Origin of the sequence: Rhizobium sp. AC27/96 (assembly GCF_001692325.1) — a bacterium.
In the GTDB taxonomy this organism is placed as follows: Bacteria; Pseudomonadota; Alphaproteobacteria; order Rhizobiales; family Rhizobiaceae; genus Rhizobium.
The window spans coordinates 1244348-1339702 of sequence record NZ_LXKN01000001.1 but is presented as its reverse complement, the minus strand read 5'-3'; the positions used below and the strand labels follow the sequence as shown (position 1 = coordinate 1339702).

Annotated in this window: 92 protein-coding genes (1 of these 92 running past the window's edge); 48 read left to right on the top strand and 44 right to left on the bottom strand. The window is 59.4% G+C overall.

The genetic code is table 11. The annotated features are described in order from the left end of the window. Positions 1-173: 173 nt before the first annotated feature. Positions 174-707: a nucleoside deaminase gene (locus A6U86_RS06745; protein WP_068387559.1), complete on the top strand. Its 534-nt coding sequence runs from the start codon at positions 174-176 to the stop codon at positions 705-707. Between the two features lie 34 nt (positions 708-741). On the opposite strand, the gene A6U86_RS06740 is transcribed toward A6U86_RS06745, so the two are convergent. From A6U86_RS06740 to uvrB, 4 genes are all read right to left on the bottom strand, one after another. After that, on the bottom strand, positions 742-1800 hold the full coding sequence (locus A6U86_RS06740) for an adenylate/guanylate cyclase domain-containing protein (RefSeq protein WP_068387557.1): 1059 nt from the start codon (positions 1798-1800) through the stop codon (positions 742-744). A 189-nt stretch (positions 1801-1989) separates the two neighbouring features. Beyond that, the gene (locus tag A6U86_RS35565; protein ID WP_198929025.1) at positions 1990-2601 is read right to left on the bottom strand and encodes a hypothetical protein; all 612 of its coding nucleotides are present in this window, start codon (positions 2599-2601) and stop codon (positions 1990-1992) included. 208 nt (positions 2602-2809) lie between these two features. Then, positions 2810-3283 (bottom strand): SRPBCC family protein, encoded by a 474-nt coding sequence (locus A6U86_RS06730; RefSeq protein ID WP_068387554.1) that lies wholly within the window; start codon positions 3281-3283, stop codon positions 2810-2812. Between the two features lie 197 nt (positions 3284-3480). Next, a complete protein-coding gene (uvrB, locus tag A6U86_RS06725) occupies positions 3481-6399 on the bottom strand; it encodes an excinuclease ABC subunit UvrB (RefSeq protein ID WP_068387550.1) in 2919 nt (972 codons plus the stop codon). Between the two features lie 283 nt (positions 6400-6682). Here uvrB and A6U86_RS06720 point away from each other — a divergent pair, with 283 nt between their 5' ends. Further along, complete coding sequence (locus tag A6U86_RS06720; RefSeq protein ID WP_068388044.1) at positions 6683-7933, top strand: MFS transporter; 1251 nt, start codon at positions 6683-6685, stop codon at positions 7931-7933. Between the two features lie 51 nt (positions 7934-7984). Here A6U86_RS06720 and A6U86_RS06715 read toward each other — a convergent pair whose 3' ends face one another. The 6 genes from A6U86_RS06715 to A6U86_RS06690 form a co-directional block, all read right to left on the bottom strand. Beyond that, positions 7985-8422: a hypothetical protein gene (locus tag A6U86_RS06715; RefSeq protein WP_234906186.1), complete on the bottom strand. Its 438-nt coding sequence runs from the start codon at positions 8420-8422 to the stop codon at positions 7985-7987. 191 nt (positions 8423-8613) lie between these two features. Next, on the bottom strand, positions 8614-9450 hold the full coding sequence (locus A6U86_RS06710) for an RDD family protein (protein WP_068387542.1): 837 nt from the start codon (positions 9448-9450) through the stop codon (positions 8614-8616). 143 nt (positions 9451-9593) lie between these two features. Further along, positions 9594-10664, bottom strand: coding sequence for an SEL1-like repeat protein (locus A6U86_RS06705; protein WP_068387533.1), 1071 nt, complete (start codon positions 10662-10664; stop codon positions 9594-9596). 55 nt (positions 10665-10719) lie between these two features. Beyond that, positions 10720-12312, bottom strand: coding sequence for an SEL1-like repeat protein (locus tag A6U86_RS06700; RefSeq protein ID WP_068388041.1), 1593 nt, complete (start codon positions 12310-12312; stop codon positions 10720-10722). A 107-nt stretch (positions 12313-12419) separates the two neighbouring features. Then, entirely contained in the window at positions 12420-13013 is a 594-nt protein-coding gene (locus A6U86_RS06695; protein WP_068387531.1) for a hypothetical protein, read from the bottom strand. Position 13014: 1 nt separating this feature from the next. After that, a complete protein-coding gene (locus A6U86_RS06690; RefSeq protein ID WP_068387528.1) occupies positions 13015-13404 on the bottom strand; it encodes an acyl-CoA thioesterase in 390 nt (129 codons plus the stop codon). Positions 13405-13631: 227 nt separating this feature from the next. Between A6U86_RS06690 and A6U86_RS06685 the strand changes: the two genes are divergently transcribed. The 6 genes from A6U86_RS06685 (at position 13632) to A6U86_RS06660 (ending at position 19197) form a co-directional block, all read left to right on the top strand. Then, positions 13632-14825: an extensin family protein gene (locus A6U86_RS06685; protein WP_068387526.1), complete on the top strand. Its 1194-nt coding sequence runs from the start codon at positions 13632-13634 to the stop codon at positions 14823-14825. A gap of 106 nt (positions 14826-14931) precedes the next feature. Next, entirely contained in the window at positions 14932-15186 is a 255-nt protein-coding gene (locus A6U86_RS06680; RefSeq protein WP_068387524.1) for a hypothetical protein, read from the top strand. Positions 15187-15572: 386 nt separating this feature from the next. Then, entirely contained in the window at positions 15573-16499 is a 927-nt protein-coding gene (locus A6U86_RS06675; protein WP_068387522.1) for an ABC transporter ATP-binding protein, read from the top strand. Beyond that, complete coding sequence (locus tag A6U86_RS06670) at positions 16496-17257, top strand: ABC transporter permease (protein ID WP_068387520.1); 762 nt, start codon at positions 16496-16498, stop codon at positions 17255-17257. The genes A6U86_RS06675 and A6U86_RS06670 overlap by 4 nt, the downstream gene beginning before the upstream one ends. An 81-nt stretch (positions 17258-17338) precedes the next feature. Continuing rightward, positions 17339-18670 (top strand): folylpolyglutamate synthase/dihydrofolate synthase family protein, encoded by a 1332-nt coding sequence (locus tag A6U86_RS06665; protein ID WP_068387517.1) that lies wholly within the window; start codon positions 17339-17341, stop codon positions 18668-18670. Further along, positions 18667-19197 carry a GNAT family N-acetyltransferase gene (locus tag A6U86_RS06660; RefSeq protein ID WP_068387514.1) on the top strand — a complete coding sequence of 177 codons (531 nt, stop codon included), beginning with the start codon at positions 18667-18669 and terminating at the stop codon, positions 19195-19197. Before A6U86_RS06665 ends, A6U86_RS06660 begins: the two co-directional genes overlap by 4 nt. A gap of 26 nt (positions 19198-19223) precedes the next feature. On the opposite strand, the gene A6U86_RS06655 is transcribed toward A6U86_RS06660, so the two are convergent. From A6U86_RS06655 to A6U86_RS06640, 4 genes are all read right to left on the bottom strand, one after another. After that, positions 19224-20129: a DMT family transporter gene (locus tag A6U86_RS06655; protein WP_068388038.1), complete on the bottom strand. Its 906-nt coding sequence runs from the start codon at positions 20127-20129 to the stop codon at positions 19224-19226. 106 nt (positions 20130-20235) lie between these two features. Next, a complete protein-coding gene (locus tag A6U86_RS06650) occupies positions 20236-20937 on the bottom strand; it encodes a TIGR02281 family clan AA aspartic protease (RefSeq protein WP_068387512.1) in 702 nt (233 codons plus the stop codon). Further along, positions 20934-21155 carry a DUF1289 domain-containing protein gene (locus A6U86_RS06645; protein ID WP_068387509.1) on the bottom strand — a complete coding sequence of 74 codons (222 nt, stop codon included), beginning with the start codon at positions 21153-21155 and terminating at the stop codon, positions 20934-20936. The genes A6U86_RS06650 and A6U86_RS06645 overlap by 4 nt, the downstream gene beginning before the upstream one ends. Positions 21156-21174: 19 nt before the next feature. Continuing rightward, entirely contained in the window at positions 21175-21951 is a 777-nt protein-coding gene (locus tag A6U86_RS06640) for an adenosylcobinamide-GDP ribazoletransferase (RefSeq protein WP_068387506.1), read from the bottom strand. A gap of 128 nt (positions 21952-22079) precedes the next feature. Between A6U86_RS06640 and cobT the strand changes: the two genes are divergently transcribed. Both cobT and A6U86_RS06630 read left to right on the top strand, forming a co-directional pair. After that, positions 22080-23096 (top strand): nicotinate-nucleotide--dimethylbenzimidazole phosphoribosyltransferase, encoded by a 1017-nt coding sequence (gene cobT / locus A6U86_RS06635; protein WP_068387503.1) that lies wholly within the window; start codon positions 22080-22082, stop codon positions 23094-23096. Between the two features lie 185 nt (positions 23097-23281). Beyond that, the gene (locus A6U86_RS06630; protein WP_068387501.1) at positions 23282-23674 is read left to right on the top strand and encodes a diacylglycerol kinase; all 393 of its coding nucleotides are present in this window, start codon (positions 23282-23284) and stop codon (positions 23672-23674) included. 18 nt (positions 23675-23692) lie between these two features. On the opposite strand, the gene A6U86_RS06625 is transcribed toward A6U86_RS06630, so the two are convergent. Further along, complete coding sequence (locus A6U86_RS06625; protein WP_068387499.1) at positions 23693-25222, bottom strand: sensor histidine kinase KdpD; 1530 nt, start codon at positions 25220-25222, stop codon at positions 23693-23695. A 123-nt stretch (positions 25223-25345) separates the two neighbouring features. On the opposite strand from A6U86_RS06625, the gene A6U86_RS06620 reads away from it, so the two are divergent. The 3 genes from A6U86_RS06620 to A6U86_RS06610 all read left to right on the top strand — a co-directional run bounded on the left by A6U86_RS06620 (position 25346) and on the right by A6U86_RS06610 (position 27105). Beyond that, the gene (locus A6U86_RS06620) at positions 25346-25921 is read left to right on the top strand and encodes a thermonuclease family protein (RefSeq protein WP_068388035.1); all 576 of its coding nucleotides are present in this window, start codon (positions 25346-25348) and stop codon (positions 25919-25921) included. Further along, complete coding sequence (locus A6U86_RS06615) at positions 25918-26550, top strand: uracil-DNA glycosylase family protein (RefSeq protein ID WP_068388033.1); 633 nt, start codon at positions 25918-25920, stop codon at positions 26548-26550. The genes A6U86_RS06620 and A6U86_RS06615 overlap by 4 nt, the downstream gene beginning before the upstream one ends. 66 nt (positions 26551-26616) lie before the next feature. Continuing rightward, positions 26617-27105, top strand: a complete 489-nt coding sequence (locus tag A6U86_RS06610; protein WP_068388031.1) for an Lrp/AsnC family transcriptional regulator — start codon at positions 26617-26619, stop codon at positions 27103-27105. 51 nt (positions 27106-27156) lie between these two features. Here A6U86_RS06610 and A6U86_RS06605 read toward each other — a convergent pair whose 3' ends face one another. After that, positions 27157-28032, bottom strand: coding sequence for an NAD(P)-dependent oxidoreductase (locus tag A6U86_RS06605; RefSeq protein ID WP_068388028.1), 876 nt, complete (start codon positions 28030-28032; stop codon positions 27157-27159). Positions 28033-28302: 270 nt separating this feature from the next. Here A6U86_RS06605 and A6U86_RS06600 point away from each other — a divergent pair, with 270 nt between their 5' ends. The 4 genes from A6U86_RS06600 (at position 28303) to A6U86_RS06585 (ending at position 32322) form a co-directional block, all read left to right on the top strand. Continuing rightward, positions 28303-29271 carry an aliphatic sulfonate ABC transporter substrate-binding protein gene (locus A6U86_RS06600; RefSeq protein WP_068387496.1) on the top strand — a complete coding sequence of 323 codons (969 nt, stop codon included), beginning with the start codon at positions 28303-28305 and terminating at the stop codon, positions 29269-29271. A 204-nt stretch (positions 29272-29475) separates the two neighbouring features. Then, positions 29476-30651, top strand: a complete 1176-nt coding sequence (gene ssuD, locus A6U86_RS06595; protein ID WP_068387493.1) for an FMNH2-dependent alkanesulfonate monooxygenase — start codon at positions 29476-29478, stop codon at positions 30649-30651. A gap of 23 nt (positions 30652-30674) precedes the next feature. Continuing rightward, complete coding sequence (gene ssuC, locus A6U86_RS06590) at positions 30675-31511, top strand: aliphatic sulfonate ABC transporter permease SsuC (protein WP_068387491.1); 837 nt, start codon at positions 30675-30677, stop codon at positions 31509-31511. Positions 31512-31521: 10 nt separating this feature from the next. Then, entirely contained in the window at positions 31522-32322 is an 801-nt protein-coding gene (locus A6U86_RS06585) for an ABC transporter ATP-binding protein (RefSeq protein ID WP_068387488.1), read from the top strand. Positions 32323-32339: 17 nt separating this feature from the next. On the opposite strand, the gene A6U86_RS06580 is transcribed toward A6U86_RS06585, so the two are convergent. From A6U86_RS06580 to A6U86_RS06540, 8 genes are all read right to left on the bottom strand, one after another. Then, the gene (locus A6U86_RS06580; protein ID WP_068387485.1) at positions 32340-32816 is read right to left on the bottom strand and encodes an SRPBCC family protein; all 477 of its coding nucleotides are present in this window, start codon (positions 32814-32816) and stop codon (positions 32340-32342) included. After that, positions 32813-33157: a helix-turn-helix transcriptional regulator gene (locus A6U86_RS06575; protein WP_068387482.1), complete on the bottom strand. Its 345-nt coding sequence runs from the start codon at positions 33155-33157 to the stop codon at positions 32813-32815. The genes A6U86_RS06580 and A6U86_RS06575 overlap by 4 nt, the downstream gene beginning before the upstream one ends. Next, entirely contained in the window at positions 33150-33842 is a 693-nt protein-coding gene (locus A6U86_RS06570; RefSeq protein ID WP_068387478.1) for a glutathione S-transferase family protein, read from the bottom strand. Before A6U86_RS06570 ends, A6U86_RS06575 begins: the two co-directional genes overlap by 8 nt. Before the next feature lie 128 nt (positions 33843-33970). Then, complete coding sequence (locus tag A6U86_RS06565) at positions 33971-34795, bottom strand: class I SAM-dependent methyltransferase (protein WP_068388025.1); 825 nt, start codon at positions 34793-34795, stop codon at positions 33971-33973. Positions 34796-34944: 149 nt separating this feature from the next. After that, positions 34945-35211 (bottom strand): usg protein, encoded by a 267-nt coding sequence (locus A6U86_RS06560; protein WP_068387476.1) that lies wholly within the window; start codon positions 35209-35211, stop codon positions 34945-34947. 185 nt (positions 35212-35396) lie between these two features. Continuing rightward, entirely contained in the window at positions 35397-36227 is an 831-nt protein-coding gene (locus tag A6U86_RS06550) for an ABC transporter permease (RefSeq protein ID WP_068387471.1), read from the bottom strand. Further along, positions 36224-37027: an ABC transporter permease gene (locus A6U86_RS06545; protein ID WP_068387469.1), complete on the bottom strand. Its 804-nt coding sequence runs from the start codon at positions 37025-37027 to the stop codon at positions 36224-36226. Before A6U86_RS06545 ends, A6U86_RS06550 begins: the two co-directional genes overlap by 4 nt. A 118-nt stretch (positions 37028-37145) precedes the next feature. Beyond that, positions 37146-37928: a lysine/arginine/ornithine ABC transporter substrate-binding protein gene (locus A6U86_RS06540; protein ID WP_068387467.1), complete on the bottom strand. Its 783-nt coding sequence runs from the start codon at positions 37926-37928 to the stop codon at positions 37146-37148. Between the two features lie 369 nt (positions 37929-38297). Here A6U86_RS06540 and A6U86_RS06535 point away from each other — a divergent pair, with 369 nt between their 5' ends. Continuing rightward, positions 38298-40775, top strand: a complete 2478-nt coding sequence (locus tag A6U86_RS06535) for an OmpA family protein (protein ID WP_068387462.1) — start codon at positions 38298-38300, stop codon at positions 40773-40775. A gap of 47 nt (positions 40776-40822) precedes the next feature. On the opposite strand, the gene mobB is transcribed toward A6U86_RS06535, so the two are convergent. From mobB to A6U86_RS06520, 3 genes are read right to left on the bottom strand one after another with little or no spacing between them, the layout of a single operon-like run. Continuing rightward, positions 40823-41353, bottom strand: a complete 531-nt coding sequence (mobB, locus tag A6U86_RS06530; protein ID WP_068387460.1) for a molybdopterin-guanine dinucleotide biosynthesis protein B — start codon at positions 41351-41353, stop codon at positions 40823-40825. Then, positions 41350-42000: a molybdenum cofactor guanylyltransferase MobA gene (mobA, locus tag A6U86_RS06525; protein WP_068387459.1), complete on the bottom strand. Its 651-nt coding sequence runs from the start codon at positions 41998-42000 to the stop codon at positions 41350-41352. The genes mobB and mobA overlap by 4 nt, the downstream gene beginning before the upstream one ends. Before the next feature lie 10 nt (positions 42001-42010). After that, entirely contained in the window at positions 42011-42922 is a 912-nt protein-coding gene (locus A6U86_RS06520; protein ID WP_068387458.1) for a DMT family transporter, read from the bottom strand. A 332-nt stretch (positions 42923-43254) separates the two neighbouring features. Here A6U86_RS06520 and A6U86_RS06515 point away from each other — a divergent pair, with 332 nt between their 5' ends. Then, positions 43255-45804 carry a methyl-accepting chemotaxis protein gene (locus A6U86_RS06515; RefSeq protein ID WP_068387456.1) on the top strand — a complete coding sequence of 850 codons (2550 nt, stop codon included), beginning with the start codon at positions 43255-43257 and terminating at the stop codon, positions 45802-45804. Positions 45805-45932: 128 nt separating this feature from the next. Here A6U86_RS06515 and A6U86_RS06510 read toward each other — a convergent pair whose 3' ends face one another. Next, positions 45933-46643: a YafY family protein gene (locus tag A6U86_RS06510; RefSeq protein ID WP_068387454.1), complete on the bottom strand. Its 711-nt coding sequence runs from the start codon at positions 46641-46643 to the stop codon at positions 45933-45935. A gap of 101 nt (positions 46644-46744) precedes the next feature. Between A6U86_RS06510 and A6U86_RS06505 the strand changes: the two genes are divergently transcribed. Beyond that, entirely contained in the window at positions 46745-47143 is a 399-nt protein-coding gene (locus A6U86_RS06505; RefSeq protein WP_068387451.1) for a VOC family protein, read from the top strand. A gap of 127 nt (positions 47144-47270) precedes the next feature. Here the strand turns inward: A6U86_RS06505 and A6U86_RS06500 are convergent, their stop codons facing one another. Further along, the gene (locus tag A6U86_RS06500; RefSeq protein ID WP_068387448.1) at positions 47271-48023 is read right to left on the bottom strand and encodes an MBL fold metallo-hydrolase; all 753 of its coding nucleotides are present in this window, start codon (positions 48021-48023) and stop codon (positions 47271-47273) included. 19 nt (positions 48024-48042) lie between these two features. Beyond that, a complete protein-coding gene (gene moaA, locus A6U86_RS06495) occupies positions 48043-49092 on the bottom strand; it encodes a GTP 3',8-cyclase MoaA (protein WP_068387446.1) in 1050 nt (349 codons plus the stop codon). Positions 49093-49226: 134 nt separating this feature from the next. Here moaA and A6U86_RS06490 point away from each other — a divergent pair, with 134 nt between their 5' ends. Beyond that, the gene (locus tag A6U86_RS06490; RefSeq protein WP_068388023.1) at positions 49227-49601 is read left to right on the top strand and encodes a gamma-butyrobetaine hydroxylase-like domain-containing protein; all 375 of its coding nucleotides are present in this window, start codon (positions 49227-49229) and stop codon (positions 49599-49601) included. A gap of 34 nt (positions 49602-49635) precedes the next feature. Then, positions 49636-50835 (top strand): low temperature requirement protein A, encoded by a 1200-nt coding sequence (locus A6U86_RS06485; protein WP_068387444.1) that lies wholly within the window; start codon positions 49636-49638, stop codon positions 50833-50835. On the opposite strand, the gene A6U86_RS06480 is transcribed toward A6U86_RS06485, so the two are convergent. Beyond that, on the bottom strand, positions 50829-51314 hold the full coding sequence (locus tag A6U86_RS06480) for a MarR family winged helix-turn-helix transcriptional regulator (RefSeq protein WP_068387442.1): 486 nt from the start codon (positions 51312-51314) through the stop codon (positions 50829-50831). The two genes, A6U86_RS06485 and A6U86_RS06480, sit on opposite strands and share 7 nt — an antisense overlap. Positions 51315-51359: 45 nt before the next feature. Between A6U86_RS06480 and A6U86_RS06475 the strand changes: the two genes are divergently transcribed. Beyond that, complete coding sequence (locus A6U86_RS06475; protein WP_068387439.1) at positions 51360-52325, top strand: alpha/beta hydrolase; 966 nt, start codon at positions 51360-51362, stop codon at positions 52323-52325. Between the two features lie 58 nt (positions 52326-52383). Then, positions 52384-52992 (top strand): pyridoxamine 5'-phosphate oxidase family protein, encoded by a 609-nt coding sequence (locus A6U86_RS06470; protein ID WP_068387436.1) that lies wholly within the window; start codon positions 52384-52386, stop codon positions 52990-52992. Between the two features lie 72 nt (positions 52993-53064). On the opposite strand, the gene A6U86_RS06465 is transcribed toward A6U86_RS06470, so the two are convergent. Further along, positions 53065-54132: a GGDEF domain-containing protein gene (locus tag A6U86_RS06465; protein ID WP_068387433.1), complete on the bottom strand. Its 1068-nt coding sequence runs from the start codon at positions 54130-54132 to the stop codon at positions 53065-53067. Positions 54133-54325: 193 nt separating this feature from the next. Beyond that, positions 54326-55933: a fumarate hydratase gene (locus tag A6U86_RS06460; RefSeq protein ID WP_068387429.1), complete on the bottom strand. Its 1608-nt coding sequence runs from the start codon at positions 55931-55933 to the stop codon at positions 54326-54328. Positions 55934-56171: 238 nt separating this feature from the next. On the opposite strand from A6U86_RS06460, the gene A6U86_RS06455 reads away from it, so the two are divergent. Then, positions 56172-56414 carry a hypothetical protein gene (locus A6U86_RS06455; protein WP_068387426.1) on the top strand — a complete coding sequence of 81 codons (243 nt, stop codon included), beginning with the start codon at positions 56172-56174 and terminating at the stop codon, positions 56412-56414. 62 nt (positions 56415-56476) lie between these two features. On the opposite strand, the gene fumC is transcribed toward A6U86_RS06455, so the two are convergent. Beyond that, positions 56477-57868: a class II fumarate hydratase gene (gene fumC / locus A6U86_RS06450; protein ID WP_068387424.1), complete on the bottom strand. Its 1392-nt coding sequence runs from the start codon at positions 57866-57868 to the stop codon at positions 56477-56479. 405 nt (positions 57869-58273) lie between these two features. On the opposite strand from fumC, the gene A6U86_RS06445 reads away from it, so the two are divergent. Beyond that, a complete protein-coding gene (locus A6U86_RS06445; RefSeq protein ID WP_068387421.1) occupies positions 58274-60175 on the top strand; it encodes a murein L,D-transpeptidase in 1902 nt (633 codons plus the stop codon). Positions 60176-60272: 97 nt separating this feature from the next. On the opposite strand, the gene A6U86_RS06440 is transcribed toward A6U86_RS06445, so the two are convergent. Beyond that, positions 60273-61442, bottom strand: a complete 1170-nt coding sequence (locus tag A6U86_RS06440; protein ID WP_158008734.1) for a TIGR02281 family clan AA aspartic protease — start codon at positions 61440-61442, stop codon at positions 60273-60275. A gap of 175 nt (positions 61443-61617) precedes the next feature. Then, positions 61618-62292 carry an HAD family hydrolase gene (locus A6U86_RS06435; protein ID WP_068387415.1) on the bottom strand — a complete coding sequence of 225 codons (675 nt, stop codon included), beginning with the start codon at positions 62290-62292 and terminating at the stop codon, positions 61618-61620. A 197-nt stretch (positions 62293-62489) separates the two neighbouring features. Between A6U86_RS06435 and rpiA the strand changes: the two genes are divergently transcribed. From rpiA to A6U86_RS06410, 5 genes are all read left to right on the top strand, one after another. After that, a complete protein-coding gene (gene rpiA / locus A6U86_RS06430) occupies positions 62490-63191 on the top strand; it encodes a ribose-5-phosphate isomerase RpiA (RefSeq protein ID WP_068387414.1) in 702 nt (233 codons plus the stop codon). A gap of 13 nt (positions 63192-63204) precedes the next feature. Further along, positions 63205-63759 (top strand): DUF2059 domain-containing protein, encoded by a 555-nt coding sequence (locus tag A6U86_RS06425; RefSeq protein WP_068387413.1) that lies wholly within the window; start codon positions 63205-63207, stop codon positions 63757-63759. 183 nt (positions 63760-63942) lie between these two features. Beyond that, entirely contained in the window at positions 63943-65328 is a 1386-nt protein-coding gene (gor, locus tag A6U86_RS06420; protein ID WP_068387410.1) for a glutathione-disulfide reductase, read from the top strand. 153 nt (positions 65329-65481) lie between these two features. Further along, on the top strand, positions 65482-66855 hold the full coding sequence (locus A6U86_RS06415) for a class II 3-deoxy-7-phosphoheptulonate synthase (protein WP_068387408.1): 1374 nt from the start codon (positions 65482-65484) through the stop codon (positions 66853-66855). A gap of 157 nt (positions 66856-67012) precedes the next feature. After that, the gene (locus A6U86_RS06410; RefSeq protein ID WP_068387406.1) at positions 67013-67438 is read left to right on the top strand and encodes a GFA family protein; all 426 of its coding nucleotides are present in this window, start codon (positions 67013-67015) and stop codon (positions 67436-67438) included. A gap of 30 nt (positions 67439-67468) precedes the next feature. Here the strand turns inward: A6U86_RS06410 and A6U86_RS06405 are convergent, their stop codons facing one another. From A6U86_RS06405 to A6U86_RS06395, 3 genes are all read right to left on the bottom strand, one after another. Further along, complete coding sequence (locus tag A6U86_RS06405) at positions 67469-67798, bottom strand: type II toxin-antitoxin system RelE/ParE family toxin (RefSeq protein WP_068387403.1); 330 nt, start codon at positions 67796-67798, stop codon at positions 67469-67471. Continuing rightward, entirely contained in the window at positions 67795-68058 is a 264-nt protein-coding gene (locus A6U86_RS06400; protein ID WP_068388021.1) for a CopG family ribbon-helix-helix protein, read from the bottom strand. The genes A6U86_RS06405 and A6U86_RS06400 overlap by 4 nt, the downstream gene beginning before the upstream one ends. Before the next feature lie 85 nt (positions 68059-68143). Then, entirely contained in the window at positions 68144-68680 is a 537-nt protein-coding gene (locus A6U86_RS06395; protein WP_068387399.1) for a DUF1003 domain-containing protein, read from the bottom strand. A gap of 298 nt (positions 68681-68978) precedes the next feature. Here A6U86_RS06395 and A6U86_RS06390 point away from each other — a divergent pair, with 298 nt between their 5' ends. Further along, on the top strand, positions 68979-69674 hold the full coding sequence (locus A6U86_RS06390; protein ID WP_068387397.1) for an alpha/beta hydrolase: 696 nt from the start codon (positions 68979-68981) through the stop codon (positions 69672-69674). 94 nt (positions 69675-69768) lie between these two features. On the opposite strand, the gene A6U86_RS06385 is transcribed toward A6U86_RS06390, so the two are convergent. Continuing rightward, complete coding sequence (locus A6U86_RS06385) at positions 69769-71640, bottom strand: LTA synthase family protein (protein WP_244509844.1); 1872 nt, start codon at positions 71638-71640, stop codon at positions 69769-69771. 246 nt (positions 71641-71886) lie between these two features. Between A6U86_RS06385 and A6U86_RS06380 the strand changes: the two genes are divergently transcribed. The 3 genes from A6U86_RS06380 (at position 71887) to A6U86_RS06370 (ending at position 76334) form a co-directional block, all read left to right on the top strand. After that, positions 71887-73566, top strand: coding sequence for an NAD+ synthase (locus A6U86_RS06380; protein ID WP_068388018.1), 1680 nt, complete (start codon positions 71887-71889; stop codon positions 73564-73566). Between the two features lie 29 nt (positions 73567-73595). Further along, on the top strand, positions 73596-74423 hold the full coding sequence (locus tag A6U86_RS06375) for a TolB family protein (protein ID WP_068387390.1): 828 nt from the start codon (positions 73596-73598) through the stop codon (positions 74421-74423). Positions 74424-74588: 165 nt separating this feature from the next. Next, the gene (locus A6U86_RS06370; protein WP_068387385.1) at positions 74589-76334 is read left to right on the top strand and encodes an ankyrin repeat domain-containing protein; all 1746 of its coding nucleotides are present in this window, start codon (positions 74589-74591) and stop codon (positions 76332-76334) included. On the opposite strand, the gene A6U86_RS06365 is transcribed toward A6U86_RS06370, so the two are convergent. Both A6U86_RS06365 and A6U86_RS06360 read right to left on the bottom strand, forming a co-directional pair. Continuing rightward, a complete protein-coding gene (locus A6U86_RS06365; protein ID WP_068387384.1) occupies positions 76324-77076 on the bottom strand; it encodes a hypothetical protein in 753 nt (250 codons plus the stop codon). The two genes, A6U86_RS06370 and A6U86_RS06365, sit on opposite strands and share 11 nt — an antisense overlap. A 149-nt stretch (positions 77077-77225) precedes the next feature. Continuing rightward, positions 77226-79538 carry an NADP-dependent malic enzyme gene (locus tag A6U86_RS06360; protein ID WP_068387383.1) on the bottom strand — a complete coding sequence of 771 codons (2313 nt, stop codon included), beginning with the start codon at positions 79536-79538 and terminating at the stop codon, positions 77226-77228. A gap of 226 nt (positions 79539-79764) precedes the next feature. On the opposite strand from A6U86_RS06360, the gene A6U86_RS06355 reads away from it, so the two are divergent. The 7 genes from A6U86_RS06355 (at position 79765) to A6U86_RS06325 (ending at position 87048) form a co-directional block, all read left to right on the top strand. Next, positions 79765-80520: a glycerophosphodiester phosphodiesterase family protein gene (locus A6U86_RS06355; protein WP_158008733.1), complete on the top strand. Its 756-nt coding sequence runs from the start codon at positions 79765-79767 to the stop codon at positions 80518-80520. Positions 80521-80599: 79 nt separating this feature from the next. Further along, positions 80600-81439 carry a UDP-2,3-diacylglucosamine diphosphatase gene (locus A6U86_RS06350; RefSeq protein WP_077468759.1) on the top strand — a complete coding sequence of 280 codons (840 nt, stop codon included), beginning with the start codon at positions 80600-80602 and terminating at the stop codon, positions 81437-81439. A 167-nt stretch (positions 81440-81606) separates the two neighbouring features. Further along, a complete protein-coding gene (locus A6U86_RS06345) occupies positions 81607-82824 on the top strand; it encodes an MFS transporter (protein ID WP_068387375.1) in 1218 nt (405 codons plus the stop codon). A 197-nt stretch (positions 82825-83021) separates the two neighbouring features. Then, on the top strand, positions 83022-84140 hold the full coding sequence (locus A6U86_RS06340) for an ABC transporter permease (protein WP_244509843.1): 1119 nt from the start codon (positions 83022-83024) through the stop codon (positions 84138-84140). An 11-nt stretch (positions 84141-84151) separates the two neighbouring features. Beyond that, positions 84152-85015, top strand: a complete 864-nt coding sequence (locus A6U86_RS06335; protein WP_068387373.1) for an ABC transporter ATP-binding protein — start codon at positions 84152-84154, stop codon at positions 85013-85015. Positions 85016-85024: 9 nt separating this feature from the next. After that, entirely contained in the window at positions 85025-86395 is a 1371-nt protein-coding gene (locus A6U86_RS06330) for an MlaD family protein (protein WP_068387370.1), read from the top strand. Between the two features lie 38 nt (positions 86396-86433). Beyond that, complete coding sequence (locus tag A6U86_RS06325) at positions 86434-87048, top strand: ABC-type transport auxiliary lipoprotein family protein (protein ID WP_068387368.1); 615 nt, start codon at positions 86434-86436, stop codon at positions 87046-87048. Positions 87049-87052: 4 nt separating this feature from the next. Here the strand turns inward: A6U86_RS06325 and A6U86_RS06320 are convergent, their stop codons facing one another. Continuing rightward, on the bottom strand, positions 87053-87451 hold the full coding sequence (locus tag A6U86_RS06320; RefSeq protein ID WP_068387365.1) for a polyketide cyclase: 399 nt from the start codon (positions 87449-87451) through the stop codon (positions 87053-87055). 263 nt (positions 87452-87714) lie between these two features. On the opposite strand from A6U86_RS06320, the gene gndA reads away from it, so the two are divergent. Then, the gene (gene gndA, locus A6U86_RS06315) at positions 87715-89142 is read left to right on the top strand and encodes an NADP-dependent phosphogluconate dehydrogenase (RefSeq protein WP_068387360.1); all 1428 of its coding nucleotides are present in this window, start codon (positions 87715-87717) and stop codon (positions 89140-89142) included. 65 nt (positions 89143-89207) lie between these two features. Here the strand turns inward: gndA and A6U86_RS06310 are convergent, their stop codons facing one another. Beyond that, positions 89208-90239 (bottom strand): LacI family transcriptional regulator, encoded by a 1032-nt coding sequence (locus tag A6U86_RS06310; protein ID WP_068388015.1) that lies wholly within the window; start codon positions 90237-90239, stop codon positions 89208-89210. Positions 90240-90702: 463 nt separating this feature from the next. Here A6U86_RS06310 and A6U86_RS06305 point away from each other — a divergent pair, with 463 nt between their 5' ends. The 5 genes from A6U86_RS06305 to A6U86_RS06285 form a co-directional block, all read left to right on the top strand. Then, positions 90703-91941: an ABC transporter substrate-binding protein gene (locus tag A6U86_RS06305; RefSeq protein ID WP_068387357.1), complete on the top strand. Its 1239-nt coding sequence runs from the start codon at positions 90703-90705 to the stop codon at positions 91939-91941. A gap of 90 nt (positions 91942-92031) precedes the next feature. Next, positions 92032-92922 carry a carbohydrate ABC transporter permease gene (locus A6U86_RS06300; RefSeq protein WP_068387355.1) on the top strand — a complete coding sequence of 297 codons (891 nt, stop codon included), beginning with the start codon at positions 92032-92034 and terminating at the stop codon, positions 92920-92922. A gap of 12 nt (positions 92923-92934) precedes the next feature. Continuing rightward, positions 92935-93831 carry a carbohydrate ABC transporter permease gene (locus A6U86_RS06295; RefSeq protein WP_068387352.1) on the top strand — a complete coding sequence of 299 codons (897 nt, stop codon included), beginning with the start codon at positions 92935-92937 and terminating at the stop codon, positions 93829-93831. Positions 93832-93834: 3 nt separating this feature from the next. Continuing rightward, positions 93835-94926 carry an ABC transporter ATP-binding protein gene (locus tag A6U86_RS06290; RefSeq protein ID WP_068387350.1) on the top strand — a complete coding sequence of 364 codons (1092 nt, stop codon included), beginning with the start codon at positions 93835-93837 and terminating at the stop codon, positions 94924-94926. A 58-nt stretch (positions 94927-94984) separates the two neighbouring features. Further along, positions 94985-95355, top strand: partial view of a glycoside hydrolase family 2 protein gene (locus A6U86_RS06285; protein ID WP_068387348.1) — the 5' end (the start) only. The gene runs 2092 nt beyond the window's last position; only the first 371 of its 2463 coding nucleotides appear in the window; it begins with the start codon at positions 94985-94987; the stop codon falls past the right edge of the window.

Below are 95355 nucleotides of genomic sequence, written 5' to 3'. Positions count from 1 at the left end.
AGATGTGTATAAGAGACAGGAAAATCCATTGTTGCTAATGTTTGCAATGGGCTTCCAGCCTATCGCTAAAGTAGCGCGACGGATGGCAAAGATACGGAGTTGTCACGCGGTCGTAACGCAGACCATTATCCTGCGGTGACACGATTTGTAACGGTGGGAGGAGCTGGGACGACATGGTGCAATCGAATGACGAGTACATGATGGGTGTCGCGTTGGCGGAGGCCAAGCTCGCCTTGGGAGCGGGCATATTTCCTGTCGGTGCGGTCTTGGTCGCTGGAGGAGAAATTCTCGGGCGTGCTCACAAAACCATGGCCTCGAACCATTTGAACCACGCGGAAATGAACTTGTTTCATCAAGTATTTAAAGGGAATTATGCGTTCTCGCGAAATGACGGGCTGACGCTGTATACGACGCTTGATCCGTGCATCATGTGCTTCGGCACCATGTTGCATCTCCCGATAACGAAGCTCGTTTTCGCCATGGAGGATGCCTACGGTGGATGCGCTCATATGAGGCTCGAAAACGCGCCTCCGCGTCACCTTTCGAGAGCGGTGGAAGTCATCGGCGGCATTCGCCGGTTGGATGCCTGCAAGCTTTTTGCGGATTTTCTCAACACGACCAGCGAGAAGTTCTGGCAGAGCGGTGGAGCGTCGCATTTTCAGGCCGCCGTGCGGGCCGAGATCAAGGCTGGTACCTTGAGCAGCTGACAGCAACCATTGCGTTCAAGATTTTCAGTGTGCCTCAGGCATCCGCCAGCGTAAACACGGCGCAAGGCTCCAGAATTCCCCGCAATTCATGCTCTCCCAGCGGAATCAGCGCCATACTCGCTTCCGCCGCAACCGCGCCCGAAACGAGCACATTGCGGCCGAGCTGCTTGCATAGGCCCTCGAGCCGGCTGACGAGATTGACGGCGGGGCCGATGGCGGTGAAGTCCAGGCGGTCGGCGGCGCCGATATTGCCCCAGAGCATGTCGCCGAAATGCAGGGCGGCGCCGAAAGGGAGCGGCGGCAGGCCCTGTGCCTGTCTGATAGCGTCGAGATGGGCCATGCCGGCGCGGATGGCCGTAGCGGCACGAAGGGCGGCATCACAGGCGTCTGCCGGCGTGCCGGTGATGGGGAAGATCGCCAGCACGCCATCGCCCATGAATTTCAGCACTTCGCCGCCGAAAGCGTGCACGGCGCCGGCGACGCGGTCGAACCAGGCGTCGAGGGCAGCGATCATCACGGCGGGCTCCGTCGCCTCGGAAAGGGCGGTGAAATCCCTGAGGTCGGCGCAGAGCAGGGCGGCGCGGATGGTTTCGCCCGTGCCGCGATGCAGCGCGCCGGCCTGTACGCGGGCGGCACTCCTCCGTCCCAGATAGGCCTCGAGCAAGGCCGAGAGCGTCGCGCGGGCGGCGAGGTTTGCAAGGGGAGCAGCCGCAAAGCGTGCGACCTGGCGCAGGCTGTCCGTCACCGAGGGATCGAAAACTCCCGTCCCGGCCCAGCCGAGCATGGGACTGCCGGGCGCCTTGCCAATCGCCTCCTCCCAGGTCGGGCCAAGCTCGACCAGCCAATCTCGTCCGGCCTGGCCAAGCGAAGCGCCGGCAAAGCCAAGAGCCTCGATGACGGTGTCCGTCTCTGCCCGCCACAGCCAGGTGCGTTCCGTGATGATCGGATGCGGCACGGCCAGTGTCAGCGCGCCGCCGCCAAGCGGCAGCCCGGCGGCCAGCAATTGGCGACCGAGATCGGCCAGAAAGCGTTCGGGGCTGGGCGAGGCGCCGGCTTCATCGATCAGCCAGGCAAGGGGGGCGGGCAAATCCATGTCGCGATCATGCCATGGCGGTTGCAGGCTGTCATCTGTTTCACCGCGACTGGCACTTGCTTTGCCCAGGGGCGGAGATTCGATGCGCGAGTGATGATGCCATAGGTAAGCCTGCGCCTTTGCTGAAGGTTATGACTCTATCAAACGTCCCGGCCGAGGCCGCCAGCCTGATGTTTCTCATTTCAAGATCTAATGCTTCTTTGGAGACGGCCACTTAATACGATCATAATTTGGATTGAAAACGAACTCTCCGCTGATCTCCCCAGAGTCGTTTACCTCCCAAGCACCAACGATCGCCTCAGGTGGAACAGCCTCATACGCGGCGAAGGTTCCCGCGATTCTGAATACTCGACCATTGGGATAATTTTTCGCGACCTCAATCTCCTGGATATAAGGCACCACTGTCTCGGGTTGGGGGAGCGACCGTATCCAACTTCGGTAGAATGCTTCTTGCTCTTCAACGGTCCCAAAGTCCTCGGGAGAACAACCGTCGAGCAATTCAATTGATGTCTCCGCTGAACAACCCAATTTGAGCAAGGACACCTGTCGGCCCCCCCTCATACTTCTGCTCATCCCAGAAGGATAAGCGTCCTTTCGAGAGCCTGCACACAGCAGTCTGTATCCAAGTTTTTCAAGGTCAAGTCTGAGTACAATCAGCGCCTCGAATAAGTCCTCAGCGGAATAGAGGCGCTCGGGTGATCCATCTTTTCTAAATATAAGATGCCACGGCTCGTCGCGTGAAAGCTTGATGCTCGCTTCATCAACTCTGCCTTCAGCGTCCAACAGTTTAACCTTAGTCATCGGCTATGGCCTCCAATTTGGATCTAGTAAAGAGACGCCACCACCCACCAAAGTGCCAACCTCGATGTTAGCCGAGGGTACGCCTCCAGGTATCGCGATCTTGGGTTCACGCTGGAAAGGACTAGCGGCGCCTAAGCGTTTTGTCGGCCTGACGGCGTAGACGTTGTGGCCAAATTAGCCAACTAGTCTGTCCGATGGTTTCCGCGCCCTATTTCGCCGGCTGCCCGCGCTGTCCGTCTTCCCCGTGCCAGTGGTCCGGGCCTGGGTCGCGTCCGGCCGCGACTGCGGCGAGGCGATCGATGTAATGCGCCCAACCCCTGGCGTGGCCTTCACATTGCTCGACCGAGGGCAGGCCGGTATGGGTGAGGCGCAGCAGCGTTCCGTTCGGCGGCTCCTCGAGCAGATCGATCTCGACCAGGCTGGATCCGGGCGGAACCACTTCGCTGCCATCCCAGCCGAAACTATAGGCAAGGCGATGAACGGGCACGACTTCACGAAAAGAGCCGCGCGCGAAGCGGGCACCAGTGACGTTGACGAGATAGAGGCCGCCGGGCTTCGGCTCGACCTGCGCTTCCGTGCCCATCCAGCGGAGAATCTTTTCCGGGTCGGTCAGCAGTGCAAATACGGCAGCGGGCGGCGCCGAGACATGGGTCTCACGGCGGACGACGAAAGGCTCTGACATCGGTCTCTCCCCTGGTTGCTGTGACTTGCCCAAAGAGAGGCGATGCGGCAGCGCGCCTGTCATCCTCTCGTTGGTACCTCCTCACATAACGGCATGTAGAAGCAAAAGTAGCCTCCGCAAGGCATGAACGGATACTTCGGCCTGTCGTCACCTCCCATGAGACGGCAACGGAGCGAGGGGCTTCCGCTGGAGCTGGCTTATCGTCCTGGCCGTCCGGTCTTGCCCTTCGTGCGTTCCTTGCGTTGCTTCTCGTCCACCGGATCTTCATAGGAACCAACGCCGGGTTTCGCACGGATGACCGGTTTGTCCGGCACCTTGCCGATGACCGGCTTTTCGGTGCGGCCGACGGTCATCTCGTCGAGCGTGTTCTTTCGGAAGAGTGGAGTGCCGGCTTCGCTGCCAGGTTTCATTTCATCAAGGCTCGGCTTGGCGAAATAGGAGCTCTGCGTCCCGCGCTCGTGGTTCGAGGCTCGCTGCGCTCCCGCCTCACCATGATGGTTCGAGACGGCCCTTTGGGCCTCCTCACCATGAGGGCTGCCGTCTGAGCCTTTCGCTCCGCCCTCATCCTGAGATGCGCCGTTTGAAGCGGCGGCTTTCGAAGGCTTGGGGCGGCCACTCTTGCCACCCTCGATGCTCTTCGCCTCTTCTCGCGCCATCGGATCGTCCATGACGGCCAGTTCGGCCGCCTTGAGGCGCTTGATCTCGTCGCGCAGACGGGCGGCCTTTTCGAAGTCCAGGTCTGCGGCGGCATCGCGCATGGCTTTTTCCAGCGCGTTGAGATGGGCCTGCAGGTTGTTGCCGACGAGATGGCCGCCATCGGCAAAGCCCTTGCCCGAGACGCCGCCGATATCGGCGCGCACATGATCCCGCTCGTAGACGCTGTCGAGAATGTCGGAAATCTTCGCCTTCACCGATTCCGGCGTAATGCCGTGTTCAAGATTGTAGGCCATCTGCTTCTCGCGGCGGCGGCTGGTCTCGTCCATCGCCCGCTGCATCGAGCCGGTGATGGTGTCGGCATAGAGGATGACCTTGCCGTCGACGTTACGAGCGGCACGACCGATGGTCTGGACGAGCGAGGTTTCCGAACGCAGGAAGCCTTCCTTGTCGGCATCGAGAATGGCGACGAAGGCGCATTCGGGAATGTCGAGACCTTCGCGCAGCAGGTTGATGCCGACGAGCACGTCGAAGGCGCCGAGGCGCAGGTCGCGAATGATCTCGATGCGCTCCAGCGTGTCGATGTCGGAGTGCATGTAGCGCACGCGCACGCCCTGTTCGTGCAGATATTCCGTCAGGTCCTCGGCCATGCGCTTGGTCAGGACGGTGCAAAGGGTGCGGTAACCCTTGGCGGCGGTCTCGCGGATCTCGCCGAGCACGTCGTCGACCTGGCTGCGGGCCGAGCGGACCTCGACCGGCGGGTCGATCAGGCCGGTGGGGCGAATGACCTGTTCGGCGAAGACGCCGCCGGATTGTTCCATTTCCCAACTGCCCGGCGTTGCCGAAACCGCGATCGTGTCCGGGCGCATGGCGTCCCATTCCTCGAAGCGCAGCGGTCGGTTGTCCATGCAGGAGGGCAGGCGGAAGCCGTATTCGGCCAATGTCGCCTTGCGCCTGAAGTCGCCCCGGTACATGCCGCCAATCTGGCTGACCGAGACATGGCTTTCGTCGATGAAAAGCAACGCATTGTCGGGAATATATTCAAACAGCGTCGGTGGCGGTTCGCCGGGATTGCGGCCGGTGAGGTAACGCGAATAGTTCTCGATGCCGGCGCAGGAACCGGTAGCCTCAAGCATTTCGACGTCATAGCGTGTGCGTTGCTCAAGCCGTTGTGCCTCAAGCAGGCGTCCAGCCTTCTCCAGCTCTGCGAGCCGGATTCGCAGCTCTTCCTTGATCGCCTTGATGGCGCCATTCAGCGTCGGGCGCGGCGTGACATAGTGCGAGTTGGCGTAGATCTTCACCGATTTCAGGTCGCCGGTCTTCTGGCCGGTCAGCGGGTCAAATTCGGTGATGGCGTCGATTTCGTCGCCGAACATGGAGATACGCCAGGCTGCATCCTCCAAGTGAGCCGGAAAGATTTCGATCGTGTCGCCACGGACGCGGAAGGAGCCACGGATGAAATCCATGTCGCGGCGCTTGTATTGCTGCGCCACGAGGTCGGCCAGCAGCTGGCGCTGGTCCAGCCGGTCGCCGACATTCATCTGGAAGGTCATCGCCGTGTAGGTTTCGACCGAGCCGATACCGTAGATGCAGGAGACCGAGGCGACGATGATGCAGTCGTCACGTTCCAGCAGCGAGCGCGTCGCCGAGTGGCGCATGCGGTCGATCTGTTCGTTGATCGAGCTTTCCTTCTCGATGAAAGTATCCGAGCGCGGCACATAGGCTTCCGGCTGGTAATAATCGTAGTAGGAGACGAAATACTCGACCGCGTTGTCGGGGAAAAAGTTCTTGAACTCGGAATAGAGCTGGGCGGCAAGCGTCTTGTTCGGGGCGAGGATGACGGCTGGACGCTGCGTCGCCTCGATCACCTTGGCCATGGTGAAGGTCTTGCCGGAGCCGGTGACGCCGAGCAGCACCTGGCTGCGGTCGCCATTGTCCAGGCCTTCGACGAGATCACGGATGGCGGTCGGCTGGTCGCCGGCGGGTTCATAGTCCGAGGCCATGCGAATCTGGATGCCGCCTTCGGACTTTGCCGGTCGGGCAGGGCGGTGCGGCGTCCAGAGCTTGCCGTCCTTGAAGAGCGGATTGCCGCTTTCGATCAGCGCCGACAGCGCCTCGACAGTCGCCGTCACGGCCGTGCCGGCATTGGCGGCGTTTTCCAGCGATGTGTCCATGCCGGACACCGGGTTTAGGCCGGCGGCGGCGCGTGTTTTCGGGTCGGTCGATCCGCCCATCGAGGTGCCGCGCCCGGATTTGGAGGCGGCGATTTCCACCTTCTTGCGGTGCTTGCCGGCCTTCGAGGCAATCTCGCGCTGCGTCTCGATGCCGGACATTTCGGCATCGGCCTCGAGCTGCTTTACCCAATCGGCAACGCCGCCGCTGAGCGGTGCGCCCTCAAACGGAGCCTGTGGCGCCTCTTCGAAACCGGACGGGGCGGGGGATTTTTTCGGTGCTTTAGCCATGGGGCGAATATGGCGAGAGAATGCGCGGATGTGAAGAGGCAAAGGGTACAAAAGGGAAACAAACTAAAGGAATTTTCCATTATTCGAAGATGTCAAATGTGTTACAACTCAAGCGCGGCTGGTGCGTTATCGCTGATCCGAAAGTCCGCGCAGCGCAATCCTCACTGGCGCCAAAGGAGGAACCACCGCAACGTCGACATGCCCGGCCAGTGCCGGGTTCCCCCAGCTTCGACGGCATCCGGAATTACCCGCCTCGCCGCCGCCATCCGGTCGGAGGATCATGATGACCGCATTGGATAGCTTACGTTCCTTGTCCCCCCAGCAACGAAACACCGTCATCGCGGCCTATCTGGGCTGGACGCTGGATGCTTTCGATTTCTTCATATTGGTTTTCGTTCTCAAGCATATAGCAGAGGAGTTTCATACGGATGTTCCGGCGGTTGCCGTCGCCATCTTCCTCACGCTGGCCATGCGCCCGCTTGGCGCTTTGATCTTCGGCCTTGCGGCGGATCGCTACGGCAGGCGCACCACGCTCATGGTGGATGTGCTGCTCTACTCGGTGTTCGAATTCCTGACCGGGTTTTCGACCGGGTTGACGATGTTCCTCGTCCTGCGTGCTCTCTTCGGCATCGCCATGGGCGGCGAATGGGGGGTCGGCGCATCGCTGGTCATGGAGACCATACCGGAGGACTCGCGCGGTCTCGTTTCGGGCATCCTGCAAGCGGGCTATCCCTCCGGCTACCTGATTGCCTCCATCGTCTTCTTCCTGCTGTTCCCGGTCATTGGCTGGCGCGGCATGTTCATCGTCGGTGCGGTGCCGGCGTTGCTGGTGCTCTACATCAGGCGGAACGTTCAGGAATCGCCGGCCTTCGTAGAGCGGCAGTCGAAACCGCAGCGAGCGTTCCTCACCGTGCTGCGAGAGAATATTCCTCTCTTCATATGGGCGGTGCTTCTCATGACTGCGTTCAATTTCTTCAGTCACGGAACGCAGGATCTCTATCCGACTTTCCTCGAAACTCAGAAGCAATATGATTCCTATACGGTCGGCGCCATCGCCATCGTCTATAATATCGGCGCTATCGTCGGTGGTTTGACCTTCGGCGTGTTGTCGCAGCGTTGGGGCAGGCGGCGAACCATCGTCATCGCCGCACTTCTGGCCATTCCTGTCGCACCGCTCTGGGTTTACGGACAGGGACCGGTGATGCTGGCGATCGGCGCTTTCCTGATGCAGCTCTTCGTTCAGGGCGCATGGGGCATCGTGCCCGTGCATCTCAACGAATTGTCGCCGGACGAGGTGCGCGGCACCTTCCCCGGTTTCGCTTACCAGCTCGGCAATCTTCTGGCGTCGGGCAATGCCTCGATCCAGGCCGGGTTGGCAAAGCAATGGAATGGCGATTATGCCACTGCGCTGCTGATCGTCGCCTGCATCGTTGCCGTCGTCGTGGCTCTATTCGCCGGCTTCGGTTTCGAGAAGAAAGGGGTCCGCTTCGGCAGCAAGAGTGCCGGCGAGGCGGATGCTGCCGTGCGAAGCTGAGCCGGCTCGGTATCCAATTTAAGCGGGGCCGGCATCTTGCCGGCCCTGGCTTTACTTGCCGCAGATCTCGGAAATTTTCGCCTGGGCAAAACCGCGGGCGAGGTCCTGCAATCCACCGACGGAGGATATCAGCTCGCCGATCGGGCCGTTGATGCCGAGACGCAGATCGGTGATATGGCAGGCGCCGACATCGACCGTCATGGACGCGTCGAGCTGCCCCTTGAGCGTCGTCTTCAGAAAGCCATGCGACTTGCATTCCATTTCGGCATGCGCGTTGATCTGCACGTTTCCGGTCGGGCCATCGCAGACATCGAGCGACTTGACCTCGAATTTTTCCTTGTGATCGACACCGGGCAGCTTCTTGCAGGGATCGGCTTCATTTACCGATTTCTCGATCTGTGGGCCGAATTTGCTCTGCAGCAGCGACCAGCAGGCGCCCGGCGCGGCTTCGGCCGGCGTCGCTGCCATCGGCAGTGGGGATAGTGGCAAGACAATAGCTCCGGCCAGCAATACCGTGCGAATTGACGGCAGAAGCGAGGCGGAATGTAAGGCGTGTTTCAGTTTCACGGCGATCTAACCTCTCAACAGAAGAAGCAGCAAAGCATGTCCCGGCCAGCTGCAGTCTTTCATGTCTTCTGTCGGCATGGCAACCCCGTCTGCTCGCGAGCCAGCCGTGACCGCTAGTCCCTGACGACCTTGGTGTCGCAGAAGCGGTCGTAGAAGGTCTGGCCGCGCCAGATGACCAACGGAAAGAGCCACCAGATGAGCGTGAACACAAGCAGCATCGGCGCCAATGCGCCCGTCAGGGCGAGGAAACCGTCGGCCGTGAGGATACTGGCGTCACGGGCCTGCTGGATCAACTGGTCGATCGGAGGCTGGAAGGGCCGCAAGATAAACAGGCTGACCAGATTGAAGACCGCAACCAGCACAAAGGGCAGAAACTTGAATATTTCCCGTTTTGCCGCCAACCCCAGGGGCATCGGGCCGTCTTCAATCGTCGTCACGCGCAGGGACAGCAATCGCTTACCCGGTGTTCGTCTTGCGCGGGCTGAGCAATAGGCGAAAGCAAGGGGCAGGATGAGCAGGACGACGCTGGAGGTCGGCCTCGTCGTTACGTTTGGATCAACCGGATTTCCATTGTTGTCGACCGGCGTGGAGAAGGCACGTATGGAGGTCGTCGCGCCCTGTTCCGAAACGACTTTCGAGACGAAGACGGTGTATCCCTTGCTGCCGAGCCAGGATATGCGGCACAGCTGGTTGCTTCTCACTTCACCCTTCTGCAGCGGCCATTCGGCCTCTATCTTCGGAACAAGCGGCCCCGTTGTTGTTTCGTTGCACTGCTGCTTCTGGAGAAACGGCAGCGTCAGATCCCAGGGCGTCACCATCGACAGAGCGAGGAACAGCAGCGTGAACACGATCTGGAAAAGGATGATATCGATCGCATAGGCTGCAAGCCGACGCCAGAAGTGGCGCGGCGGCAGTGAGGCCAGTTGGTAATCCGAGGCAGCAAAACTCATAGTCCCCCACTTTCAGCGCCCATTGCCGCCCCCAGGCGCAGCGCAATATGCTTCAAGTTGCATCAGTTGGCACGGCTAGCCGAAGAGCTGACAGTAAGCTGCCAAAAAACGAGAGTGCCTATTGATCGATCCGCATGGCCATCTCAGATCGGGATGCTTTTGGCATCCGACGGCTCTTCCTGTCCGTCATCGGTATCGCCCTGATAGCCCAGGCTTTTCGCCTTGCGAAACCACTCAAGCGCCTTGGCCGAATTGGCCGGAACGCCGTCGCCGTCGCGATACATAATGCCGAGATTATAGGCGGCGTCGGCATAGCTGTGCCCGGCCGCCCGCTCGAACCAATAGACAGCCTGAACGGCATTCTTGGCGACGCCTTCTCCATCGCGGAACATGACGCCGAGATTGTACTCGGCTTCGACGTCATTCTGCCCCGCGGCCTTCAGGAACCATATGATCGCTTCTGCGTCGTTCTGCTTTATTCCGTCGCCATCGGCATACATGGCACCGATGTTGTATTCGGCATCCGCATCTCCCTGATCGGCCGCCTTGCGGAACCAGGAGAGGGCCTGCGCGCCATCCTTGGCGACGCCTTCGCCATCGCGGTACATGATGCCGAGATTGTATTGCGCCTCGACCTTGCCCTGGCCGGCGGCCTTCAGATACCAGGTGACGGCCTGGCTCTTGTCCTTGCCGGTGCCGTCGCCCTGGTCGAACATGACACCGACATTGTATTGGGCGTCCGCATCGCCCTGTTCGGCGGCCTTGCGGTACCAGATGAAGGCCTGCGCCTTGTCCTGGACCATGCCTTCGCCTGTGTCGTACATGACGGCGAGATTGTATTGCGCGTTGGCGTGCCCCTGCGCTGCGGCCTTCTTGTACCATTGGATGGCCGCGCCCTTGTCGATGGCGATGCCTTCGCCCTGGTCGTACATGGTGCCGAGGTTAAACTGTGCTTCGGCGCTGCCTTGCTCGGCGGCTTTGCGGTACCAGTGGAGTGCCTGGGTGAGGTTCTTCTCGACGCCGTCACCCTGCTCGTACATCTGGCCGAGCTTCAGTTGCGCCTCGACATCACCCTTGTTTGCCAAGGGGCGCAAATAGTCGGGTGCCGATTTGAAATCTCCACGATCATAGCTGTTGCGTCCGACATCGGCGTGTGCCGCGCCTGCGGATGCCAGCGCGAAGAGCAATCCCACGGCCCCCTTCTTCCAATTCACGATCTACCCCTCAGTCGGTGTCCGTTAGAGTATCAATATACAATGTTCGCAGTCGTCACGGCAGAAGAGCCATCAGTAAACGAAGGGCGATCCAGCCGGGTGTCGAGCCGGTGTCCTTGCCGGCGGCACGTCCTTCGCCCAAGGGACCGAGATCCCTGATCGGACCGTCTCCATTGGCTTCCATATAGCTGAGGCCGTGTTGGGCCTCCGGCAGTCCCTTTGCTGCAGCCTTGTTGAACCAATCGGCTGCGATCGCTGCGTCCTTGGGCACTCCGTAGCCGTTATAATAGAGATATCCAAGACTATATTCGGCGCGGGCGTCACCTTGTTCCGCCGCCTTGCGAAACAGATCGGCCGCCTGGCCATAATCTCTGGCGACGCCATCGCCGTGATAGTAGAGCGAGGCGAGCGCATATTGCCCCTGCGAGTTGTCCTGCTCGGCGGCCTTGCGATACCAGCTGGCGGCGGCAGCCTTGTCCGGCGCGGTTCCCTGGCCATTCTCATAGACGTAGCCAAGGGCGTATTGTGCATCCGCGTGGCCTTGCGCCGCCGATTTCCCATAGAATTCGAAGGCTTTGCGGTAATCCCTGGCGATGCCGCGGCCGCTGGCATACATGTAGGCGAGGGCGTATTCGCCCTGCGCGTCGCCCTGATTGGCCGATTTGCGATACCATTTCACGGCGCTGGGCTCATCAACTTTGACGCCCTGGCCGTTGGCATAGAGATAGCCGAGCGCATATTGAGCATCTGATCGTCCCTGATCGGCGGATTTGCGGTACCATTGCAGCGCTTGCCGATAGTCTCTTGCAACACCCAAGCCGTTCGCAAGGCTGTAGCCAATGGCATATTGCGCGTCGGCGCGGCCCTTTTCGGCGGCTTTCCTGTACCAGGAATAGGCCTCAGCTTCGCTCTTCTCGACGCCCCTGCCATTGGCATAGGCGTAGCCGAGCGCATATTGGCCTTGGGCGTATCCCTGAGCGGCAGCCTTTCCATACCAGTCAACAGCAGCGGCCTGATTTTCCGCCACGCCTTGACCGGTATCGTACATATAGCCGAGCGCGTATTGAGCGTCGGTACGGCCCTGATCGGCTGATTTGCGATACCAGCCGAGAGCAATGGCATAATCCTGCTCGACGCCGAGCCCGCTGGCATACATGTAGCCGAGGGCATATTGTGCCTGCGCCTGGCTCTGGGCTGCTGATTTCTGGTACCAGCTGATGGCCTGCTCGTTATCGACATCCATGCCGCGACCATTGGCCAGGGAATAGCCGATGGCATATTGCGCATCGGCGTTGCCGCGCTGCGCGGCCTTCAGATACCAGTCGTTGGCCTGCTTCTGGTCGGCATCCATGCCGCGACCGTTCGAATACATGTAGGCTAGGGCGTATTGGGCCTGAGCATTGCCCTGGGCGGCAGCCTTCTCATACCACTCTACCGCCTGAGCATCGTCGCGCTCCACGCCCTGGCCGTTGGCGTAGCGATAGCCGAGACCGTATTGCGCGGCGGCGTTACCCTGTTTTGCAAATTCCACCCAATATTTCAGGTCGATAGTGGTATTGGCCGGCCCGGGTGCCGGATCTTCCGCGTGAGCAATCCAAGGCAATGAAAGAGCAAGCGCCAATCCCAATGCATAGCTCTTTAATGTCAAGGCTGCGTCTCCGATGGCAATCGATCTGAACAATATGGCGATGTCTTGGTCAAGGATTGTAGAGTGCCGAAATGGCAGCCGTTTTAATGGCAGGCAGTCTTTCATCTCTATCCCGGAAGCACATCGTAAAGGCGGAAGATCCAGGTGATCTGGTAGATCAGCCCGACGATCACGAATGCCGCCTGGAATCGCCGATTGGCGGTGATTGCCGCGATGATGCAGAGGATGATGTAGACGACGTTGCGCGTCGGATATTCCCAGCCGAGAGAATAGAAATATGCCTCGCCTTTCAGCCAGGTATCCATCAGATCGACGGCATAGGTGACGGCGAGGAGGCCAAAGAACCAGCCACGGCGAGAAATGAAGTACTCTTCGAAACCGCCATAGTCCTCGACGGATGGCGGATTCAACAGAACGCAGAGGAAATAGAAAAGACAGCAGAAGCAGATCAAGAAAAGGTAGACGCCGAAATTGATCTGCGCGACGGACTGCAGCCGATACTCCCACCACCAGAAATGGATGATGAACAGGAACATCGACAGTACCCAGCCGATGTGGACGAAGTAGATCTTGTTCTTGCCAGGGGCCTGCACGAAGCCGGCGAGCCGGGTCAGGAGCTGGGCCAGCGAAAGGCCGATCACCATGCTCATGACCGTCCTGATATAGACGTAGACCTCCGGTGCGTGCGCCGCGCCCAACATCTCAGCTCTCCGCCGCCACCGCCTTCGGTGCGCCATTTTCGTCAAGGGCGACCATGATGAAGGTCGCGGCCGTGACTTTTTCCAGCGTGTTGAAGCGCGCGCGGTGTGCCCATGCTTCGACATTCAGGGTGATCGAGGTGCGGCCGACACGTTCGATATCGGTGAAGACGCTCAGCGTATCGCCGATCTTGACCGGCAGTTCGAACGCCATTTCCTTGACAGCGGCGGTGACCACGCGGCCGCGAGCCCGCTCGGCGGCACGGATGCCGCTTGCCAAGTCCATCTGTGCCATGACCCAGCCGCCGAAGATGTCGCCGGCGGGGTTGGCATCAGCAGGCATAGCCAGCGTGCGCAATGTCAGCTCGCCTCTCGGTTTGACGCTGCCATTCATTCCTTCGCTCCTATCGCCGGGCACTGATTCATCTTGCCAACCTATGCAATCCCACTGCGATGGGAAAGACCGTGTCGGCGTTTACCACCAGGGGTTTTGAAGGTGTCCGCGCGCTTCCCAAGCGTGGCAACGGAACAGCCCGGTTCGTGGCGGTAAGTATTCATTCACCGTTCCCATTTAGGATTTGTCATCGTTACCGACCCGTGGCTGGGCAACGGATCAGGATTATGGCCTATTTATCCATTCTACGGCGGGCTCTGCTGCCACTGCTGCTGTCGTCGGCGCTGGTCGCCTGTACGGCAGATAGCCTCGTGCCGCCCTCGAGTGTCGATAGTAGCACGCGCGTCGGCTCGATCAGGCCGCATCGCGGCGTGCAGCAAAGGCAATTCGCCTATCCCGGCGCGCAGGATCCCGTCGTTTCAGCCTCCAGCAACTACAACGGCAATGGTTACAAGCGCACGGCCGGGATGGGCGAGGCCGTGACCACCACGGATGTCCAGACGGGCCTGGCTCAACAGGCCGATGTTCCCTCCCAGGGCGTCAATATGGATGCGGAGCTGGGGGTCGGGCCGGCCGAGGAGGCGCAATCAGGATCAGTGGTCGGATTGGCGCAGGAAGAAGACCAGAATATTGCCGAGGGTCAAACCGACCAGCCTGTGGTCGACGGCATCGGTTCGGACGCGCCGGTGCAAACCAACCGTTCGACCCTTCAGCGGTCGGCCGCACAGGCTGAACTCAATCAATCGCCGATACCGCGGCAACAGCCGGGCACACAGGTGGCGATGCTGCCGCGCGTCGGTAATCCGATGCCACGCATCGACCAGCAGTTCGAAGCGCCGCAATCGACGCCGGGCATGATGCCGCCTTCCGAAATCGCCTGCCGCCAGGAACTGAAGCGCATGGGCGTCGTCTATACCGACAAGCCGGCAATTTCGAATGGCCCCGCCTGCCAGGTTCCCTATCCGGTTTCTTTGAGTGGTCTGTCGGGCAATATCGCCGTCAGGCCGGCGGTGACGCTGAATTGTCAGGTGACGCTTGCCTTTGCGAAATGGGTCAAGAACGAATTGGCGCCAGCGGCACGCACACGTTACTGGTCCGGTATCGGCACGATCGTTCCGCTTGGCGGATATTCCTGCCGGCGGATGAACAATAGCCGGCAACGTTATAATCCGATGTCGGAACACGCCCATGGCAATGCCATCGATGTCGGCACCTTCGTCCTGAAGAATGGCCATGTGATCGACGTGCGCAAGAAGGGCCTATTCTCCTTCCGCGAGGGAGGATTGCTCAAGGCCGTTCGTACCGATAGCTGCCGGTATTTCGATACCGTTCTCGGACCGGGAAGTAATGCAGAGCATTGGAATCATTTCCATTTCGACCTCAGGGATCGCAAGGGCGGCCGGCGCTATTGCAGCCTTTGATTAGTGCTTGGACGCAGATGCATCCATACTTGCCGAAAACGAAAGCTGATTTACCTATTTGGGGAATTGCGGTTAAGTGTGGCCACGGGAGGCAAGCGAGGGTTCGATGGAGCAGGTGCCGAGACGACAAAGAAGCCTGGGAAGAGCGCTCATTGCCGCGTTGATTGCCATCATTGTCGTGATCGGCGGGCGCTGGTACGCCTATGTCGCCTACGCCGACGATCCTTTCGATGAAGTCGGTATCGGCCTCAATTCGATGATGCCGGGTCCCATTCGCGACAAGGGCTGCGAAATGCTGAAGGCTCGCTTCGAGCACAAGACCCTGCCACCGGCCGGTTGCGGCCTGAACGGCAGCTGGTAGACGTCATCCCACTGATCGTAAGCTGGCGAAAAAGAAAAAAGCCGGCGAGGGCCGGCTTGAACGGGGCATGGCAACGACGGGGGATCCTTGCCTGCTCCAGAAAAAAACTTCATGTGGCAATGAGGCACGCAATATCAATGCGAGGGCAATAAATCGTCGAGTAAAACAGGCGCTGGCGTTGTCACCAAGAGGCGTTGGGCGGAGTTGCGACAAACGTTGCTCACCTAAGGATGTATATGCCCGACGAAGGTCACGATTTGATGACACGTTATTTGGCTTAGACGAACGCTGTGTTTCAACTCGGTGGGGTGGTAAAAGCACAATTCGGGCTATATAGCGGGCAACCGCTGCAAAATTAATCACATAGGCCGGACTTTACCCGCATCATGGCTCCGATCATTTCCATCCGCAGTCTTACCAAAACATACGGTAATGGCTTCCAGGCGCTGAAAGGTGTCGATCTCGATATCCAGCAAGGGGAAATCCTTGCCTTGCTGGGGCCGAATGGCGCTGGCAAGACCACTTTGATCTCGATCGTCTGTGGGATCGCCAATCCGAGCAGCGGCTCGGTAACGGTCGGCGGACATGATGTCGTGCGCGATTTTCGCGCCACGCGCGCCATGATCGGCCTCGTGCCGCAGGAGCTGACCACGGATCAGTTCGAAACCGTCTGGAATACCGTCAGCTTTTCCCGAGGCCTGCACGGCAAGAAGGCGAACCCTGCGCACATAGAAAAGGTGCTGCGCGATCTGTCGCTATGGGACAAAAAGGACAATACGCTTCGCCAGCTTTCAGGCGGCATGAAGCGTCGCGTTCTGATTGCCAAGGCGCTCTCGCACGAGCCGGAGATCCTGTTTCTCGACGAGCCGACGGCAGGCGTGGATGTCACGCTGCGCAAAGACATGTGGCATGTGGTCGAGCGCCTGCGCGCTTCCGGTGTCACCATCATCCTGACGACACATTATATAGAAGAAGCCGAAGAGATCGCCGATCGCGTCGGCGTCATCAATGGCGGGCAATTGCTGCTTGTCGAGGAAAAGAAGGCCCTGATGGCCAAGCTCGGCCGCAAGCAGCTGATCCTCGATCTGAACGAGCCATTGGACGCCGTACCGGCCCGCCTTGACGGCAACGGACTTTCACTAGGTCCGAATGGCCTGACATTGATCTACGATTTCGATGCCCAGAATGAACAGTCGAGCATCGCGGTTCTACTGTCGCGTCTGGCGGCCGAGGGGATCCATTTCAAAGACCTCTCGACGCGCCAGAGTTCGCTCGAGGACATTTTCGTATCGCTTGTAGGAGAAGCCAAATGAACTTCGAAGCGATCAAATCCATCTATGGCTTCGAAATGGCCCGGACGCGCCGCACGCTGCTGCAGAGCGTGGTCTCGCCCGTCATTTCCACCTCGCTCTATTTCATCGTCTTCGGTGCCGCGATCGGATCGCGCATCAATCTGGTCGAAGGTGTGTCCTATGGGGCGTTCATCACGCCGGGCCTGATCATGCTGACCCTGCTTGGGCAATGCATCAGCAACGGCTCCTTCGGCATCTACTTCCCGAAGTTCACGGGCACGATCTACGAGGTGCTGTCGGCACCCGTGGCCATGAGTGAGATCGTCCTCGGCTATGTCGGTGCGGCGGCGACCAAGGGCATGCTGATCGGGCTGATCATCCTGATGACGGCGAGCTTTTTCGTCGAGATCAGGATCGAGCATCCGTTCATGATGATCCTGTTCTTCGTGCTGACGGCGATAACGTTCAGCCTGTTCGGCTTCATGATCGGCATATGGGCTGGAAATTTCGAGCAGCTGAACCTCATTCCGATGCTGGTCGTGCCGCCGCTGACCTTCCTCGGCGGCAGCTTCTATTCGATCAACATGCTGCCGCCCTTCTGGCAGGCCGTCAGCCACCTCAATCCCGTGCTCTATCTCGTCAGCGGTTTCCGCTGGAGCTTCTATGGCATCGCCGACGTCAATCCGGTGCTGAGCCTTGCGATGATCACTCTCTTTCTGTTCATCTGCCTGGCGGTTCTTGGATGGATCTTCAAGACGGGCTATCGGTTGAGGAACTGAGGACGAAGCATTAGAAGATGGATCGGATAAACCGGCGCCATGCGTCGGAGTCGTCGATTTCAATCTCGCTGAAAGTGTTTCATGTCTTCGTCCCTTCCCAGCCGGGCGCTATCCGATGCCCTCAGTCGCCTCGACCAACTGACCAATTGGGAGCGCAAGCCGCGCGGGGAGATGCGTGTCGGCCTTGAGCCTATGCTGGATCTCATGCAGCGCCTGGGCAATCCTCATCAGAGTTTTCGCGCCATCCATGTCGCCGGCACCAAGGGCAAGGGCTCCATTTGTGCGCTCGTCGAGGCCAGCCTGCTGCAAGCAGGGTGGCGCGTGGGCCGCTATGCTTCGCCGCATGTCGACCGCGTGAACGAACGGGTCAGCATTCTCGGTCAGGCGGTTGAGGATGACAATCTTGCGCAGGCCGTGATGCAGGTGCTGGATTGCTACCAAGGGGCGAAGCGAGAGGCAACGGCAGGTGAAGATGCCACCTGGTTCGATGTGATAACGGCTGCCGCCTTCGTCGCCTTCAAAGATGCAGGTTTGAATTGGGCTGTGGTCGAGGTCGGACTTGGAGGACGGTTGGACTCCACCAATGTCGTCTTCGGCGAGATCGCCGTCGTCACCAATATCGAACTCGAGCATACGGAAATTCTCGGGAATACGCGCGAAGCGATTGCGGGCGAGAAGGTCGGCATTTTGAAGCCTGGTGCGACGCTCGCCACCACGCTTGCAGCCGCAGATGCGGCCGGGCACGTTCTTCAGCAACGGGCCGACGACCTTGGCTGCCGTGTATTGCGCACGGATGTTCCGGATGATGCGACGATAGCGCAAAAGAACAATGCGCTGGTCGGTCTGGTGCTGGACGAGTTGGGGCGGCAGGGCGAAAGCGCAACCGCGGCTGCTCAGGCAGGCAAGCCGATCGGTGCGTGGTTGCTTGATGAGACCGTTAGGGAAAAAGCCCGTCTCCCGGGCCGGATGGAGCGGTTCAACGTCAAGCTTCCGGCCAATTCCCAGGCCAGGCAGCGGCTGGTGCCCGTCTTGATGGATGGTGCGCATGTGCCGTTCAATATTGAAGCGGTCTTGCGGGACATCACAGGCTCTTCCGACACCCGCGGCGAATGCGTGGCGATTGTAGCGCTGGCCTCGGACAAGGATGCTCAAGGCTTTCTGGCGGTTCTGTCGCGCCATGTAGCCTATGCGGTCTTCACTGAAGCGTCCGGATCCGGACGCGCTCATCCTTCTAGCGAACTGGAGATGCTGGCAAAATCCATGGGAATGGATTGCGAGGCCGAACCGGACGCGCAAAAGGCATTCGATCGGGCTGCTGCGAGAGTATTGGAAGGTGACGGCTGGATGCTTGTCACCGGTTCGCTCTATCTGGTTGGCGCGCTGCGCGGTGCGGTGATAGAGGGCGCGAGTTGACGGCCGAGATCAGAATTCGGCCAGCTGTTGTCGATGACGCGCCTGCTATCGCCCGACTGCATCGCGCGGTCTGGTGCGATACCTATCACAATCTTGCGCCGGCCGAGGTCTATCGGTTGCTCGATGAAGATTTCCGCCTGATGCGGTGGAGCCAGATGCTCGCCAATCCGCATCCGCATCAATGCGTGCTGTTGGCAGAGCAGGACAATCGGCTCGTTGGCATTGGCGCCATTGGTGCGCCATCGGAAGCAGCCTTTGGCGGGCGAGGGGAAATACGCTCCCTTTACATCGACCCCACAGTCAAGCGACAGGGACTTGGGCGCCGCCTGATGCGTGAGTTGGCAGCGCAGCTTACCGCCATGGGCTACACCGGCGCTGGGCTTGGCGTTGTCGTCGGCAATGATCCCGCGGTTGCTTTCTACCGTTCGCTCGGAGGCCGCGTGATCGGGCAGTACACTGATCCCGGGCCGATCTGGCGTTCGGACAACCTGATTTTCGTCTGGGACGATCTGTCGGCTCTACGCTAATTTTTCACGCAGCCTTCAGATGAATGTCACCCGGCGGCGACCTTCTTGCGCGGAGCGATCGTCATGGCCATGACCCCGGCGACGACACAGACAAGACCGATCGCGGCTGTCGAGGATAGAGGCTCGCCGAGGAAGATCACGCCGATGCCGACGCCGATGGGAACGCGCAGATAAGCCTGTGCCGTGGTGCTGACGGAACCCAATGTCTGGATAAGCCGGAAATAGATGCTGAAGGCGAGGGCGGTCGAGACGATCGAAAGGCCGAGAAGGCAGAGGATCGAGGCGGAGGACGGGGCGAGTTGCCAGGGGTGGTCGACGACCAGGCTGGCGGGAATAAGGAGAGCTGCGCCGCATAACAGCGAGCCGGCTGCCGGCATCATCGGGTCCAGCCCCTTGAAGTTGCGTCCGAACAGCGCAGCACTCGCATAGCAGATGGATGCCGCGATGACGGCAAGCTGTGCGGGCAATTGCCGGCCAACGCCATTCAACGCATCGACACCGATGATCAGGCAGATCCCCGCCATGCCGGCGACCACGCCGAAAAGCTTCCGCCCGGTCAGCCGCTCGGTGCGAAATAATCCTGCCGCAAGCAGGAAGGCAAAAATTGGCGTGGTCGAATTCAGGATCGTGGCCAAGCCAGCGTCGAGGGTTTGTTCCGCCCAGGCGATGAGGGTGAAGGGGATCGCGCTGTTGAGACAGGATTGGATGAGAAAGCGCCGCCATGTCGCAGCATCTCTTGGTAGGCTCAAGCCGCGCCAGCGAATAATGACAAGCAGAACGACACCGGCGATCAAGGTGCGGGCGGCAATCAGCGTGATCGGCGGAATGGTCTCGACGCCAACACGGATAAAGCTGTAGGACGCGCCCCAGCAGGTTGCTAGGAGGAGGAGAAGCAGCAGCTCTGTCGTTACGTTAGTCTTTGCGGGCGCCATGGGTGTTTCACTTTTCAAGCGGTTCGGTTCTGCCGCCATCTAAGATGACTACACCTCCAAATGCTTCGATCGCAACCGAACTGTTGACACCTGTCTTTGGTTTGGCTCAGTCCCGCAACCGTAGCTCATCGGTCTGCATCTGCATCGACCCCAAAGTCTCGAGGAAGCTCATGCCGAGGAGGCTCTGGTCGAGCTTGCCCGCTTCGGCGACGCTCGCCTTGACGTCTCGACGCTTGATAGGGCCGATTGCCACCGAGCCGAGCTCCACGGGAGCGGCGCTGGCGCGGCCGTTTGCGGTCAGCACCGTCATGGAATAGGTGAGGTTTTCGGGGATGATGCCGACGCGTTCGGCGTCCTCCTGCGAAAGCGCGATCGTGCTGGCGCCGGTGTCGATGAGCATGTCTATCGGCTGCCCGTTAATGATCACTCGCGCCTCGAAATGCCCGTTCGAGCGCTTGTGGAGGATCACTTCCTGGCCGCCCTCGCTCGTGGTGACGACGACGGCATGGCCGGGCACCAGGCCGGCGAACAGGCGATTGCCGACCTGTTCGGCGTCACCGCGGTAGATATAGGCCGTTGCCAGCGCCATGATGATGACGAACCAGATGAGAAGGTTGCGTATCGACTGGCTGACGGTGTGTCGGCTTGCCCAGACAGCGGCGCTCATCATCAAGGCGATCGGCAAGAGGTAGATGACCCGGGCAAAGTCATCATTTTGCATGCCGAAGGTCGTGCCGGTGTTGTTGTTGAAGATGAGCAGTGCAAGGCCGATGCCGAGAATGGCGAGAACGATGTTCAGGCGGTTCATACGGCGTTGCGCTCCTTTGCCAGTCGCTGTCGACGGGTTTCCCTGCGCGGCTTGCGCTCGACCTTCGTCAGGCGTTCCGGAAGTACGTCCATGAGCTTGCGGCGCTCGTCGTCACTATAGCTCATCCATGCGCCGATCTCTGCTGCCGTGCGGCCGCAACCGAAGCAATAGCCGGTAATGTCGTCGATCGAGCAGATAAGGATGCATGGTGTTAGCATAGGATCATATATCGAGGCTTCAAATGCACATGGCAAGGGTACAGAGCGACGCGATCTCGCAAATCTGCTGCGTCGCGCCAATGGTGTCACCAGTATGACCGGATAGCCTTCGGCGCACATGTCGGGTTACGAAAAATGTGGCGATGGCCACGACCAGAAGGCAAGAGACAAGCGCCGAGATACCCAGGCTCGGCCAGATGAACAAGGTTGCCAAGGCAAGAGCCGTGATCAGCGCCAGTTGCATGGCGTTGCCGTCCGGCTGACCGGCGGAAGCCGCAACCCCATCCGGTTTGGCTGGGAGGAGCACGTGCCAGTGCCACACCATCGCTCCGCGGCTAAGCGCGGCCGTTGCCAGAAGCGCAAGTGCGGCGTCAAACGGCATGAGGTGGCGGGCGATCGCAGCGAGTGCCGCGGCGCGCAATCCAAACGACAGGATCAAGGCGGCCGCGCCATAGGTGCCGATGCGGCTGTCTTTCATGATGGCGAGAGCACGCTCGCGATCCTTGCCGCCACCCAACCCATCGGCGGTGTCGCTGAGACCGTCTTCGTGCAGGGCGCCCGTTGCAACCGTCTGGACCGTGAGCGCCAAGAGCGCGGCCATCAGCGGATCGGCATGCAGGGCAAGCAGTAAACCGAAGACAATGGAGCCGGGCAGGGCGATGAGCAGGCCGGCAACAGGAAAGGCGCGGGAAACCGGCGCCAGCTTGCCATCATAGCCTGCAAAGAAGGACGTGGGCACGGGGATGCGGCTTAAAAAGGCGACTGCGCGCGCGGTGTCGCGCATGTATTCCCGCATTTCTTTCTCTCCCCGCTACCCGCGCGACGGCATCGGGCGCTTTTGGAGTTGTTCCCGCCGATTCCGAAGACTAATAGAGTCGCACGCAAAGAACCTGATTTGAGACCAAAAAACAAGGAACGGCATTCATGAGCGTAACCGGCTTGCCATTCGATGATTTCCGCACGCTGCTGCGCGACCTTCCGGGCCCGGATGCCCGAGCGCTGGTAGCGGCACGCGAGCGCGACGCGCAGCTTACCAAACCGCCGGGCGCGCTTGGCCGTCTTGAGGAGATCGCTTTCTGGCTGGCCGCATGGACCGGCCGCGCGCCGGCCGTCACCCGGCCGCTGGTTGCGATTTTCGCCGGTAATCATGGTGTCACCAAGCAGGGCATCACCCCGTTCCCACCTTCCGTCACGCAGCAGATGGTGGAGAACTTTGCCGCCGGCGGTGCAGCCATCAACCAGATCTGCGTCGCTTATGATCTCGGCCTCAAGGTCTTCGATCTGGCGCTCGATTTCCCCACCGCCGACATTACCGAGGAGCCGGCGCTCAGCGAGCGCGACTGCGCTGCGACCATGGCTTTCGGGATGGAGGCGATTGCAGGCGGCACGGACCTGCTCTGCATTGGCGAAATGGGTATCGGCAACACCACGATTGCGGCCGCCATCCACTATGCGCTTTACGGCGGCAAGGCCGAGGATTGGGTCGGCCCCGGCACCGGTTCCGAAGGCGAGATGCTGAGACGCAAGATCGCTGCCGTCGAAAAGGCGGTGGCATTGCACCGTGATCATCTGTCCGATCCGCTGGAAATACTGCGCCGTCTCGGCGGTCGCGAGATCGCTGCCATGGCCGGCGCCATTCTAGCGGCGCGCATGGAGCGCATTCCCGTGATCATCGACGGCTACGTCGCGACGGCTGCAGCCTCCATTCTCAAGGCGGCCAATCCGTCGGCACTGGATCATTGCCTGATCGGCCATGTATCGGCGGAGCCCGGGCACCTGAGATCGATCGAGAAGCTTGGCAAGACGCCGCTTCTGGCGCTCGGAATGCGGCTCGGCGAAGGCACCGGGGCTGCGCTCGCGGCCGGGATCGTCAAGGCTGCGGCTGCCTGCCATTCGGGCATGGCGACCTTCGAAAGCGCGGGTGTCACCAACAAGCATTGATGGACCAAAGCAGCGGGATGCTGGATAGCATCCCGCTGCCGATTTTTCTGTGGAACTATCGGTACACGTCATAAATCTGTAATGAATTCCTGAAGCGGTCGAAACTGTCAGCTTGCTTCAGTGGGAGCAAGGCGGTATTCGCAAAGCGTCTAAATTGCAGTTGGGGCATTACGGGCGGAACGAGAATGGCCGAATTTTCGAAATCAGCAGTCACCAAGGAAACAGGGATCCGGCATTTCTTTGCCGCTGCCGGTTATTCCTGGGGTGGTTTTCAACGGCTGCTTCAGGAGGCTGCGTTCCGCCAGGAACTGCTCTTCGCAGCGGTTTCGCTGATCCTGCTGATCGCAGTCGGCGCGAGCTTTGGTGAAATCGTCATCGGTATGGTGATTTTCCTCGGCGTCTTTGCTGTCGAGGCAATGAATACGGCCGTGGAAGAGGTCATAGACCGGATTTCGCCGGAGATTTCCAATGTCGGCAAGTATGCCAAGGATCTCGGCTCATTTGCCGTGTTTTGCATGCTGGTCGCAGCCGGCCTCTATATGCTTTACATCATCGGCAGCCATCTGTTTTTCCGGTAGCCGTCGGAAAGCTGAGCCTCAGGCGAAGCTCTTCTTGCGCCGTCCGATGAGCGGGGCATCTTCGACGGCCGGCAGGCTTTGCAGTACGCGCTTGGCCGGCAGGATAGCGATGACCTCGGTGCCTTCGCGCAATTTGGATTTCAGCACGAACTGACCGTCATGCTTGGCAAGGATCGCCTGCACGATCGGCAAGCCCAGGCCAGTGCCTTGCTCTGCACTCTTGATGGCGATGGACCCCTGACCGAAGGCCGAGAGGACCACTGGAATCTCTTCTTCGGGAATACCAGGCCCATTGTCCTTGATCGCCACATACTCGCCGCCTCCGGCCGTCCAGCCGACCTTGACGGTGATTTCGCCGTTCTGCGGCGTGAATTTCACGGCGTTCGAGAGCAGATTCAGGATCACCTGGCGTAGCGATTTTTCATCAGCCCAGACAGACGGAAGCTGCGGTTCGATTTGCGAGGAAATGGAAATATTCTTGCCGCGCGCGCGCAGCTGGACCATGCCGATGCAATCTTCGGCAATGTCGAGCAGCGAGATGGCTTCCTCGTTTAATTCGTATTTGCCGGCCTCGATGCGCGACAGATCGAGGATTTCGTTGATCAGGTTGAGCAGGTGCTGTCCGGAGCGATGGATATCGGTGGTGTATTCCCGGTAGGTGGCGTTGTTCAAGGGCCCCATGACCTCCGCGGACATGACTTCCGAGAAACCGAGAATGGCGTTCAGCGGCGTTCTGAGCTCATGCGACATGGAGGCGAGGAAGCGCGATTTGGCGAGGTTCGCCTCTTCCGCGCGGCGGCGGGCCTCGTCGGACATGGATTTCGCGACTTCCAGTTCCGCGATCAGATCATCCTTTTCCGATTGGAAGGAGAGGATCTTCAGATTGGACTGGAACATGCGATTGGTGATGAAGGTAAAGAAGATCACCGCGACGGAGACGACCGCTGTCAGGGCGATATCCGAGGGCCTTCGGGTCAATATCGCGGTGACGACAAGTGCCACCGTTGCCGGCGCAAAGCAGAAGGGCACGGCACGCGGCAACATGAAGCTGGACATGGCCGTGATACAGATCGCCACAAGCAGGACGGCGCCCTTGTAGAGGCTGAAGCTGTCGCCGCCGCAGGTCGAGCAGCTCTGCATCGCGAAGACTGCCCAGCAGAGCCCGGTAAATAATTGGCCGAGCAACAGGATCTGCCGCCATCTCCTGGCGCTTTCGACGCTCATCTCCTGCTTTTTCGCGCGCCTGCCGAGGATCATATTGATGGCATGCGCAGTCAGGATCGGAATGGCCCAGAAGAAAATCAGCGCGTCACGGGTCAGATAGACCCCGATCGATGCCACGACGATTGCGAAGATCGGCACGACAGCGGCACCTTGCAGCATCGTATCGATGTGCATGAGCATGAGCTCGCGGTCGAAATTGCTGCTGTGGCCAATTTGCAAGCGTTCGCGGGTCTGCCGCACGGCCTTCGACACAGCCCGGTTTCGGTGACTGCGCGATCGGTCGACGATGTTTTTATCTGTCGATGTGCTGACGCCGATTTTCATGGTTTCGTTGAAAGTTAGTCTTCCTGAGGTTACAGACTAGCGGCCAAACATTAAGAAGATACTGCGGCGAAATGGTTTGTTTGCCATCTTCGCCAAGGATTTGTTGTGAAAGGAGGCAAGAAAGTGATGCGGTCAAGCCGCCTGTTTCGCGACGGCGCGGTCACATTTGCCCTGCTCGCCATTCTTGCTTTGCTCGCGTTGAAGTTGAACAATCGGCCAGAACTTGTTCAAACAGGCCGATTTTATGCGATCGATGGCGATACGCTTTCTGCCAATGGCGAGCGTTTGAGGCTGAAGGGCATCGATGCGCCGGAATATCGGCAACGGTGTCGGCGTGATGGCGCGGACTGGGCATGCGGAGAAGAGGCGCGCAAGGCGCTTGTCACAATCATTAAGATCGGCGCGCCGGAATGCCGCGGAAGAGAGAGGGATCGCTATGGTCGCCTGCTGGTGACTTGTATGGTCGGCGACCTCGACATCAATGCCGCCATGGTGCGCAATGGCATGGCATTGTCCTATGGAGGTTATGCCTCTGAGGAACGGATGGCGAGGCAGGCGAAAGCTGGAGTTTGGGCCGGCGATTTCGAACGGCCGAGCGATTACCGGCGCGAAGAGCGTCTGGAGCATCCCGCTGGAGGCGATCCGATGATGGGCCTGATTGAATATCTGCGAGGGATTGTCGGATGGAGCGCGCAATGATTGGAGCGGGCGAGTTGCAGGCCCTGCATTCGGCCATCGCCGCCTGTCGCCTCTGTCGTGACGCCCCGGCGAAGGGCGAAGCGGATCGGCTGCCACACGAGCCACGGCCGGTCGCCACGCTTTCTTCGACGGCACGTATCCTGATAGCGGGGCAGGCACCCGGCCTGCGCGTTCATGAAAGCGGCCTGCCGTTCAATGATGCTTCCGGTGATCGGCTGCGGCAGTGGCTGAACGTCGATCGCGATAGTTTCTACAATCCCGACAATTTTGCCATGCTGCCGATGGGTTTTTGTTTTCCCGGTTACAATGCCGCTGGCAGCGACCTGCCGCCACGCAGGGAATGCGCGCCTCTGTGGCGTCAGAAGGCGATGGATGCGATGCCGCAGATCGAGCTGATCCTAACAATCGGGCAATATGCCCAGGCATGGCATCTCGGCAAGGAGCGCATGGCGTCGATGACGGAGACGGTCGCCGAATGGCGGCGTTATCTTCTGACCAATCACTCGCCGGCCATCTTGCCGTTGCCGCATCCGAGCTGGCGCAACAGCGGTTGGCTGAAACGTCATCCCTGGTTCGAGGAGGAGTTGCTTCCGGTATTGCAAGAACGTGTGAGAATCTTGGTTTCTTGAAAAATGGTTCTTTTCTCGTCCTGAAAATAGGCTATAGAGAGAATATAATTCGAAGGGATGCTGAAAATGGACCGTCTTGACCGCAAAATCCTGCGCCTCCTCCAGGAGGATTCCACTCTGGCCGTGGCCGATCTTGCCAAGAAGGTCGGATTGTCGACGACACCGTGCTGGCGCCGTATCCAGAAGATGGAAGAAGACGGCGTCATTCGCCGCCGCGTGGCCCTGCTGGATCCGGAAAAGGTCAACACGAAGGTTACCGTTTTCGTGTCCATCCGCACCAACAGCCACTCGATCGAATGGCTGAAGCGTTTTTCCGAAGTGATCGCCGATTTCCCGGAAGTGGTGGAATTCTACCGCATGAGTGGCGATGTCGACTATCTGCTGCGCGTTGTCGTTCCCGATATTGCCGCCTATGACGCCTTCTACAAGCGCATGATCGCCAAGATCGAAATCCGCGACGTCTCCTCGGCTTTTGCGATGGAGCAGATCAAGTATTCGACGGAACTGCCGCTGGATTACATGCTGATCGAGAACGCCAAGTCGAACGAAGACTAAGCGCTGCTTTGACAGGGGCGCTCAGCCGAAATTATTCCGGCTGAGCGCCTTTTAATATTTCTTGTCCAGCCGTGCGAGCAGGGACGACGTGTCCCAACGATTGCCGCCCATAGCCTGAACATCACCATAGAATTGGTCGACGAGCGCCGTTAGCGGCAGCTTGGCCTGGTTCTGACGCGCTTCGGCAAGCACGATGCCGAGATCCTTGCGCATCCAGTCGACGGCAAAGCCGAAATCATATTTGCCGGCATTCATGGTCTTGTGACGGTTTTCCATCTGCCATGAGCCGGCAGCGCCCTTGGAAATGACCTCCACGACCTTTTCGATATCGAGTCCGGCCTGCTTGCCGAAGTGGATACCTTCGGCAAGGCCCTGAACGATGCCGGCGATGCAGATCTGGTTGATCATCTTGGTCAACTGACCGGCGCCGACAGAACCCATCAGGCCGACCATGCGGGCGTAGGCGTCGATGACGGGACGTGCCTTTTCGAATACGGCTTCGTCACCGCCGCACATGACGGTCAGTACGCCGTTTTCAGCGCCGGCCTGGCCGCCGGATACGGGGGCGTCGATAAAGTCCGCGCCTTTTTCCTTGGCGGCAGCGTAGAGCTCGCGCGCCACTTCGGCGCTGGCTGTGGTATTGTCGATCAGTATGGCGCCCGCCTTCATGGTCGAAAGAACGCCATTCTCGCCCGTGGTCACCGAGCGCAGGTCGTCGTCATTGCCGACGCAGGTGAAAACGAAGTCCGCGTCTTTGGCGGCTTCGGCCGGAGTGGGGGCGAACTTGCCGTCGAACTGCTTGGCCCATGCTTCCGCCTTGGCAACGGTGCGGTTATAGACAGTGACGTCGTGGCCGCCTTTGACCTTGAGATGCCCTGCCATGGGATAGCCCATGACGCCCATGCCGATGAACGCGACCTTTGCCATTTTTTCTTGCTCCATGATCTATTTTGACTCGAAGGCTTAGCGGAAAGGCCAGAGGGACGGAAGGCCGATTTATCGACCAACTTGTCACCATGTCACTTGGCTTGGAATCTCATTTCTAGAATGAGGCATTTGGCGAAACCAAATTTCGACGTTCGCGGAAAACTTCATAATATCCTTTGTCGATATAATCTGTGGATTTGCGATCCTTAGCTACCGACAATGAGCCGGCGTTCACGGGAAGCGCCAAAGCGACAGGGAAAAGGATCTTCGATGATTTCGCGCAGACAGACACTCGGCCTCTTCGGCGCCACGGCGGCTGCCTTCGCGTTGCCCTCCATCAGGCCGGCTGGTGCCGCTGCGGCGACCACTCTTCGCATCGGCTGGCAGAAGAACGGCGTGCTGGCGCTCGCCAAACGCAAGGGAGCGCTGGAGAAGCGGCTTTCCGATCGCGGGATTTCTGTCGAGTGGTCTGAATTCACCTCTGGACCGCCGCTCCTTGAAGCGCTTGGGGCAGGTGCGCTTGATTTCGGTGCCACCGGCGACGTACCGCCACTCTTTGCGCAGGCAGCCAATGGCAATCTGCTCTATGTCGGCCTTTATACGGGCAGCCCGGAAAGCTCCGCCATTCTTGTTCGCAAGGATTCGCCGATCCAGACGCTTGCCGATCTTAAGGGAAAGAAAGTCGCCTTCAAGCGTGGCTCCAGCGCCCATAACGTCACCGTCAAGGCCTTGCGCAAGGGCGGACTGACGGTCAACGACGTCCAGGCGCTCGATCTCGCGCCGCCGGATGCTTCGGCTGCTTTCAAGACCGGCGCCATCGATGCCTGGTCGATCTGGGATCCTTACCTGGCCATTGCCGAAGCCGATCCGGATACGCGTATCCTGACGACGGCGCGGGGGATCGTCGACTCCTTCAGCTATTTCCTGGCAAACGGCGATTTCACCAAGGACAATCCGCAGGTCATCACCGATGTCATTGACGAGCTGGCCAAGGTGGGCGCAGCGGCGCAGTCCAATCTAGATGATACCGTTGCGGCCCTTGCCGAGATCACCGGTGTACCGGCCGACGTGACGCGGGTGACGTTGACCCGTCCCGGCTCGAACCTCGGCGGTGTTTCCACGATCACGGATGCCGCGGTCGCCTACCAACAGGGACTAGCCGATGAATTCTACAATCTTGGCATCGTTCCGAAGAAGCTGACCGTTACCGATATCGTCTGGCGGCCGAAGGCGAGCTGAGCACAGTTGACCTCTCGAGAACTCCCGATGCCTCCAACGTCTGAAAAGATCCTGGATGGGGTCGCAGGCGGAAAAATATTCCGCCTGACCTCAGGCAATAGAAAATCTGCATTGTCGATATAATCCATAGTCTATGCCACTATCCCGGTCGAAGCATCGGGAAGTGGCTCCCGACCACGCGCACCCAGAAGGCAGGAACACTTCATGACCGCGACCGCAAAACCCATCGATTTCCTGTGGTTCATCCCGACCTCCGGCGACGGTACCTATCTCGGTTCGACCGATCTCAATCGTGGGCCGGATATCGGCTATCTCCAGCAGATCGCGCAGGCGGTTGACAGGCTCGGCTATACCGGCGTGCTGCTGCCGACGGGCGTCTCCTGCGAAGAATCCTTCGTCACCGCCGCCGCGCTTTCGGCCCATACGCAGAAGCTGAAGTTCCTGGTCGCCATCCGTCCCGGCACGGCATCACCAGCCTATTATGCCCGTCTCGCTTCGACGCTCGACCGCGTATCGAATGGACGTGTGCTGCTCAACATCGTCGTTGGCGGCAGCCCGGCGGAATTGGCCGGCGACGGCATTCATCTGGAGCATGACGAACGTTATGCCCATGCCGATGAATTCTTTCATGTCTGGGAAGAGTTGCTGGAGAAGGGCTCCTCGACATTCGAGGGCAAGTATATCAAGGCCACCAATGCAAGGCTCGGCCTGCCGCCGGTGCAGGCACCGCGCCCGCCGCTTTATTTCGGCGGCTCCTCGGATGCCGGCATCGAATTCTCGGTCGGCCGTGTCGACAAGTACCTGACCTGGGGCGAGCCTCCGGCACAGGTGGCTGAAAAGGTCGAGAAGGTCCGGGCAGCAGCCGCCAATCGCGGCCGCGAAGTCAGCTTCGGCATCCGCCTGCATTTCATCGTCCGTGAGACGGATGAGGAAGCATGGGCCGCCGCCGATCACCTGATTTCCAAACTTGATGAAGAGACGATCCGCGAAGCGCAGGAGCAGTTCGTCAATCAGTCCGACTCGGTTGGGCAGAAGCGCATGGCCGCGCTCCACGGTGGCCGCCGCGACAAGCTCGAAGTATCGCCGAACCTCTGGGCCGGCGTCGGCCTGGTGCGCGCCGGTGCCGGTACGGCGCTTGTCGGGTCACCGAAGACGGTGGCGGCAAGGCTGCGCGAATATCAGGATATCGGCATCGAAACGGTGATCGGTTCGGGCTATCCGCATCTGGAAGAGGCCTATCGTGTTGCGGAGCTTCTCTTCCCCGAACTTGGGCTGGACCGCAAGGAGCAGCGCGCGGGTTTCCGCAATGAGTTCGGCGCCAAGCAGATTTTTGCCGGCGGCAGCCATGGCGGCAATCTGAAAGTCGTTTCCGGCTCGTGAGCCATCCTACCAAGGAGATCCCCATGTCGGCATTCGATACATCCTTCATCCGCATCGGCGCCGAAAGCCGGGCTCGCCCGGTCAAGCCTGCAAGGCAGGTGATCTCCTTCGAACGGTTTCTGCCCTTCCTGCTGCCCGTCGTCGTCATAGCGGCGTGGCAGCTCGGCTCGTCGGTCGGATGGATCTCGACGCGCATCATGCCGTCACCGGCTGCCGTCGTGGTTGCCTTCTGGCAGACGACGATTTCGGGCCAGTTGCCGAACAATATCCTCGTCAGCGCCGGCCGCGCTTTTGCCGGCTTGCTGGTGGGCGGCTCGATCGGCTTTCTGCTGGGCATCGCCAATGGCGTGTCGCGACTGTCGGAACAGGTGACCGACACGACGCTGCAGATGCTGCGCACCATTCCGCATCTGGCCATGGTGCCGCTCGTCATTCTCTGGTTCGGAATCGGTGAGGAATCAAAGCTGTTCCTGACAGCGCTCGGCGTACTTTTCCCGATCTATCTCAACACCTATCACGGCGTTCGCAATGTCGATCGCGGGCTGATCGAGATGGGCAGGGTCTATGGCATGAGCAACTGGACGCTGTTCCGGAAGGTGATCTTCCCCGGCGCCTTGCCGTCCATCCTTGTCGGGCTGCGCTTTGCGCTCGGCATCATGTGGCTGACCCTGATTGTTGCGGAGTCGATCGCCGCATCGTCCGGTATCGGCTACATGGCCAATAATGCCCGCGAGTTCGGCATGACCGATGTCGTGGTGCTGACGCTGGTAATCTACGCCATTCTCGGCAAGCTCGCCGATGTCGTTGCGCGGGCCATCGAGCGCCGGGCGCTCCGCTGGAACCCGGCCTATCAGAATTGAGGACCAAGCCATGAGCGTGATCGCACCGGATCGCCTTCGCCATCAAGCCGCAAGCACAGCTCTGTCATCCACGGGTGCGGCTGCAATCCATATCAGAGGCCTGGAAAAGAGCTTCGGCAACAATCGGGTCCTGCGCGGCATCGATCTCGATATCCCGGCCGGACAGTTCGTCGCCGTGATTGGCAAGAGCGGCTGCGGCAAGAGCACGCTGCTGCGCATCCTGATGGGGCTCGACGAGCCGAATGCGGGACATCTGCGTTTCGAGGCTGGGGATGGTAGCGAAACGGAACCGAATACCCGCATCGTCTTTCAGGAGCCGCGCCTGCTGCCCTGGCTTTCGGTCGCCGATAATGTAGCCGTCGGGCTGGGCGAGGGCGTGCCCCGGGATATCTCCCGAAGCGCAACGGCTTCGGTTCTCTCCGAAGTGCAACTTGCCGAGAAATCTGGCGAATGGCCGTCCAGCCTTTCCGGCGGCCAGAAGCAGCGTGTGGCACTTGCCCGTGCGCTTGTCAGCAAGCCCGGCGTGCTTGCTCTCGACGAGCCGCTTGGTGCGCTGGATGCGTTGACCCGCATCAGCATGCAGGAATTGCTGAACCGCGTCTGGCGCGAGCTTCGTTTTACCGCGGTGCTCGTCACGCATGATGTCAGCGAAGCCGTACATCTGGCGGATCGGGTCGTCGTACTGGACGAAGGGCGGATCGTGCTCGACCTCGCCGTTCCTTATCCGCATCCACGCCGTCACGGCAATCCGGCGCTGGCGGAACTCGAAGGGAAGTTGCTGGCGGCAATTCTTGGCGAGGCGCGCAGCTAGGTCGCCCGCCAAATGGTCTAGTTCGGCCTGCTTTCGTCTCCCTCGACATAGAGCCGGAGATTATCGAAGCCGCTCTCCGTGCCCATCAGTCGCGAGCCATTGTCGCCATAGCCATCAAGGAACACGACCTGCTCGACGAAGGTCATCTTCGTGCCGCCGGGCTCCTGAGCAAAGCTGACGGTTGCCAGCGACACGGAAATTCTGACGTCGTCCAGCATCATGTCGAAGGCATAGATGAAGCGATCGTTCGGGACGACGTCGATATAGCGCGCCTGATAGGCATGCACGACACCGTCCGTCGAGGCGACGCGGTTGCTTTCGCTGCCGCCGGCGCGGAAATCCAACTGGAAATCCAAAGGCGTCCAATCGCCATGGCAGGCAAACCATTGCCGCTTCTGCTCAGGGATCGCCCAGGCGCTGAAAACGCGCGGCAGAGGCGCCTTGAAATGGCGCTCTATGGTGATGGTCGTATGTTCGGTCGATCGTTCGCTCATTCGCCTGCGGTCTCCGTCGGTGTCTCTGCGAGGAAGAGGTCGAGCCGGTCGAATGCTCTGTTCCACGAGGCCTTGCGTTCGGCGATCCAGCGCTCGACCGACGCCAGTGCCTCCTTGCGAAGGTGATACGTCCGCACCCTGCCGGCTTTTTCCGAGAGAACCAGCCCGCTGGTCTCCAGCACCTGCAGGTGTTTCATCACCGTCGGCAGCGCCATATCCAGGGGCTGCGCCAGTTCGGTAACGGAGGCGGGGCCGCGTCCGAGCCGGTCGATCATGCCGCGCCGGCTCTGATCTGACAAAGCTTGAAACATCCGGTCGAGCGACTGGGCTTCTTCAAGCATGCGATTGTTCCGGGCGGAATTGGGCCGGCAGGTTCTCTTGATAGGGATAGAAATGGAAATAGGGCATGGCTTCCTGCAGCACGCGGGCAAAGGACGGACGGTCGAGCAGGCGTTGGTAGTATGCCTTCAGTCTGGGTTGGCTTCCATCGAAGGGAACGAGCGTTTCGGCGTAGAACAAAGCGGGCGCTGCGGCGCAATCGGCCATGGTCAGGTTTGCGCCGGTGATCCAGGTCTTCTCGCCGAGCTGCTTTTCGATCATTCCATAGGCGGTGCGCAACAGCGCCTGTGCTTCAGCGACGCTTTGCGGGTCGTGAGCATCCTCAGGCCGGCGTCTGTCCGCGACGATCTTCTGCATCGGTTCCTGCACATAGAGATCGAAGAAACGATCCCATAGCCGGACGTTCAGGGCATCTGTGGGATCTGCTGGTAAAAGCGCTGTGGCTCCAGGGTAACGCCGATCGAGATATTCGATGATGATGCTGGTTTCGGGAACTGTGCTGTCGAGCGTTTCGTCGCGCAGCACCGGAAACTTGGCGAGAGGCCAGAGACGCGCCAAGGAGGCCCGCGATTCCTCGTTGCCGAGATCGATAACCCGATTTTCGAACGGCGTGCCATTCTCATAAAGCGCCATCAGCACCTTGTGGCAGAAGGAGGCAAGGGGATGGTTGTAGAGAATAAGGGACATGCGACGACCTCTCTTATAAAGGTTTCAACTGTTACTTATCCAAACGGCTAAGTAACAGTTCGCGCGCAGCGAGGCAAGGAAATAGTTATCCATTAGGATAACTATTTCTGCCGTTCTTATCGGTCGTATCAGTCGGCAAGCAGGCGCGCGATGACCAGATGGCCCGGCGTCGGCTGGCCTTCCTGCATTCGGACATTGATATCGGTGATCTCGACCAGCTCGAAGCCGGTCGCAGTCAGCCGCTCGCGCACATAGGCGTCCGCATGGGCAAAGCGCTGGTGCGGACCGACCATATAGAGACGGCCGGCCAAGGTCGCCTCCGGCAGGGTCTCGGAGGAGAAGATGAAAAGGCCACCGGGCGTCATGTTCTCCGCGGCGCCGAAGAACAACGGTTCCAGCGCGCCAAGATAGGGCAGGACATCGGTGGCGGTAATCAGGTCGAAGGATTCTTCGTCATTGTCCTCGAGGAAGTCTTCGACCTCGGCCACGAAGAGAGTTTCGTAAACATCCTTCTCGTGGGCGATTTCGACCATGTTTTCGGAGATGTCGATACCGGTGATGTCCTCGACGATGTCGCGCAAGGTGCTACCGGTCAGCCCCGTGCCGCAGCCGAGGTCGAGCATGCGCTTGAAGGGGCCGAGGCCGAGCGCCTGCAGTCGCTGGCGCACGAGGACCGGCACATGATAGCCGAGTTGCTCGACCAGAACGTCTTCGAAAACTTCGGCATGCTGGTCGAACAAGGTCTCGACGTAGGCATCCGGCGCCTTTGCCGGGGTTTCGCCACGTCCCATCGAAGCGATGCGGACGGCGGCGCCGCCATGGTCTTCCGGATCGAGAGCGAGAACCTCTTCATAGGCCTTGACGGCGGCATCGATATCGCCGGATTTTTCCAGTGCCAAGGCACGGTTGTAAGCTTCCGCCAGCGCGTCTTCGTCGATCTTCTTCTTTGCCATGATCAGCAGCCCTTCTTTTGTCCCGCTGGCATTAAGGCGCTTGACCGGCTTTTGCAATGCTTGCGTCGAGATCAGGGCTTCTGAGGGCGGATATAGCCGTTATCCGCCCGATTGGTGGTTCGTTCAGCGACTGCATCCATGAGGCAAGGCTAGTGCAGGATGAACTCACCCTTCAATGCCCGCCACTCGGTCGCCGATATAAGCTTGCGATGGACATAGCGCACCGAATGCAGCGGGCCGTCGAGCGTTTCCTCCCAGAATTTCAGGAAGCCGCGCATTTCGGGGAAATTCGGGGCGAGATCATAATCCTGCCAGATGTAGGTCTGCAGAAACTGAGGGTGATCGGGCAGTCGGTACAGGATCTGCGCCGTCGTCAACCCATAGCCTTGCAACTGCTTTTGCATGTCGTCGTGCATGAGCTTTCTCTTTCCGTTCCCATTCTTGTTCGTGACTCACCGTCACACACATATGGAAACAGCTCATGGTAAACCCAAGCTTTACAAAAGTGTCGCAAAAGAAATTTTCTTCACAAAAATCAATGTGTTAGCAGCGTCTATGGGTGAGTGCTGCCAGCAAGGGAGGCATGCGCCCGTCCTTGCCGTCAGCGCTTGAGGTGGCGGGTCAGATAGGCTTCCATCCGGCCCCAGCCATTGCGCATGATTTCGACGATCACCAGGTAGAAGATCGCTGCCCAGAGATAGGTCTGGTAGTCGTAGGTTCGTGAGAAGGCATAGCGCGTCTGGCCCATCAGATCATACACGGTGATGATCGAAACGACCGCGGAGCCCTTGATCAGAAGGATGATCTCGTTGCCGTAAGGGCGCAGCGCCACGATCAAAGCTTGCGGCAGGATGATCTTGTAGAAGGTGACCAGCCTGTGAATGCCCAGGGATGCGGCCGCTTCGCTTTGCCCCTTGTGAACGCTCTGAATTGCCCCGCGCACGATTTCCGCCTGATACGCCGCCGTGTTCAGCGATATGGCGAACAGACCGCAAAAGAACGGATCGCGGAAGAACCACCAGAGACCCCAGCTTTGCAGAAAGTCGCGGCCTTGCGGAAAGCCGTAATAGACAATGAATATCTGTGCCAGCAGGGGCGTTCCGCGGAAAAGATAGACGTAGCAATAGGTAAGCGTGCTCAGAAACCTGTTGCTCGACATTCTGGCGAAGGCGATCGGCAATGAAAGTATCGCACCGAAAATGAAGGAGAGCCCGACCAATTCTACCGTAATCCAGAGGCCATGCAGGTAGGCCGGCCCAAACTGGAAGAATTTCTCGTTGTCCCAGTTGATTATCATCATCGCGATCAGCGAGATGCCGAGCAGAGCCCAGAGGGTCAGGAAGAAATAGCCGGCGAATCGAGCCTTCGAGAAGCGCCGTGTGGTCTGTGGCGGGGCCGGCTGGGCGGGGATCAATGCTTCAGCATAGCTCATCGGCGAAACTCCGCGCGTTTTGCCCAGCGATCAAGATAGGACAGGCCGGCCGAGGAAATGATCGCGAGCACCAGATAGAGTAGGCAAGCGATGGAATAGAAGAGGAAAGGCTCTTTCGTCGAGCGTACGGCCAGACCGGTCTGGCGAATGATGTCTGCAAGCCCGATGACGGAAACATAGGACGTGTCTTTCAGCAGGTTCATCCAGAGATTTCCGAGATTGGGAAGAGAAATGCGGATGAGCTGCGGCAGGATGATCAGGCGCATGGTGCGGGCGCGGTGAAAGCCGAGAGCGTCGCCTGCCTCGTACTGTCCCTTCGGGATTGCCCTGAAGGCAGATAGCAGCACTTCCGAGCAATATGCCGAGAAAACGATCGCCAATGCGACCATGCCGGCGGCGAAAGCGTTGATCTCCACCGGTCCGTCGTAGCCGACATGCGCAAGTGCCAATTGCAGCACGATCTGCGCGCCGTAATAGATGATGAAGAGCGTCAACAGTTCCGGCAAGCCGCGGAAGATGGTGGTGAAGACGCCGGCCGCCAGACGCAGCGATTTCTCTTCGGATTGCTGAGCCAGCGCCACGCAGAAACCGATGACCAGGCCGAACGGCAATGTCAGGATCGCAACGACAATGGTGACCTTCAGGCCACCGGCGAGCTCGTCACCCCACCCGGTATCACCACAGGCAAGTATGGTATTGTGGCCGAACACCGTGAACAATCCGGCCGGACCACACAACGGGTCGAAAATTGTACTCAACCAGGTCCACAAGGAACCAAGCGCGGAAAACAGTCCGCTCATGCTGTATTTCCCCTAGCGGCTTTTGCCGCGTTTCTGCTTATATTCTTTTCGTTGTCAAACAAAAACGGCGGAAGAGCAAGCTTCCGCCGTCGTCTTTTCCCAAGGAATCGACGGGCGATCAGTCGCCGTAAACGTCGAAGTCGAAGTATTTGTCCTGGATCTTCTTGTAGGTGCCGTCAGCGCGGATCGCTGCGATCGCGGCGTTCAGCTTGTCCTTGAGCGCTGCATCGCCCTTGCGGATGGCGATACCTGCGCCGGCGCCGTTGACGACCGGGTCGATTTTCAGCGTGCCGAGCATCTTGCAGCAGCTGCCGGCATCAGACTTCACCCATTCCGACAGAACGACGACGTCGTCGATCGCAGCGTCGATACGACCATTGCCGAGGTCGAGCTTGTATTCGTCAGCCGACGGATAGAGCTTCAGTTCGGCGTCCTTCAGGTGGACGGTCGCATAGTTGGCGTGCGTTGTGGAGGACTGCGCGCCGATGGACTTGCCCTTGAGGGCTTCGTCGGTCGCTTCCTTGATGGTGGAGTCCTTCGAAACGGCGATTGCCGGCGGCGTGTTGTAGATCTTGTTGGTGAAGTCGACGATCTTCTGGCGTTCCGGCGTGATCGACATGGAGGAGATGACGGCGTCGAACTTCTTGGCCTGGAGAGCCGGGATGATGCCGTCGAAATCCTGATTCACGAAGCTGCACTTGACCTTCATATTGTCGCAAAGCGCATTGGCTATATCGATGTCGAAGCCAACAAACTTGCCGCCGGCATCGAGCGATTCGAAGGGCGGATAGGTCGCGTCCGTGCCGAAGACGATCGTGTCGCCATCGGCAAGAGCCGCGCCGGCGAGGAGCGACATCGCGGCGAAGGACGCAGCGGCAAAAAGACGAGTGGAGATGCGCATATTGATCCTCTCTGTTGGTGGCCGGCAGCTCATTATTGTTGATTGGCGTCCGGCTCGAGTGGAGCGGGTCGGTGACCCGCCTTGCGGCGATATTCGTACTTTTTTTTTGGAAATTGCAACTGGAATTACGAAGGCTATCGTTGCCCCGCGATCTGCCAGCAACCCGGACGGGTGGCGGGGAAATGTGAACGAAAGCCGTCCGGCCCATTCAGCCAGGGTTAATTGCAGCCACCTAATAGTTTGGGAACATATAGCGGCCTGCCGCGATTCAGCCTCACGAGAACCGGAAAATGGCCCGGATCGTGGGGCATCGCCTTGCCCGCTGAGATTCGCAATTCGGCAGACAAAGATCATAAGAGGAGACCCCATATGGGTAAGCGATCCAGACTATTTGCCAGCGCCGCATTTCCGCTGCTTTCATTTTCGCTCGTATTCGAGCCGGCGGTTGCTGCGGCGCTGCGTGAGCAGCCCATCGCGCCGTTGAACAATGGAATCACTGGAGCGACGGCTGCTACCGCAAGTTTCGAAGTGGCCCAGCAGGAGGCTCCGGCCGCGCAGCCGGAAGAAGAGCAGCTCAAGCACAAGAAGCCTGCCGAGGGCGAGCAGGGCGAGCCGCAGGGCCAGAAGCCCGAAGAACCGAAGCATCAGATGAAGCAGGCCGAGCCCGAAGGCGAGCAGCAGCAGAAGCCGCCTAAGGAGCAACCGCCGAAGGAGCAGCCGGAAGCTCAGCCTCCAAAGGCGCAGCGCCAGCAGCCCGCCGAACAGGAGCAGCCGAAGCCCGAAGCCAAGGAGCCCGCAGCCGAGGCGCCGGCGCCGAAGAAGCATCAGCAGCCGACTGAAGAACAGCAGCCGCAGGCTCAGCCGGAGGCAAAGCCGCAGCCCAAGGCTAAAGCTCCCGAGGCCGAGCCGGAAGCGCCGCAACCCAAGCAGAAGGGCAAGCAGCCCGAGGCAAAGCAGCCTGCCGAGGCTCCGGAACCGAAGGTAGAGAAGCAGCAGCCTGCCGCCGAGGCACAGCCGGAAGCAAAACCGGAGCCAAAGGCCAAGCCTGAGCCGAAGGCCCAGCAGCCGGCGCCCGCTCAGAAGGAAGCACCTGCCACCGCCGAACCGCAAACTCAGCAGGAACCGGCAAAGCAGGCTCAGCCTGAACAGAATGCTCATCCGAAGAAGCAGGGCCAGCCCGAGACGCCGGCGCAGCAGCCCGCCGAACAGCCGCAGACGCCTGCCGGCCAGCCATCGAAGGGCCAAAAGGCCCAGCCGGAAACGCAGGCTCAGCCGGAAACCCAGCCGGGTACCCCGGCAACGCCCGGCACGGAGCAGGGGCAGAAGCCGGGCGACAAGACGCATGGCAAGCAGCCTCAGAACCAGCAGCAGGGCGAACAGCCCGCCGCCAATCCACAGCAGCCGGCCACAAAGGGCGAGCCGCAGGGTCAGCCGGCTCAGCCTGAAAATCAGGCAACGCCGCAACCCGGCAAGCAGCAGCCAGCCAATGGCGCCGAGACCGCCGCTCCGGGTACGGCAACACCTGCGCCGGCAAACGGTACCGGCCAGCAGGCTGGCGAAATTCAGGTGCCGCCAGCCGAGCAGGTTTCGCCCCAGGAACTGGAACGACGCAAGAAGATCGCCGAGAATCCGGGTTCTGCCAGCGGCCCGGTCATCCTTCCCGTCGAAAACGGCAGCGCCGTTCTGGACAGCCAGAAGGATGCGGTTCGTCGCGGAGAACATCTAAACGGCGGACAGAATCCGGGCGCCCCCGGTGCACAGGGTGACCATGGGAAGGCCGGTCAGGGCCAGAATGGCCAGGCGCAGACCAACCCGGCCCAGCAGCCGCCGCCTGCCTATACGAAGCCGCCGACCTCCGACGCGGACGCGCAGCGCGTGCCTGCCGGTGGCCAGCCGCAACCGCCCGTCAAGATGGAGGCGGTAACGAGCGAGCAGGGCCGCCGGATCGATCGCCGGCCGGATTTCGTGCCACCGCAGGGAAACACGATCCAGACCATCATCAATCAGGACAATCGCACCGTCATTAACGTCGACAACACCTATGTCGTTCGCCACGATGACAGCGATCGCTTCGTTCGTGATGGTGAGCGTCCGAGCTACGAGCAACTGCCGCGGGATCGCTATCGCGAGACGATCGATCGGCCTGACGGCGATCGCATCGTCACCATTCGCAACCGCTATGGCGACATCATCCAGCGCTCGCGCATCGATGCCCGTGGCCGCGAATATGTGCTGTTCTACTCGCCGGAGCTGGAAGACCAGCCGGATCATGACGACTATTTCCGCGATCCGGGCGACCGCCTGCCGCCGATGCGCCTGCTCATTCCGCTGAGCCAGTACATCATCGACACGGCATCCAACCGTAACACTGATTATTACGACTTCCTGCGCGAGCCGCCGGTCGAACCGGTCGAGCGGATCTACTCGGTCAACGAAGTCCGTTACTCGGCTCGTATCCGTGACAAGATCCGTCGTATCGACCTTGATACGATCACCTTTGCGACGGGCAGCGCCGATATTCCGATGTCGCAGGCCAGCACGCTGCGTGGTGTTGCCGACGGCATATCGAAAATCGTCAAGCGTGATCCGACCGAAACCTTCCTCATCGAAGGTCACACGGATGCCGTGGGCTCAGCCCAGAGCAACCTGATCCTGTCGGACCAGCGTGCGGAATCGGTCGCCAATGTCCTTAGCGATGTCTATGGCATCCCGGCTGAAAACCTGGTCACCCAGGGCTATGGCGAGCAATATCTGAAGGTGAATACGACTGGCCCGTCGCAGGAAAACCGCCGCGTTACCATCCGGCGCATCACGCCGCTGGTGCGCCCGGTTGCCTCCAACCGGTAAGCATTCGCCGACGCAGGAATGGAGGCCGCCGGGAAGCCGGCGACCTTTTATTTTGCCGGCTTATGAAGACCGACAGTCGCCGCAATGAAATCGGCGATCGCCAGCGTGTCGTTGAGATCGAATACCGGAAGCGAGCCGGCATCTTCCACTGCGTGATCGGCAGCGATGGCAGCGATATGCGGGTCCTGGGGGGCGAGCGGCTCGCGTTTGGCAGCTTCGAGGCGCCGCGCCTCGATCTTGGGGATCGGTTCCCGCTTATAGCCCTCGATCAGCACGAGGTCGCACGGAGCGAGGCGCGCCAGTATTTCCTCAAAACTTGGCTCCGGCGCACCGCGCAATTCGTGCATGATGGCGTAGCGCGTGCCCGAAACGATGGTGACTTCATGTGCTCCGGCCTCGCGATGACGGAAGCTATCCGCACCCACCTTGTCGATGTCGAAATCATGATGCGCGTGCTTGATCGTGGAGATCCGGTAGCCGCGCCGGGTAAATTCGGTGACCAGGCGAACGGCAAGACCGGTCTTGCCGGAGTTCTTCCAGCCAGCAATGCCAAAGATTTTCGGGCGGGATTTTGTCATGCCTTGGTTTCCAGAGCTGCCAGCCATTTTTCCGCGTCGGCCAGATCATCAGGCGTGTTGACGTTGAAAAACGGATCAAGAGGGCCGATTGGCGTTTCAATCGCGGGAAAATCCACTCGGCGGACCTCGTAGCGGGTGAGAAAATCGCTGACCCGCCGTTTCGTGTCGGTCACGATCCAGCTTTCAAGGTCGGCGGCGGCCGATACGGGCCAAAGACTGAAAACGGGATGATCGCGGCCGAGCGATGTGGCGACTGCAATTTCATCGCGGCCCTGGATGGCGTCTGCCAGCAGCTCGATAAGACCGAAAGGGAAGAAAGGACTGTCTATCGGTACGGTCGCGACATGCGAGGCTTGCGGATAGTGCAGGGCCGTATCCTGCATCGCGGTGAGTACGCCTGCGAGAGGGCCGAGTTTTCCGGGAATTCTGTCGGGAACCAGCCTCAAGCCCAAGGCGTCGGGCCAATCAGCATCTGCGTTCAGTGCGATGGGATGCTGCCCGCGTTTACCGAGCCGCCCGGCGACGCGTGACAGAAGGCTTTCTCCCCCGAGCGAGGCGAAAGCCTTGTTCGAGCCCATGCGGCTCGATCTGCCGCCGGCAAGCAGGACAACGGGAACAAGTTCTGTATTGGCAATGAAGCCGGACATGGCAACGACCTCAGGCGGGAATACGCGGTTCTGCTTCCTGCGCAACGCGCTCGGCAGCACGCCGTTTGTTTTCCCGATAGAATGTATAGATGCCGGAGGCAATGACAATCGCGGCGCCGATGATGGCCCAGCCGTCGGGCATCTCGCCGAAAGCGATCAGGCCGAGCAGCGAAGACCAGATAAGGCTCAGATAGCGAAACGGCGCGACGAAGGAAATCTCGCCGGTGCGCATAGCGAGGATAACGGCCTGATAGCCGATGAGCACGAGGACGGATGCCAGCAGGATCTGCAGGAGCGATGTCATGCTCACCGGCTGCCAGCCGCCGAGGGGAACGATGCAGAGCGCGCCAAAGACGGAAATCGAAATCGCGGTGCACACCGTCACCATCAGTGAGGGCACATTCTTGTCGATGCAGCGTGTCGCCAGATCGCGGGCGGCGGTCGCGAACATGCAGGCTGTCACGAGCAAGGCAGCCAGGGTAAAGCCGTGCGGTCCGGGCCGGATGATGATCAGCACGCCGATGAAGCCGACCAGAATGGCCGCCCAACGCCGCCAGCCCACGGGTTCCTTCAGAAATATCATTGCTCCGAGTGTCACTGCCAGCGGCACGGCCTGCTGAATGGCGGAGGCATTGGCGATCGGCATCATGCCAAGCGCGGTGATGTAGGTGGCGGCCGCTATCGCTTCACAGGCGATGCGCAGGGCGATCATCGGTTGCAGTATGACCTTCCAGGATCGCAGTGCCCCCATCCTGCGCGCGAGCAGATAGACAATGAACGCTGTGAACAGGCCGCGGATGAAGATGATCTGCCCGGCATTCATGGAAGCGACGATCGCTTTCGACAGCGCATCGCTACAGGAGAAGCCGGCCATGGATGCGGCCATCAAAAGCGCACCCTGCGTGTTCTTGGTCAATTGCATTGATATAGATGAGTCCCCGGAGATACCGTTCTGGAGTAGCGCCGTTTCAAGCAAATTGGAATCGCTTGTCGGCCGCCATCGAGCGAATTCGATTGTGCAACGCAGCAGAGTTGTTGCGGTTGAGCGATTTTCGCGTTTTGGTGGTGAGATAAAGCGCCGGTTGTAGATTTTTGCCTGTCCGGCCGGCTTTTGCTGCCCCGATTAATGCTTATTCAATCTTATTTCTGGAGGGTCGCGGAGGTTTTGCATGAGGCAGAAGCATCTACGGTAGCGCAGCAGGAATGACCGTCCCGCCATCGCCGGATACTTATTAGATCCATTTGGGGCGCCGCATGTTTTTCATTGATCGTCTTTTGCAAAGCCGCCGGATTGTTACCAAGGTCCTCATCTTCGTAGTGCCCTTGGTGGTTCTTATCGCCGGTGTCGGCCTGGTCGGCTATCACACGGCCAATATTCTGAACGGTCATATGACCGTGACGCGCGCGACGATCGAAAACATCAGCGATTTCGAAAATCTGCAAGCCGCCCTTCAGGAATTCACAGCTGGTCCATCGGAGGAGACGCGCCAGGCGCTCGCCGACAAGATCGATGCGCAAGAGCAGGGCGTGCATCGCCTGAGCGGGCTGCTGAGCGATGACCAGCGCGACAAGATCACTACCGTCGCCGAGCTCGCCGCCAAGATGCGCACGCAGGAAGCGACGCTCTGGTCTATCCGGCAGAAGCAGGACAGCGACGTCGAGACCATCCGCAAGGCTGTGCAGAACATCGAAGCGACAGGCAAGGCCGCCGGCAAGCAGATCGATATCATCCGCAAGGATTTCAGCGACAAGGAAACCTTCGCCAAGGAGCTGCTCTACGATGCAGCCGCTTATAAGGGTCTGTCGGAAAAGATGAGCAATCTGCGCATCCAGGTGCAGATGGCAGCCGATTCCACCGAAGAAATTTCCGATGCGCGCACCTATGCCGACGCCATCTTGAAGCAGGTCACGGTATCGAAGGCTCTGGTTTCCAAGCGCGGCGCGGCGCTCGTCAACAATGCCTCCGATGCTGCCGACAAGCTCGATGCCGTCCTGAAAAGCTCCGGTACGCCCGACCAGAAGGTCGAGGCGATGGGGCCGATCCTGCAGAGCTTCGTGAAGATCGAAGGCGAGATGACGCTGCAATCGGCCAAGAACAGCGATACTGCCGCCGATCGTTTCGTCAGCCTCGACAAGATCATCGACGGTCAGAAAGAGCTTCTCGACCATGTCGACGAGGCTCTGGGCATCGTTGATCGCCTGACACTGCATGCCTCGCGCATGGAGAATGTTCGTGATGCTGCTTCGCGCGAACCCGTGATGGCGGATCTCAAGGATCTGCAGGTTGCCGCCGCGAAGATCTCCGCGCTCGGGCAGACCAACGCCACCATGCGTGATTTTGCCGCTCATGTGCAGCCGCTGATCGATGGCCTTACCAATGGCTCGGCCGATCTGCTGCAGACGGCAGCCGATTGGAAAACGACACGCGTTCAGTCCAACGCCCTTTTGGCCGATGCTATGACGTCGCTTCGCAGCTTCGTCGCCCAGGCACAGGAAATCGGCAAGGAAGACAGTGAGCGCTCGGCCAATGTCTCCGTGATCGCGATGATCCTCGGCACGCTGCTCGCCATCGTCGGCGGCCTGATGCTGGTGGAAACCCTGCGCGGACCGTTGAAGCGGGTGTCCGAGGTCATGACGCGGCTTGCAAGTGGCGATCTGGACGTGGCGATCGATGGGCGCAATCGCGGCGACGAGATCGGCGACATGGTGCGCTCCGTCAGTGTTTTCCGTGATGCTGCGCTGGAAAACGTCCGGCTGGAACGCGAAGCGGAGAGCGCCCGGGCGCTGTCGGCGGAAGAAGCCTCGCGCCGCGCCGCCGAGCGCGCCCGTATCGAAGCCGAACAGAAACAGGCGCTCAACGCGCTAGCCGATGTTCTCTCAAAGCTTGCCGACGGCAATCTCGAAGAAAGCATGCGCGAAGACCTGTCGGCCGACTTCGTTGAAATGGCCTTCACCTACAATCACGCCATCGAGGCGCTGCGCGAGACGCTGACGGATGTTCGCTATACCGCCGAAGAGATCAAGGGCGGCACTGGCAACCTCGCCATGTCGGCCGACGACCTGGCGCGGCGCACCGAGCAGCAGGCGGCCGCTCTCGAGGAAAGCTCACGGGCTCTCCATCGCCTGAGCGACGTGGTTCGCTCGACGGCAGACCGCGCGCGGCAGACCGCGACTTCGGTCAACGAGACGCAGGCCTATGCGACCCAATCCGGCGAAGTGGTTGCCAAGGCTGTTGGCGCCATGAGCGAGATCAATCGTTCCTCCGAGAAGATCGCCACCATTATCGGCGTCATCGACGAGATTGCCTTCCAGACCAATCTTCTTGCATTGAACGCAGGCGTCGAGGCGGCGCGTGCCGGCGAGGCGGGTCGCGGCTTTGCCGTCGTGGCACAGGAAGTGCGCGAGCTGGCGCAGCGCTGTGCCAATGCGGCAAAGGAAATCAAGGGGTTGATCTCGGCGAGCTCCACCCAGGTGCAGAACGGTGTCCGCCTGGTCGAGCAGACCGGCGCTGCGCTGGCGGAGATCATCAGCCACGTTACCGGCGTCCAGAGGCTCGTCTCCGATATTTCTTCCGCGACCTCGGAACAGTCGACGGGCATCGAGGAAGTGACCCGTGCCGTCGCCGAAGTGGAATTGATTACCCAGCGGAATGCGGCAATGGTCGAGGAGAACAACGCCGAGATCCATGGTCTGCGTCAACGCGTCGATACGCTTTCCGAAAAGATCGATCGGTTCCGCACAGGCGAGGGTGATGTGGGATACGAAGATTACAATGTTACCGAGGCTCGCTATCGCGCTGCCTAAAGTAAAATATTAGAAAATAATCATAAATATTTGAAAGCGCCGGGTCACTGGTCCGGCGCTTTTCGATTTTGGTTGTCATTTGGTCGTGGGATTGAACGGTGGGGCGACGTCCGCCACGGCACCTGCCTTCAGGATAGCAATCCCGGGGATTTATGGAGTTGCTCTTCGCGCCAGCGCTGCCAGCGGCGACGTAATTCGCCCGAGCGCAATCCGATGGGTTCTTCGAGTATCTCGGCCCCAATGATCCGGTCGGTGCGGAAATGCCGGAAACCCTGTCGCAGTTCACACCAGGCGACCAAGAGGCTGCTCGTCTCGGCATAGCCGAGGATCACAGGCCACACGGTGCGCTCGGTCTCGTCGCCCGCCTCGGAGCTGTAGCGGAGCCGCAGTTTCACACCGTTGCGGATTGCCGATCTGAGCAGCGAGGCATCGACATGCTCTTCCAGCTTGCCGAAAGTCGGTCTTGCGCCGACGGTCGGCTCGAGGATGAAGAGACGCAGGCGCTCGGGGACGACGGCGGCGATCTTCGCTACCACATCGCGCGCGGCATTGGCGAGGGCCTTGTCGGAATGGCCCGCGACCCACTGCGCGCCCAGCACCACTGCCTCCAGTTCGTCTGGCGCCAACATCAGCGGCGGCATGTCGTAGCTGGTGGCGAGCACATAGCCGAGCCCTGCTTCGCCTTCGATGGGAACTCGCTGGCCGATCAGGTCGGCCACGTCGCGATAAACAGTGCGCTTCGAAACTTCCAGTTCCGCTGCCAGCGCCTTGGCCGTCACAGGTCGGGTTGATCGGCGCAGAATCTGGATGATCTGAAACAGTCGGTCGGCACGGCGCATCGCATACTTACTCCTGCTGACAGTATGGTGGCAGCAGGGCTGTGCGACAAGAGGGTCTTCGAAGCCGCAGAAGGCTTCGCCCTCCATCGAAAGGACTTGCTATGAAGCTCGCCTCCATCCGTCTCATTACCGCTGATATCAATACCATGGTTGCCTTTTATGAAATGGTGACCGGGTTCCAGGCCAAATGGCTCGCCCCGGTCTTTGCCGAGATCGAGACGTCGGGGGTTGCGTTGGCGATCGGCGCGGTCGAAACCGTTGCTCTTTGGAAAGAGGGCAGCGCCGAGCCAGGCGCCAATCGCACTGCCTTTATCGAATTCCAGGTCGAGGATATCGATGCCGAATACGAACGACTGAAGGACAAGGTTTCGCTTGTTCAGGAGCTGAAGACGATGCCCTGGGGCAACAAGACGTTCCAGTTCCGCGATCCCGAGGGCACCGCGGTGTCCCTGTATATGCCGGCAACCGAAGAGGCGAAGAAGCGGTTCGCGGCTCGCTAGAGCCCTTTCGCTTTTCTTCGAATCGCGAAAGCGCTCTATCTCTTTGTTTTTACGCATTTCCGGACGGAAACCCGCTGTGCACTTTTCCTGGAAATGCTCTAGTGGCGCTTGCCTTGGGCCGGGCAGATCATCGGCTCAAGTGGAGCGTTTCGCCATCGGCGGGGATCAGCAGGTGCGACGGATCGATACCCGCCGTATTTGCTGCCTGGCGGAGATCTTGCCGCGTGATCGTCGCGTGGTCGAGCGCTTCCATATGGGTTGCAACGACGATCGCCTGCGGCGCGAGGCGGCTGACTGCGACGGTCTGCTCGGCATCCATGACGATCAGATCGCCATCCCAGCGCGCGCCGCAGGAATGGGTGATGATGATGTCGGGCGAGACCTGCCCGATCGTGTCGGCGACCGGCGGATAAAGCACGGTATCGCCGGCCCAATAGACGGTGGGTTCGCCGGGAGCTTCCAGCGTGAAGCCGATGACATGGCCCATTTTCTCGACGACCGGGCCGAGGCCATGGCTGCCTTGCCGCGGCGTGATCGTTATTCCCTGCCAGACCGTGGTTTGGAGCAGAGTCGTGACATCAGTGAAGCCGGATTCGCGGATAGAGCTTTCGTCGCCGGGCTGGCAGAGGAGCGGCAGGGTTTTCGATACACGCTCTTTCGCAACCGTATCGAAGTGATCGGTGTGCAGATGCGACACGATCACCAATTCCACTCCCTGGAGAATACCGTCGATGGAGCCGGGTAGTTCCGTCATCGGGTTGGGAGAGCGGCCGGTAAAGGATGGCAAGCTGTGGCGTGGCGCGAAATAGGGATCGATCAGCAGCACATGGCCGCCATAGGTGATCTTCAGCGTCGCATTGCGAATGAGCTCAAGCTGCATTTGATTGTCTCGATCTTGATCAGCCGCCGGTGACGCTCATGTGGCGCGCAACAGCCGGGCGATTGTGAGTACGATCGATAATGAAGTCGTGGCCTTTCGGCTTGCGGGTGATGGCTTCGTCGATCGCGGCGTAAAGGAGAGCGTCATCTTCGGTCGCGCGCAGAGCCGTGCGCAGATCGGCCGCGTCGTTCTGGCCGAGACACATGTAAAGCGTGCCGGTGCAGGTGAGGCGTACGCGATTGCAGCTCTCGCAGAAATTATGCGTCATTGGCGTGATGAAGCCGAGCCGGCCGCCGGTTTCCGCCACGTTGACGTATCGGGCCGGGCCGCCGGTCTTGTAGGGAATATCGCTTAGCGTGAACTGGCGCTCGAGATCGCTGCGCAGCTTGGAGAGCGGCAGATACTGATCGGTGCGATCCTCTTCGATCTCGCCCATCGGCATCGTTTCGATAACGGTGAGGTCCATGCCTTTGCCGTGTGCAAAGCGCATCAGCTCGGGGATTTCCGTTTCGTTGAAATCCTTGAGGGCGACGGCGTTGAGCTTGATCTTCAGGCCAGCCCTTTGCGCGGCGTCGATGCCTTCCATCACCTTGGCGAAATCGCCCCAGCGGGTAATCGCCCGGAATTTGTCGGGGTTGAGGGTATCGAGCGAGACGTTGATGCGCCGCACGCCGCAATCATACAGCTCATCGGCATGGCGGGCGAGCTGCGAGCCGTTCGTCGTCAGCGTCAATTCGTCGAGCGCGCCGTCCTGCACGCGCTTGCCGAGTTCGCGGACCAGAAACATAATATTCTTGCGCACCAGAGGTTCGCCACCGGTGAGCCTGATCTTGCGGACACCCTTGGCGATGAAGGCGGAACAGAGCCGGTTGAGCTCTTCGAGCGTCAGCAGATCCTTCTTCGGCAGGAAGGTCATATGTTCCGCCATGCAATAGGTGCAGCGGAAATCGCAGCGGTCGGTGACCGAAACACGCAGGTAGCTGACGGCTCTCCCGAAGGGGTCGATCATGGGGGACGCATCCGCCTGCAGCGCTGATGCGTTGCCTATGGTACCGACTATGCTGTTCACACGAACCTCCGTTACACTGCTAATGTGTGCATAGGCGATTGTTGCGTCAAGGCAAATGCATTTTGATTGCACTTGCGCGTGAACGAATGGCAGCATAATCCTCAAAACGAGCATTGAACGACATGGAAAAGCTGATGAGCGACGTCTGGCCGACAGAACTGAAGGTATCGAAGGACCGCCGCCATCTGGTGGTGAGCTTTGACGACGGCACGAGTTTCGATCTGCCGGCCGAGATGCTGAGGGTCTTGTCACCCTCCGCCGAGGTTCAGGGCCATGGGCCGGGGCAGAAGGTCACCGTGCCGGGCAAGCGCAATGTCGGCATCATGTCGATGACGCCGACAGGCAATTATGCCGTGCGCATCGGCTTCGACGACATGCACGATACCGGCATTTTCACCTGGACCTATCTGCGTGAACTCGGCCAGAAGGGCCACGAACTTTTCGCGGCATATGAAGCCGAATTGAAAGAGAAGGGCCTCACTCGCGATACGGCCGGAAGGTCTCACTGATATTGGCATCAACGACCTGAGAAGGGGCGCAGGCATGATCCTTGGGGGTAGGGAAAGCTGGCTTCGCGCCAAGGGCAGCAAGAACGAGAGCAAGGTCTCCTTCGTCGAGCTGTTTTTCGATCTGGTATTCGTCTTTTCGATTTCACAGCTTGCCCACACCTTGGCCGAGCACTTCACGCTTTTGGGTGGGCTTGAAACGATCATGCTGATCTTTGCCGTATGGTGGGTGTGGGTCTTTACCGCCTGGGTGACGAATTGGCTGGACCCGGATCGCATGCCGGTGCGCATCATGCTGTTCGTGCTGATGTTTGCCGGGCTTATTCTATCGGCGGCGATCCCGGAGGCCTTCGGTGAGAAGGCGATTTTCTTTGCCGGCGCCTATGTCTTCATGCAGGTCGGCCGCTCGCTGTTTACGGTCTATGCCCTCAGGGATGTCAGCCCGGCCAATCACCGCAACTTCCTTCGTATCACGACTTGGCTCGTATTCTCGGGCATCTTCTGGATCACCGGAGCGCTTCTCGAAGGCGAGATGCGGGTGGTGCTTTGGCTCGCGGCGCTGGTCATCGAATATGCAGCGCCTGCGCTTGGATTTCGTGTTCCCGGTCTCGGCAAGTCGACCACGGCGGATTGGGATGTGTCGGGTGCGCATCTTGCCGAACGCTGCGCTTTGTTCATCATCATCTGCCTTGGCGAAGCCGTCCTGCAGGCAGGCAAGACCTTTGCGGAACAGCCGGTTACGCCCCTGATCATTGCGGTGTTCATCACGGCTTTCGTCGGTACCGTTGCGCTGTGGTGGATCTACTTCCAGTTCGGGCACGAGCGGGCGGCTCATCGCATCGAGCATGATGATACCCCAGGCAGCCTGGCGCGGCAGGCCTTCACCTATGCGCATATCCCTATCCTCGCCGGCATCATCCTGAGTGTCGTCGGCGACGAATTCCTGTTTGCGCACCCGCATGACCGGGCCGATATCCATGCCGCTGCCGCCATTCTTGGCGGTCCGGCCGTGTTTTTGATCGGAAACCTCTGGTTCAAGGGCGCAACGACCGGGCGTCCGCCGCTGTCGCATGCGGTCGGCCTTATCGGACTGGCCTTACTGCTTCTTACCTTGCCGATGGTGGTGGTCTACCAGCTTGGCATTCTCGCGGCGGCAGTGCTCGTCGTCGTGGCGATCTGGGAGTTTGCTTCTCTGACACGGGTTGTCCCGTCGGCGCGTTCGGCCGGGGATCATTGATCGCCGACCGTCTCTAGTGGTTCGCTCTCGTCCTGCATCAGCAGGCTGACGATTCGCTCCATATGCACGGTCATGAGTTCGCATTCCTCGACGGGCGCCTGTGACAGCATGCGATCGATAAGCGCCGTCTGGATGGTCATGGCTTCCTCGGTGACGCGGCGGCCTGCCTCGGTCAAATAGAGGCGAAGAACGCGCTTGTCCTGCTTGTCGCCACGGCGCTCGATCAAGCCGCGGCTCTCCATTTGCGGCAACAGCATGCTCATGTTGGAGCGGCCGACCAGCAGCTTGCGGGCAAGTTCCTGCTGGGAAATGCCTTCGAAACGAAAGAGATTGACGAGAATATCGAGATGCGGCGGCTTGATGTCGAGAGGCGCCAGGGCGCGTCCGAGCGATTGCTGCATCAGCTGGCAGGCGCGCGCCACGGCGATCCAGCTTCGAAAACGCGGGTGGTCCCAGGGAAGGGATTGATTTTTGTTCATCGTTGTACTTTATTGTTCATAGTTGAACATTATTGGATTCCCACTATGCCATCCTTTGCGCTCAAGGTCACCCGGTCGAGCCTCTCCGGCCTCGGCAGGCTTTCGCCGAAGCTCGCCGGCAAGGCTGGTTTCAGGCTTTTCTGTCTCACTCCGTCGCGGCGGCCGCGTAGTGCCAAGGCCACGGCCGCCTATATGGAGGGCCGGGAACGTCTTGCGGTAGCAGAACAGTTCATGCTGCCCTTTCCCGGCGGACGCGCCATGGCCTATCGCTTCAACGGCGGCGCCAAGGGGCCGCGCAAGCGCTACCTCGTCGTTCATGGCTGGGGTTCCAGCAGCGAGTACATGTCCGAGCTGACGGCTTTTCTTGCCGGAACCGGGGCTGAGGTGATCTCGCTCGATCTTCCCGGACACGGCCGCTCCACCGGCCGCTTCCTCAATATACGCCTTGCGGTTTCGGCTATAGCAGCAGCGTCGGAGCGCTTCGGTGTCCTTGATGCCGCGATCGGCCATTCATTCGGTGGTGCCTCGCTGGCACTTGCATCTGCGGGCTTTCTGCCGGGCATCGATCCTATCGAGACGAAGAAGCTGGTGCTGATCGGGGCGCCCAGTGCCATGGGATGGCTGTTCAAGGATTTCGGCCGCCTGATGCATCTTCAGCCGCAGACGCAACATGCGCTGGAGGCCGAGGTCGGGCGTGTGACGGGCAGGGCGCTTACCGCCTATGACGAGCGGCGCGGCATTCTCGATCCCGACCGGCCGGTTCTTGTCATCCATGCCGAGGACGACAAGGAAGTGAGTGCCGATCATGCCCGTGCCTATGCCGCGCAGGGAGCGCATGTTCGCCTCGTCTGGGCCAACGGCTTCGGTCATCGGCGCATCGTCAGCGCCGCTCCGGTATTCGAGGCGATCGATAGCTTTCTTGCGGAAGCTATCATTGCAGAAAAACCGCTCGAAACTGGCGATGGGACGGTGCTATCCTTCTATAGATCCCCGGTTCGGCGCTCCTCGTAACGAGACATGTGCTGCGCCGGATTTTTGGCAGGGCGCCGCATAATGAACGCGAGGCAGCATGCGCATCGTTACTTCAGTCGAGGAATTGAGAGAGCTTTACGGTCATGTCGGCGAGGCGTCGATCACCAAGGTGACGACGGTGCTTACGCCGCTATACCGACGAATGATCGAAGCTTCGCCGTTCATGGCACTGGCAACAGTGGGGCCGGAGGGGTTGGATTGTTCACCGCGCGGTGACCTTGGCGGTGTCGTCCGTGTCGCGGATGAACGGACACTGCATCTTCCGGATTGGCGGGGCAATAATCGTGTCGACTCGCTTGAGAACATCGTGCGCGATCCGCGCGTGGCGCTGATGTTCCTGGTTCCCGGCTCGAATACGACGATGCGGCTCAACGGTCGCGCGGTGGTCTCCATCGAGCCGAGCCTGCTTGATGGTTTTGAGATGGATGGAAAGCACCCGCGCTGCGTTGTCGTGATCACGATCGATGAGGTGTATTTCCAGTGTGCACGCGCTGTCATGCGGGCCGAACTCTGGAATGCCGAGCGTTTCGCCGATCCCGTGAGCCTACCTACGCCAGGTATGATGCTGAAGGCAGCGAAGGGTGATTTCGATCAGGAAGCCTATGATCGGGAGTGGCCGGCGCGAGCCGCCAAGACTCTCTGGTAGATTAGGCGCTTCGATAAGCAGAACCGCCGGGCTGCCTGGGAAAGCAGCGCCGGCGGTTGGTTGGCTGCACTTCTAGTTCTTGTAGATGAGCCAACTTTTGGTGAAGTCTTTCTGCATGCTTTCCTGATAGACGTTCCAGCAGTTGCGGCCGGCATTCTTGGCGCAATAGAGCGCAAGATCGGCCTTGTTATAGAGTTCGCCGGAATCCGCCGTCTCCGATGCCATGCACACACCCAGCGAAATGGTAACGGGACCGTAGTCGACCCGAGTGCGCGAATTCTTGAACGGCGTGGTCTCCAGGGAGTGGCGGATGCGCTCGCAAACCGTTGTGACTTCCTCCGCCGTGACGCCTTCCATGATCAATGCGAACTCTTCGCCGCCGACACGGGCGACGAAGACCTCGCGCCGGACATTGGCGCGGATAATGGAGGCAACGGTGGCAAGGATCTTGTCGCCGACGGGGTGGCCGTAGGTGTCGTTGATCCTTTTGAAATGATCGATATCGGCCAGCACGAGCGCCGTCGTCGGGCGGGTCAGCTGATTATCAAAAATGGAGATCAGGCGATCCTCGAAGGCGCGGCGGTTGGAAAGCCGCGTCAGCGCATCCGTATTGGCGATGCGCTTGTATTCATCCAGTTCCTTGCGGACCTGATCCATCTCCTGGCTACGTTGCACCACGTTCTCGACGATCTTTTCGCCCTGAGCCATCGTGTCGCCGGTTGCCGTAGTCAGCATGTCGATCGCGTTGCGCAACAGCTCGGCGCTGTTATGGCTTCTGGAACTCATGCGCTCGCAGGTTTCGCCCAGAAGCCGATTGTAGCTCTCGAGCGTCGTCTGCTCCTGCTTCAATGCGCGCAGGACACCGTCCAGCTCAACCGTCAGCCGGGCGTGGGCGTCGTCGAAAACGCGGCCCGCATGCTGTGGAAAATACTTGGCGCCGATCGTGTCCAGTTCCTCCTGCGTCGCACTGTTGCCAAGGGCAGCCAGTTCGCGGGTCAGGGCAGGATTCGAACCGATATAGGCCTCGTAGAAAAGCTCGTAATTGCGCGGAATAGGTGCGATCCCCATGGATCGCATGGCGTAGGTGATCTGCCCTGCCACGTCGGGAATTTGCGCCTTTGGCGCAATCGCCGTACTCATCGGTGAGCTCCGTAACATGTATTGGTTGAACCCATTTTTTAGTTACACCAAGATTCTTTGAAAAATCTTAAGAAGATGATTATGAATAGATATTGATCACTAAAGTTTTACTCAAAAGTTTTATAATTAAAGCATGTTTTGCATACGAAGGCGCCACCGGCGCCTTCTTTAAATTCAGCCAAAGGAACTGTCGTCACCCCAGGTTGAGCTCCTGGAAGAAGTCATTCCCCTTGTCGTCGATGACGATGAAGGCCGGGAAATCTTCCACCTCGATCTTCCAGACCGCTTCCATGCCGAGCTCGGGATATTCCAGTACCTCGACCTTCTTAATGCAGTCTTGCGCAAGGCGGGCGGCCGGGCCGCCGATCGAGCCGAGATAGAAGCCGCGATATGTCTTGCAGGCTTCACGCACCGCGCGGGAGCGGTTGCCCTTGGCGAGCATGATCATCGAGCCGCCGAACGACTGGAACTGGTCGACATAGCTGTCCATGCGGCCGGCTGTCGTCGGCCCGAAGGAGCCGGAGGCGTAGCCCGCAGGCGTCTTTGCCGGGCCGGCATAATAGACCGGGTGGTTCTTCAGGTATTCCGGCATGCCTTCGCCCTTTTCCAGGCGCTCACGGATTTTTGCGTGCGCCAGGTCGCGGGCGACGATGATCGTGCCGGTCAGGGACAGGCGCGTCTTGACCGGATGCTGCGACAGCTCGGCAAGGATTTCAGCCATCGGCCTGTTGAGGTCGATGCGAACCATCGATTCGGAAAGCTTGGCCTCGTCGATCTCGGGCATGTATTTCGACGGATCGGTTTCGAGCTGCTCGATGAAGATGCCGTCGCGGGTGATCTTACCCTTGGCCTGGCGGTCGGCGGAACAGGAAACGCCAAGCCCGATCGGCAACGAAGCGCCGTGACGGGGCAGGCGGATGACGCGGACGTCGTGGCAGAAATACTTGCCGCCGAACTGTGCGCCGACACCGAGGCTCTGGGTGAGCTTGTGGATTTCCTTTTCCATTTCGATATCCCGGAAGGCATGCCCGCTTTCGGAGCCTTCCGTGGGAAGACAGTCGAGATATCGCGTCGAGGCGAGCTTGACGGTCTTCAGGTTCATCTCGGCCGAGGTTCCGCCGATGACGATCGCCAGATGGTAGGGGGGACAGGCTGCCGTGCCGAGCGTCAGGATCTTCTCCTTCAGGAAATCCAGCATGCGGTCATGCGTCAGAAGTGATGGAGTGCCCTGATAGAGGAAGGTCTTGTTGGCCGAGCCGCCGCCCTTGGCGACGAAGAGGAACTCGTAGGCGTCGGTGCCTTCCTCGTAAATGTCGATCTGCGCCGGTAGGTTGTTCTTGGTGTTCTTTTCCTCGAACATCTTGATCGGTGCGAGCTGTGAATAGCGCAGGTTCTTCTTCTCGTAGGCGTCGAGCACGCCCTTGGCCAGCGCACTGCTGTCGCCGCCTTCGGTCCAGACGCGGCGGCCCTTCTTGCCCATGATGATCGCCGTGCCGGTGTCCTGGCACATGGGGAGCACGCCGCCGGCGGCGATATTGGCATTCTTCAGCAGATCATAGGCCACGAACCGATCGTTGTCGGTCGCCTCGGGATCGTCGAGGATGGACGCCAATTGCTTCAGGTGGCCGGGCCGCAGCAGGTGATTGATATCGGCAAAAGCCGTCTCGGCGAGCAGGCGGATGCCTTCCGGATCGACAGTCAGGATGTCCTGACCCTTGAACGTGTCGACGGAAACATAATCGCTCGAAATCTTGCGGTAGGGAGTGGCGTCTTCCCCGAGGGGAAACAGATCGTCAGCCATTTGGAAAACCTTTCAAGCCGGATGGCGGAGGAAGATATTTGGAAACGATCTAAATCCGGCTCGTCTCAAAAGCAATCGGCTGAAATCAACTCGGGATTTCAATAGGTCGATTGTCAACGCGGCATAGACAATCGGTGCTGAAAGTTCTGACTTCTAAGAACGATCGGAAAGGCGCAGATTCCAGTCAACAGGGCAGGGCAAACGCGCCCGACAAGCCTGGAAATGAGGGATTGAGATCATGGATATCTCCCACAATCAGCATCACAATATTTCGCCGCTGGCAGTTGCGGCGCTTATAGCGGGTATCGGCATTTTCGGTGCTATCCACGACGGTTACCTGAAGCACGCCTTTCACAAGGAAATACTGGCGAGCATCGATCCGGTGACCGTGATCACGGCGAGCGACATGGTTTCGCCGCAGCAAGAGAGAAGGGCAATTGCCCCCAGGGTGCATAAGCCGGCCACGGTAGACGCCCGTTAGAGGCGTCGATCAGGCAGGCACCCCGCAAATATCCGGAAGTGCCTGCCCGCGTTCGTGCATTCCTACTTCGGGCCGATCATCGTTTCCGGCCGGACGATGGCGTCATATTCTTCTGAAGACACCAGCCCGCTTGCGAGAGCTTCTTCCTTCAGCGTCGTGCCATTCTTGTGGGCCGTCTTGGCGATCTTGGCGGCGTTGTCGTAGCCGATCTTCGGCGCGAGCGCGGTCACCAGCATCAGCGAGCGTTCGAGGCCGGCCTTGATATTGTCTTCGCGGGCCTCGATGCCGACGAGGCAATTGTCGGTGAAGGAGACGGCGGCGTCTCCGAGCAGCTGCACCGACTGCAGGAAATTGTAGGCCATCATCGGATTGTAGACGTTGAGCTCGAAGTGGCCCTGGCTGTCGGCGAAGGTCAGCGCGGCATTGTTACCGAAGATATGGATGCAAACCTGCGTCATCGCCTCGCATTGGGTCGGGTTGACCTTGCCCGGCATGATCGACGAGCCCGGTTCGTTTTCCGGCAGGGCCAGTTCGCCGAGGCCGGAGCGCGGGCCCGAACCGAGCAAGCGGATGTCATTGGCGATCTTGAAGAGCGCGGCCGCCGCGGCATTGATGGCGCCATGGCTGAAGACCATCGAATCGTGCGCAGCCAGCGCTTCGAACTTGTTGGGCGCGGTGACGAAGGGCAGGCCTGTAATCTTGGCGATCTCGTCGGCAACCTTCTCAGCAAAGCCGATCGGCGCATTGAGGCCGGTGCCGACCGCGGTGCCGCCCTGGGCGAGTTCGCAAAGGCCCGGCAGCGTCAGCTCGATGCGCTTGATGGAAGAGGCGACCTGAGCCGCATAGCCCGAAAACTCCTGGCCCAGCGTCAACGGCGTTGCATCCTGCGTATGGGTGCGGCCGATCTTGATGATATGGGCGAAATCCGCGACCTTCTTTTCCAGGGCCGCGTGCAGATGCCGCAGCGACGGAAGCAGATGGTGGACGATCTGCTCGGCGCAGGCGATGTGCATGGCCGTCGGATAGGTGTCGTTCGACGACTGGCTCATGTTGACGTGATCATTCGGATGAACCGGCTTCTTTGAGCCCATGACGCCGCCGAGCATTTCGATCGCGCGGTTCGAGATCACTTCATTGGCATTCATGTTTGATTGCGTGCCCGAGCCGGTCTGCCAAACCACCAGCGGAAAATGGTCGTTGAGCTTGCCGTCGATGACTTCCTGCGCCGCTGCCTCGATCGTCTTGCCGAGCGCCGGGTCCAGCTGCCCAAGCTCGGCATTGGCGCGTGCGGCTGCCTGCTTGACGATGCCGAGGGCGCGTATGACCGACAGCGGCTGCTTTTCCCAGCCGATCTTGAAATTGCCGAGCGAACGCTGCGCCTGTGCGCCCCAATAGCGGTCGCTGGCAACTTCGATCGGGCCGAAGGTATCGGTTTCGGTGCGGGTGGAAGTCATGTTCCTGATCCTGCCTTCTATGGAAATAGCTAGCAGCCATATAGGCCCGAATGGCGCCCATGAAAACAGCAAAGCGGATTTTCATGATTATAAAAGTCATGTTTTGAATCCGCCCTGAGGCGTGCCCTTTTTGACACGCCGCTCATATATTCTCGAAGATGAATTTTCCGGCGCTTAAAAAGCTCGGGAAATTTCAATAAAAGATTAACCAATAATTTCATAATTTTGTGTGAATTGAATCACGGAGCACGTCTTCGCTTCGTAACGTGAAGTTGAGACACTGAACGAAAGGCGGGTCTCGCTGTTTTCATAGTAAAGGGTATACGATGTCTGAGACATCGCGGCCCAGTTGAAACAGCGCCGTCTGGCTCGAAGTTATCGCACGATACAGGGACTGATTAGAGAATGAAACTTGCAGCCAAAGCCACATCATCCGTCCTGGCTCTTTCCTGTTGCCTTTCCGCAGTCGGCGCGACGTCGGCGAGCGCCATGACCCTCATGGATTTTATCCGTGGTGGGCAGGGGCGTCAGCAGAGCACTCAGGTATCGGCTCCGGTCCCCGTCAATCCGGCGCAGACGATGATCGATCCTGGTCAGCCCGGGCAGGCAAAGCTGCCGCTGCCGAAGGTCGATGCGCCGAAATATTATACGTACAAGGCGGACTCGATGCGTCTCGTGTCGACTTCGCATTTCGCCGATCCGGTGGTAACCGGCGCCGTCGCGGATGCATCGCCCACGCCCACTGCAATCGATACCGAAGGCTCGCAGCGCCGTTACCTATCCGACGCGCGGGTTATGGCGACCAATGACGTCGCCAAGGCCGTCGAGTCTTACTATGCGGATCAGAGCAAGCCGCTTCTCTGGGTCGCCGATCATGCCGTCAGCGAGAAGGCAAAGGCCGCCCTGGGCGTTCTTGCCGACGCCGGCTCCGTCGGTCTCAACCCCGCAGACTACGCCGTAACGCCTCCGGCCGCCGATGCGGCGGATGTCGATCCTGTGTTGCGCGATCGCGCGCTGATGCAGTTCGAACTGGCGCTTTCCACCAAGGTGCTGATGTTCGTCCAGGATACGGTCCGTGGCCGTCTCGACCCGAACAAGATCTCCGGCTACCACGACTTCAAGCGCAAGGATGTCAACCTGACAGCCATGCTCGACGTGCTGCGCGCAAGCCCCGATGTTGCCGCCTATCTCAACAGCCGCAGCCCGTCCAACCAGCAGTTCACGCTGCTCAAGGCCGAGCTTGCCAAGCTGCGCGCCGAATCCAGTGCCGATGGCAGCGCCATCACCGTTTCCCTGCCCGGCATTCTGAAGCCGGGCAGCAGCTCGCCGGAAATGGCCAATATCGTCAAGGCAATCCAGCATCGTGGATCTGATGCGCTGAAGACGGCGCATGCCGACGTTCTCGCGTCCTATCTCGGCACGCCCGATTACACGCCGGACCTCGTTTCCCTGGTCGAAGACTTCCAGAAGGAAAAGGGCCTGACGTCGGATGGCGTCATCGGCCCGTCTTCGGTTCGCGCCATGGTCGGCGAGAACAACGACACCAAGATCCAGAAGCTTGTTATCGCCATGGAGCAGCTGCGCTGGCTGCCGCCTGAACTTGGACCGCGCTACGTGCTGATCAACCAGCCGGCTTTCATGGTCTATTACTACAATAACAACCAGGAACAGCTGTCGATGCGCGTCGTCGTCGGCGGCAAGCAGCACCAGACCTTTTTCTTCGAGAACCAGATCCAGACGGTCGAGTTCAATCCGTTCTGGGGCGTCCCGCAGTCGATCATTATCAATGAGATGCTGCCGAAGCTGCGCGCCGATCCGAACTATCTCGACCGCATGGGCTATCAGGTCGAGGTCGGCGGTCAGGCCGTGGCATCGTCCAGCGTCGACTGGTATGGCTCGACCAAGAACATCGCCGTGCGCCAGCCGCCGAGCAGCGACAATGCTCTTGGCGAGTTGAAGATCCTCTTCCCGAACTCTCATGCGATCTACATGCATGACACGCCGCAGAAGAGCTTCTTCAAGAAGGACATGCGCGCCCTCAGCCACGGCTGCGTCCGTCTGGCCGATCCGCGTGCCATGGCTGCCGCCGTTCTGAATACAACGGTCGATGACGTCGCCAAGCAGATCGCCGCCGGCCAGAACAAGGCTGTCGCCGTGCCGCAGAAGTTCCCGATCTACATCGCTTACTTCACCGCGTGGCCGAACAAGGATGGCGTCATCCAGTATTTCAACGACGTCTACGATCGCGACGCTGCTACGCAGAAGGCGCTGGATACGACCACCAAGTCGCGTACCGCTCAGATCTGAGTTGCGAGCTGGCAGAAAAACAGAGGGCGGCCGATTGGCCGCCCTTTTGCTTTTGCGTTCAGGCGTCTAGCCCTCGAGGCGGTTTTCTTGCGTTACCTCAATTTTTCGCTTCAATACGCCATTCGCGACTACCAAAGGTAACGTCGAAGCGCGACAGGAACGAGCGTCCGAGCAGACCGTCGACCTCGTTGCCCAGGGCCGCGTCGTCTTCGAGCACAGCGGCTGTGATGTCACTGGCTTCGACGTGACCGACCTTCACCGTTGCCGCGGTGGTGTGTATGGCCTGGGAAACGCCGTTGGCAGTCTGCAGCGAGATTCCGTTGCCCCCATCGACTGGAATTTTCGCGCGTGCGGCGAAAGCTTTACTGACAGCCACGAAACTCGCGCCGGTGTCCACAATGAACGTACCTTCCGTGCCGTTGACCGAGACCCTGGCAAGGATAACGTTCTTGCCTTGAGTTGGAAATCGATCGCTGCCGGTGGCATAGGTCGAGGTACACTTCCCTTTTGTTTGATATTCCTTGATAATTCCGCGCACGATTGCCGTATCGTTCCGATCGGGATTCGTGGATACCCAGAGCTGAAGCGGGCCGATTGCCTCGCAATACTCTCCAAGATCTCGATAGCTGTTCGAAAGGCCTTCGAAGACCATGCTGTTCAGCATTGCGATGTTGTCGGTCAAGCCGATGACCGAATAGTAGTCGTCGATGGCTTCGCGGTATTTCTTTGCATTCCCGCGTATTTGAGCGCGCTGGAAATAGAAATCCGGCATTCCCGGCGACATTATTATCAGGTCATTCGAGACCTTCAGCGCTTCATCGAAATCGCTGAGATTATCGAGTATATTGGCAGCTGCGCTCAGGGCGACGTTGGAGGGTTTGCATTTGTTGGAGAAGGCAATGAAGACCTTGGCTGCCTCTCGGCTGTAACCCTGTTTCTGCAGTTCGCCTGCAAATTTGTAAACCGCATTCCAATCGCAATGCTCGCGCCGGAGCATGTCGAGATCGGCCGCCATGATTGCTCGTCCGGCAACCACATTCGGCAGGGGATCAATGTCGAAATGCTTGTACACCGCCATCAAGGCGGCATCGGGCGCCGCGTATGTTGCCTGCTCGACATAGCCGACAACGCGGTCGCCATAGACGTAGAACCAAAGGCCGGCGCACAGAGCCGCGAAAATGATAAGTGTCCGGACAACCGGAGCAAGCCACCCTCTGCGGCTCGGCAATCTACCGCTGTTACGGTCTTCTGGATCTGCTGTAAGCACGCGGCCACTCCAACGCCTGACTACCTTTTGCCTCGGCATCACTTCCGGATGGATATTTCCATTCCGCTATTCGTTGGGATGGTCGCGAGACGTCTAAAAGTTGTGGCGCAGTCGCGCGTATATCGCAAGGCCGTCTGCAACCTTGCGGACTGAACTAACAAGGATTTTTCAAGGTTCAGGCGGCGAGCATTCCCTCGACGAGCTCGGGGGTGAGTTCGTCATAGTGGTAGATGATCCGGCTTGGCTCGAGCGTTTCAATGCCGACGTCGGAATAGCCGAAGGGGACGGCGATCGAGGGAACGCCGGCGTTCCGGGCAACGAGAATATCGTTGACGCTGTCGCCGATCATGATGGTGCGGGCGATGTCGCCTCCGGCGCGTTCGACGGTGCCGATCAGGTGTTCGGCATTTGGCTTGCGCACGGCGAACGTATCGCCGCCGGTGATGGCTTCGAAATAATGCGTGAGGTCGAGTTTATCGAGAAGCGTGCGGGCGAGGGATTCCATCTTGTTCGTGCAGACGGCGAGCTTGTAGCCCTTGCTCTTCAGCATGCCGAGCGCGGCCACGAGCCCGGGATAGGGTTGTGTGACGCCAGGCATGGTCTCGGAATAATGCGTGATGAAGCGCTGCATGAGAGCCGGCACTTCTTCCGGCGTCAGCGTGTAGCCATGCAGCCTGCAGGCCCTTTCGATCATCACTTGCGCGCCGTAGCCCACGAGGTGGGTGATGTCATCGTAGGTGACCGGCGGCAGCATGAGCGCCGCGATGGTGTGGTTCAGGCTAACGATGAGATCTGCGTGCGTGTCGAGCAGCGTGCCATCGAGATCGAATACGACAAGGGGAGATGTCACGAGGAGTAGGCCTTTGCATGGAAAGAAATAGAGCGTCTTTCGGAGTTAGAAGATCGCACGCGCAATTGCAACCGAAGGCCCTGCAAGCTTCGGCAAAGAGGCGCGGGGATTTCTATCTTGTGCCGTTATTTTGGCTTTCGTTTGGCTGGAGAGCCGTGTAAACAGCAGACCAACGTAACAATGGGAGCAGGTGGCGCATGGACGCCCGCCAGATGAAGATTGAGGCTGCAAGAGCGGCCCTGACCTATGTCGAGAGCGGCATGCGGCTCGGGATCGGCACCGGCAGCACGGCGGAGGAGTTCGTTCGGCTGCTTGCCGAGAAAGTCGCATCCGGCCTCTCGATCGAAGGCGTTCCGACATCGGAGCGGACAGCAAAGCTGTGCAACGAGCTTGGCGTGCCGCTGAAGTCGCTGGACGAGCTTCCCGCACTCGATCTCACCATTGACGGCGCCGACGAACTGGACGGCGCGCTCACCCTGATCAAGGGCGGAGGCGGCGCGCTGCTGCGTGAAAAGATCGTCGCGGCCTCGTCGGCCCGCATGATCGTGATTGCCGACGAAAGCAAGCTCGTTCAGACGCTTGGCGCGTTTCCGCTGCCGATCGAGGTCAATCCCTTCGGCCTTGCTTCAACACGCATTCTCATCGAGAAGGCTGCGTCGCGTCTCAACCTGTCCGGCGCGCTCAATCTGCGTCTCGCGGGTGACAAGACCTTCGTCACCGATGGTGGACATTTTATCATTGATGCATCTTTCGGCCGCATTCCTGATGCAGAGGCGCTGTCGACTGAGCTGCATTCGATTCCCGGCGTTGTCGAACACGGGCTCTTTATCAATATGGCGACATTAGCGATCATTGCCGGCCCCGGCGGTGCGCGTACGTTGCGGGCGAACAATACATAGGAGCACTCATCTCATGATCAAATTTGCGGGTCTTGGCCGTTTTGCCGCTGCAACCATTCTTCTTTCCGGCATTGCGTTCGGCTCTGTCAGCGCTCAGGAAGTTTCCGAGGATCAGATCAAGGCTGCACGCGCCGCCATCAACGCACTCGGCATCACCAATCAGTTCGACAACATCCTGCCGAATCTGGCCGAGCAGCTGAAGAGCACGATGATCCAGGCCAACCCGAACTTCGGCGATGCGATCAACTCCACGGTTGATGCCACCGCACTGGCTCTTGCACCGCGCCGCGCCGATCTCGAACGTGAAGCCGCCGTGACCTATGCCAAGGCCTTTTCGGCCGACGAACTCAAGGCAATCGCCGATTTCTACAATTCGGCAGCCGGCAAGAAGCTCCTGAAGGACGGCCCGCTGGCAACCCGCGAACTCTACAAGGCTGCTGACATCTGGAGCCAGGGCATTTCGCGCGATCTCGCCAACCAGAGCAACGACGCCTTGCAGAAGGTCGTGAAGCAGCCGGTCGCCGCACCGGACGCAGGCGCGCCCGCACAGCCTGCAGCGAAGCCTTAAGCTGTCTTTTTCGCAAGGTCGTTCTCAAGGCGGAATTTCACGTTTTCGGAATGATCCGCAAGCAGTTACAAATTCAAAGCCCGGATACCATTCCGGGCTTTTCTTTTTGTGCCGCGACTTCCTATATGAATGCCAACCCCCATTGGCGCTTCGCGCGCGTTTTGACGTTTACAGGAGCCATCCATGCCTTCGTTTGATTTCGACCTTTTCGTGATTGGCGGCGGCTCCGGCGGCGTGCGCGGCGCGCGCGTGGCCGCATCGCTCGGCAAGAAGGTCGGGATCGCCGAGGAGTATCGCTATGGCGGCACCTGCGTCATTCGCGGCTGCGTACCGAAAAAGCTGTTCGTCTATGCCTCGCAATACAGCGAGCATTTCGAGGACGCGGCCGGCTACGGCTGGACGGTCGGCGAGAGCAGCTTCGACTGGAAGAAGCTGATTGCGGCCAAAGACAAGGAAATTGCTCGCCTGGAAGGCCTTTATCGCAAGGGGCTCGATAACGCCAAGGCCGAGATCTTCGACACCCGCGCCGAACTGGTGGATGCCCATACGGTCAAGCTGCTGAAGACCGGCCAGACGGTGACGGCCGAAACCATCGTCATTGCCACCGGCGGCAGGCCGAACCTGCATACGGCGTTGCCCGGTCATGAGTTTTGCATCTCGTCGAACGAAGCTTTCCATCTTGAGGAATTGCCGAAGTCGATCCTGATTGCCGGCGGCGGCTATATCGCCGTCGAATTCGCGAATATCTTCCATGGTCTCGGCGTCGAGACGACGCTGATCTATCGCGGCGCCGAGATCCTCTCGCGGTTCGACCAGGACCTGCGGAAGGGTCTGCATGAGGCGATGGAGGAGAAAGGCATCCGCATTCTCTGCCACGACATCATCCAGAGCGTGGAGAAGGTGGAAAATAGGCTCCATGTCCAGACGAAGAACGACAAGAGCCTGACGGTTGACACCGTTATGCTGGCGCTTGGCCGTATGCCGAATACGGAAAGCCTCGGCCTGGAAGCCGCCGGCGTAGCGGTCAACGAGCAGGGCGCTGTTGTCGTTGACGAGTATTCGCGCACATCCGTGCCGAATATCTATGCGCTTGGCGACGTCACCGACCGGGTACAGCTGACGCCCGTCGCGATCCATGAAGCCATGTGCTTTATCGAGACCGTCTACAAGAACAATCCGACGCGGCCGGATCACGAACTGATCCCGACAGCCGTGTTCTCACAGCCGGAGATCGGTACGGTCGGCCTCAGCGAAGAAGATGCGGCCAAGCGCTATCCGGAACTCGAAGTCTATCGTGCTCAGTTCCGGCCGATGAAGGCGACGCTTTCGGGACGTACCGAAAAGATGATCATGAAGCTGATCGTCAATACTGCTGACCGCAAGGTGATCGGCGCTCATATTCTCGGCCATGATGCCGGCGAGATGGCGCAGCTGCTCGGCATTACGCTGAAGGCCGGCTGCACCAAGGACGATTTCGATCGCACCATGGCCGTTCATCCCACCGCGTCGGAAGAACTGGTGACGATGTATTCGCCGAGCTACCGCATCCGCAATGGCGAGCGCGTGTAACACCTCGCTTTGGTGCAGTTATCGCCCGCGCCACAAAAGATCAGCACAGTAGTTTGCCCGCCTTTGCAAGCGGGCGGCAAAGGTTTATAAGCGCGCGTTATTTACGACGACGGGACGCCCGGCAAAGACCGGGCGCGCAAGCAGGTGAGTGAGATGGCACAGAATTGGACACCCAGCAGTTGGCGGCAGAAACCGATCCAGCAGGTGCCGGATTTTCCGGATAAAGCAGCGCTAGCAGACACCGAAGCACAGCTCGCAAGCTATCCGCCGCTGGTTTTTGCCGGCGAAGCCCGCCGTCTGAAGGCGCATCTGGCCAATGTCGCCGAAGGCAACGGTTTCCTGCTGCAGGGCGGCGATTGCGCTGAAAGCTTCGCGGAACACGGCGCGGACAACATTCGCGACTTCTTCCGCGCCTTCCTTCAGATGGCTGTCGTGCTGACGTTTGGTGCGCAGCTGCCGGTGGTGAAGGTTGGTCGTATCGCCGGCCAGTTCGCCAAGCCGCGCTCTTCGAACATCGAGACGCTGAATGGTGTCTCCCTGCCGAGCTATCGCGGCGATATCATCAACGGCATCGACTTCAACGAAGAGTCGCGCATCCCCAATCCGGAGCGTCAGATGATGGCTTATCGCCAGTCTGCCGCGACGCTCAACCTGCTGCGCGCCTTCGCCATGGGTGGCTATGCCAACCTCGAAAACGTCCAGAAGTGGATGCTAGGCTTCGTCAAGGACAGCCCGCAGGGCGAGCGCTACCGCAAGCTTGCCGATCGCATCGGCGAGACCATGGATTTCATGCGCGCGATCGGCATCACCGCCGAGAGCAATGCGAGCCTGCGCGAAACCGATTTCTTCACCAGCCACGAGGCGCTGCTTCTGGGCTATGAAGAAGCCTTCACCCGCGTCGACTCCACGACCGGCGATTGGTACGCGACCTCGGGCCATATGCTCTGGATCGGTGACCGTACCCGCCAGGCCGACCATGCGCATGTCGAGTATTTCCGCGGGATCAAGAACCCGATCGGTTTGAAGTGCGGTCCTTCGCTGCAGGCGGATGATCTCATCAACCTGATCGACATCCTGAACCCGCAGAACGAAGCCGGCCGGCTGACGCTGATTTGCCGCTTCGGCCACGACAAGGTTGCCGACAACCTGCCGCGCCTCATCCGCGCTGTCGAGAAGGAGGGCCGCAAGGTCGTCTGGTCGTGCGATCCGATGCACGGCAACACGATCACGCTCAACAACTACAAGACCCGTCCGTTCGAACGGATCCTGTCGGAAGTCGAAAGCTTCTTCCAGATCCATCGCGCGGAAGGCACGCATCCGGGCGGCATCCACATCGAGATGACCGGCAAGGACGTGACCGAGTGCACCGGTGGCGCCCGCGCTGTCGGCGCCGAGGACTTGCAGGATCGCTACCACACCCATTGTGACCCGCGCCTCAATGCCGACCAGGCGCTCGAGCTTGCCTTCCTGCTTGCCGAGCGGATGAAGGGCGGCCGCGACGAGAAGCGTCTGCGCGCCCACGGCTGATTGAAATCAGCTTTGCAAATTATCCAGACGGGCCGGCGAAAAGCCGGCCCGTTTCCATTTGTGGCGGACGGATCAATCCGGCTGAAGATGCGCTTCATTTCTTTGAGATTGACCCGCATGCCGTTCTCGGGAAGTTTCCTTGAAAAGGGGAACGATCATGACCGATGAACACACGGGAGCCTGCCTATGCGGCGGCGTACGCTTCAAGACACACGGTAAGCTGCGGGAGGTCGTGGCCTGCCACTGCTCGCAATGCCGCAAGCAGACCGGGCTCTATTACGCAGCCACCAACGTGCCGATCGCCAACCTTGTCATCGAGGGAGAAGAGGCGATCACCTGGTATCGCGCCAGCACATTTGCCCGCCGCGGTTTCTGCAAGACCTGCGGCTCGGCATTGTTTTGGGCGGCTGACGGTGCCGAGGAAATCTCGATCATGGCCGGGCTCTTCGACCAGCCCACCGGCGTCGAGATTTCCTATCATATCTATTGTGCCGACAAGGGTGACTATTACGAGATCACCGACGGGTTGCCGCAATACAGGCAGGGACGGCCGGGATTGGCGACTGCAGGCTCTTCGGACTGACAAAACTTGATATCGCCAATTGGTCTTGGGCTATCTGGAGTTATCATCTTCGTAGTCGAAATCATCATCGATCGGCTGGACCGGTGGTCTTTGGTGGCCGTGGCGAATGGCTCTGATCTCTATCAGGTCACCGGCTGTTTCGTAATCGACGAGATAGTCTCCCATGACAAATCGCAAGACGCCCGGGATTGGCAGTTCGCTGCTTGAAAAACCCATCTGAGGAAAAAGAAGCAGGTTTGTCTTGAGCCTGTTCAGATCGTCGAGGAAGCGGAGGGCCGCAGCTGGGCTTCTATCTTTCAGATATTGCGCTTCCGACTTGATATAGGCTTTCGCGCCGGCCGAAAGACGAATTCTTTTCAAGCAGCGGCCCCTTTGATCGTGCTTGCGACTTCGTTGATCACATCATCAAGATCATAGGCTTCGCCGTTCGCCATTTCCCGCCGAGCCTTTGCGATCTCCAACACTTCGCGCCCTTCTGCCGCCAGATAGGATTTGAGCGCTCGCACAAAGACCCAACTGCGCGTTCGCTCGCAAACTTGTGCGATCTCCTCGATTTCTGCAAGTATATCTGTAGGTACCCGGAGGGTGATCGGGTCTGAAAGTCCTTGTTGATTTTTCATCACCTTTTTCTCCTTCTGTATTACAAAATTACAGAAAGCGTACTCAGAAGTCAATTTCCGAGCGCTATCGAGGAGGACGGACGCCTCAGGCTCCGTTTCTCTCCGCAACCAGCCTGCTCAGCTTCGCGATTTCCTCTTTGACCACGGAAAGCTCCGCCAGCACCTGCATATCTATCTTCTGGTGCAATGACAGGACCTCAAGCTCGGCCTTGAGATTGACCTCGTAATCCTTGGCGGCCTCGAAGCGGTCGCGCTCGGTCTGGCGGTTTTGCGACATCATGATGATCGGAGCCTGGATGGCGGCGAGCATGGAGAGGACGAGGTTGAGGAAGATGAAAGGGTAGGGGTCGAAGGCGCGGGTGAGGAGAATGACGGTATTGACGACGCACCAGAAGACCAGGAACAACAAGAAGCCGACGATGAACGACCAGGAACCACCGACGCGGGCGATGCCGTCAGCGAGGCGTTCGCCATAGGATGCATTTGCGGAGAAGGCCGCGTTGATATCGGTCGAAACAATCTTGCGCTCGTGCGCTTTCTTCAGCACGCGCTTTTCCGTCTCGCCGAGTTCGTCGGCTGTCTTGTCGAAATGCAGATGGACGAAATTGGGCAAATTATGCATGGGGACACTCCGGGGGCTTGGTCGCTATTCGATGTCAAGTATTCGACTGGCCAATGAAAATGCAACGCAAAAAGCCGGTGCTTTGATCGGGTGAATCCAGCCTTGGCCCTGCCTTGCAGATAGCGGCGGCGAGCCGGATAGAACCTGCGGTTTATGCGTCACAGCACCGTCAACTACCGTCCCTAGGATGCCTGTGCTAAGGTCATTCGACACGCAGCCTGCGGGGCCGTTCCCCGGAACGCCGGCCTTTAGACCCTTCGTCCAACCACAACATCTAAATGATTGGGAGATACGGATCATGCCGAATAAACCGACAATTATCTTGGTGCATGGCTTCTGGGGTGGCGCAGCTCACTGGAGCAAGGTCATCGTCGGGCTGGCGGCGAAGGGCTATCAATCTCTCCATGCGGTCGAAAATCCGCTGACCTCGCTTGCCGATGATGCCGAACGTACCCGCAAGATGATCGCGCAGCAGGATGGACCGGTATTGCTGGTCGGCCACTCCTATGGTGGCGCCGTGATCACCGAAGCCGGCGACCAGCCGAATGTGGTCGGCCTTGTCTATATTGCGGCCTTTGCTCCCGATGCTGGCGAGAGCCCCGGCGGCATAACGGCAAACCGCCCGCCGGTGGCCGCGGCAAACCTAGCCCCCGACAGTGACGGTTATCTCTGGGTAAAACAGGATAAATTCCACGAGAGTTTTTGCCAGGATCTGAGTGCGGACGAGGCGCTGGTGATGGCGGTGACGCAGAAGGCGCCGCTTGCCAGCACTTTTGGAAACACGATCACCGCGCCAGCATGGAAGAAGAAGCCATCCTGGTACCAGATCTCCAGCCAGGATCGGATGATTTCCCCTGAAAACGAGCGGTGGATGGCCGAGCGGCTGGGCGCAAGGAAAATTATCACGCTGGACGCCGGCCATGCGTCACTTGCTTCCAAGCCGGTGGAAGTCGTTGCCTTGATTGACGAGGCTGCCGTCGCGACCGCCAGCTAGTGGGTCGATGAACGTGTCTGGAGTTGCCGGCTGCGCCTGCGCTTCAGGCACGCCACATGTTCGCATCGAGCCGCTGGAATTTTAGCTCGATCCGCTAGCTGCCCTCTGTAATCAGTGAACTATGTGACGGGAAGAAGCGTTCCAAGCCATACTCCCGTCCGAACATTGCATCATGCTGCAGATAGCGGTAGTCCCGTATCATCGGATCGATATCCCCCTCCTTGCGCGACCAATCGGGGAATGTCTGGTTGTCGCGTGTCGCGAGCTGATAGCGGTCGACGATGTCGTATTTCTTCTGCACGCGGCCGAGGAAGCCGGTGTAGAACGGATGCTCATATCCGGCTGTTTTCAGTACCTGATAGGGGAGCTGCGACGGGCTGATGGTGCCGATATCCTTGCGCACGCCCTTCTTGCTCGACCAGATGACCAGCGGTGTTTCATGCTCCTGCTTCATGATGTCGAGCGGCGCCTTGCGGGTGGCGACCTGCTGCGGCATGTAGCCGGTGTTCGGATAGACGCTGCCGAGCGGCGGCAGATGATCGCCCCAGAGGACAATGATGGTTTCGCGGTCGCGCTTTTCAGCCCAATCCATCAGCATCTTCAAACTGTCATCGGCTTCGCGAACGCCCTGTGCATAGGTGGCAAGCGTTTCCCGGTCATCGTCATTCAGATTGCCGGCGATATTCACCGTGTTCCGGGCGTAGCGATTGGCTTCATAGGGACCATGTCCCTGAAGGGTGACAGCGAAAAAGAAGAACGGCTTTTCGGCCCCATCGCCCTCGCGCATGATCTCCTTCAGCAGGGAGTCATCGGAAGCGAACATGCCGCGCTTTTCCATTGCCGGCAGTGTTTCCTCGGTGTGGAATTCCTCGAAGCCGAAAGCCCTATAGACTTCGTTGCGGTTCCAGAACCAGCCGCTGAACGGATGGAGCGCGCGGGCAGCGTAGCCTTCTGCCCGGAAGAAAGTCGCGAGCGAGGGCATGGGGCGGCGGACATATTGCTGATAGGGGATGCTGCCATAGGGCAGGAAGGCATTGGAAAAGCCGGTCAGCGCCTCGAATTCCACATTGGCCGTCATGCCGCCGAACTCAGGCGAAAAGACATTTCCTGATTGCCGGGCACGGATCGTCGGCATCGGGTCGGGCGTGAAGCCGACATTGGAAAGTCGCGTTGGATCCCAAAGGGATTCGCTCATCAGCATGATAACATCAGGCTTCTGGCGAGGGCCGGAGAGATAGCCATAGTTTCGCGCCGGTATTGCATCGATCGCGTCCGGCCCGTAACCCGCCGGGGATTTGACGTCTGCCATCGGCAGGTTCAGCGAGAAGGCGATGACGAAGCCGTTATAGGTGTAATTTTCCTTCTGATCCCAGACGATCGGGATGATGCGCAGCTTCTCGCGGATTAAGGAATATTGCGTCGGGTCCATCTGCGAGATGAAGACCGCAGCCAGTGGCAGACAGACCGACAGCCGGACTACCCGTGCCTTTCGGGACAAGGTAGCAGCATGCCGCCAGGCGTGGCGCCACAGAAAAGCAAGCGCTGCCAGCGCCGCGACAAGACCAATGACGAGCGCTGCCGCGGTCCACGGACGATCGCGCACCATGACCGGCAGTAGTTCCATGATCTGCCGTGCAAACAGGAAATCGGACGGGTAAAGCGGATCGGAAAGATAGTTTTGCTTCTGGCTGGAAATGAAGGCGGGGACCAGCAGCAGAGGCGCGACGATCAGGACGGACAGATGGGCCCGGCCGAAGATCGCGTCCGCCACAAGCATCACCAGCATGACAATGCCGATGGTGGTGAAGCCGGGGCGGGATAGAGAAAACAGATACGGGAGTACAGTCGAGAATTCGCCGCGCGCGATCCATTCGACGCCGACGACCAGCGATAGCGCCAGCACTATGGTGAGGCCAAGGCTCAGAATCTGGCGCAGGACATTTGATTGCTGTCTTGCCGCGCCGATCTTCTGGAAAAAAGCGAGCCTGCCCGCCAAGGCGGAACCAATGACCAGATCGACCAAGGGTTTCTCCGAATGCTAGGGAATGTTCACATAATTGTCATGCTTCTGTCATGAATGCCGGATGAACCGCAAGGCAAGCTTGGTACTTTTCCGGGTAAAAATACCGCCTATGCGCGTAGCGCGATCTTTGATGCGTGCAGGCGAACGAAGGCGGTTGCGGAAGGAGGAGGCCATCGCTAAATGTATGGCATGACAGAGCAAAGCCCGATCACTCACACCATCCGCATCGCCGTCGCCCAGCTCAATCCGACGGTCGGCGACATCTCCGGCAATCTTGCCAAGGCGCGCGAGGCGCGGGCCGAGGCGGCGCGCGAGGGTGCACAGCTCCTCATGCTGACGGAACTGTTCATTTCCGGCTATCCGCCGGAGGACCTGGTCCTGAAGCCGGCCTTCATCCGTGCGTGCTGGAAAGCGGTGGAAAGCCTTGCCGCCGATACCGCCGACGGCGGGCCCGGTGTCATCGTCGGCGTGCCAAGGCAGGATGATACCGGCCGTTACAATTCCGTGGCCGTGCTCGATGGTGGCAAGGTCATCTTTGTCAGGGACAAGGTCGACTTGCCGAACTATGGCGAATTCGACGAAAAGCGGGTCTTCGACGAAGGCACCATCTCGGGTCCCGTCAATTTCCGCGGCGTCCGCATTGGCATTCCGATTTGCGAGGAGATCTGGAACGATCTCGGTGTCTGCGAAACGCTGGCCGAAAGCGGTGCAGAAATCCTGCTGGTCCCGAATGGTTCGCCGTACTATCGCGGCAAGGTCGATGTTCGTCATCAGGTCGCGTTGCGGCAGGTAATCGAGTCAGGCTTGCCGCTCATTTTTGCTGCGCAGGTTGGCGGTCAGGACGAACTGGTTTTCGACGGTGCGAGCTTCGGCTTCAATGCGGACAAGACCCTGGCCTTCCAGATGAGCCAGTTCGAGACCGCGCTGGCGGTGACAACCTGGAAGAAGAACGGCGACGTCTGGCACTGCGCCGAAGGGCCGATGGCGCATATTCCGGAAGGTGAGGAGGCTGATTATCGTGCCTGCCTGCTGGGCTTCCGTGACTATGTCAACAAGAACGGTTTCAAATCGGTCGTTCTCGGCCTGTCTGGCGGTATCGACTCGGCGATCTGTGCGGCGATTGCCGTCGATGCGCTCGGAGAAGAGCGTGTGCGCACCGTCATGCTGCCTTATCGCTATACTTCCGAGGACTCGCTGAAGGATGCGGCCGATTGCGCCAAGGCGCTCGGCTGCCGCTATGATATCGTACCGATCGAGGAGCCCGTCGGCGGCTTTACCTCGGCCTTGTCCGATCTGTTCGAAGGCACCGAGAGCGGCATCACCGAAGAAAACCTGCAGAGCCGTGCGCGCGGCACCATTCTGATGGCGATCTCCAACAAGTTCGGCTCGATGGTGGTGACGACCGGCAACAAGTCGGAAATGTCGGTTGGATATGCCACGCTTTATGGCGACATGAACGGCGGCTTCAACCCGATCAAGGACCTCTACAAGATGCAGGTCTATGCGCTGTCGCGCTGGCGCAACCTGCATGTGCCGCCGGGCGCGCTTGGCCCCTCGGGCGAGGTGATCCCTTACAACATCATCGACAAGGCGCCTTCCGCCGAACTCAGGCCGAACCAGACGGACCAGGATTCGCTTCCGCCCTATCCGGCGCTCGATGATATCCTCGAATGCCTGGTGGAAAAGGAAATGTCGGTCGAGGAGATCGTGGCGCGCGGGCACGATGTCACGACGGTGCATCGCATCGAGCATCTGCTCTATCTCGCCGAGTACAAGCGCCGTCAGTCGGCTCCGGGCGTGAAGATCACCAAGAAGAATTTCGGCCGTGACCGCCGCTATCCGATCACCAATCGGTTCCGCGATCGCTGATCGCGACACCCGGCGACAAAGGACGAAGAATGCGCAGCTCGGTCGAGATCTACAATATTCGCACGGGAGCGAACCGGGTTGTCTGGCAGACGGACCAGCTGATCGAGGCGCCGAACTATTCGCCTGACGGACGCTATCTGCTGCTGAATGGCGATGGGCTGCTTTATCGACTGCCGCTGGATGGCAATGGCGTGCTCGATCGCGTCGATACTGGCTTCGCCCAGAGGTGCAACAATGATCACGGGATTTCTCCGGATGGATCGTTGATCGCGATTTCCGACAAGACCGAGCACGGCAAATCCTGCATCTATGTGCTGCCGGCCGAAGGCGGCACGCCGCGTCAGGTGACGAGCAACCTGCCATCCTACTGGCATGGCTGGTCGCCCGACGGGCAACGTTTTTCCTATTGCGGCATTCGCAATGATGTCTTCGATATCTACACGATCGCGGTCGATGGCGGCGAGGAGACGCGGCTGACGCATGGCGAGGGCCGCAATGACGGGCCTGATTTTTCTTTCGACGGGCAGTGGATCTATTTCAACTCCAGCCGTACCGGCCTCATGCAGATCTGGCGTATCCATCCCGACGGGACAGGCTTGCAGCAACTGACCGACGACAATTACGGCAACTGGTTTGCCCATCCATCGCCGAAGAATGACAAGGTCGTTTTGATCTCCTACGATCCCGATGTCTTCGACCATCCGCGTGATCTCAACGTCCGGATGCGGTTGATGGATATGGATGGCGGCAATCTCACGACGCTGTTCGAGCTCTTTGGCGGGCAGGGCAGCATCAATGTGCCGAACTGGTCACCGGATGGTGATGAGTTCGCCTACGTCCGTTACGAGCCCGTTTGACCCCTCTGGACAGATCGCAACCGCCGCGATAGATGTTGCTCGTTCTCAGGGCGCATCCGATCCGCGGGAAGGGCAAGGCCCACCTGATACATAGAATGTGAGACTGCCACACCTCTTTTCAGTCTGTGGGCGCGGATACCGGACGTAAATGGAAGGAGGTCTATCGTGACCACGCGCTCTTTGGCGAGTACCGCCACACTCGATTCCCTGAAAAAGCAGGCCAAGGCTTTCCTCAAGGCCGTTCAATCCGGAGATGCTTCCGCGCGAAGCCGCGTCGAGCCGTATTTCACTGATAGTGCCGGCGTCGGATTGCAGGACATACAGCTTGTGCTCGCCCGCGAATTCGGCTTCTCCAGCTGGACGAAGCTCAAGGCCCATCTGGAGACCGGAGACCGCAGACAGGTTCCGCGAGATCAACTTGCCAACCGTTTCCTTTCGCTCGCAACGGTTTCCTATTTCGGCAGTATTGCGGCTGATCCGGCTCGGTTCGATGAGGCCTTGCAACTGCTGGAGGCAAATCCGGAGATTGCCGGCGAGAATATCCATATTGCTGCCGTGCTCGGCGATGCCGCTGCCGTGAGCCGCTGGCTCGATCGTCAACCGCAACTTCTCGACCGCAAGGGCGGCCCTTACGACTGGTCGCCGCTGATGTATGCGGCCTATGCCCGCTTGCCCGGGCGTTCCAGCCTGCTAGCGGCGAGAGAACTCGTCCGGCGCGGCGCCGACGTGAACGCCTTCTTCCTTGATGGCGGCCAGTATCGCTTCTCGGTCCTGACCGGCGTCTTCGGCGAGGGCGAGGCGGGAAAGGATCGCCAGCCGCCGCATCCGGAATGCGAGGCCTTTGCACGGCTGTTGCTTGAGGCGGGCGCTGAAGCCAATGACAGCCAGGCGCTCTACAACCGCATGTTCGAGCCGGACAATACCTGCCTGAGCCTGCTGCTGGAATATGGTCTTTCGGCTGACGCCAGGAACAATTGGCTGGTGCGTGAAGACGGAAAATTTGTCGCAAATTCGCAGACCGTGTTCGACTATCAGCTGGGCTGGGCGTTGGAGCATCGTATGGGTGAGCGCGTTCGGTTGCTAGTGGAGCATGGGGCTGACGTCAGTAGACCCGTCAACGGCAGAACGCCCTATGAATGGGCGCGGCTTGGTGGCGACAGCGAACTGGCGGCCTATCTTGTGCAGAAGGGCGCGATAGCGGTTCGCCTGAAGCCAGAGGATTGGGCTTACATCCAGGTCAAGACTGGCGACATTGACGCCCAGCAAATCAAGAGCGTTTTCCAGCAAACGCCAGGCGGGAGCGATCTCGACATAGCGGCGGCGATACAGAAGGCTCATCCCGCCATGCTGCACGACGCTGCCGGCGAAAACGACCTTGAAGGCGTCCGCCGAATGCTGGAGCTTGGTCTCGACGTCAATGCCATGACCAGCCGTACTCCGCTGCATGAGGCGGCACTTCACGGTCATATCGAAATGGCGAAATTGTTGATCGAGCACGGGGCCGATACCACTATTCGCGATCCGTATTTCTATGCGCCGGCGATCGGCTGGGCTGAATACAACGGAAAATCAGAGACGGTCGAATTTCTGAAAGCCTATCCGCTCGATATTTTCGCGGCTGCGGCTTTTGGCCAATTGGAACAGCTGAGAGATATTCTTGAGAGACATCCGGAACGACTGGATATTCGCTTTGGCGATTTCCGACCGCATGGGCAGCCGAGCGCCGATCGTGACTGGATGACGCCTCTGGGCCTTGCGATCCTCAATCGGCGTGCGGATGCTGTACACCTCTTGCTGGAGCATGGCGCGGATCGCTCGATCAGGGATGTCTCAGGAAGATCCTATCGGGACCTTGCGCAGGATACGGGAGACGAATTCATCATCGCCGCGCTAAGGCCGCCTATTGCATAGGTTGGGGTCCGGCCTCCTTCGGATGTTTGAGGTCGATATCGCCGTGGTCGGTCGCAAGGAATTGCGGCCCTACCTGGCGCACCTTGTTGGCTGAGGGATCGTAGGGTCGATCGGGCGGGAATTTTTGCGGCTCGGCCTGCGTCACCACCGGTGCCTTCGGCGCAGGCGACTGCTTCTGCTGCAGACTGGAATCTTTCTGCAGCCTCGGTGTCTCGATGACGGTGATCGAACTATCCGGTTGCGCCAGGGATTGCTGTTCCGGCGCATAGGCATCGAGCTTCGTCCGGGTGTCGATAACGACATCCGGCGTTGCCGAAGCCGGCAGGCTGCAGCCATTCCTCTGCATCGTGTCCAGCAATTGCCGGCGTTGCAGGCCGGCTGCATCGATGCGGCCGACACTGTCTTCGCGCTGATCCATCAGCAGTCCGAGATCGTGCCGCATCCCGTCGAGCGAGCTTCTCATATCATCGCAAATGCCTGAATTATTATCGCCGAAAATGACGATGCCGCTGTCTGCGACGCAGCCCTGATTGCGCAGATCGCTCATCACGCGGCGGATCATCAAATTCTGCTGGACGATTGCGCGCGAAAGCCGGCGTGTTTCCTGGCTGGCACCGATGACTTCGGTGGTGTCGGCATAACGGCCGCGCAATTCATCGCATAGATTGGCCTGTGCGAAGCTGGGCGTGGCCGTCAGCAGGGACAGCAGGGCGATGGAAATTAGGTTTGTGCCGCGATTCACGTATCTGCTCTCGAAAGCGGGTTGATTTCGTTGGAAGCTATACTTTGGAGCTTAACAACGTATCCATCAAGACGCATCGATTTCGAGTGAATTTTAGCAATTTTTAATTTGCGGCCGCCACGCGCGAGCGGCCGCAAGGAAGGGTTTCGTCAGGCCAGCTGCGATGCTTCGACGACGGCCAGGGCCGCCATGTTGACGACGCCGCGCGAGGTGACCGAAGGCGAGAGAATGTGCGCGGGAAGGGCCGTGCCGAGCAGGATCGGCCCGACATGCAGACCATCGGTCATGGTCTTGACGACGCCGAGCGTGATGTTGGCGGCATCGAGATTGGGGAAGACCAGCAGGTTGGCTTCGCCCGAGAGCGTGCTGTCGGGCATGACGTGGCGACGCAGGCTCTCCGAAATCGCGCTGTCGCCATGCATTTCGCCATCGACTTCGAGTTCGGGTGCTGCTTCGCGAACGAGTGCAAGGGCACTGCGCATCTTCGTGGCGCTTTCCGATTCCCGCGAGCCGAAGTTGGAATGTGAAACGAGCGCGGCGCGGGGCGTGATGCCGAAACGCTTGATTTCCTCGGCCGCCAACACCGCCGATTCAGCGATTTCCTCAGCACTCGGATTAAACGTCACATAGGTGTCGGTGTAGAAGGTTGCGCCGCGCTGCGAGATGAGCAGGCTCAATGCCGAAAAATCCCGGACATCCGGCCGCTTGCCGATGATCTGGCGGACGATGCGCAGGTGGCGCTCATAGCGGCCTTCCAGACCGCAGATCATCGCATCGGCCTCACCGCGCTTGAGGGCAAGCGCGCCAATGACCGTTGTGTTGGTACGAACGATCGTCCGGGCTGCCTCGGGAATCACGCCGCTGCGGCCGACGAGCGAAAAGTAAAGCTCGACATATTCACGGAAGCGCGGGTCGTCTTCCGGATTGATCACGGCGAAATCGGTATGCGGACGGATCTTGAGGCCGTAGCGCTTCAGGCGGGTCTCGATGACGGAGGGACGGCCGATCAGGATCGGCGCCGCCGTGCCTTCTTCAAGCAATACCTGCGCGGCACGCAGCACGCGCTCGTCTTCACCTTCGGAGAAGACCACCCGCTTGCGCTCGGAAATCTTCGCGGCGGCGAAGATCGGCTTCATGACGAAGCCGGAGCGGAAGACGAAGCGGTTGAGCTCGTCCATATAGGCATCGAAATCGGTGATCGGGCGCAGCGCCACGCCGCTTTCGGCAGCGGCCTTGGCCACGGCAGGCGCGATGCGCAGGATCAGGCGGGGATCGAAGGGCGAGGGGATCAGATAGTTCGGCCCGAAGACGGGGGTTTCGCCTGTGTAGGCGCGGGCGGCTACATCCGAAGGCTCTTCGCGGGCAAGCGAAGCGATGGCGCGCACGGCTGCCATCTTCATTTCCTCATTGATCGTCTTGGCGCCGCAATCGAGCGCGCCGCGGAAGATATAGGGGAAGCAGAGAACGTTGTTCACCTGGTTCGGGAAGTCCGAGCGGCCGGTGCAGATCATTGCGTCGGGGCGGGCAGCACGGGCGAGATCAGGCATGATTTCCGGCGTCGGGTTGGCGAGTGCCATGATCAGCGGCTTTTCCGCCATCTTTTCCAGAAGCTCGGGCTTCAACACGCCTGCTGCGGAAAGGCCAAGGAAAACGTCGGCGCCTGGGATCGACTCGGCAAGCTCGCGCTTGTCGCTATCCTGAGCATAGATGGACTTCCATTCGTCCATCAGCACGTTGCGGTCCTTGTAGACCAGTCCCTCGATATCGTGGACCCAGATATTTTCGCGCCTGGCGCCAAGGATGACGAGCAGGTTGAGGCAGGCAAGTGCTGCGGCACCGGCGCCGGACGCGACGATCTTGACGTCTTCGATCTTCTTGCCGGCCAGCTCCAATCCGTTGAGGATGGCGGCGGCGACGATGATGGCGGTGCCGTGCTGATCGTCGTGGAAAACGGGGATTTCCATCTTCTCGCGCAGGCGACGCTCGACGTCGAAGCATTCCGGCGCCTTGATATCTTCAAGATTGATGCCGCCGAAGGTCGGCTCGAGTGCCGAGATCGTGTTGACCATCTCGTCAACTGTGGGAGCCTCGACTTCGATGTCGAACACATCGATGCCGGCAAATTTCTTGAAGAGAACGGCCTTGCCTTCCATCACGGGCTTGGAGGCGAGCGGGCCGATATTGCCGAGGCCGAGCACTGCCGAACCATTGGAAATAACGGCAACGAGATTGGCTCGGGACGTGTAATAGGCTGCCGTTTCCGGATTGTCGCGGATGGCGAGGCAGGGTGCGGCAACACCTGGAGAATAGGCAAGCGCGAGATCGCGCTGGTTGCCGAGCGGCTTGGTAGCCTGGATTTCAAGCTTGCCGGGGCGGGGATAGCGGTGGAAATAGAGCGCCTGTTCGTCGAAATCGCCACTCGCCATGTTCTTGGCTGCCTTCGAAGTATCGTGCGTATCCATCTCGCGGTCTCCATTCCTGCCTGCGCTTGAGTCCCTCCATACAACAATCGTTTGGCGTTCACAGTATGCAATTGACGTCACAAAGCGTTTTTGCAGCGGCAAAGTCCTGATCGCCGGTTCCGACTGCCGCCGCAGCGGCGCCTTGTCGCAAGCCGGGCCGGTGGGCTGCGGCGTCATAAGGGGTTCACCGCACGGGATTATGAGATCCACAGGCAGAGGATCTCCCATGACTATGATTGTTTCCCATCGCGGCGGCGCGCATCTGTGGCCTGAAAACACCAGGTTTGCCTTTTCGAAAACAGCCAAGCTCGACGTCGATCTTGTCGAATTCGATGTTCATCAGACGCGCGACGGCAAGCTCGTCGTCCATCACGACGCGTTGATCGACAGGATGACGGACGGGAAGGGCGCGATAGCCGATCTCACCTACGAGGAATTGGCGCGCCACATTGTGATCGGGAGCGGCGGCGAGACCATTCCCACCCTTACGGAAACCATCGACATTTTCGGTCCGTCCGCGATCGATCTTCGGCTGGAGATCAAGACCGGATTGGACGGCAAGCCCTACGAGGGAATGGAAGGCCGCATTGTCGTCGAATTGATGTCGACGGGGATGCTGGCGCGGACGATGGTGACAAGCTTCGCGCTGCCGCGTCTTCAGGCATTCGTTGCTGCACTCGATGAGCGAGGCCTGAACGCCGGCGAATTGCTCGGCCTCATCTTTCTTTGCTCGCCGCAGACGGTGGCCCAGCTTGGCTGGCGTGGGATCGTTGCTGCTCTGCGTACCTCAGGCGTGCGCGAGATCGCCGTGCGCGCCGACGCGCTGGATGCCGAGGTTATGGACTTTTTTCGGGCGAACGACGTGGCGGTGCATGGCTGGGCGGCGCATACGAGTGAGGCGGCGCGCATGATGTTTCGCCTTGGTGTCACCAGTTTTACAACCGATAGACCGGATCTCGCCATCGCGGCCAAACGCGGCTGATCTGCCCCGATAAGCCGCCAGACACAGGGTTTGTCATCTTCCTGCAACACGAGTCTGGTTTTGGAATAGGCAAGGTAGGATAGGGCACGGACATAAGTTCGTGAATGAAAACATGGACACCCGGCGATTCCGAACACTGTTCATTTCTGACGTGCACCTTGGCTCGAAAGCCGCGAAGGTGGACTTTCTGCTTGATTTTTTACGCCACCACGAAGCCGATACGATCTTCCTCGTTGGAGACATCGTCGACGGCTGGCGCCTCAAGCGAAACTGGTACTGGCCGCAGGACTGCAATGATGTGGTCCAGAAGCTTCTGCGCAAGGCGCGCAAAGGCACGCGCATCGTCTATATCCCCGGCAATCACGACGAATTCCTCCGTGATTTCCCCGGCATGCACTTCGGCGGCATCGAAGTGGCGCAACGCGCCATGCACGAGACTGCCGACGGCAAGAAATATCTCGTGCTGCATGGCGACGAATTCGACGTCGTCGTCCGCAATGCCCGCCTGCTCGCCTATCTCGGCGATTGGGCCTACGACATGGCGATCCTGATCAATATCGGCCTCGCTGCCGTGCGCCGTCGCCTCAACATGCCTTACTGGTCGTTCTCGGCCTGGGCGAAGCTGCAGGTAAAGCATGCCGTCAACTTCATCGGCGAATTCCAGCGTGTCGTTGCCGAAGAAGCCAAGCGAAACGATGCCGACGGCGTGATCTGTGGCCACATCCATCATGCCGTCATCGAGGATCTCGACGGCATTCGTTACATCAATACGGGTGACTGGGTGGAGAGCTGCACGGCGATCGCCGAGCATGAGGACGGCACGTTCGAGCTCATCACCTGGCAGACAATTCTTGAGACGCAGGCCGCAGGCGCCTCGGTCGAAGAATTGCCCCAGCCGCTGGGAGCCCAGGCGGCCTGATTTAGAGGCCGCCTCACGAGCTTAATAATAGCCTGTCATAATTATTGATCATCGGGAAAGCCCGGAAGCTTCGGATTTTTTCCGAAACGTTACGATTTGGCCATTTCTCGCCATAGTCGTACTCACGATAGAGTGATAGGGACAAATCAGTTCCCTTCAGGTCTGTCATGATTCCCGCCATAAAGTCCTCGCAGGGCGAGGGTGCGCCCCCGTATTTCCGTTTGCGCACTGCCTTGTCCTATTGTGCACCGTTGTTCGTCAACGGGATCGCCTTGCCGTTTTTCCCCGTCTGGCTGGCGGGGCTGAATTTCAGCGACCACGAGATCGGTCTCGTGATTGCCGTGCCCATGGTCGTGCGCGTCCTTGTAACGCCTATTATCGCCAGCCTCGCCGATCACATGAAGGAACGCGCCGATGTGCTGTTCTGGTCCGGCGGTCTGTCGCTGCTGACGGCGATCGCGCTTTACTGGACCAGCGATTTCTGGCCTGTTCTGCTCGTCTACGGCATCCAGGGCGCGACTTATGCGCCCTATGTGCCGGTGGTCGAGTCTATTGCCATGTCGGGCGTGCGTCGCTGGGGCTTCGATTACGGCTCGATGCGCGTGTGGGGATCAATCACCTTCATCCTCTCGACGCTTCTTGGCGGACAGATGATCGGCATGTGGGGAGGCACGATGGTGCTCCCCGTCATGGTCGCCGGCTTCATCCTTACCATGCTGATGGGTGTGTTTTCTCCACGTATCGGACCGACGCGCCGACATAACCAGCCAATCAACCTGCAGCCCCCGACCGGAAACCTGCGGTCTCCCAAGCTGCTCGTCACCATGATCGGCGTCTCGGTGCAGCAGTCCAGCCACGCGATGCTTTATACTTTCGCGTCGATTTACTGGCGCAAGCTTGGTTTCTCCGGAGCGGAAATCGCTGTTCTCTGGAGCATCGGCGTTGCGGCCGAAGTGATGGTTTTTTTCCTGTCGAAGAAGCTGAGCCGGCGTTTCAGCGCGTGGACGCTGATCTTTTTCGGCTCGAGCATGTGTGTCCTTCGCTGGATCCTGTTTCCGATGAATCTGGGCTTCCTTGGTTACTTCCTGCTGCAGTGCTTCCATTCCTGCACCTATGCCTGCGTCCATACCGGCATCCAGCGGCGCATCGTCGCCTCGGTCCACGAAACGCAGGAGGCTTCGGCCCAGGGTGCCTATTATTTCTATAACGGGATGTTCCTTGGCCTGATGACGCTGGCATCCGGCTATCTCTATGCGTGGCTTGATATTGACAGCTATTACGTCATGGCCGGGGTGGCTGCTTTCGGCCTTGGCATGGTCATCTTCGCACGCGGCCTCCAGCCAGGAGGTTCGGCGGTGGGTGGCGGTGCGCGCGGCGTATCGTAACGCGGACGCGAACAAATTCATTTGGATATCAAAAAGCCGTGACATATGTTGGCCGCGGCGCAGCATAGCTATTTCCCGTGCAGTCGGTGTATTAAGCATCGGCGTCGTGTCGGGCTTCCCGAGTCGACGTTAGTGATGCCAGATCTGAGAGACGCATTAGTTTGAACGTAGCCGAACAGAAATCCGATGCACCGAGGATCGATGACGAGGCCGATGGCAGTGGGCATCGCTATCGGCTGGAAGGCAATTGGCGTAGCGCCAATGTGCACGGCGTGCTGCGGAAGATCGAGCAGCTCTCGAAACGGAGTTCAGGCGGTGACGTCGTCATCGATCTTTCCGACCTGTCCGATGTGGATACGGCCGGCGCGCTGCTGATCCGGCGTCTGAAGATGAGCCAGGAGGCGCATGGCGCCACGGTGACGATTGACGGCTCCAATCCGCATATTGATGAGCTGTTGACCGCCTTCGACGAGGATCCAGATGCGGAAACCGGGCGGGCGAAATCGAAGGGACCCTGGACCGAGCGGCTGTTCGCGCCCATCGGCAAGACAGTTTACGAGCTATGGGGCAACCTGATTGCCGCCATGTACATACTGGGCTCCGCTGTTCGCGGCGCGCAGCTCAAATTCGGACGCGGTAGCGGCGTCTCGCCGGCTTCGATCATCAATCAGATCGATCACATGGCCGTCAGGGCCGTTCCCATCATTCTGCTGATGTCCTATCTGATCGGCGCGATCATTGCGCAGCAGGGGGCATTCCAGCTGCGCTATTTTGGCGCCGAGGTCTTTGTCGTCGATCTCGTCGGCATCCTGCAATTGCGCGAAATCGGCGTGCTTCTGACGGCGATCATGATCGCCGGCCGTTCCGGCAGCGCGATCACCGCCGAGATCGGCTCCATGAAGATGCGCGAGGAAGTGGATGCGTTGAAGGTCATGGGCCTGAACCCCATCGGCGTTCTGATCTTCCCGCGGCTGGTGGCATTGACCGTCGCCTTGCCGTTGCTGACGATCCTTGCAAACTTCGCTTCGCTCTTCGGCGCGGCCACGGTGACCTGGGCCTATTCAGGGATCACCTTCGCCACCTTCGTTTCACGTCTGCACGAAGCGATCAGCCTTTCCACTGTTATTTCCGGCATGATCAAAGCGCCGTTCATGGCGCTGGTCATCGGCATCGTGGCCGCGGTCGAGGGGTTGAAGGTCGGCGGCAGCGCCGAATCGCTGGGCCAGCATGTCACCTCATCGGTCGTGAAGTCGATCTTCGTTGTTATCCTCATGGATGGGCTTTTTGCCATATTCTATGCAGCGATCGATTTCTGAGGACATTAACGATGAGCGCACTTCACTCGGAAATCCCGTTGGAAAAAGATGAGCGTGGCAGGGACATCGTGTTGTCGGCAAAGGATGTCACCGTCGCCTTCGGCTCGAAGGTCGTGCTCGACAAATTGAACCTCGATATCTACCGCGGCGAGATTCTTGGTTTCGTCGGTGCTTCCGGTGCCGGCAAGTCCGTACTGCTGCGCACGGTATTGCGGCTTCTGCCGCGCCGCTCGGGCAAGATCGAGATCCTCGGTGAGGACTACGACAAGCTCGACGAACAGGACCGCAACAGGCTCGATATGCGCCTTGGCGTCCTCTTCCAGCAGGGCGCATTGTTTTCCTCGCTGACGGTGCGGGAAAACATCCAGGTGCCCATGCGGGAATATCTGGATCTGCCACAGGACATGATGGACGAGCTGGCGCTGATGAAGATCCGCATGGTGGGTCTGGCTGCCGATGCCGCCGACAAATACCCGTCCGAGCTTTCCGGCGGCATGATCAAGCGTGCGGCGCTTGCCAGAGCGCTTGCCCTTGATCCCGACCTGGTATTCCTCGACGAGCCGACCTCCGGGCTCGATCCGATCGGGGCTGCGGAGTTCGACGAATTGATCGCAAAGCTGCGCGACACGCTCGGCCTGACCGTTTATATGGTGACTCACGACCTCGACAGCCTGTTTTCCGTCTGCGACCGTATTGCTGTTCTCGGACAGAAACGGGTATTGGTGGAAGGGACGGTTGAGGACATGCTCGCTTGCGACGACCCGTGGGTGCAGGCCTATTTCAAGGGCAAGCGCGCACGTTCGATTGTGCCTCGGGACGACATCAGGGAGCACACAGACGATAACGGCGCAGGCGCCCACAGCCGCGAGAAGTGACTGGAAACTATGGAAACCAAAGCCAATTATACGATCGTCGGGTTCTTTACGCTGCTTGTTATCGCGGCCGCCTTCGGTTTCGTCTACTGGATGGCCGAATATGGCCGCGGCGGTCCGATGGTCGAACTCGTGGTTCGCATTCCCGGCTCTGCCAATGGTTTGAGCGTCGGTTCGCCGGTTCGCTTCAACGGCATTCAGGTCGGCTCGGTGCAGGGCCTGTCGATCGATGCTGATGATCCGAACTATTCGCTCGCCTTTACCCAGGTGCGTGCTGACGCGCCGGTTTACACGTCCACCAAGGCCATTCTTGAAATTCAGGGCCTGACGGGTGCTGCCTATATCGAGCTTTCCGGCGGTCGCAATGGCGACGAGAATATTCTCAAACGCTCCGTCGACACAGGAAAGCGCGCCGTGCTGCTTGCCGATCAATCCAGCGTCACGAACCTCTTGACGACGGCGGACAAGATCCTGAACCGTGCCAATGACACGATCGGCGACATTCAGGGCTTTGTCTCGGATTCGCGCGGGCCTTTGACCGATACGGTGCGCAATGCGCAGAAATTCTCCAAGGCGATCGCCGACAATTCCGACAATATCGACAAGTTCCTGGCAAGCGTTGGGCAACTGTCCGACACCTTCAAAACCGTTTCGGTTCGTGTCGACTCGACGCTTGATGCGATCGAGAAGCTGGTGCGTGCCGTCGATGCCCAGAAGGTCAACGACGTCATCGCCAATGCCGACAGGATCACTGCCAATGTCGCGGATGCCACCACCGATCTGAAGGCGACTATTGCAAGCTTCAAGCAGACCGCCGACACCTACAATAGCTTCGGCCAGAAAGCGCAGCAGACACTGGATCGTGTCGATGCGATCGTGGCGCAGATCGATCCGGCGAAGATCAAGGGGTCGGTTGACGACATCGCCGACGTGACGAAGCAGGCGCGTACCGCCGTTGCTTCCATTCGCGACGTGGCTAATTCGGTTGCCGCTCATCAGCAGGATATCGACCAGACGATTGCCAATGCGCGGGATATTTCCAGCAAGCTGAACGCCGCGTCCGGCAAGGTCGACGGCATTCTCACGAAGGTCGATTCCCTGCTCGGTAATGACAGCACGCAATCGCTGTTCGCCGAGGCCAAGGATACGCTCGAATCCTTCAAGAAGATGGCTGACAATCTCAATAGCCGAATCGGGCCGATCGCCGACAATCTGCAGAAGTTTTCCAGCAGCGGCTTGCGTGATGCCCAGACCCTCATCAACGACATGCGGGGCACGGTTGACAATCTGAATACGACAATCACTAATTTCGACAAGAATCCGCAGCGATTGATTTTCGGTGGTGATACGGTCAAGACTTATGACGGGCGCGCGCGGCATTGATGAACAGCGATATCTGGTCTCCAGGGGATAAGCGAAATATGGTCGGTTGCGTGTCGAGTAAGCGTCATCAGGTGTGGAGCGCTGTGATCGTGTTGCCGTTGCTCGCAGCCTTGCTGGGAGGTTGTGGCAGTTCCGGCAATAACGACACCTACGATCTTTCCGCCTCGGCAAAGGCGAGCGGTCCGTCGGTCAAGAACCGCCAGATCCTCATTCCACAGCCGACGGCGCTGCAGGCGCTGGATAGCAACCAGATCGTCATCCGTGTCTCGTCCTCGGAAATCCAGTATCTCGGCAAATCGCAATGGAGCGACAAGCTGAGCAAGATGGTGCAGTCGAAGCTGGTGGAAGCCTTCGAGAACACCGGCAAGCTCGGCGGCGTCGGCGTGCCGGGGCAGGGCCTTGCGATCGACTATCAGATCGTCACGGACATTCGCTCATTCGAGATCAATGCCGCGGGCGGTCAGAAGAGCGCTGTCGTCGAAATCTCGGAAAAGATCCTGAACGACCGCTCAGGCACCGTGAAGGCGCAGAACATCTTCCGCAAGGTCGTTCCCGTCAGCGGCGGCAGCAATCCCGATTTCGTCCGCGCGCTGGATTCTGCATTTGCCGGCGTGACGAGCGAGCTTGTCGATTGGACATTGCGCTCTCTGTAAGCGGCTACAGCTCCATAAGATCTTTGAGCGTCGTGAGATCGCGCAGCACATGCGCGCGGTCTGCTGCAAATTGCTCCTCGGTCATGCCGGGGAGCCGCAGCAGTGTGAACATCACCTCGCAGCCCTCTCCATTCGGCACGATCCTCAAGGCATTGTAGACCTTCAGTCCTGATTCCAGTGTCACCATGTGATCGATGACACCAAAATCGTTGCTGGGCGCAAAGCGCACGCGGGCGGTGCCTAGAATGCCTTCTGTGATCCAATCGTCTCCATCCTGCTTCAGTCCCGATGCAAGGCCCGAAGCCCAATGTGGCATGTTTTGCGGACGGCTGGCGAAATCGTAAACTTCCCTCCAGTCGCGTTCGATAGGGATATGGACGATCTTCGCGGTCATGGTCGACATGATGGTCTTCTCCCCTATATCACCCGGACGGATTGGCGGTTTGCTGTGGATCCCGCAACATTCTTGCACAGTCCTGCAAAGGGGACGATTCACGGCTCGCGGAGGCTTGCCGTTTTTCGTCCGGAGTGCAACAACAACCCCCAACGCAGGGATGCTGTCGGTCGCGTGGAGCGTCGACGGTATTGCGTCACATCAAATCTTACTGCGCCTTCCGGATCTTCAGGGTGGGCCGGACGCAGTCAACGGCTCATTGGAGGATTGTCGTGGAAAAGGCAGAAATCGGGCTGATCGGTCTTGCTGTGATGGGATCGAATCTGGCGCTCAACATCGCCGAAAAAGGCAACAAGATCGCAGTGTTCAACCGTACACCGCAGGTGACGGATGAATTCTACGCGAATGCAGGCGAGCTCAAGGACAAGATCATTCCTTGCAAGACGATCGAAGAGTTCGTCGAGGCCATCCGCCCGCCGCGGCCGATCATCATCATGATCAAGGCCGGCGAGCCGGTCGACCAGCAGATGGCGGCGCTTCAGCCCTATCTCGATAAGGGCGATATCATGATCGATGCCGGCAACGCCAATTTCCGCGACACCATCGCGCGCTTCGATCGCCTGAAGGATACCGAGCTAACATTCATCGGCATGGGCGTCTCCGGCGGTGAGGAAGGAGCCCGTCACGGCCCGTCCATCATGGTCGGCGGCACCGAGGAATCCTACAAGCGCGTCGAAAAGGTGCTGACCTCAATCGCGGCGAAGTACAACGACGATCCCTGCGTTGCCTGGCTCGGCAATGGCGGCGCCGGTCATTTCGTCAAGACCATCCACAATGGCATCGAATATGCCGACATGCAGATGATCGCCGAAATCTACGGCATCCTGCGTGACGGTCTTGGCAAGAGCGCCGCCGAGATCAGCTCCATTTTCGGCGAGTGGAACAAGGGCCGCCTGAATTCCTACCTGATCGAGATCACCGAGAAGGTTCTGGCCGCCAAGGATCCCGCAACCGGCAATGCTGTTCCGGATATCATTCTCGACAAGGCCGGCCAGAAGGGCACCGGCAAGTGGTCTGTCATCGAAGCGCAGAACATGGGCATCCCGGCGACTGCCATCGAAGCAGCCGTTGCAGCCCGCAGCCTTTCGGCCATCAAGAGCCAGCGCGAAGCTGCCGAGAAGATCTTCGGCACGCCGGACTACAAGTTCCCGACCGCCTTTGGTCCTGAATTGCTGAAGGATCTCGAGCTTGCGCTGTTTGCCGCCAAGATCGGCGCCTACGCGCAGGGCTTCGCCGTCATGGCCGAGGCTTCGAAGGAATTCAACTGGTCGCTGCCGATGCCTGTCATCGCCAAGATCTGGCGTGCCGGCTGCATCATCCGTTCGCAGTTCCTCGACGAGATCACCAGCGCCTTCACCAAGGCGCCCGATGCGGCAAACCTGATCGTCACGCCTGCCTTCGCTGACATGGTCAAGGAATCGATTCCGTCGCTGCGGCGCATCGTTTCGGCCGCAACCGCTACCGGCCTGCCGGTTCCGGCGCTGGCTTCGGCACTGACCTATTTCGACGCCTATCGCCAGGCTCGCGGCACCGCCAACCTGATCCAGGCCCAGCGCGACTTCTTCGGCGCACACGGCTTCGACCGCGTCGACGGCAAGGACATCCATCACGGCCCATGGGGCAGCGGCGCTCAGGGCTGAGAAGCTCGATAGAGTGCAGCATTAAAAGGCCCGCCGGAGCGATCCGGCGGGCCTTTTCATTCCCGTCAGCTCTTGGGCCAGACAGGCGAGCTGATGCTCTGCAGCAGCTCCGGCTCTATGCCGTCGATGCGGGCGATGACAGCCTTTGCCAGCTCCCGACCACCATGGCGGACATCCTCGTAGATCGTGATGATCTCCGGACGGATCCAGTTCAGCACGTCGGTCGATTGCTTGGCGACCATGTCGATATCGCGGCCGAGACGAAAACCGGCAGCTTCGATGCCGGCATTGACGGCAATGGCGCCGCCGCCGCTGGAGCAGACGATGCCGTCAGGTGGATGCGGGGAACGCATCAATGCCTCGACGCTGTCCCTGATATCGGCCAGCGGCGCATCGGTGGTGACTCTCAGAGGTATCTCCTCGGCGCCATATTCGTGCAGGCCGATCTGGAAGCCGATGCGCGTGTGGGCGTAATAGCTGAGCTTGCTGGACGGTTGCAGCAGCGCCAGGCGACGCCGGCCCTTGGCGACCAGCGCCCGAACGGCCTCATGGGTGAAGGCCTCGTTGTCGAAGTCGTGGAAGGGGTGAACGATGCCCATGTCCGTGCGACCATGCGTGGCAAAGGGCAGGCCACGTTCGTCCATCAACCGAACGCGCGGATCGTCCGGCTCGGTGCGTGAGATGATGACGCCATCCGCCGAGCCGGTGTCGAGGATATAGCGCACGGGAACCAGCGGATCCTTGCTGTGCGAATGCGGCGTGATGACAAGGTGATATTGCGTGCCCGCGAGAACCTCGGAAATCCCGAAGACCATCTGGCTGGTGAAGCCCATGATTTCCTCGTCGATGCTGAGCACCAGCGCGATGACATTGGTCTTGCCGGTTCTCAGGCGCACGCCGGCGCGGTTCGGCTGATAGCCCAATTGTCGGGCAACCATGCGTACCCGTTCCTTGGTCTCGGCGCCGATATCGGGAGCATCCTTCAAGGCGCGCGAAACGGTGGTAATTCCAAGCCCCGTCATGAAGGCGATCGTCTTCAGAGTAGGCCGCTCCGGTGGAGATTGCGGACCGCTTCCTGAAATTTTCTTATTGTCCATTTCGTACAAGCTCGCCTCCCGGCCGCCTCCTGCGGCCAATCCGCTTATATTGCTCACGCCGATGCCGCAAGCATAGGTGCAATGCCATGGTTCCTCCGTCAATGAGCAAAACTGTAACGATACAGTGCGAATGTCGAGCACTATTTTAGACCTGTCTACCGTTGACATGCCTAATGGTTGTATTGCTATCCTCGGGTGAGCAATTTCTCATTTTCGATGCGACGCCGAGTGGCTTTTTGGTGGATTTCTTAGTTTATTCGAAATAAAATCAATAGTTTAATTGATGATTCTCAATCGCTTCGACTTTGATCGAAGGCTGGGGTGTCCGCATCTTCCACAGGCGGAATACTATCTTAAGGTTGTATAATCGGCGATCGTGGAAAAAATCACTGGCTGGCGGTTGCGTACGGAAAATGATTCGACTACGTTTTTCCGGCAACGTTTCAGTGAGGGAGGAGAACTCATGAATATTCGTTTGATGGCTGCCGCTTTGCTTGCATCTGTCGCGATTCCAGCCTTTTCAGCCGATGCGACCGATCTTGAGGTAACGCATTGGTGGACATCGGGCGGTGAAGCAGCCGCGGTGAAGGTTCTAGCCGAGCAGTACAATGCGCTTGGCAAGGATCACTGGGTCGACGGCGCGATCGCCGGATCCGGCTCGACGGCAACGCCACTGATCGTCAGCCGCATTCTGGGCGGCAATCCGATGGGCGCCACACAGCTGAATACCGGCCGCGACGCCGAAGAGCTGGTCAAGGCCGGCCTCATGACCGATCTGACCGATCTGGCTGAAAAGGAACACTGGAAGGATATCATTCGCCCGGCAAGCCTGCTGGCGTCCTGCACCTATGAGGGCCGCGTCTATTGCGTACCGCTCAACATCCACTCCTGGCAGTGGATGTGGGTCAACCGCCATGTCTTCGAAGATAATGGCATGAAGGTTCCGGCCAACTGGGATGAATTCGTCGCCGACGCGCCGAAGCTGCGCGAAAAGGGCATCGTTCCGCTCGCGACCGGTGCTCCGTGGCAGGTCGACGGCATGCGCAGCGTCATGCAGATCGGTATCGGCGGCAAGGAAACCTATCTGGCGATCTATCAGAAGAAAGACGCCGACGCCGTGAAGAGCCCCGAAAACCGCAAGGTTTGGGACGCTTTCGCGCAGGCTCGCGATCTGGTTGACGAGAGCTATTCCGGCCGCGACTGGAACGTCGCCACCAATATGGTCATCACCGGCAAGGCTGCCGCGCAGATCATGGGCGACTGGGCGCAGGGTGAGTTTGGCGTTGCCAAGCAGGTCGCCGGCAAGGACTACGATTGCCTGCCGGGTCTCGGCTTCAACGGTTTGCTCGATACCGGCGGCGACAGCTTCTATTTCCCGAAGAACAGCAACGCCGATATCACCAAGGCGCAGCTCGAGCTTGCCAGCATGCTCGTGTCCAAGGAAACCCAGGTGAAGTTCAACCTCGCCAAGGGTTCTCTGCCGGTGCGTGGCGATATCGATCTGAGCGCGGCCAGCAGCTGCATGAAGAAGGGTCTGGAAATCCTGAAGAATCCGGACAACGTCGTGCCGGGCGTGACCCAGCTGATCGACCCGGATACACGCGGCCAGATGACCGACCTCGGACTGCAGTTCTTCTCGTCGAAGATGACGGTGGACGAGGCGATCGAAAAGCAGGCCGCCATCTTCAAGCAAGCGCAGTAAGCAGACGACCATCCTATCAATCGCGATGGCCGGCTTGGGGCGGGCGAGGGTTCTCGCCTGTCCCGATGCACGCCACCAACGGAGGTATTGATGGCTAACGCTGTCCGGCCATTTGGTCTGTTCCGCAACCTGAATGCAAAGATCGCCGCCATTCCGATGGTGTTGACGGTGATCGTTGTGTTCGTGGGCTGCACGCTCTGGACCGTCATCTATTCGTTCACAGATTCAAGACTGTTGCCCAGCTCGAACTTCGTCGGTCTGGCGCAGTATCAACGCCTGTGGAGCACCGATCGCTGGAATGTCTCGATCGGCAATCTTGCCATTTACGGCGTTCTTAGCCTCGTTTTCGCATTCGTCGTCGGCTTCGTCCTTGCCGTGCTGATGGACCAGAAGATCCGTTTCGAGAATACGTTTCGAACGATTTTTCTCTATCCCTTTGCCCTGTCCTTCATCGTCACCGGCCTCGTCTGGCAATGGATCCTCGATCCGGCGCTGGGACTGCCGAAACTGGCGCAGGACATGGGGTTCACCTGGTTCAATTTTGCGCTGCTCGGCAATCAGAAGACGGTGCTCTATGCGCTTGTCATCGCCGGGCTCTGGCAGGGCACCGGTCTGGTGATGGTGCTGATGCTGGCGGGTCTGCGCGGGATTGACGGCGAGATATGGAAGGCCTCGCGTGTCGACGGCATCCCGGCCTGGCGAACCTATATTTTCGTCGTCATCCCGATGATGCGCGGTGTCTTCGTCACCACGCTCGTCATCGTCGCTTCGGGCATCGTGCGCGTCTACGATCTGGTGGTCGCGATGACTGCAGGCGGGCCGGGCTTCGCATCCGAGATGCCAGCCAAATATGTCTACGACTTCATGTTCCAGCGTTCGAACCTTGGGCAGGCACTTGCCGCCTCCACGGTCATGCTGGTCACCGTGTTCATCTTCGTCGTGCCGTGGGCTCTCTACGAGTTCCGCCAGAAGCGCAGATAAGGGAGGCATCAAATGGCAATTGCCACCGCAATCGAGCCTTCGGGCGCAAAACCCAAGCGCCGCTTCGCGCCGCGCACAATCATGCTCTACGGCTTTCTCGGGCTTGCCGCGCTCTACTACGTGCTGCCGCTCTATGTGATGATCGTCACCTCGCTCAAGGGCATGCCTGAGATACGCCTCGGCAACATTTTTGCGCCGCCGATGGAAATCACCTTCGAGCCATGGGTGAAAGCCTGGTCGCAGGCCTGCACCGGTCTCTATTGCCACGGCATCCAGGTCGGCTTCTGGAATTCGGTGAAGATCCTCGTTCCGAGCGTCATCGTCTCGATCGCCGTTGCTTCGGTCAACGGCTATGCGCTGGCCAACTGGCGCTTTAAAGGATCGGAAGTCTTCTTCACCATCCTGCTATTCGGGGCCTTCATTCCGTATCAGGTCATGCTCTATCCGCTCGTCATGGTGCTGCGCGAACTCGGCTTGTTCGCGACGCTTGGCGGCATCGTGCTCGTGCATACGATCTTCGGCATGCCGATCAACACGTTGCTGTTCCGCAATTATTTCGCCTCGCTTCCGCCTGAGCTCTTCAAGGCGGCGCGCGTCGACGGTGCAGGCTTCTGGCAGATCTTCCTGCGCATCATGCTGCCCATGTCGTTGCCGATCTTCGTCGTCGGCATCATCATCCAGATCACCGGCATCTGGAACGACTTCCTGTTCGGCGTCATTTTCGCCGGCACGCAGAACTACCCGATGACCGTGCAGCTCAACAACGTCGTCAACGCCGTTCAGGGCGTGAAGGAATACAACGTCAACATGGCCGCAACGCTTCTCACCGGCGCGGTGCCGCTTATCGTCTATTTCGTGTCCGGACGGCTCTTCGTCCGAGGCATCGCCGCCGGCGCAGTGAAGGGTTGACCCATGAACAGCAGCGTTTCCATCAAAGACCTTTCGCTGAATTTCGGTGCGGTCAACGTTCTGAAAAATCTCAATCTCGAGATCAATGACGGCGAGTTCCTGGTACTCCTCGGCTCATCCGGCTGCGGTAAGTCGACCTTGCTCAACTGCATTGCCGGCCTGCTTGATATCAGTGAGGGCCAGATCTTCATCAAGGGCAAGAACGTCACCTGGGAGGAGCCCAAGGACCGCGGCATCGGCATGGTGTTCCAGTCCTACGCGCTCTATCCGCAGATGTCGGTCGAGAAGAACCTGTCCTTCGGCCTGCGTGTCGCCAAGGTGCCGAACGACGAGATCAAGAAGCGTATCGCGCGTGCCGCCGAGATCCTGCAGATCGAGCCGCTCCTGAAGCGCAAGCCGGCCGAGCTTTCGGGCGGTCAGCGCCAGCGTGTGGCCATCGGCCGCGCACTGGTGCGCGATGTCGATGTCTTCCTCTTCGATGAGCCCTTGTCGAACCTCGATGCGAAACTGCGTTCTGAGCTGCGCGTGGAAATCAAGCGGCTGCACCAGTCGCTGAAAAATACGATGATCTACGTCACCCACGATCAGATCGAGGCTCTGACGCTCGCCGACCGTATCGCGATCATGAAGAACGGCGTCATCATGCAGCTCGATGATCCCACGACGATCTACAACGAGCCGCGCAATCTCTTCGTTGCCGGCTTCATCGGATCGCCTTCGATGAACTTCCTCAAGGGCGAACTGGTGAACCGCGAAGGCAAGGTGGTGTTTGCCACCAACGACGTGCTGTTCTCGCTTGATGGCTACAGGGCGGGCGAGACATTGCAGGCGGGCCGCAAGGTCGTGCTTGGCGTGCGTCCCGAGCACATCAAGGTCAACGAGGAATTGGCGCCGGGTGCTGAGGTTCACAACGCGACCGTCGATATCGAAGAACCGATGGGCGCCGACAATCTGCTCTGGCTGAAGCATGCCGGCCACACCCTGTCGGTGCGCGTCAACGGCAGCAGACGGTTTGGCCCCGGTACAGGCGTGAAGCTCGGCTTTGACATGTCTCTCGCATCGCTCTTTGATGCGCAGACAGAACTCAGAATATGATCCTATGCCCTGGAGGCGGTCTTGCCGCCTCCACCTTGCAGCGGTCCGAGGAGGTCCGATGTCGTCTTCGCTCAATGATAATTTCACCGTCGATCTGGCTGGCGCGTGGAGGCTCACATCTCCCGACAGCGATCATTCCCTCTCCATGTCTCTGCCCGGTGATGTCCATGCCGCACTGAATGCGGAAGGCCTCATTCCCGACCCATATTTCGGCCGGAACGAGGAGCTCGTTCAATGGGTGGCCAAGCAGGATTGGCAGCTGACACGCAGCTTCACCCTCGATGACACCGGTGGCGACTGGTATCTCGATATCGACTATATCGACACAGTCGCAAGTGTTTATGTCAATGACGCGCTCGTGCTCGAAGCCGACAATTGCTTCCAGCGCTATCGCCCCGATGTCTCGAAGGCATTGAAGACGGGCGAGAA

Excerpts from the sequence above, each read along its gene's own strand:
- A6U86_RS06575 (WP_068387482.1), bottom strand. The coding sequence starts at position 33,157 with ATGCTTGAAGAAGCCCAGTCGCTCGACCGGATGTTTCAAGCTTTGTCA.
- mobA (WP_068387459.1), bottom strand. The coding sequence starts at position 42,000 with ATGTCCGGCTTCATTGCCAATACAGAACTTGTTCCCGTTGTCCTGCTT.
- A6U86_RS06330 (WP_068387370.1), top strand. The coding sequence starts at position 85,025 with ATGGAAACCAAAGCCAATTATACGATCGTCGGGTTCTTTACGCTGCTT.
- A6U86_RS06510 (WP_068387454.1), bottom strand. The coding sequence starts at position 46,643 with ATGCGCCGTGCCGACCGACTGTTTCAGATCATCCAGATTCTGCGCCGA.
- A6U86_RS06480 (WP_068387442.1), bottom strand. The coding sequence starts at position 51,314 with ATGAACAAAAATCAATCCCTTCCCTGGGACCACCCGCGTTTTCGAAGC.
- A6U86_RS06740 (WP_068387557.1), bottom strand. The coding sequence starts at position 1,800 with ATGGATTTGCCCGCCCCCCTTGCCTGGCTGATCGATGAAGCCGGCGCC.
- A6U86_RS06470 (WP_068387436.1), top strand. The coding sequence starts at position 52,384 with ATGCGCATCGTTACTTCAGTCGAGGAATTGAGAGAGCTTTACGGTCAT.
- A6U86_RS06490 (WP_068388023.1), top strand. The coding sequence starts at position 49,227 with ATGAGCGACGTCTGGCCGACAGAACTGAAGGTATCGAAGGACCGCCGC.
- A6U86_RS06355 (WP_158008733.1), top strand. The coding sequence starts at position 79,765 with ATGACTATGATTGTTTCCCATCGCGGCGGCGCGCATCTGTGGCCTGAA.
- A6U86_RS06410 (WP_068387406.1), top strand. The coding sequence starts at position 67,013 with ATGACCGATGAACACACGGGAGCCTGCCTATGCGGCGGCGTACGCTTC.
- A6U86_RS06360 (WP_068387383.1), bottom strand. The coding sequence starts at position 79,538 with ATGGATACGCACGATACTTCGAAGGCAGCCAAGAACATGGCGAGTGGC.
- A6U86_RS06300 (WP_068387355.1), top strand. The coding sequence starts at position 92,032 with ATGGCTAACGCTGTCCGGCCATTTGGTCTGTTCCGCAACCTGAATGCA.
- A6U86_RS06345 (WP_068387375.1), top strand. The coding sequence starts at position 81,607 with ATGATTCCCGCCATAAAGTCCTCGCAGGGCGAGGGTGCGCCCCCGTAT.
- ssuC (WP_068387491.1), top strand. The coding sequence starts at position 30,675 with ATGTCGGCATTCGATACATCCTTCATCCGCATCGGCGCCGAAAGCCGG.
- A6U86_RS06675 (WP_068387522.1), top strand. The coding sequence starts at position 15,573 with ATGGCTCCGATCATTTCCATCCGCAGTCTTACCAAAACATACGGTAAT.
- A6U86_RS06720 (WP_068388044.1), top strand. The coding sequence starts at position 6,683 with ATGACCGCATTGGATAGCTTACGTTCCTTGTCCCCCCAGCAACGAAAC.
- A6U86_RS06585 (WP_068387488.1), top strand. The coding sequence starts at position 31,522 with ATGAGCGTGATCGCACCGGATCGCCTTCGCCATCAAGCCGCAAGCACA.
- A6U86_RS06695 (WP_068387531.1), bottom strand. The coding sequence starts at position 13,013 with ATGTTGGGCGCGGCGCACGCACCGGAGGTCTACGTCTATATCAGGACG.
- A6U86_RS06560 (WP_068387476.1), bottom strand. The coding sequence starts at position 35,211 with ATGCACGACGACATGCAAAAGCAGTTGCAAGGCTATGGGTTGACGACG.
- A6U86_RS06460 (WP_068387429.1), bottom strand. The coding sequence starts at position 55,933 with ATGGCTGACGATCTGTTTCCCCTCGGGGAAGACGCCACTCCCTACCGC.
- A6U86_RS06325 (WP_068387368.1), top strand. The coding sequence starts at position 86,434 with ATGGTCGGTTGCGTGTCGAGTAAGCGTCATCAGGTGTGGAGCGCTGTG.
- A6U86_RS06295 (WP_068387352.1), top strand. The coding sequence starts at position 92,935 with ATGGCAATTGCCACCGCAATCGAGCCTTCGGGCGCAAAACCCAAGCGC.
- A6U86_RS06505 (WP_068387451.1), top strand. The coding sequence starts at position 46,745 with ATGAAGCTCGCCTCCATCCGTCTCATTACCGCTGATATCAATACCATG.
- uvrB (WP_068387550.1), bottom strand. The coding sequence starts at position 6,399 with ATGGCTAAAGCACCGAAAAAATCCCCCGCCCCGTCCGGTTTCGAAGAG.
- rpiA (WP_068387414.1), top strand. The coding sequence starts at position 62,490 with ATGGACGCCCGCCAGATGAAGATTGAGGCTGCAAGAGCGGCCCTGACC.
- A6U86_RS06670 (WP_068387520.1), top strand. The coding sequence starts at position 16,496 with ATGAACTTCGAAGCGATCAAATCCATCTATGGCTTCGAAATGGCCCGG.
- A6U86_RS06615 (WP_068388033.1), top strand. The coding sequence starts at position 25,918 with ATGATTGGAGCGGGCGAGTTGCAGGCCCTGCATTCGGCCATCGCCGCC.
- A6U86_RS06680 (WP_068387524.1), top strand. The coding sequence starts at position 14,932 with ATGGAGCAGGTGCCGAGACGACAAAGAAGCCTGGGAAGAGCGCTCATT.
- A6U86_RS06610 (WP_068388031.1), top strand. The coding sequence starts at position 26,617 with ATGGACCGTCTTGACCGCAAAATCCTGCGCCTCCTCCAGGAGGATTCC.
- A6U86_RS06310 (WP_068388015.1), bottom strand. The coding sequence starts at position 90,239 with ATGGACAATAAGAAAATTTCAGGAAGCGGTCCGCAATCTCCACCGGAG.
- A6U86_RS06500 (WP_068387448.1), bottom strand. The coding sequence starts at position 48,023 with ATGCAGCTTGAGCTCATTCGCAATGCGACGCTGAAGATCACCTATGGC.
- A6U86_RS06425 (WP_068387413.1), top strand. The coding sequence starts at position 63,205 with ATGATCAAATTTGCGGGTCTTGGCCGTTTTGCCGCTGCAACCATTCTT.
- A6U86_RS06290 (WP_068387350.1), top strand. The coding sequence starts at position 93,835 with ATGAACAGCAGCGTTTCCATCAAAGACCTTTCGCTGAATTTCGGTGCG.
- A6U86_RS06515 (WP_068387456.1), top strand. The coding sequence starts at position 43,255 with ATGTTTTTCATTGATCGTCTTTTGCAAAGCCGCCGGATTGTTACCAAG.
- A6U86_RS06390 (WP_068387397.1), top strand. The coding sequence starts at position 68,979 with ATGCCGAATAAACCGACAATTATCTTGGTGCATGGCTTCTGGGGTGGC.
- A6U86_RS06545 (WP_068387469.1), bottom strand. The coding sequence starts at position 37,027 with ATGAGCGGACTGTTTTCCGCGCTTGGTTCCTTGTGGACCTGGTTGAGT.
- A6U86_RS06665 (WP_068387517.1), top strand. The coding sequence starts at position 17,339 with ATGTCTTCGTCCCTTCCCAGCCGGGCGCTATCCGATGCCCTCAGTCGC.
- A6U86_RS06305 (WP_068387357.1), top strand. The coding sequence starts at position 90,703 with ATGAATATTCGTTTGATGGCTGCCGCTTTGCTTGCATCTGTCGCGATT.
- A6U86_RS06685 (WP_068387526.1), top strand. The coding sequence starts at position 13,632 with ATGGCCTATTTATCCATTCTACGGCGGGCTCTGCTGCCACTGCTGCTG.
- A6U86_RS06600 (WP_068387496.1), top strand. The coding sequence starts at position 28,303 with ATGATTTCGCGCAGACAGACACTCGGCCTCTTCGGCGCCACGGCGGCT.
- A6U86_RS06535 (WP_068387462.1), top strand. The coding sequence starts at position 38,298 with ATGGGTAAGCGATCCAGACTATTTGCCAGCGCCGCATTTCCGCTGCTT.
- A6U86_RS06485 (WP_068387444.1), top strand. The coding sequence starts at position 49,636 with ATGATCCTTGGGGGTAGGGAAAGCTGGCTTCGCGCCAAGGGCAGCAAG.
- A6U86_RS06565 (WP_068388025.1), bottom strand. The coding sequence starts at position 34,795 with ATGGCAAAGAAGAAGATCGACGAAGACGCGCTGGCGGAAGCTTACAAC.
- A6U86_RS06580 (WP_068387485.1), bottom strand. The coding sequence starts at position 32,816 with ATGAGCGAACGATCGACCGAACATACGACCATCACCATAGAGCGCCAT.
- A6U86_RS06625 (WP_068387499.1), bottom strand. The coding sequence starts at position 25,222 with ATGAAAATCGGCGTCAGCACATCGACAGATAAAAACATCGTCGACCGA.
- A6U86_RS06400 (WP_068388021.1), bottom strand. The coding sequence starts at position 68,058 with ATGAAAAATCAACAAGGACTTTCAGACCCGATCACCCTCCGGGTACCT.
- cobT (WP_068387503.1), top strand. The coding sequence starts at position 22,080 with ATGAGCGTAACCGGCTTGCCATTCGATGATTTCCGCACGCTGCTGCGC.
- A6U86_RS06455 (WP_068387426.1), top strand. The coding sequence starts at position 56,172 with ATGGATATCTCCCACAATCAGCATCACAATATTTCGCCGCTGGCAGTT.
- A6U86_RS06710 (WP_068387542.1), bottom strand. The coding sequence starts at position 9,450 with ATGAGTTTTGCTGCCTCGGATTACCAACTGGCCTCACTGCCGCCGCGC.
- fumC (WP_068387424.1), bottom strand. The coding sequence starts at position 57,868 with ATGACTTCCACCCGCACCGAAACCGATACCTTCGGCCCGATCGAAGTT.
- A6U86_RS06745 (WP_068387559.1), top strand. The coding sequence starts at position 174 with ATGGTGCAATCGAATGACGAGTACATGATGGGTGTCGCGTTGGCGGAG.
- A6U86_RS06395 (WP_068387399.1), bottom strand. The coding sequence starts at position 68,680 with ATGCATAATTTGCCCAATTTCGTCCATCTGCATTTCGACAAGACAGCC.
- A6U86_RS06550 (WP_068387471.1), bottom strand. The coding sequence starts at position 36,227 with ATGAGCTATGCTGAAGCATTGATCCCCGCCCAGCCGGCCCCGCCACAG.
- A6U86_RS06730 (WP_068387554.1), bottom strand. The coding sequence starts at position 3,283 with ATGTCAGAGCCTTTCGTCGTCCGCCGTGAGACCCATGTCTCGGCGCCG.
- A6U86_RS06445 (WP_068387421.1), top strand. The coding sequence starts at position 58,274 with ATGAAACTTGCAGCCAAAGCCACATCATCCGTCCTGGCTCTTTCCTGT.
- ssuD (WP_068387493.1), top strand. The coding sequence starts at position 29,476 with ATGACCGCGACCGCAAAACCCATCGATTTCCTGTGGTTCATCCCGACC.
- A6U86_RS06520 (WP_068387458.1), bottom strand. The coding sequence starts at position 42,922 with ATGCAATTGACCAAGAACACGCAGGGTGCGCTTTTGATGGCCGCATCC.
- A6U86_RS06540 (WP_068387467.1), bottom strand. The coding sequence starts at position 37,928 with ATGCGCATCTCCACTCGTCTTTTTGCCGCTGCGTCCTTCGCCGCGATG.
- A6U86_RS06640 (WP_068387506.1), bottom strand. The coding sequence starts at position 21,951 with ATGCGGGAATACATGCGCGACACCGCGCGCGCAGTCGCCTTTTTAAGC.
- A6U86_RS06375 (WP_068387390.1), top strand. The coding sequence starts at position 73,596 with ATGCGCAGCTCGGTCGAGATCTACAATATTCGCACGGGAGCGAACCGG.
- A6U86_RS35565 (WP_198929025.1), bottom strand. The coding sequence starts at position 2,601 with ATGACTAAGGTTAAACTGTTGGACGCTGAAGGCAGAGTTGATGAAGCG.
- A6U86_RS06320 (WP_068387365.1), bottom strand. The coding sequence starts at position 87,451 with ATGTCGACCATGACCGCGAAGATCGTCCATATCCCTATCGAACGCGAC.
- A6U86_RS06335 (WP_068387373.1), top strand. The coding sequence starts at position 84,152 with ATGAGCGCACTTCACTCGGAAATCCCGTTGGAAAAAGATGAGCGTGGC.
- gor (WP_068387410.1), top strand. The coding sequence starts at position 63,943 with ATGCCTTCGTTTGATTTCGACCTTTTCGTGATTGGCGGCGGCTCCGGC.
- A6U86_RS06630 (WP_068387501.1), top strand. The coding sequence starts at position 23,282 with ATGGCCGAATTTTCGAAATCAGCAGTCACCAAGGAAACAGGGATCCGG.
- A6U86_RS06605 (WP_068388028.1), bottom strand. The coding sequence starts at position 28,032 with ATGGCAAAGGTCGCGTTCATCGGCATGGGCGTCATGGGCTATCCCATG.
- A6U86_RS06380 (WP_068388018.1), top strand. The coding sequence starts at position 71,887 with ATGACAGAGCAAAGCCCGATCACTCACACCATCCGCATCGCCGTCGCC.
- A6U86_RS06690 (WP_068387528.1), bottom strand. The coding sequence starts at position 13,404 with ATGAATGGCAGCGTCAAACCGAGAGGCGAGCTGACATTGCGCACGCTG.
- A6U86_RS06650 (WP_068387512.1), bottom strand. The coding sequence starts at position 20,937 with ATGAACCGCCTGAACATCGTTCTCGCCATTCTCGGCATCGGCCTTGCA.
- A6U86_RS06415 (WP_068387408.1), top strand. The coding sequence starts at position 65,482 with ATGGCACAGAATTGGACACCCAGCAGTTGGCGGCAGAAACCGATCCAG.
- A6U86_RS06570 (WP_068387478.1), bottom strand. The coding sequence starts at position 33,842 with ATGTCCCTTATTCTCTACAACCATCCCCTTGCCTCCTTCTGCCACAAG.
- A6U86_RS06475 (WP_068387439.1), top strand. The coding sequence starts at position 51,360 with ATGCCATCCTTTGCGCTCAAGGTCACCCGGTCGAGCCTCTCCGGCCTC.
- A6U86_RS06465 (WP_068387433.1), bottom strand. The coding sequence starts at position 54,132 with ATGAGTACGGCGATTGCGCCAAAGGCGCAAATTCCCGACGTGGCAGGG.
- mobB (WP_068387460.1), bottom strand. The coding sequence starts at position 41,353 with ATGACAAAATCCCGCCCGAAAATCTTTGGCATTGCTGGCTGGAAGAAC.
- A6U86_RS06655 (WP_068388038.1), bottom strand. The coding sequence starts at position 20,129 with ATGGCGCCCGCAAAGACTAACGTAACGACAGAGCTGCTGCTTCTCCTC.
- A6U86_RS06645 (WP_068387509.1), bottom strand. The coding sequence starts at position 21,155 with ATGCTAACACCATGCATCCTTATCTGCTCGATCGACGACATTACCGGC.